The sequence below is a fragment of the Pseudomonas sp. GW822-FHT04C11 genome (assembly GCF_058800905.1).
Genome location: NZ_JBXAMS010000010.1, coordinates 1 through 113,779 on the forward strand (window position 1 = coordinate 1; position 113,779 = coordinate 113,779).

Here is a 113,779-nt window from a genome sequence, read left to right on the forward strand (position 1 = left end):
AAGATTAAATTCCGAAACCCCAATTGCGAAAGCAGTTGGGGTTTTGTTTTGCCTGCGAGAAAGTTGATTCCGGAATCTTACGATTTCTATGCAACGGCTCGGGGCATGGCTATCATGCGGGCCTCATTGTGAGGCGATACTTGCATGCTGACGTTGTTAAAGCTCCTGAAGGACGGTCGTTTCCACTCCGGCCAAGCGCTGGGCGCCGCTCTAGGTATTAGTCGCAGCGCTGTGTGGAAGCAACTCCAGCACCTTGAGGCTGAGTTGGGTCTTTCTATTCACAAGGTGCGTGGCCGTGGTTATCAATTGAGTGCGCCGTTGACTCTGCTCAACTCCGCGGAGATCGCTGAGCATTCGCCTGCTTGCGATTGGCCCGTACTGGTCTTTGATTCGATTGATTCCACTAACGCTGAAGCTTTGCGCTCTATAGAGCGCGGTATGGCTGCGCCATTTCTTGTGCTTGCAGAGCGACAAACTGCCGGTCGCGGCCGACGCGGCCGCAAGTGGGTGAGCCCGTTTGCCGAAAATGTCTACTATAGCCTCGTGCTGCGAATCGATGGTGGCATGCGCCAGCTTGAGGGGCTTAGCCTGGTCGTCGGCCTTGCCGTGATGCAAACACTGCGCGATCTGGGTATTGCCGGCGCTGGTTTGAAGTGGCCTAACGATGTCCTGGTGGGTGAGAAGAAAATTGCTGGCATATTGTTGGAGTTGGTTGGGGATCCTGCGGATGTGTGTCATGTCGTTCTGGGTGTAGGAATCAATGTAAATATGCAGATCGCTGATGAGGTCGATCAGCAGTGGACCTCTATGCGTCTCGAAGCAGGTAGGGCGTTCGATCGTAATCTTCTAGTGGCGCATTTGGGGATTGTTCTCCAGGGGTACCTGAGTCGTCATCAGTTGGCGGGGTTTTCAGCGCTTCGGGCGGAGTGGGAGCAAGGCCACCTATGGCAGGGGCGTGCGGTTTCGCTGATTGCTGGAGTGAGTCGGATTGATGGTGAGGTGATAGGGATTGATGGTCAGGGTGCATTGCGTTTGAACGTGGGTGGCGTAGAAAAAGTGTTTAGTGGTGGTGAGCTAAGTCTGAGGTTGCGCAATGATTCTTGAGCTCGACTGCGGGAATAGCTTTATCAAATGGCGTGTGTTGCACGCAGATGCGGCGCGGTTGGTTGCTGAGGGGGTTGTCGACTCGGACCTGGCTTTGTTGGAAAGTTTGCGCGGCTGCGATGGTTTGAATCTCAAGCATTGTCGGCTGGTAAGCGTAAGAACCAATGAAGAGACCGCTGCGCTAGTTTCCTTGCTGGTCGAGGCATTCGGTGTAACGGTGTCCTGTGCGGCGCCGGCTCGTGAAATGTCTGGAGTCCGCAACGGTTACGAGGATTATAAGCGGCTGGGGCTTGATCGCTGGCTTGCGATGCTTGGCGCATTTCATCTTGCCTCGGGGGCTTGTCTGGTTCTCGATTTTGGTACTGCGCTTACCGCAGATTTTATTGCAGCGGATGGCGATCACCTGGGAGGATTCATTTGTCCCGGAATGCCCTTGATGCGTAACCAGTTGCGCACCCATACCCGACGGATTCGCTATGACGATATCGCGGCATCCAGGGCGCTTGAGAGCTTTGAGCCAGGGCGAAATACGGTGGAGGCCGTCGAGCGCGGCTGTTCATTGATGTTGAGAGGGTTTGTCCTGACGCAGCTAGAATTGGCGCGCAGCTATTGGGGGCAGGAGTTCTCGGTGTTCCTCACTGGTGGTGATGCGGGCCTGGTTTCTGGAGTCGTGCCAGAGGCGCGGGTAGTACCAGATCTCGTCTTTGTAGGTTTGGCCATGGCGTGCCCATTGTCCTGAGGTTTTTATGCGTTGGTTGTTTCTGTTGTTGCTGGTCCTGAATGTTTTTTATTACGTTTGGCATCAGCAGGAGGCGCCCTTGCGTGCGAAGGACGTCACTCCGTTGAGTTTGTATAAAGGTTCGCAGCAGGACATTCGCCTGTTGAGTGAAACGCCTGATGCAGTAGCTGCGCGTGACAAGGGTAAATTTGCGCAGGCGGATAACAGTTGTCTTTATCTGGGTGGTTTTGCTCGTCAGGAAACGGCGAAGACGCTTGAACAGCGATTGGCCGCTCTCGACATCAAGGTTCAGCAGCTATCGGTTTCTCTTCCTGATTCTGTTGGATATTGGATGCGTGTAGCTCCAGAGAGCCGGCGTTTGGCTGATGATTCCGTGCTGCAGAACCTTGCTAAAGAATTCAATGAGTTAAAACATAAAATAATGCCGTGCGAGGGGGTTGCAACTGCTGAATAGGTTGCATAGAATGGCGCCCGCTTCGCAGTGAAGACCTTTAGCGGTCAACAGTGTGAAGCGAGGTCAACGCAGCTAACCTCAGGTTTTTAATGAGAAAATGCTTGACAGAAGGCTGGCATGATGTAGAATGCCGGCTCGCTTAGGAGGGGTTCCCGAGCGGCCAAAGGGATCAGACTGTAAATCTGACGTCTACGACTTCGAAGGTTCGAATCCTTCCCCCTCCACCATTTTTAGCGTGAGCTGCAAGCTTACGCGGGTATAGTTTAGTGGTAGAACCTCAGCCTTCCAAGCTGATGATGCGGGTTCGATTCCCGCTACCCGCTCCAAGTTTGCAGGTTGTGCAAAGTGTTTCGCTCTTGTAGCTCAGTTGGTAGAGCACACCCTTGGTAAGGGTGAGGTCAGCGGTTCAAATCCGCTCAAGAGCTCCATATAACAAGGCAGATATGAAAATATCTGCCTTTGTTTTAATGGCTAGTGTGACTTGCTTAATTCTTCTCCTAGGGGTGATTTCGATGGCTAAGGAAAAGTTCGAACGTAATAAGCCGCACGTCAACGTAGGTACCATTGGTCACGTCGACCACGGTAAAACTACTCTGACTGCCGCTCTGACTCGTGTCTGTTCCGAAGTTTTCGGTTCGGCTAAGGTTGACTTCGACAAGATCGATAGCGCCCCAGAAGAAAAAGCTCGTGGTATCACCATTAACACTGCTCACGTTGAGTATGATTCGGCCGTGCGTCACTACGCACACGTTGACTGCCCGGGTCACGCTGACTACGTGAAGAACATGATTACCGGTGCTGCTCAAATGGATGGCGCTATCCTGGTTTGCTCGGCCGCTGATGGTCCGATGCCGCAAACTCGTGAGCACATCCTGTTGTCCCGTCAGGTAGGCGTTCCGTACATCGTGGTTTTCCTGAACAAGGCTGACCTGGTGGATGACGCTGAGCTGCTGGAGCTGGTTGAGATGGAAGTGCGCGATCTGCTGAGCACTTACGACTTCCCGGGCGACGACACTCCAATCATCATTGGTTCTGCGCGTATGGCGTTGGAAGGTAATGATGAAAACGGGATGGGTACCACTGCTGTCAAGAAGTTGGTTGAGACTCTGGATAGCTATATTCCAGAGCCTGAGCGTGCTATCGACAAGCCGTTCCTGATGCCAATCGAAGATGTATTCTCGATTTCAGGTCGCGGTACTGTTGTGACTGGTCGTATCGAGCGTGGTATCGTTCGCGTTCAGGATGCACTGGAAATCGTTGGTCTGCGTGATACCACCACTACTACCTGTACTGGTGTTGAAATGTTCCGCAAGCTGCTCGATGAAGGTCGTGCTGGCGAGAACTGCGGTGTTCTGCTGCGTGGTACCAAGCGTGATGATGTTGAGCGTGGTCAGGTGCTGGTCAAGCCGGGTTCGGTTAAGCCGCACACCAAGTTCACTGCAGAAGTTTACGTTCTGAGCAAGGAAGAAGGCGGTCGTCATACTCCGTTCTTCAAGGGCTACCGTCCACAGTTCTACTTCCGTACTACTGACGTGACTGGTAACTGCGAGCTGCCAGAAGGCGTTGAAATGGTAATGCCAGGTGACAACATTCAGATGACTGTTACCCTGATCAAAACCATCGCAATGGAAGATGGCCTGCGTTTCGCTATCCGTGAAGGCGGTCGTACCGTCGGCGCTGGTGTCGTAGCCAAAGTCATCGAGTAAGTTGTTGTAATGTCTTTTTTAGGCCGGCATAATGGTCGGCCTAATTTTGTTTTAGGTCAGTAGCTCAATTGGCAGAGCGACGGTCTCCAAAACCGTAGGTTGGGGGTTCGATTCCCTCCTGACCTGCCAGATTCACTCAGTGTGTCTGGCTTTCTTTTCACAGGATCTTCATAGATGACTCCTAAAGCTGAAGCTCAAGGCTCTCGCTTCGATCTGCTCAAGTGGCTTGTAGTAGTCGCTTTGGTGGTTGTTGGCGTTGTCGGCAATCAGTATTACCATGCTGCGCCGATCCTGTACCGTGTACTCGCTTTGCTTGTTATTGCTGCTGTAGCTGCCTTTGTAGGCCTGCAGACCGTCAAGGGCAAGTCTTTCTTTGTACTGGTTAAGGAAGCTCGCACCGAGATTCGTAAAGTCGTGTGGCCAACTCGCCAAGAAACCACGCAGACCACCCTGATTGTGGTGGCTGTTGTTCTGGTTATGGCGTTGCTGTTGTGGGGGCTTGATTCCCTGCTCGGCTGGCTTGTTTCCTTGATTGTTGGCTAAGGGTGTCCCGTGGCTAAGCGTTGGTACGTTGTGCATGCTTACTCGGGTTACGAGAAGCATGTCATGCGCTCGTTGATCGAGCGCGTAAAGCTGGCTGGCATGGAAGATGGCTTCGGCGAAATTCTGGTTCCCACTGAAGAAGTGGTTGAAATGCGTAATGGCCAGAAGCGCAAAAGCGAGCGTAAATTCTTCCCGGGTTACGTGCTGGTTCAGATGGATATGAATGAGGGGACTTGGCACTTGGTCAAGGATACTCCTCGGGTGATGGGCTTCATCGGCGGTACCGCTGATAAACCTGCACCTATCACTGACAAAGAAGCAGAAGCAATTCTGCGTCGTGTTGCTGATGGTAGCGACAAGCCGAAGCCCAAGACTCTGTTCGAGCCGGGCGAAGTGGTTCGTGTTACCGACGGTCCGTTCGCCGATTTTAATGGCACGGTCGAAGAAGTTAACTACGAAAAGAGCCGCATCCAAGTCGCAGTGCTCATTTTCGGTCGCTCTACTCCGGTAGAGCTAGAGTTCAGCCAGGTCGAAAAGGTCTAGCCGAACAAGCATCCCAACCCCGCAGCCCTAGGCTGTGGGGTTTTGTCGTCACTGGGATAAACGCGCAAGTAACCGGGGAGCCTCTCGAGGCGTTCGAACCCGTAATTGGAGTGCCTCATGGCCAAGAAGATTACCGCTTACATCAAGCTGCAAGTGAAGGCCGCTCAGGCTAACCCAAGCCCACCTGTTGGTCCTGCTCTGGGTCAGCACGGCGTGAACATCATGGAATTCTGCAAGGCTTTCAACGCCCGTACTCAGGGTATTGAGCCAGGTCTGCCGACTCCAGTGATCATCACTGTCTACAGCGACCGTAGCTTCACTTTCGAAACTAAAAGCACCCCGGCTTCGGTTCTGCTGAAGAAGGCTGCTGGTTTGACTAGCGGTTCCGCTCGTCCAAACACCGTTAAGGTTGGCACTGTAACTCGTGCTCAGCTGGAAGAAATCGCGAAAACCAAAAACGCGGATCTGACTGCAGCTGATATGGAAGCAGCCGTGCGTACTATCGCCGGTTCTGCTCGTAGCATGGGCCTTAACGTGGAGGGTGTGTAATGGCTAAGCTGACCAAGCGCCAAAAGGCTATCGCCGGCAAAATCGAAGCGGGCAAGGCCTACAACTTTGTAGACGCCGCTGCTCTGCTGGCTGAGCTGTCGACTGTCAAGTTCAGCGAGTCGTTCGACGTTGCTGTGAACCTGGGTGTTGACCCGCGTAAATCTGACCAGGTTGTTCGTAGCGCTACTGTGCTGCCACACGGCACTGGCAAGACCGTTCGCGTTGCCGTGTTCACCCAGGGTCCAGCAGCTGAAGCTGCTCTGGCCGCCGGCGCTGATCGCGTAGGTATGGACGACCTGGCTGCCGAAATGAAAGGCGGCGACCTGAACTATGACGTAGTTATTGCTTCCCCGGATGCAATGCGCGTTGTAGGTCAGTTGGGTCAGATCCTCGGTCCACGTGGCCTGATGCCTAACCCTAAAGTCGGCACCGTAACTCCAGACGTAGCTACCGCGGTTAAAAACGCAAAAGCTGGTCAGGTTCGTTATCGCACCGACAAAAACGGCATCATCCACACCTCCGTTGGCAAAGTCGGCTTTGATGCCGTCAAGCTGAAGGAAAACGTTGAAGCCCTGATCGCTGATCTGAAGCGTATCAAGCCAGCTTCCTCGAAAGGTATTTACGTCAAGCGCGTTACCCTGAGCACCACTATGGGCCCAGGTCTGGTCATCGACCAGGGTTCGCTCGACGCGTAAGACACAGATTGGCGCGAGTAATTGCGCCAATTGAAAAATTGGGGTCCCTGCCTGGCGGGGGCTATCCAAGACCGTAGGCGACGCAAGTCTTAAACCTCAAGCCTACGCAGATGGTGCTCCCGGTTCCTTACCGAATCAGACACCAAAACGACATCCGGCCTCGGCTGGATGAAACGGTAACAAGCAGGAGTTAAACCCGTGGCAATTAAACTCGAAGACAAGAAGGCCATCGTCGCTGAAGTCAACGAGGCTGCCAAAGCTGCTCTGTCCGCTGTCGTGGCTGATGCCCGTGGCGTAACAGTAGGCGCTATGACCGGACTCCGTAAAGAGGCTCGTGAAGCCGGCGTTTACGTACGTGTTGTACGTAACACCCTGCTCAAGCGCGCTGTTGCTGACACTGAATACAGTGTTCTCAACGACGTGTTCACTGGCCCGACCTTGATTGCATTCTCCAAAGAACATCCGGGCGCTGCTGCTCGTATCTTCAAGGAATTCGCAAAAGGTCAGGACAAGTTCGAGATCAAGGCAGCTGCGTTCGAGGGCAAGTTCCTCGCAGCTAACCAAATCGACGTACTGGCAACTCTGCCGACCCGTGACGAAGCAATTTCTCAGCTGATGAGCGTGATTCAAGGCGCTACCAGCAAATTGGCTCGTACTCTGGCGGCAATTCGCGACCAGAAAGAAGCTGCTGCAGCCTAAGGCTCGCCATCTTCTCGCGTTTTTTGTTTATTTCGATGGTCGCGTAGGCCGTCCCCCAATTCAGGAATTAGAGTCATGTCTATCTCTCAAAACGATATCCTTGAAGCCGTTGGCAACATGTCCGTAATGGAAGTTGTTGAACTGATCAAAGCTTTCGAAGAAAAATTCGGCGTTACCGCTGCTGCTGCATCGGCTGGTCCAGCTGTTGCTGCTGCCGTTGCTGAAGAGCAAACCGAATTCAACGTCATGCTGACCGAAGCTGGCGAGAAGAAAGTTAACGTGATCAAGGCTGTACGTGAACTGACCGGTCTGGGCCTGAAAGAAGCCAAGGCTGTAGTTGACGGCGCTCCTGCCATGGTTCTGGAAGCTGTTGCCAAAGACGCAGCTGACAAAGCCAAAGCAGTTCTGGAAGAAGCAGGCGCTAAAGTCGAGCTGAAGTAAGCTTCGACTTTGCGTCTCCAGCCCGAGCGTTAAGCGAAAGGCTGATGGCTGGTGGCTCTTGCCACCGGCCTTTTTCCGTTATTGGCAGCCGACTGGGTCGGTGCTGATAACGAGCTGTAACCACCCGATGCGGTGGCGCAAACCATGGGGTTTGCACGATTTTCTGGCTGCTCCCGTCGGGAGGGGCCAAACAAGCAGGTGACCAAGCTGGGGAACGCTGATGGCTTACTCATATACTGAGAAAAAACGTATCCGCAAGGACTTTAGCAAGTTGCCGGACGTCATGGATGTGCCGTACCTCCTGGCCATCCAGCTGGATTCGTATCGTGAATTCTTGCAAGCGGGAGCGACTAAAGATCAGTTCCGCGACGTGGGCCTGCATGCGGCCTTCAAATCCGTTTTCCCGATCATCAGCTACTCCGGCAATGCTGCGCTGGAGTACGTCGGTTATCGCCTGGGCGAACCGGCATTTGATGTCAAAGAATGCGTATTGCGCGGTGTGACTTACGCCGTACCTTTGCGGGTAAAAGTGCGCCTGATCATTTTCGACAAAGAATCGTCGAACAAAGCGATCAAGGACATTAAAGAGCAAGAAGTCTACATGGGTGAAATCCCCCTGATGACTGAGAACGGTACCTTCGTAATCAACGGTACCGAGCGTGTAATCGTTTCCCAGCTGCACCGTTCCCCGGGCGTGTTCTTCGACCACGACCGTGGCAAGACGCACAGCTCCGGCAAACTGCTGTACTCCGCGCGGATCATTCCTTACCGCGGTTCGTGGCTGGACTTCGAGTTCGACCCGAAAGACTGCGTATTCGTGCGTATCGACCGTCGTCGCAAGCTGCCTGCATCGGTACTGCTGCGCGCGCTCGGCTATACCACTGAAGAAGTGCTGGACGCGTTCTACACCACCAACGTCTTCCACGTGCAAGGTGAAAACCTCAGCCTGGAACTGGTGCCTCAGCGCCTGCGTGGTGAAATTGCTGTCCTGGATATCCTGGATGACAAAGGCAAGGTTATTGTCGAGCAAGGTCGCCGTATCACCGCTCGCCACATCAACCAGCTGGAAAAGGCCGGGATCAAAGAGCTGCAAGTGCCTCTGGACTACGTCCTGGGTCGCACTACCGCCAAGGTCATCGTGCATCCGGCAACCGGCGAAATCCTGGCAGAGTGCAACACCGAGCTGAACACCGAGATCCTGGCGAAAATCGCCAAGGCTCAGGTCGTTCGCATCGAGACTCTGTACACCAACGATATCGACTGCGGTCCGTTCGTCTCCGACACGCTGAAGATCGACTCCACCAGCAACCAATTGGAAGCGCTGGTCGAGATCTATCGCATGATGCGTCCTGGCGAGCCGCCAACCAAAGACGCTGCCGAGACTCTGTTCAACAACCTGTTCTTCAGCCCTGAGCGCTATGACCTGTCTGCGGTCGGCCGGATGAAGTTCAACCGTCGTATCGGTCGTACCGAGATCGAAGGTTCGGGCGTGTTGTGCAAAGAAGACATCGTCGCGGTACTGAAGACTCTGGTCGACATCCGTAACGGTAAAGGCATCGTCGATGACATCGACCACCTGGGTAACCGTCGTGTTCGCTGCGTAGGCGAAATGGCCGAGAACCAGTTCCGCGTTGGCTTGGTACGTGTTGAGCGTGCGGTCAAAGAGCGTCTGTCGATGGCTGAAAGCGAAGGCCTGATGCCGCAAGACCTGATCAACGCCAAGCCAGTGGCTGCTGCGGTGAAAGAGTTCTTCGGTTCGAGCCAGCTGTCCCAGTTCATGGACCAGAACAACCCGCTGTCCGAGATCACCCACAAGCGTCGTGTCTCTGCACTCGGCCCTGGCGGTCTGACGCGTGAGCGTGCCGGCTTTGAAGTTCGTGACGTACACCCGACTCACTACGGTCGTGTATGCCCGATTGAAACACCGGAAGGTCCGAACATCGGTCTGATCAACTCCCTGGCCGCCTATGCGCGCACCAATCAGTACGGCTTCCTCGAAAGCCCGTACCGTGTGGTGAAAGACGCTCTGGTCACCGACGAGATCGTGTTCCTGTCCGCCATCGAAGAAGCTGATCACGTGATCGCTCAGGCTTCGGCCACGATGAACGACAAGAAAGTCCTGATCGACGAGCTGGTAGCTGTTCGTCACTTGAACGAGTTCACCGTCAAGGCGCCGGAAGACGTCACCTTGATGGACGTATCGCCGAAGCAGGTAGTTTCGGTTGCTGCGTCGCTGATCCCGTTCCTCGAGCACGACGACGCCAACCGTGCGTTGATGGGTTCGAACATGCAGCGTCAAGCTGTACCAACCCTGCGCGCTGACAAGCCGCTGGTAGGTACCGGCATGGAGCGTAACGTGGCTCGCGACTCCGGCGTTTGCGTCGTGGCTCGTCGTGGCGGCGTGATCGATTCCGTTGATGCCAGCCGTATCGTGGTTCGTGTTGCTGATGATGAAGTTGAAACCGGCGAAGCTGGTGTCGACATCTACAACCTGACCAAATACACCCGCTCCAACCAGAACACCTGCATCAACCAGCGTCCGTTGGTGAGCAAGGGTGATCGGGTTCAGCGTAGCGACATCATGGCTGACGGTCCGTCCACCGACATGGGTGAGCTGGCTCTGGGTCAGAACATGCGCATCGCGTTCATGGCATGGAACGGCTTCAACTTCGAAGACTCCATCTGCCTGTCCGAGCGTGTGGTTCAGGAAGACCGCTTCACCACGATCCACATCCAGGAACTGACCTGTGTGGCGCGTGACACCAAGCTTGGGCCAGAGGAAATCACTGCAGACATCCCGAACGTGGGTGAAGCTGCACTGAACAAGCTGGACGAAGCTGGTATCGTTTACGTAGGTGCTGAAGTTGGCGCAGGCGACATTCTGGTTGGTAAGGTCACTCCGAAAGGCGAGACCCAACTGACTCCGGAAGAGAAGCTGTTGCGTGCGATCTTCGGTGAAAAAGCCAGCGACGTTAAAGATACTTCCCTGCGCGTACCTACCGGTACCAAGGGTACTGTCATCGACGTACAGGTCTTCACCCGTGACGGCGTAGAGCGTGATGCTCGTGCTCTGTCGATCGAGAAGACTCAGCTCGACGAGATCCGCAAGGACCTGAACGAAGAGTTCCGTATCGTTGAAGGCGCTACTTTCGAACGTCTGCGTTCCGCTCTGGTCGGCCATAAAGCCGAAGGCGGCGCCGGTCTGAAGAAAGGTCAGGAAATCACCGACGAAGTTCTCGACGGTCTTGAGCACGGCCAGTGGTTCAAACTGCGCATGGCTGAAGATGCTCTGAACGAGCAGCTCGAGAAGGCTCAGGCCTACATCGTTGATCGCCGCCGTCTGCTGGACGACAAGTTCGAAGACAAGAAGCGCAAACTGCAGCAGGGCGATGACCTGGCTCCAGGCGTGCTGAAAATCGTCAAGGTTTACCTGGCAATCCGTCGCCGCATCCAGCCGGGTGACAAGATGGCCGGTCGTCACGGTAACAAGGGTGTGGTCTCCGTGATCATGCCGGTTGAAGACATGCCGCACGATGCCAATGGCACCCCGGTCGACGTTGTCCTCAACCCGTTGGGCGTACCTTCGCGTATGAACGTTGGTCAGATCCTTGAAACCCACCTGGGCCTCGCGGCCAAAGGTCTGGGCGAGAAGATCAACCGTATGATCGAAGAGCAGCGCAAGGTTGCTGACCTTCGCAAGTTCCTGCACGAGATCTACAACGAGATCGGCGGCCGCAACGAAGAGCTGGACACCTTCTCCGACCAGGAAATCCTGGATCTGGCGAAGAACCTGCGCGGTGGCGTACCGATGGCCACTCCGGTGTTCGACGGTGCCAAGGAAAGCGAAATCAAGGCCATGCTGAAACTGGCAGACCTGCCGGAAAGCGGCCAGATGCAGCTGACTGACGGCCGTACCGGCAACAAGTTCGAGCGCCCGGTTACCGTTGGCTACATGTACATGCTGAAGCTGAACCACTTGGTAGACGACAAGATGCACGCTCGTTCTACCGGTTCGTACAGCCTGGTTACCCAGCAGCCGCTGGGTGGTAAGGCGCAGTTCGGTGGTCAGCGTTTCGGGGAGATGGAGGTCTGGGCACTGGAAGCATACGGTGCTGCTTACACTCTGCAAGAAATGCTCACAGTGAAGTCGGACGATGTGAACGGCCGGACCAAGATGTACAAAAACATCGTGGACGGCGATCACCGTATGGAGCCGGGCATGCCCGAGTCCTTCAACGTGTTGATCAAGGAAATTCGTTCCCTCGGCATCGATATCGATCTGGAAACCGAATAACACGTGACGCGAATGAGAGCGGGGCAGGATTGCCCGCTCTCTGCTCCGCCAGGAGGAAAGGCCTTGAAAGACCTACTGAATTTGCTGAAAAACCAGGGTCAAGTCGAAGAGTTCGACGCCATCCGTATCGGATTGGCATCGCCTGAGATGATCCGTTCGTGGTCGTTCGGCGAAGTTAAAAAGCCGGAAACCATCAACTACCGTACGTTCAAACCTGAGCGTGACGGCCTGTTCTGCGCCAAGATCTTTGGCCCGGTAAAGGATTACGAGTGCCTGTGCGGTAAGTACAAGCGCTTGAAGCACCGTGGTGTGATCTGCGAGAAGTGCGGCGTTGAAGTCGCGCTGGCAAAAGTTCGTCGTGAGCGCATGGCGCACATCGAACTGGCCTCGCCAGTTGCCCACATCTGGTTCCTGAAATCGCTGCCGTCGCGTATCGGCTTGCTGATGGACATGACCCTGCGTGATATCGAACGCGTTCTCTACTTCGAGAGCTATGTCGTTATCGATCCAGGCATGACCACCCTTGAAAAAGGTCAGCTGCTCAACGACGAGCAGTACTTCGAAGCGCTGGAAGAGTTCGGCGACGATTTCGATGCCCGCATGGGTGCCGAAGCTGTCCGTGAACTGCTGCACGCTATCGATCTGGAGCACGAGATTGGCCGTCTGCGTGAAGAAATTCCGCAAACCAACTCCGAAACCAAAATCAAGAAGCTGTCCAAGCGTCTGAAGTTGATGGAGGCCTTCCAGGGTTCCGGCAACTTGCCAGAGTGGATGGTGCTGACCGTTCTGCCGGTTCTGCCGCCAGATCTGCGTCCACTGGTCCCATTGGATGGCGGTCGTTTCGCGACTTCCGACCTCAACGACCTGTATCGTCGAGTGATCAACCGTAACAACCGCTTGAAGCGCCTGCTTGATCTGTCCGCTCCGGACATCATCGTGCGCAACGAAAAGCGTATGTTGCAGGAAGCCGTCGACGCCTTGCTCGATAACGGTCGTCGTGGCCGCGCTATCACCGGTTCCAACAAGCGTCCTCTGAAATCCCTGGCTGACATGATCAAGGGTAAACAAGGTCGTTTCCGTCAGAACTTGCTCGGTAAGCGTGTTGACTACTCCGGTCGTTCGGTAATTACCGTAGGTCCGACCCTGCGTCTGCACCAGTGCGGTCTGCCGAAGAAAATGGCTCTCGAGCTGTTCAAACCGTTCATTTTCGGCAAGCTGGAAATGCGTGGTCTCGCTACCACCATCAAAGCTGCCAAGAAGATGGTTGAGCGCGAACTGCCGGAAGTTTGGGACGTTCTCGCTGAAGTTATCCGCGAACACCCAGTGCTTCTCAACCGTGCACCGACCCTTCACCGTCTGGGTATCCAGGCATTTGAACCGGTTCTGATCGAAGGTAAGGCTATCCAGCTGCACCCGCTGGTCTGCGCCGCGTACAACGCCGACTTCGACGGCGACCAAATGGCCGTGCACGTACCGCTGACACTGGAAGCCCAGTTGGAAGCGCGCGCGTTGATGATGTCGACCAACAACATTCTGTCGCCAGCCAACGGTGAGCCAATCATCGTTCCGTCGCAGGACGTTGTATTGGGTCTGTACTACATGACTCGTGAAGCGATCAACGCCAAGGGCGAAGGTCGTGTATTCGCGGATCTGCAAGAAGTTGACCGTGTGTTCCGTGCCGGCGAAGCCGCACTGCACGCCAAGGTTAAAGTGCGGATCAACGAAACCGTCAACGACCGTGACGGCGGCAGCGTGACCAACACCCGTATCGTCGACACCACCGTCGGCCGTGCGCTGTTGTTCCAGGTTGTGCCTAAAGGTCTGTCGTACGACGTCGTCAACCTGCCGATGAAGAAAAAGGCGATCTCCAAGCTGATCAACCAGTGCTACCGCGTGGTTGGTTTGAAAGAGACCGTGATCTTCGCTGACCAGTTGATGTACACCGGTTTTGCCTATTCGACCATTTCCGGCGTTTCCATCGGTGTTAACGACTTCGTTATCCCGGATGAAAAAGCCCGCATCATCGGTGCAGCCACCGACGAAGTGAAAGAGATCGAAAGTCAGTACGCCTCCGGCCTGGTAACCCAGGGCGAGAAGTACAACAAAGTGATCGACCTTTGGTCCAAGGCGAACGACGAAGTTTCCAAGGCAATGATGGCCAACCTCTCGAAAGAGAAAGTCATCGACCGTCATGGCGTCGAAGTCGAGCAAGAGTCCTTCAACTCGATGTACATGATGGCCGACTCGGGTGCACGGGGTTCTGCTGCGCAGATCCGTCAGCTCGCCGGTATGCGTGGCCTGATGGCCAAGCCGGACGGTTCCATCATCGAAACGCCGATTACTGCGAACTTCCGTGAAGGTTTGAGCGTACTTCAGTACTTCATCTCCACTCACGGTGCTCGTAAAGGTCTGGCGGATACCGCGTTGAAAACTGCGAACTCCGGTTACCTGACTCGTCGTCTGGTAGACGTGGCGCAGGATCTGGTTGTAACCGAGATCGATTGCGGCACCGAACACGGTCTGCTGATGACTCCGCACATTGAAGGCGGTGACGTTGTAGAGCCGTTGGGTGAGCGCGTATTGGGTCGTGTTATCGCCCGTGACGTATTCAAGCCAGGTACCGAGGAAATCATCGTTCCTGCCGGCACTCTGGTAGACGAGAAGTGGGTTGAATTCATCGAGCTGAACAGCATCGACGAAGTGATCGTGCGTTCGCCGATCAGCTGCGAAACCCGTTATGGCATTTGCGCCAAGTGCTACGGCCGTGATCTGGCTCGTGGTCACCAGGTGAACATCGGTGAAGCTGTCGGCGTAATCGCTGCCCAGTCGATCGGTGAGCCGGGTACCCAGCTGACAATGCGTACGTTCCACATCGGTGGTGCGGCAAGCCGGACCTCTGCAGCCGATAGCGTTCAGGTGAAGAATGGCGGTACCGTCCGTCTGCACAACCTGAAACACGTTGAGCGAGTGGATGGTTGCCTGGTTGCTGTGTCCCGTTCCGGTGAGCTGGCAATCGCTGATGACTACGGTCGTGAGCGCGAGCGTTACAAGCTGCCGTACGGTGCTGTGATCTCGGTTAAAGAAGGTGACAAGGTCGACGCTGGCGCAATCGTGGCCAAGTGGGATCCGCACACTCACCCAATCGTTACCGAAATGAAAGGTACCGTGACCTACGTGGGCATGGAAGAAGGCATCACGATCAAGCGTCAGACTGACGAATTGACCGGTATGACCAACATTGAAGTACTCGATGCCAAAGACCGTCCAGCTGCCGGCAAAGATATCCGTCCTGCTGTGAAGATGGTTGATGACAACGGCAAGGATCTGTTGCTGCCGGGTACTGACGTAATCGCTCAGTACTTCCTGCCTGCCAACGCCCTGGTGGGTGTGGCGGACGGTGCGAAAATCGCGATCGGTGATGTTATCGCTCGTATTCCGCAAGAGACTTCGAAGACCCGTGACATCACCGGTGGTCTGCCGCGTGTTGCCGACTTGTTCGAAGCCCGTCGTCCGAAAGAAGCCTCGATTCTGGCTGAAGTCAGCGGCACCATCGCGTTCGGTAAAGAGACCAAAGGCAAGCGCCGTCTGGTCATTACCCCGAACGACGGTAGCGATCCGTATGAAGAGCTGATTCCGAAGTGGCGTCACCTGAACGTCTTCGAAGGCGAACAGGTAAACCGCGGCGAAGTTATCTCCGACGGCCCGAGCGATCCACACGACATCCTGCGTCTGCTGGGTGTGAGTGCGCTGGCCAAGTACATTGTTAACGAGATCCAGGACGTTTACCGTCTGCAAGGCGTGAAGATCAACGATAAGCACATCGAGACCATCCTGCGTCAGATGCTGCGTAAAGTTGAAATCGCTGAATCTGGCGATTCCACTTTCATCAAGGGCGACCAGATGGAATTGACTCACGTACTGGTAGAGAACGAGCGTTTGGCTGCAGACGACAAGTTCGTCTCCAAGTTCACTCGCGTTCTGCTGGGTATCACCAAGGCGTCGTTGTCCACCGAATCGTTCATCTCGGCGGCCTCTTTCCAAGAGACCACTCGTGTACTGACCGAAGCGGCGGTAACCGGCAAGCGCGATTACCTGCGCGGCCTGAAAGAAAACGTGGTCGTGGGTCGTTTGATCCCGGCAGGTACCGGTCTGGCTTATCACAGCGAGCGCAAACGCCGCCGTGATGCTGACAAACCGTTGCGCGTAAGCGCCAGTGAAGTGGAAGCTGCACTGACCGAAGCGCTGAACTCGAGCGGTAACTGAGTTCTGCGATAAATAAGAGTGGGGCCCTGGCGCCCCCGTTCATCGAATCGAGACAATTTGTCGAGGTTGGATGAGCGGGGAGGTCGGGGCCTTGCCTTGACTGGGGACAAGATCCTCTTTAGACTCTTGTACCCCTAAATTTGGCGGGAATTCGTTCCTGCCATTTTGCTTTTCTTGCAAGACAATAGCGTCGCAAGACAACAGTGGAGCTAGTAGATGGCAACTATCAACCAGCTGGTACGTCAGCCGCGTAAGCGTATCGTCGAGAAATCCGACGTGCCTGCGCTGCAGAACTGCCCGCAACGTCGTGGCGTATGCACCCGTGTGTATACCACCACGCCGAAAAAACCTAACTCGGCACTGCGTAAAGTATGCCGTGTGCGTCTGACCAACGGTTTCGAGGTTTCCTCGTACATCGGCGGTGAAGGCCACAACCTGCAAGAGCACAGCGTGGTACTGATCCGCGGCGGTCGTGTAAAAGACTTGCCAGGTGTTCGTTACCACACCGTACGCGGTTCTTTGGATACTTCCGGCGTTAAAGGTCGTAACCAGGGTCGTTCGAAGTACGGTACCAAGAAGCCTAAGTAGTAGCGGCTTTTTGTAAACACTGAATTATCTATTTTCTGAGTCGATAAGAGTAAGGTCGGAGGCGTCCCGAAAGGGCACCGATTCCGAGCGAACCTGAAGACCGTTTGAGGGCTTATCCATGCCAAGAAGACGCGTAGCAGCCAAGCGCGAAGTGCTTGACGATCCAAAATACGGAAGCCAAATCCTGGCCAAGTTCATGAACCACGTGATGGAAAGCGGCAAGAAAGCCGTTGCCGAGCGTATCGTTTATGGCGCGCTGGAAAAGGTTAAAGAACGCAAGAACAGCGATCCCCTGGAAATCTTCGAGAAAGCTCTCGACGCCATCGCTCCGCTGGTCGAAGTGAAGTCGCGCCGTGTAGGCGGTGCTACTTACCAGGTTCCGGTCGAAGTTCGTCCGTCCCGTCGTAACGCTCTGGCAATGCGCTGGTTGGTAGACTTCGCCCGTAAGCGTGGCGAGAAGTCTATGGCTCTGCGTTTGGCTGGCGAACTGTTGGACGCTGCTGAAGGTAAAGGTGCTGCTGTTAAGAAGCGTGAAGACGTGCACCGTATGGCTGAAGCTAACAAAGCTTTCTCGCACTACCGCTTCTAATTTTAGCTTCACTAATTTTGCGAGGGCTTTATGGCTCGTACTACTCCGATTAGCCGCTACCGTAACATCGGTATCGTTGCTCACGTGGATGCTGGTAAAACCACTACCACTGAGCGCGTCCTTTTTTACACCGGCAAAAGTCACAAGATGGGCGAGGTGCATGATGGCGCCGCGACCACGGACTGGATGGTGCAGGAGCAGGAGCGTGGTATTACCATTACTTCTGCTGCTATCACCGCCTTCTGGCAGGGTTCTGCGAAGCAGCACAAGGACCAATACCGTTTCAACGTCATTGACACCCCGGGCCACGTAGACTTCACCATTGAAGTTGAGCGTTCCCTGCGTGTACTCGACGGCGCGGTCGTTGTGTTCTGTGGTACTTCGGGTGTTGAGCCTCAGTCCGAAACCGTATGGCGTCAAGCCAACAAGTACGGTGTTCCACGTATCGTTTACGTGAACAAGATGGACCGTGCTGGTGCGAACTTCCTGCGCGTGATCGCTCAGATCAAACAGCGTCTGGGTCACACTCCAGTGCCAATCCAGTTGGCTATCGGTTCCGAAGACAACTTCCAGGGTCAGATCGATCTGATGACCATGGAAGCGGTTTACTGGAATGATGCTGACAAGGGCATGACGCCTCGTCGCGAAGCTATCCCTGCTGAACTGCAGGAACTGGCTGAAGAGTGGCGTAGCAACATGGTTGAAGCTGCGGCTGAAGCCAGCGAAGAGCTGATGAACAAGTACCTCGAAGGGGAAGAGCTCTCCATCGAGGAAATCAAGGCCGCTCTGCGTCAGCGTACTATCGCTGGTGAGATCGTTCTGGCTGTTTGCGGTTCTTCCTTCAAGAACAAGGGTGTTCCCCTGGTTCTCGACGCCGTTATCGACTACCTGCCTGCTCCTACCGATATTCCTGCCATCAAGGGTACTGACCCGGATGACGAGGAAAAGCAGATGGAGCGTCATGCGAGCGACGACGAGCCGTTCTCGGCTCTGGCGTTCAAGATCGCTACCGACCCATTCGTGGGTACCTTGACCTTCGTCCGTGTTTACTCGGGCGTGTTGGCTTCCGGCGACGGCGTGATCAACTCGGTTAAAGGCAAGAAAGAGCGCGTGGGTCGTATGGTGCAAATGCACGCAAACGCCCGTGAAGAAATCAAGGAAGTGCGCGCTGGCGACATCGCGGCCTTGATCGGCATGAAGGACGTCACCACTGGTGAAACCTTGTGCAACGCTGACAAGCCAATCATCCTGGTTCGCATGGACTTCCCGGAGCCGGTTATTTCGGTTGCCGTTGAGCCTAAGACCAAGGATGACCAGGAAAAAATGGGTATCGCTCTGGGCAAACTGGCTCAGGAAGACCCGTCTTTCCGCGTTAAAACCGATGAAGAGACTGGTCAAACGATCATCTCCGGCATGGGCGAGCTGCACCTGGACATCCTGGTTGACCGGATGCGCCGTGAGTTCAACGTCGAAGCCAACATTGGTAAGCCTCAGGTTTCCTATCGTGAGCGCATCACGAAGAGCTGCGAAATCGAAGGCAAGTTCGTTCGTCAGTCCGGCGGTCGTGGCCAGTTCGGTCATTGCTGGATCCGTTTTGCTCCTGCTGACGAAGGTCAGGAAGGTCTGCAATTCCTGAACGAAGTAGTGGGTGGTGTGGTTCCTAAGGAATACATCCCGGCTATCCAGAAGGGTATCGAAGAGCAGATGAAGAACGGCGTTGTTGCCGGCTATCCGCTGATCGGCCTGAAGGCTACCGTGTTTGATGGTTCCTACCACGACGTCGACTCCAACGAGATGGCGTTTAAGGTGGCTGCTTCCATGGCGACCAAGCAACTGGCCCAGAAGGGCGGTGGTGAATTGCTTGAGCCGATCATGGCGGTAGAGGTTGTTACGCCTGAAGACTATATGGGTGACGTGATGGGCGACCTTAACCGTCGTCGCGGCATGATCTTGGGTATGGAAGACACGGTCTCCGGCAAAGTAATTCGTGCTGAAGTTCCGTTGGGTGAGATGTTCGGTTATGCGACCGACGTCCGTTCCATGTCTCAGGGTCGCGCAAGCTACTCTATGGAATTCAAAAAATACAATACAGCTCCGTCGCATATCGTCGAAACTGTAACCAAAAAACAAGGCTGATTCAGCCCCTTTAGGCTAGGAGTTAATTGTCGTGGCTAAAGAAAAATTTGATCGTTCCCTACCGCACGTCAACGTTGGCACCATCGGTCACGTTGACCACGGTAAAACCACTCTGACTGCTGCTCTGACTCGCGTCTGCTCCGAAGTTTTCGGTTCGGCTCGTGTTGACTTCGACAAGATCGACAGCGCACCAGAAGAGAAGGCTCGCGGTATCACCATCAACACCGCACACGTTGAGTACAACTCGAAGATCCGTCACTACGCTCACGTTGACTGCCCAGGTCACGCTGACTACGTGAAGAACATGATCACCGGTGCTGCTCAAATGGACGGCGCTATCCTGGTTTGCTCGGCCGCTGATGGTCCGATGCCACAAACCCGTGAGCACATCCTGCTGTCCCGTCAGGTAGGCGTTCCGTACATCGTGGTTTTCCTGAACAAGGCTGACCTGGTAGACGACGCTGAGCTGCTGGAACTGGTTGAGATGGAAGTGCGCGATCTGCTGAGCACTTACGACTTCCCGGGCGACGACACTCCAATCATCATCGGCTCTGCCCGTATGGCGCTGGAAGGTCTGGACGATAACGAGATGGGCACCACTGCCGTCAAGAAGCTGGTTGAGACTCTGGACAGCTACATCCCAGAGCCTGAGCGTGCTATCGACAAGCCGTTCCTGATGCCAATCGAAGACGTATTCTCGATCTCGGGTCGCGGTACTGTTGTGACTGGTCGTATCGAGCGCGGTATCGTTCGCGTTCAGGATCCACTGGAAATCGTTGGTCTGCGTGACACTACCGTCACCACCTGCACTGGTGTTGAAATGTTCCGCAAGCTGCTCGACGAAGGTCGTGCTGGCGAGAACTGCGGCGTGCTGCTGCGTGGCACCAAGCGTGACGACGTTGAGCGTGGCCAGGTTCTGGTTAAGCCAGGTTCGGTTAAGCCGCACACCAAGTTCACTGCAGAAGTTTATGTTCTGAGCAAGGAAGAAGGCGGTCGTCACACTCCGTTCTTCAAAGGCTACCGTCCACAGTTCTACTTCCGTACTACTGACGTGACTGGTAACTGCGAGCTGCCAGAAGGCGTTGAAATGGTAATGCCAGGTGACAACATTCAGATGACTGTTACCCTGATCAAAACCATCGCAATGGAAGATGGTCTGCGTTTCGCTATCCGTGAAGGCGGTCGTACCGTCGGCGCTGGCGTCGTAGCCAAAATCATCGAGTAAGCTCTTCGTTGAGTTAGCTTCGATGCTTTGAAAAGGCCCCCGCTCAGCGGGGGCTTTTTTATTGGGTTGACACCTATCTGGGGCGTCTATAGAATTGCGCCTCCTTTTAACGGGCGTATTGCGCCCGCTGGGAATAGCAGCCGGAGTCTGAAATCCAATGCAAAATCAGCAAATCCGTATCAGGTTGAAGGCTTTTGACCATCGCCTGATCGACCAATCCACCCAGGAAATCGTGGAAACCGCGAAACGTACTGGTGCTCAAGTGCGTGGTCCAATTCCACTGCCTACCCGTAAAGAGCGGTTCACCGTTCTGGTCTCCCCGCACGTCAACAAAGACGCGCGTGACCAGTACGAGATCCGTACTCATAAGCGCGTTCTGGACATCGTCCAGCCAACGGATAAAACCGTTGATGCACTTATGAAGCTTGATCTTGCGGCCGGTGTGGAAGTGCAGATCAGCCTCGGCTAAGACTCGGTCTTAGTCGTGTAACGCTCTGAAATGGGCGGCCATAGCGGGTGAAAGCCCCGTACACTCATGAGGTTTACAACATGACTATTGGTGTAGTCGGTCGTAAATGCGGTATGACCCGTATTTTCACCGAAGAAGGTGTCTCCATTCCGGTCACGGTCATTGAGATCGAGCCGAATCGCGTCACCCAGTTCAAAACTGAAGAGACCGATGGCTATCGTGCAGTGCAAGTCACTGTCGGCGAGCGTCGTGCTTCGCGTGTAACAGCTGCTCAGGCTGGCCACTTCGCTAAAGCGAACGTTGCCGCTGGTCGTACCGTAATGGAATTCCGCCTTGAAGAAGGCGAGTACCAGGCCGGCGATCTGATCAACGCTGAAATCTTCGCCGCTGGTCAACTGGTTGATGTAACCGGTCAGTCCAAGGGTAAAGGCTTCCAGGGTACGATCAAGCGTTGGAATTTCCGCGGGCAAGATAACACCCACGGTAACTCCGTATCCCACCGCGTCCCAGGCTCTATCGGCCAGTGCCAGACTCCTGGTCGTGTATTCAAGGGCAAAAAAATGTCCGGTCATATGGGCGCTGAGCGCGTGACCGTGCAGTCCCTGGAAGTAGTGCGCGTGGACGCTGAACGCAATCTGTTGTTGGTCAAGGGCGCTGTTCCTGGCGCTACTGGCGGCAACCTGGTTGTACGTCCAGCAGCCAAGGCTCGCGGTTAAGGGGAAGCTGACATGCAATTAAATGTAAATGACGCTCAAGCGATCGAAGTTTCCGAACTGACATTTGGCGGCGAGTTCAACGAGACGCTGGTTCACCAAGCAGTCGTGGCCTACATGGCTGGCGGCCGTCAAGGTAGCAAGCAGCAAAAGACCCGTTCCGACGTTTCTGGTGGCGGTAAGCGCCCATGGCGTCAGAAAGGTACTGGCCGTGCTCGTGCTGGTACTATCCGTAGCCCAATCTGGCGCGGCGGCGGTACCACTTTCGCAGCTCGTCCACAGGATCACTCCCAAAAGCTGAACAAGAAGATGTATCGCGCAGCAATGCGTTCCATCCTTGCTGAGCTGGTGCGTACTGATCGTCTGGTCGTGGTTCAGGACTTCGCTGTTGAAGCACCGAAAACCAAAGATCTGCTGAACAAGCTGAATGGCATGGGTCTGACTGATGTCCTGATCGTGTCCGATGCTGTTGATCAGAACCTGTACCTGGCTGCTCGTAACCTGCCACACGTTGATGTACGTGACGTGCAAGGTTCCGATCCAGTTAGTCTGATCGCATACGACAAGGTGTTGATCACCGTGTCGGCCGTGAAGAAATTCGAGGAGCTGCTGGGATGAACCAGGAACGCGTATTTAAAGTTCTGCTTGGCCCGCACGTTTCCGAGAAGGCTACGGTTCTGGCAGACAAGAAAGGCCAGTTCGTTTTCAAGGTTGCTACAGACGCAACCAAGCTGGAAATCAAGAAGGCCGTCGAAAGCCTGTTCAGCGTGAAAGTAGAGCGTGTTACTACCCTGAATGTTCTGGGTAAGAGCAAGCGCACTGCTCGCGGTCTGGGCAAGCGTAATGACTGGAAGAAGGCAGTTATCTCCCTTCAGCCAGGCCAAGATCTCGATTTCAGCAGCAGTGCTGAGTAAGGAAGGGGTGCATCATGGCAATCGTTAAATGCAAACCGACTTCCCCTGGCCGCCGTTTTGTGGTCAAGGTGGTCAACCAGGAGCTGCATAAAGGCGCTCCTCACGCACCGCTGCTCGAGAAAAAATCGAAGTCTGGTGGTCGTAACAACAATGGCCGTATTACCACTCGTCACATCGGTGGTGGTCATAAGCAGCATTATCGTCTGGTCGACTTCCGTCGTAACGACAAAGATGGCATCGCTGCCACTGTCGAGCGTATCGAATACGATCCAAACCGTACTGCTCACATCGCTCTGCTGCTGTACGCAGATGGCGAGCGTCGCTACATCATCGCCCCTAAAGGCGTGAGCGCTGGCGACCAGCTGATCGCAGGTGCTCTGGCACCGATCAAGCCGGGCAACGCTCTGCAACTGCGTAACATTCCAGTTGGTAGCACCGTACACGGCATCGAATTGAAGCCAGGTAAAGGCGCGCAAATCGCTCGTTCCGCTGGTGCTTCGGCTCAGCTGATCGCTCGTGAAGGTGTCTACGTGACCCTGCGTCTGCGTTCTGGTGAGATGCGTAAAGTGCTGGCTGAATGCCGTGCGACCCTGGGCGAAGTCTCGAACTCCGAGCACAGCCTGCGTTCGCTGGGTAAAGCTGGTGCCAAACGCTGGCGTGGCGTTCGCCCAACCGTTCGTGGTGTTGCCATGAACCCGGTTGACCACCCACATGGTGGTGGTGAAGGTCGTACCTCTGGTGGTCGTCATCCGGTATCGCCATGGGGCTTCCCGACTAAGGGCGCGAAGACTCGTGGTAATAAGCGTACCGACAAAATGATCGTCCGTCGTCGCAAGTAAATAGAGGGATACGACAGTGCCACGTTCTCTGAAAAAAGGTCCTTTTATCGATCTTCACCTACTGAAGAAGATCGAAGTGGCGGCGGAAAAGAACGATCGCAAACCAGTTAAGACCTGGTCGCGCCGTTCCATGATCCTGCCACAAATGGTCGGTCTGACCATCGCAGTACACAACGGTCGTCAACACGTCCCAGTTCTCGTTAACGAAGACATGGTCGGCCACAAACTGGGCGAGTTCGCCGGTACCCGCACATATCGTGGGCACGTGGCTGACAAGAAAGCCAAGCGTTAAGGGGTTAGGAAATGGAAGTAGCCGCTAAGTTGTCGGGCGCTCGAATCTCCGCCCAGAAAGCCCGCTTGGTCGCCGACCAGATCCGCGGGAAGAAGGTGGGCGAAGCGCTCAACCTGTTGGCTTTCAGCAGTAAGAAAGCCGCCGAGATCATGAAGAAAGTGCTGGAGTCGGCCGTAGCCAACGCCGAGCATAACGAAGGCGCAGACGTTGATGACCTTAAAGTCAGCACCGTTTTCGTCAACGAAGGGCGTTCGCTGAAGCGCATCATGCCACGTGCCAAAGGCCGTGCTGATCGCATCGTCAAGCGGTCTTGCCATATCACTGTCAAGGTTGCTGACAAGTAACGGAGTCGAAGAGATGGGTCAGAAAGTACATCCCATTGGCATTCGCCTGGGAATCGTCAAGGAGCACACCTCCGTCTGGTACGCAGACGGTCGGACTTATGCGGACTATTTGTTCGCTGATCTGAAGGTGCGTGAGTATCTCCAAGACAAACTAAAAAGCGCGTCCGTAAGCCGTATCGATATCCATCGTCCGGCCCAAACTGCACGTATCACCATCCACACCGCTCGTCCAGGTATCGTTATCGGGAAGAAAGGTGAAGATGTTGAGAAACTGCGTCAGGACCTGACCAAGCAAATGGGTGTGCCTGTGCACATCAATATCGAAGAGATCCGCAAGCCGGAACTCGACGGTATGCTGGTTGCGCAGAGCGTAGCTCAGCAGCTGGAGCGTCGCGTAATGTTCCGTCGCGCTATGAAGCGCGCTGTTCAGAACGCCATGCGCATTGGTGCCAAAGGCATCAAAATCCAAGTGAGCGGTCGTCTCGGCGGTGCTGAAATCGCACGTACTGAATGGTATCGCGAAGGTCGTGTGCCACTGCACACCCTGCGTGCCGACATCGACTATGCCAACTACGAAGCTCACACCACCTACGGTGTGATCGGTGTAAAGGTTTGGATCTTCAAAGGCGAAGTAATTGGTGGTCGCCAAGAAGAGCTGAAACCACAAGCACCAGCGCCTCGTAAAAAAGCTGCTAAGTAAGGGGTACGCCAAATGTTGCAACCAAAGCGTACGAAGTTCCGCAAGCAGATGACTGGCCACAACCGTGGTCTGGCATTGCGCGGTAGCAAAGTCAGCTTCGGCGAGTTCGCGCTGAAGTCTGTTGCTCGTGGTCGTCTCACCGCTCGTCAGATCGAGTCAGCGCGTCGTGCTCTGACCCGTCACGTAAAACGTGGCGGCAAGATCTGGATCCGTGTATTCCCGGACAAGCCTGTCACCAAGAAGCCACTCGAAGTTCGGATGGGTAAAGGTAAGGGTAACGTGGAGTACTGGGTTGCCCAGATTCAGCCAGGCAAAGTCCTGTATGAAATCGAGGGCGTTTCTGAAGAGCTGGCGCGTGAGGCTTTCGCCCTGGCTGCTGCAAAGCTGCCGCTCGCCACCTCCTTTGTTAAACGGACGGTGATGTGATGAAAGCGAATGAACTTCGTGAAAAAGACGCGCCACAGCTAAACGAGCAACTGCTCGGCCTGTTGCGCGACCAGTTCAATCTGCGTATGCAGAAAGCAACTGGCCAGTTGGGGCAGTCTCACCTGCTCCGGCAAGTTAAGCGTGACATCGCTCGCGTGAAGACTGTGCTCAAACAGCAGGCAGGTAAGTAATCATGGCTGAAGCCGAAAAAACCGTCCGTACGCTGACTGGCCGTGTTGTCAGCGACAAAATGGACAAGACCATCACCGTTCTGATCGAGCGTCGCGTAAAGCACCCGATCTACGGTAAATACGTTAAGCGTTCGACTAAGCTGCACGCGCACGACGAAACCAATCAGTGCCACATCGGCGACAAAGTCACTATTCGTGAAACTCGTCCTTTGGCCAAGACCAAGTCTTGGGCACTGGTTGATGTTCTCGAACGCGCTGTGGAAGTCTAAGGACTAGGGGTCGGAGAAATTATATGATTCAGACTCAATCCATGCTCGATGTGGCCGATAACAGCGGCGCTCGCCGTGTTATGTGCATCAAGGTGCTGGGTGGCTCCCATCGTCGTTACGCTGGTATCGGTGACATCATCAAAGTTACCGTCAAGGAAGCAATTCCTCGCGGTAAAGTGAAAAAAGGCCAAGTGATGACTGCTGTTGTAGTCCGCACTCGTCACGGCGTACGTCGTGCTGATGGCTCCATTATCCGCTTTGATGGCAACGCTGCTGTTCTTCTGAACAACAAGCAAGAGCCGATCGGCACCCGTATCTTTGGGCCAGTGACCCGTGAACTTCGTACTGAGAAGTTCATGAAGATCGTCTCGCTCGCCCCAGAAGTGCTGTAAGGAGATCCGACATGCAAAAGATTCGTCGTGACGACGAGATCATCGTGATCGCCGGCAAAGACAAAGGTAAGCGCGGTAAGGTGCTTAAGGTTCTCGCTGACGACCGTCTGGTCGTTGGTGGTCTGAACCTGGTTAAGCGTCATACCAAGCCTAACCCGATGTCGGGCGTACAAGGCGGTATCGTCGAAAAAGAAGCGCCACTGCACGCTTCCAACGTCGCCATTTTCAACGGCGAAACCAACAAGGCTGACCGCGTTGGTTTCAAAGTAGAAGACGGCAAGAAAATTCGTGTCTTCAAGTCGACCCAAAAAGCGGTTGATGCTTGAACACTGCTAGGTAGAAGACCATGGCACGACTAAAAGAGATTTACCGGAAGGAAATCGCACCGAAACTTAAGGAAGAACTTAAGCTTTCGAACGTGATGGAAGTTCCGCGCGTTACCAAAATCACCCTGAACATGGGTCTGGGCGAAGCGATCGGCGACAAAAAAGTCATCGAGCACGCTGTTGCTGACCTGGAAAAGATCACCGGCCAGAAAGTCGTTGTGACCTACGCTCGGAAATCCATCGCTGGCTTTAAAGTCCGTGAAGGTTGGCCGATCGGCGTCAAAGTGACCCTGCGCCGTGAGCGTATGTACGAGTTCCTGGATCGTCTGCTGTCGATCTCCCTGCCTCGGGTTCGCGACTTCCGCGGCCTGAATGCCAAGTCCTTCGATGGTCGTGGTAACTACAGCATGGGCGTAAAAGAGCAGATCATTTTCCCGGAAATCGATTACGACAAGATCGATGCTCTCCGCGGTCTGGACATTACCCTGACCACCACTGCCAAGAACGATGATGAAGGTCGCGCACTGCTGCGTGCTTTCAAATTCCCGTTCCGCAACTGATTGGAGTAGGAAAATGGCCAAGATGAGCATGAAAAACCGCGAGCTGAAGCGTCAGCTCACGGTTGCCAAGTACGCCAAGAAGCGTGCAGCACTGAAAGCTATCATCGTTGATCTGAACGCAAGTCCAGAAGCGCGTTGGGAAGCTACAGTAGCTCTGCAGAAGCAGCCACGTGATGCAAGCGCTTCGCGCATGCGTAACCGCTGCCGCCTGACCGGTCGTCCACACGGCGTTTACCGCAAGTTCGGCCTTGGCCGTAACAAACTGCGTGAAGCGGCAATGCGTGGTGACGTACCTGGTCTGGTTAAAGCCAGCTGGTAAGCACTATCAAAGTCTCGGCGCTCGGGATCGCAAGATCCTGACCGCCGGCGACCTTGAACTTGAATCAAGCCCCTATTGGGGCTTGATTCATTTGTGGGGTGTGTCTAGAATACCCGGCTCGCCTGAGCCCGTGCTTTTTTCGTGCGGAGTTTCTCGGCGAAGGTAGTAGCCGCAAGGCTTATTTTTTTGTATTAGGAGCGTCTAGCCCATGAGTATGCAGGACCCGTTAGCGGACATGCTAACTCGAATCCGTAATGCCCAGATGGCTGAAAAGTCCGTCGTAAGCATGCCGTCTTCCACGTTGAAGGTGGCTGTAGCTAAAGTCCTGAAGGACGAAGGTTACATCGCGGGTTATCAGATCAGCAGCGAAATCAAGCCACTGCTGTCCATCGAGCTGAAGTACTTCGAAGGCCGTCCGGTCATCGAGGAAGTGAAGCGCGTTAGCCGTCCAGGCCTGCGTCAGTACAAGTCCGTCGATGATCTGCCAAAAGTTCGTGGCGGTCTCGGTGTGTCTATCGTCTCCACCAACAAAGGTGTGATGACGGATCGTGCTGCGCGCGCTGCCGGTGTCGGCGGCGAAGTTCTTTGCACTGTGTTCTAAGGGGGGATAAGCATGTCTCGCGTCGCTAAGAACCCCGTTAAGCTGCCAGCCGGTGTCGAAGTAAAATTCGCAGGCCAACAGCTTTCGGTGAAGGGTGCCAAGGGTACTCTTGAACTGAACATCCATTCGTCCGTTGAGATCGTTGAAGAAGCTGGTGAGCTGCGTTTCGCTGCTCGCAATGGCGATCAACAAACTCGCGCAATGGCCGGTACCACTCGTGCGTTGGTAAACAACATGGTCCAAGGCGTAAGCCAAGGCTTCGAGCGCAAGCTCCAGCTGGTCGGTGTTGGTTACAAAGCGCAAGCAAAAGGCACAGTGCTGAACCTGGCTCTTGGCTTCTCGCACCCAGTGGATTACGAACTGCCGGAAGGCATCACCGCTGAGACTCCTAGCCAAACCGACATCCTGATCCGGGGTATCGATAAGCAGCTGGTAGGTCAAGTGGCCGCCGAGATCCGCGACTTCCGTCCACCAGAGCCGTACAAAGGCAAAGGTGTGCGCTACGCGGACGAAGTCGTCCGTCGTAAAGAAGCCAAGAAGAAGTAGGGCATAGCAAATGACCGACAAAAAAGTTACTCGACTGCGTCGCGCTCGCAAAGCACGCCTGAAAATGCACGAACTCGAAGTCGTGCGTCTCTGCGTGTTCCGTTCGTCGCAGCACATCTACGCCCAGGTCATTTCGGCCGACGGCAACAAAGTCCTGGCAAGTGCCTCGACTTTGGATAAAGAACTGCGTGATGGCGCCACTGGCAACATCGACGCGGCCACTAAGGTTGGCCAGCTGGTCGCTACGCGTGCTAAAGCCGCTGGCGTCTCGCAGGTGGCTTTCGACCGCTCTGGCTTCAAGTACCACGGCCGCGTCAAGGCGCTGGCTGATGCTGCTCGTGAAGCTGGGCTGGAGTTCTAAGTTATGTCAAATAACGACCAAAAGCGCGACGAAGGCTACATCGAGAAGCTGGTTCAAGTTAACCGCGTAGCCAAAACCGTTAAAGGCGGCCGTATCTTCACTTTCACCGCGTTGACCGTGGTTGGTGATGGTAAAGGGCGCGTTGGCTTCGGCCGTGGCAAGTCGCGTGAAGTGCCTGCTGCGATCCAGAAGGCAATGGAAGCTGCTCGCCGCAACATGATCCAAGTTGATCTGAACGGCACCACTCTGCAGTACGCAATGAAGTCCGCCCATGGCGCTTCGAAGGTGTACATGCAGCCTGCTTCTGAAGGTACCGGTATCATCGCTGGCGGCGCTATGCGTGCTGTCCTCGAAGTTGCTGGCGTTCAGAACGTTCTGGCCAAGTGCTACGGCTCGACTAACCCGGTAAACGTGGTTCACGCCACTTTCAAAGGTTTGAAAGCTATGCAGTCTCCTGAATCCATTGCCGCCAAGCGTGGCAAAAGCGTCAAGGAGATCTTCTGATCATGGCTACCGTTAAAGTAACGCTGATCAAAAGCATGACCGGCCGCATCCCTAACCACAAACTGTGCGTTAAGGGTCTGGGTCTGCGTCGCATCGGTCACACTGTAGAAGTCCAGGATACTCCCGAGAATCGCGGGATGATCAACAAGGCTTACTACATGCTGCGTGTCGAGGGTTAATCGATGAAACTCAATGATCTGAGTCCAGCGCCGGGTTCCCGTCGCGAAAAGCATCGTCCGGGCCGTGGTATCGGTAGTGGTTTGGGTAAGACTGGTGGCCGTGGTCACAAAGGTCAAACCTCCCGCTCCGGTGGCACCATTGCTCCAGGCTTTGAAGGCGGTCAACAGCCGCTGCATCGTCGCCTGCCGAAGTTCGGTTTCGTTTCCCTGAAAGCTATGGACCGCGCAGAAGTGCGTCTGTCCGAGCTGGCTAAAGTGGAAGGCGACATCGTCACCGTGCAGTCCCTGAAAGATGCCAACGTGATCAACGTCAACGTTCAGCGTGTGAAAATCATGCTGTCCGGCGAAGTTACTCGCGCTGTCACCATCGGAAAGGGAATCGGCGCCACCAAAGGTGCGCGTGCGGCTATCGAAGCAGCTGGCGGCAAGTTCGAGGAATAAATGGCTAAGCAAGGTGCTCTCTCTGCGCTCGGCAAAGGCGGTATGTCTGAACTCTGGGCTCGTCTGCGTTTTCTGTTCCTGGCGATTATCGTCTACCGAATAGGCGCACACATCCCGGTTCCAGGTATCAACCCGGACCGACTCGCAGACCTGTTTCGACAGAATGAGGGGACCATTCTTAGCTTGTTCAACATGTTTTCCGGCGGCGCGCTGGAGCGGATGAGCATCTTTGCGCTGGGGATCATGCCGTACATTTCGGCATCGATCATCATGCAACTGATGACAGCCGTCAGCCCGCAGCTGGAGCAGTTGAAGAAGGAAGGTGAAGCTGGCCGTCGCAAGATCAGCCAGTACACCCGCTACGGCACTGTCGTCCTCGCTCTCGTTCAGGCTATTGGCATGTCCATTGGCCTGGCGGGGCAGGGCGTTGCGTTCACTGGTGACTTTGGCTTCCATTTCGTCGCGGTATCCACGTTTGTGGCTGGTGCGATGTTCATGATGTGGCTGGGTGAGCAGATTACTGAGCGTGGTGTTGGCAACGGTATCTCGATGTTGATTTTTTCGGGTATCGTCGCCGGTCTTCCGAGAGCAATCGGGCAGTCTTTCGAGTCTGCGCGTCAGGGTGATATCAACATCTTCGCCTTGGTTGCCATCGGTTTGCTGGCAGTAGCGATTATCGGTTTCGTGGTGTTCATTGAGCGTGGTCAGCGTCGTATTGCTGTTCACTACGCCAAGCGTCAGCAGGGCCGCAAGGTGTTTGCTGCGCAGACTAGCCACTTGCCGCTGAAAGTGAACATGGCCGGTGTTATTCCGGCTATTTTCGCGAGCAGCATTTTGCTGTTCCCGGCTTCGTTGGGTGCCTGGTTTGGTCAGTCTGAAGGTATGGGCTGGTTGCAGGACATCTCGCAGTCGATCGCTCCTGGTCAGCCGTTGAATATTCTGCTGTTTAGTGCAGGGATTATTTTCTTCTGCTTCTTCTATACGGCGTTGATGTTCAATCCGAAAGACGTAGCGGAAAACCTGAAGAAGTCCGGTGCCTTTATTCCGGGTATCCGTCCAGGTGAGCAGTCTGCGCGCTATATTGATGGCGTTCTGACTCGCTTGACCATGTTCGGTGCTCTTTATATGACGGCCGTGTGCTTGTTGCCCCAGTTCTTGGTGGTTGCAGCAAACGTTCCGTTCTACCTTGGCGGGACCTCGTTGCTGATCGTGGTCGTGGTTGTGATGGACTTCATGTCCCAAGTACAATCGCACCTCGTTTCGCACCAGTACGAATCCCTGATGAAGAAAGCCAACCTGAAGGGTTACGGCAGCGGCATGCTGCGCTGACCCATAAGGTTCGAGGAGTTGGTGATGAAAGTTCGTGCATCGGTGAAAAAGCTGTGCCGTAACTGCAAGATTATTCGCCGCGAAGGTGTTGTTCGAGTAATTTGCAGCGCGGAACCGCGTCACAAACAGCGCCAAGGCTGAGTGTGATTGTGCTTCAAGCCCAGCAGCTAGTGCGCTGCTGGGTTGATTATTTGTTATTACAGCGATATTATCTCGCGCCCTATTTCTTGGCTTCCGGGGCGTAGGTAGCTGTCAATTGGAGTCCCACTGAATGGCCCGTATTGCAGGCGTCAACATTCCAGATAACAAGCATACTGTTATCTCGCTGACCTACATCTATGGTGTTGGTCGCACAACTGCACAGAAGATCTGTGCAGTGACTGGGGTAAACCCAGCCGCAAAGATCAAGGATCTGAGCGACGAGCAGATTGAACAGCTGCGTGGCGAAGTGGCGAAGTTCACCACTGAAGGTGACCTGCGTCGCGAAATCAACATGAAAATCAAGCGCTTGATGGACCTCGGTTGCTATCGCGGTCTGCGTCATCGTCGTGGTCTGCCAGTACGCGGTCAGCGTACCAAGACCAACGCGCGTACCCGTAAAGGTCCGCGTAAGCCGATCCGCAAGTAATCGCCCCAGCGAATCGACAGGAATTTAATCATGGCAAAACCTGCTGCTCGTCCTCGTAAAAAAGTCAAAAAGACAGTGGTTGATGGCATCGCCCACATCCACGCGTCTTTTAACAACACAATCGTGACCATCACCGACCGTCAAGGTAACGCTCTTTCCTGGGCTACCTCCGGTGGTTCGGGTTTCCGCGGTTCCCGCAAGTCCACCCCGTTTGCTGCTCAAGTAGCTGCTGAACGTGCTGGTCAAGCTGCGCTGGAATATGGCCTGAAAAACCTCGACGTTAACGTCAAAGGTCCAGGTCCAGGTCGTGAGTCCGCTGTCCGTGCTTTGAACGGCTGTGGCTATAAGATCGCCAGCATCACCGACGTGACGCCAATCCCGCACAACGGGTGCCGTCCGCCGAAGAAGCGCCGCGTGTAATCCAGGAGATTGTAAAGAATGGCTCGTTACATTGGTCCAAAATGCAAACTCGCTCGTCGCGAAGGCACCGATCTCTTCCTGAAGAGCGGCGTGCGCGCGATCGAATCGAAGTGCAACATTGAAGCAGCACCTGGTATCCACGGCCAACGCCGCGGTCGCCAGTCCGATTACGGCACCCAACTGCGTGAAAAGCAGAAGGTCCGTCGTATCTACGGCGTTCTCGAGCGTCAATTCAGCGGCTACTACAAAGAAGCTGCTGGCAAGAAAGGCGCAACTGGCGAAAACCTGTTGCAGCTGCTCGAATGCCGTCTGGACAACGTTGTATACCGTATGGGCTTTGGTTCGACTCGTGCCGAATCCCGTCAGCTGGTATCGCACAAATCCGTCAGCGTTAACGGTCAGACCGTAAACGTTCCGTCCTACCAGGTTCGTGCTGGTGACGTAGTCGCGATTCGCGAGAAAGCAAAGAACCAACTTCGCATTGTCCAAGCTCTCGATCTGTGTGCCCAACGTGGCCGCGTAGAATGGGTAGAAGTAGACACTGAGAAGAAGTCGGGCGTTTTCAAGAACGTTCCTGCTCGCAGTGATCTGTCCGCCGACATCAACGAAAGCCTGATTGTCGAGCTCTACTCCAAGTAAGGGCTAGAAAATAGGTGCATCCATGCAGATTTCGGTAAATGAGTTCCTGACACCCCGCCATATTGATGTGCAGGTTGTCAGTCCAACCCGCGCCAAGATCACTCTCGAGCCTCTCGAGCGTGGTTTTGGCCACACCCTGGGCAACGCGCTGCGCCGCATCCTGTTGTCCTCAATGCCCGGCTGTGCAGTAGTCGAGGCCGAGATTGACGGTGTGCTCCACGAGTACAGCGCCATCGAAGGTGTACAGGAAGACGTAATTGAAATCCTGTTGAACCTTAAAGGTCTGGCTATCAAGCTGCACGGCCGTGACGAAGTTACGCTGACCTTGTCGAAGAAGGGTTCGGGGGTGGTTACCGCTGCCGATATTCAGCTGGATCATGATGTCGAGATCGTTAATCCCGATCACGTAATCGCTAACCTGGCGTCTAACGGCGCCCTGAACATGAAGCTAGTAGTAGCTCGTGGTCGTGGTTATGAACCGGCCGACTCGCGTCAGAGCGATGAAGACGAAAGCCGCAGCATCGGTCGCTTGCAGCTTGACTCTTCGTTCAGCCCGGTTCGCCGTATCGCATACGTGGTGGAAAACGCCCGTGTCGAGCAGCGTACTAACCTGGACAAGCTGGTTATTGATCTGGAAACCAACGGTACTCTGGATCCTGAAGAGGCTATCCGCCGCGCTGCAACCATTCTGCAACAGCAGTTGGCTGCGTTCGTCGACCTCAAAGGTGACAGCGAACCAGTGGTAATCGAGCAAGAAGACGAGATCGATCCGATCCTGCTTCGCCCGGTTGACGATCTGGAACTGACTGTACGTTCGGCTAACTGCCTTAAGGCGGAAAACATTTACTACATCGGCGACCTGATTCAGCGTACCGAAGTAGAACTGTTGAAGACTCCGAACCTTGGCAAGAAATCCTTGACTGAAATCAAGGACGTTCTGGCCTCCCGCGGTCTGTCCCTCGGCATGCGCCTCGACAACTGGCCGCCTGCAAGTCTTAAGAAGGACGACAAGGCGACTGCCTGATCGTCGTAATCACCGAACGTTGTGTTTGGTAAGGAATGAACCATGCGTCATCGTAAAAGTGGTCGTCACCTGAGCCGCACCAGCTCGCACCGCAAGGCCATGTTTCAAAACATGGCGGTGTCGCTGTTCGAGCACGAGCTGATCAAAACTACACTGCCAAAAGCTAAAGAACTGCGTCGCGTTGCTGAGCCGCTGATCACTTTGGCCAAGACAGACAGCCTGGCTAACCGCCGTCTGGCTTTCGACCGTACTCGTTCGAAAGCTATCGTTGGTAAGCTCTTCAACGACCTGGGCAAGCGTTACGCTACCCGTGAGGGTGGCTACCTGCGCATCCTCAAGTGCGGTTTCCGCGCTGGCGACAACGCGCCTATGGCGTACGTCGAGTTGGTTGATCGTGCTGTCGGCGGTGAAGCTGTATCCGCTGAGTAAGACGTCAGTCTGAAACGAAAAACCGGGCCTAGTGCCCGGTTTTTTGTGCCTGTAAGAAATGCGCTCTACGTACAAGCTTCATACCTTTTCCTGTCTGCACTATATGCGTGGGTTGATCATTAGTATTTTTCTATCGATGTCTGCAGATTAATGAATTTGTGACTGTCATATGGATGATTAATACTCCCCTCCAGGCCGATTAGCCGGCAGTTCCAAGACTGACACAGGAAGAGATCGCATGAGCCAGAATAAAACGCTTACCACCGCCAGTGGCGCGCCCGTCGCCGACAACCAGAATTCCCGTTCCGCTGGCCCTCGTGGCCCGCTGCTGCTCGACGACTTTCACCTGATCGAGAAGCTTGCCCACTTCAACCGTGAAAACATCCCGGAGCGCCGCGTACACGCCAAAGGCTCGGGTGCTTACGGTACGTTCACCGTTACCCACGATATTACCCAATACACCAGTGCCAAGCTGTTTGAGTCCATTGGCAAACAAACCCCGACCTTTCTGCGTTTCTCCACAGTGGGCGGCGAGCGCGGCTCAGCAGATACCGAGCGCGATCCGCGTGGTTTTGCGCTGAAGTTCTACACCGAGGAAGGCAACTGGGACATCGTTGGCAACAACACGCCAGTGTTCTTCATCCGTGATCCGTTGAAGTTCCCGGACTTTATCCACACCCAAAAACGTTTGCCGCAAAGCAACCTGAAAAGCGCACAGATGATGTGGGACTTCTGGTCGCACTCGCCTGAGGCGTTGCACCAGGTCACCATCCTGTTCTCGGATCGCGGCATCCCTGATGGCTATCGTCACATGCACGGTTTTGGCAGCCACACCTACAGCCTGATCAGCGCTAAAGGCGAGCGTCACTGGGTTAAATGGCACTACAAGACCAAACAGGGCATCAAGAACCTGGCGCCGGCAGAAGCTGCACGCCTGGCAGGTACTGATCCGGATTACGCTCAACGCGACCTGTTCGGTGCAATCGAACGCGGTGACTTCCCGAAATGGCGGGTATGTATCCAGATCATGACCGAGGCCCAGGCCGCGGCGCATTACGAGAACCCGTTCGACGTGACCAAGACCTGGTCGCAAAAGGAATTCCCGCTGATCGAAGTCGGTGAGCTTGAGCTCAATCGAAACCCGCAGAACTACTTCGCTGAAGTCGAGCAAGCGGCGTTTGGCCCGAGCAACATGGTGCCGGGTGTGGGCTTGTCGCCAGACCGTATGCTGCAAGGTCGAGTGTTTGCCTACGCCGATGCCCACCGCTACCGTGTCGGCACCAATCACCAGCAGTTACCGGTGAATGCGCCGCGCAGCCCGGTCAACAGCTATCAGCGCGATGGCTCCATGGCATTTGGCAGTAACGGTGGCAGTACACCGAACTACGAGCCTAACAGCTACGCCGGTGCACCGAAGCAAGCTCCACAATACGCAGAGCCAGCACTGGCCCTGAACGGCGCGGCCGATCGTTACGATCACCGTGAAGATACGGATTACTACAGCCACGCCGGTGCGTTGTTCCGCTTGATGAGCGATGAGCAGAAAACCCTGCTGATCAACAACATTGCCGGTGCTATGTCGGGCGTTTCCAGTGATGTGGTTCAGCGTCAGCTGCAGCACTTCTACAAGGCAGATGCTGCTTACGGAGAAGGCATCGCAAAGACCTTGGGTGTACAGCTTAACTAAGTCTAAACGATAAGCAGAACCGCCCTCATTTGGGCGGTTTTTGCGTTATTTAAGCTAGTTTTCTCGGAGTATCTTCGCTTTTATCGCGCTATTCGAGTGACCTATCAGTCCGCTTGGTTCAAACTACAGCCTTTCAAGCAGGGAGATGTAGGGCGATGCAAGGCCACCCAGACGTAATCGATTACCTCAACACGTTGCTCACCGGCGAACTGGCAGCGCGTGATCAATATTTCATCCATTCGCGGATGTATGAGGACTGGGGCTTTACCGAGCTCTACGAGCGCATCAATCACGAGATGGAAGAAGAGGCCCAGCACGCCGATGCGCTGATGCGCCGAATCCTCATGCTCGAAGGCACGCCACGCATGCGCCCGGACGATCTGGACGTTGGCACCACGGTGCCTGAGATGCTCGCTGCCGACTTGCGCCTGGAATATAAAGTTCGTGCCGCGCTCTGCAAAGGCATCGAACTCTGCGAGTTGCACAAGGATTACGTCAGTCGCGAGATCCTGCGGGTTCAATTGGCTGACACCGAAGAAGATCACACGTACTGGCTGGAGAAGCAGTTGGGTCTGATCAAACTGGTCGGCCTGGAAAACTACCTGCAATCGCAGTTCTGATGCTATGACCGGCTTGTAGGAGCCAAGCTTGCTGGCGATGGCGATTTCAAGGACGCCATCGCCGGCAAGCCGCGCTCCTACAACTCAGGTACAAAAAAAGCCCCGGTCACTGATGAAGTGATCGGGGCTTTTTCATGCGTGGACGTTAAGCCCGATCGCGTTCCAACAATGGCTTGAGGTAGAAACCGGTATGCGACTGCTTCATCTCGGCGACTTCCTCCGGTGTGCCCACGGCAATAATCTGCCCGCCCTTGGAACCACCTTCCGGCCCAAGGTCCACCAGCCAGTCAGCTGTCTTGATCACGTCCAGGTTGTGCTCGATCACCACCACGGTGTTGCCGTGATCGCGCAGGCGATGGAGCACATCAAGCAGCTGCTGGATATCCGCGAAGTGCAGGCCGGTGGTCGGCTCGTCGAGGATGTAGAGGGTTTTGCCGGTATCGCGCTTGGACAACTCGCGGGACAGTTTCACCCGCTGGGCTTCACCGCCCGACAGGGTGGTCGCCGATTGCCCCAGCTTGATGTACGACAGGCCTACATCCATTAACGTCTGTAGCTTGCGCGCCAGCGCTGGAACCGCATCGAAAAACACTCGGGCTTCTTCGATGGTCATTTCCAGCGTTTCGTGGATGCTCTTGCCCTTGTACTTGATCTCCAGGGTTTCGCGGTTGTAGCGCTTGCTCTTGCAGACGTCGCACGGGACATAGATGTCCGGCAGAAAGTGCATTTCCACCTTGATCAGGCCATCGCCCTGACAGGCCTCGCAACGTCCGCCTTTCACGTTGAAGGAGAAACGTCCCGGACCATAGCCGCGTGAGCGGGACTCCGGCACGCCGGCAAACAGTTCACGAATCGGTGTGAATAGCCCGGTGTAGGTCGCCGGGTTGGAGCGCGGCGTACGGCCGATCGGGCTTTGGTCGATGTCGACGACTTTGTCCAGATGCTCAAGGCCCTTGATGCTGTCGTGGGCAGCGGCTTCCAGGGTGGTTGCACCATTCAGTGCAGTCGCGCTGAGCGGGAACAGGGTGTTGTTGATCAGCGTCGACTTGCCGGAGCCGGACACGCCGGTCACGCAGGTCAGCAAACCAATCGGAATCTCCAGGTCGACGTCGCGCAAGTTATTGCCCCGGGCGCCCTTGAGCGACAACGAGAGCTTCTTGTTGCGTGCTGTGCGTTTGGCCGGGACTTCGATTTTCACGCGGCCGGACAGGTATTTACCCGTCAGCGAGTCAGGGTGCGCCATGACTTCGGCCGGGGTGCCTTCGGCGACAATGTGACCACCGTGCACGCCCGCACCCGGGCCGATGTCCACCACATAGTCGGCCAGACGAATCGCATCTTCGTCGTGCTCGACCACGATCACCGTGTTGCCTATATCGCGCAGATGCTTGAGCGTTCCCAGCAGTCGATCGTTGTCGCGCTGGTGCAAGCCAATCGACGGTTCGTCGAGAATGTACAGCACGCCCACCAGGCCGGCGCCGATCTGGCTGGCCAGACGAATACGTTGTGCTTCACCGCCAGACAGCGTGTCGGCACTGCGGTCCAGCGACAGATAGTCGAGACCGACGTTGACCAGGAACTGCAAGCGCTCGCGGATTTCCTTGAGAATCTTGTCGGCAATTTCGCCGCGTCGACCGGTCAGTTTCAGCGTGCCGAAGTAATCGGACGCATCGCCGATCGGCAGGTTGGTCACCGCCGGCAGTGTCTTCTCGCCGACCCACACATGCCGCGCTTCACGGCGCAGGCGAGTACCGCGGCAATCCGGGCAAGGCTGGGTGCTGAGGAACTTGGCCAGTTCTTCGCGCACCGAAGCGGACTCGGTTTCGCGGTAGCGACGGTCCAGGTTCGGCACGATGCCTTCGAACGGGTGCGAGCGTTTGACGATGTCGCCACGGTCGTTCAAATATTTGAAATCGACGTTCTGCGTGCCGCTGCCGTGCAGGATGACCTTCTGCTGATCGGCTGGCAGCTGGTTGAACGGCACTTCCAGGCTGAAGCCGTAATGCGAAGCCAGTGAACCGAGCATCTGGAAGTAGTAGACGTTACGCCTGTCCCAGCCGCGAATCGCCCCTTCAGCCAGGGTCAGCTCGCCATTGACCAGGCGCTTGATGTCGAAGAACTGCTTAACCCCCAAGCCGTCGCAGGTCGGGCAGGCGCCTGCTGGATTGTTGAAGGAGAACAGCTTGGGTTCAAGTTCGCTGATCGCATGGCCGCAGATCGGGCAGGCGAAGCGTGCGGAGAAGATCATTTCTTCGCCCGGCTCGTCGTCCATCGGCGCGACCAGCGCAATCCCGTCGGCCAGTTTCAGCGCCGTCTCGAACGACTCGGCCAGCCGCTGTTGCAGATCGGCGCGGACCTTGAAGCGGTCGACCACGACATCGATCGAGTGCTTCTTCTGTTTATCCAGCTTCGGCAGTTCGTCCAGCTCGAAGAGCTTGCCGTTGACCCGGGCCCGGACAAAGCCCTGGGCGCGCAGTTCTTCGAAGACCGAAAGGTGTTCGCCCTTGCGCTCGCGGATCACCGGTGCCAGCAGCATCAACTTGCTGCCTTCGGGCTCGGCGAGGACCAGGTCGACCATCTGGCTGACGGTCTGCGCTTCCAGTGGAATGTCGTGATCCGGGCAGCGCGGAATACCCACGCGAGCATAAAGCAGGCGCAGGTAGTCGTAGATTTCGGTGATGGTGCCGACTGTCGAGCGCGGGTTGTGCGAGGTCGACTTCTGTTCGATGGAGATGGCTGGCGACAGACCTTCGATGGTGTCGACGTCAGGCTTTTCCATCATCGACAGGAACTGCCGGGCATAGGCCGACAGCGACTCGACATAACGTCGCTGGCCCTCGGCGTACAGCGTGTCGAATGCCAGGGAAGACTTGCCGGACCCGGACAAACCGGTGATGACGATCAGTTTGTCCCGCGGCAGGGTCAGGTCGATGTTCTTCAGGTTGTGGGTTCGAGCCCCACGAATCAGGATCTTGTCCAAGGTGGCCTCGCTTGGCGGGCGTCGAAAACGTAGGAGTATACGGGCAAATACTGGATGGATGCACACTATCAAATGACGCTTGCTGAACGGCGCCTGACAACGGCGCGAGGCAGGCTCGCGACAAAGCGTCGCCCTATACCCCGTCAACCGATGGGACTGGTAGAATCGCCGCCGGTTCACATGAGGTTATTCCATGCACGATCCCCACAGCGAACGCATGAGTGGTGGCGAGACCCGCGCAGCAAGCGGTCTGGCCCTGGTGTTCGCCTTCCGTATGCTTGGCATGTTTATGGTGTTGCCGGTGTTGGCGACCTATGGAATGGATCTCGCAGGAGCGACCCCGGCCCTCATCGGTCTGGCGATTGGCGCTTACGGCCTGACTCAGGCGATTTTTCAGATTCCGTTCGGGATCATTTCCGACCGTATCGGCCGCCGCCCGGTGATTTACCTGGGGCTGATCGTCTTCGCCCTCGGTAGCGTTTTGGCCGCCAATGCCGATTCGATCTGGGGTGTGATCGCCGGACGAATCCTGCAAGGCGCCGGGGCGATTTCCGCGGCGGTCATGGCCTTGCTGTCGGACCTGACCCGCGAACAGCACCGCACCAAAGCCATGGCCATGATCGGCATGACCATCGGTCTGTCGTTTGCCGTGGCCATGGTGGTCGGGCCGCTGCTGACCCGCGCCTTTGGTCTGTCCGGCTTGTTCCTGGCGACGGGCGGTATGGCGCTGTTTGGCATCGTGATCGTGATGTTCATGGTGCCGCGTGCCACCAGCCCGTTGCATCACCGCGAATCCGGCGTTGCCCGTCAGGCGCTGATCCCGACGCTCAAGCATCCGGACCTGCTGCGTCTGGACCTGGGCATTTTTGTGTTGCACGCGATGTTGATGTCGAGCTTCGTCGCGTTGCCATTGGCGCTGGTCGAAAAAGCCGGATTGCCCAAGGAGCAGCACTGGTGGGTGTACCTGACCGCGCTGCTGATTTCGTTCTTCGCCATGATCCCGTTCATTATCTACGGCGAGAAGAAACGCAAAATGAAACGAGTTTTACTCGGTGCGGTCAGTACGCTGATGCTCACTGAGCTATTCTTCTGGCAGTTCGGCGACAGCTTGCGGGCTCTGGTGATTGGTACGGTGGTGTTTTTCACCGCATTCAATCTGCTCGAAGCTTCGTTGCCGTCGCTGATCAGCAAGGTTTCACCGGCAGGCGGCAAAGGCACGGCGATGGGGGTTTATTCCACCAGTCAGTTCCTCGGTTCGGCACTGGGCGGGATCATGGGCGGCTGGATGTTCCAGCATGGCGGTCTGTCGGCTGTGTTCCTTGGATGCGCAGGACTGGCTGCCCTCTGGTTGGCCTTTGCTGTTACCATGCGTGAACCTCCCTATGTGACGAGCCTGCGCTTGCCGTTATCGCCTGAAGCGATCCGCGAAGCTGGTTTGGTCGAGCGCCTGCTGGCCGTCGTTGGGGTAACAGATGCAGTGGTGGTTGCTGATGAAGCGGCCATTTACATCAAATTGGACACCGAACTATTGGATCGCACGACCCTCGAGAGCCTGGTCAACAACCCGGCCCCGACTGCGTGCGAAGCCTAGGAGAACGTTATGGCCCGTGGGGTTAACAAAGTCATATTGGTCGGCACTTGCGGCCAGGATCCCGAAGTTCGCTACTTGCCTAACGGTAACGCCGTGACCAACCTGAGTCTGGCGACCAGCGAACAATGGACCGACAAGCAAACCGGTCAGAAAGTCGAAAAGACCGAATGGCACCGTGTATCGATGTTCGGCAAGGTTGCGGAAATCGCCGGCGAATACCTGCGTAAAGGTTCGCAGGTCTACATCGAAGGCAAGCTGCAAACCCGCGAGTGGGAAAAAGACGGTATCAAGCGTTACACCACTGAAATCGTGGTCGACATGCAGGGCACCATGCAGCTGCTGGGCGGCCGTCCACAGGGCGACCAACAGGGCCAGGGCGGCGGTAACAACTACCAGCAATCCGCTCCGCGTCAGCAAGCTCCGCGTCCGCAGCAGTCGGCTCCGCAACAGCGTTCGGCTCCGGCACCACAGCAGGCCGCACCGCAGCCGGCTCCAGATTTCGACAGCTTTGATGACGATATTCCGTTCTGATCATCAGATCCGCCGGATATAGACAAAAGGCCCGTAGCAAACGCTACGGGCCTTTTTCTTTGGGCGCGTTCCAGGAGATAAGTCGTTCAGTCGAGTATCAGGTGCGGCAAAAACCGGCTTGAGTCTTTGGTGATCAAGCTGTTGTCCTCGCGCACGCCGATGCCGGCCGCCTGATCGCCGATCACCCAGGAGCCAATCAGCGTGTAGCTGTCACCGAACTTCGGCAGCGGGGCGAACTCCTGGAGGATGAACGGCGCGTCGGTGTACGGCCCGTCTTCCTTTACGACCAGGCCATCCGGGGTGTGCAGCTCGATGTTGGCGCCTTCGCGGGAGAAGAACGGTTTGCGTACCCAGCCTTTCGGCACCGGTTTGCCAGGCTCTGGATCCAGGTGGCTGGCAAGCAGGTTCGGGTGCCCTTTATTGAACTCCCACAGCAAAGGGAGGATGCCTTTGTTCGAGATGATCGATTTCCAGGCGGGCTCGAAAAACTGCGTGTCACTCTGGGCGATGGCTTCACCAAACGGCTCGTGGAAAATGAATTCCCAGGCGTGCAGTTTGAATAGGTGAGGAATCCAGCGTTCTTCGAGATCGACGAAGCGTCCTTCGCTGTTGAGGCCGATGTCTTCGATATCGATGTGGCGTGACTCGATCCCGACTTTTTCGGCGATCAGCCGCAAGTAGTCGGTAGTGCCTTTGTCTTCGACCGAGGCTTTCATCGAGGCGAAGTAGAAAGGCTGTTTGATCTGCAGCTGCGCAAAGGCCTGGTGCAGCTTGGTGTCGATGCTGTTGAACTGATCGGCATGGCTGGGCAACAAGCCGCGTTCGATGCATTGCTCCAGCCAGCCCCACTGGAACGCCGAGGCCTCGTACAGGCTGGTGGGCGTGTCGTAGTTGAGTTCCAGCAATTTGGCGGGGCCGCTGCCGTTGTAGGAGAAGTCCAGGCGACCGTAAAGGTGCGGATGGCCTTCACGCCATGAAGTACGAATCATGTCGAAGAAGGGCGCCGGAATGCTCAGGCGCTCCAGCAGCTCTTCGCTCTGCACCACCCGATCGACCAGGTCCATGCACATCTCATGGAGCTCGGTAGTCGGGTCTTCGAGATCGTTCTCGATCTGCTTGAGCGTGAATTGGTAATACGCGCTCTCGTCCCAGTAGGGCTCGTCGTCGATGGTGTGAAACATGAAACCGAGGTTTTCGGCGGTCTGCTTCCAGTCGTGACGTTCCTGGCAGAGGATTTTCTTCATGGCGCTCGCTCCTTAACTGCTCGATCGACCGGAACTGCTCGAGCCACCCCAGCCGCTGCGTGCGCTGGCCTGGCTGCCAAAGCCGCCCCGGGAAGTGGACGATGCCGCCGAGATTGGCTTGGAGCTGTTCGACTTGAACGTGGAGCTGCTGTAGCCGCTACCGTATTTCGCCTGCTCGGACTTGGTGAAACTCGAGCCGGTGGCGATGCGCTGGCTGAGCGTCGACGATGAGTAATCGCCACGTGAGTCGCGGTAGCGGTAAACCGGTTCGGAGTTGTAGCTGCCCCGGTTGCTGTTCAACATGTTGCTGATCAGCATGCCGGCCAGAAGGCCGTTGACCATTCCTCCTGAACCGCCTGAGCTCGCCTCGGAGGCGGGCAGTTGTGCTTTGGCGGCGTCCAGCTGGGTCTGGGTGACTTCGCCATTGGCTGCCAGCTCGAAGCCGCCGAGTTTTGGAATGAACTTGCCGGTGGAGTCCTGTTGGCACCAGTCAGCGACAAAGTCGGCGTCGCAATCGGCCTGGCTGTCATACAGCGGCGCAATGCGACGGTGTTCGGTGAGGGCGGTCATGTAGGCGTTGGAGCAGACACTCACCGGAAGCTTTTGATCCACGCACTGCTGCACGGATTGAAAGTTGAACTTCTGATTCACTGTGTAGGTTTTTTCTGTCGGCCCGCAACCGGATATTGCGACGGCGACCGATGCCGCCAGGGACAGTTGAACGTACTTGCTTCGTTTCATCATTGCCTCCGTGGCGCGATCAGTTCTGCGAAGGGGTCATGCACGCAGCATTGAGCAGGCCAACGCTGATGGCGACGGCTGCGACGTAGATGGCGGCAGCGATTTCGCCATTACGGATGCGTTCGGAGGTGCCTTTAAGCACCAGGCTGGTCATCAGGAACGCCAACAGTTGCACCACTGCGGCAATCAGTGCCCACACGGCGAAGTCCAGCAGGTTGACCGAGTAGGCAATCACATTGCTCGCCGGGATCGCGAAACCGATGATGGCGCCGGACAGGGCGATGGCGGCCGCGGTGTTGCCGGAGCGAATCAGTTCGAACTCTTTGTGCGGCGTGATGCGGGTATAGACGAACTGGAAAATCGCGAACAGCAGGGCGGCACCGATGATGTACGAAACAAATCCCAGGACGGCGGCTTTGTTCAGCGAGACGGAGAGTGCTTCTAGCATGGGCTGTTCCTTTTTAAAGAGTAGTGAGGTCGGTGGTGTACAGCGAGATACCCAGTGAGGTGCTCAAGCTGATGCTGCCTTCGGCGTCTTCTTCGACCGAGAACAGCAGGAATTCGCGGCGGTCGGTCAAACCGGTCTCGCGGGCGTAGAGCATCGAGCGATGTTCCACGACGTAGGACTGATCCGGATTGCTGACCTGCTCAGTGAAGGCCACCAGCTCGGTCTGCCCGGCCTCGGTGCCCCATTCGCGGCTGTATTCGACTCCGTCATGGGTGTAGGTCGGCAGGCCGATCAGGCTGTCCGGCCCTGCGAGCCTGCGCAGTTCGGATTCACTGTTGAGGGTGACGTAGCTCTGGTAGTTGAACAGGATCACCGACTCGACCTGGCCGGCGACGGCGCCAGTGGTATGAACCTGCAGCCAGAAGTCTTCGTCGTCCATGTAGTAGCGCGAAAGCCAGGTCGACTGGCCGAGGTCAACAGTGCCAACGCTCCAGATCTGCTGGGTGCCGGGAATGACCACGCTGGTTTTTTCGTCAAGCAACAGCTTGAGGGTAGTGTCGAACACCAGCGCTTTGCCCTGGCCGAGCCCGAGGGGGCCGGCAACCGGTGCGCTGTCCTTGGGTGTCGGGGCCTCAAGGCCCATCAGCTGTTTAAACCATCCCATGGGTGATTTCCTTTAGGCGGGTGGAAGGGGTATTGATCGAAGGCTGTTGTGGGCCCTTGGCGCGATGGCCGATGAGGAGCGCCAACTCGCCCAGGCAGGTGCTGGCAGCGTGTACGCCCACGGTGATGGCGAGTCCGCCCGATCCAGACGTGTGGATGAGCGACGCTGCGTATATGCGTAAAAAGAGGAATGTCGACATTCGTCCCTGGCTCCCTGGGGTGACGCGTCCTTGACGAATAAACCCGCTGCGGACGTTTTTGGTGCCTGCGTGTTTACCGGGCTGCATTAGACCTGCTGCGCGGCCTGGAGAGAAGTAGCCGGGCTGCAATAAAACCGGCGAATGCGCCGCCAATATGCCCTTCGAATGAGGTGCCCTGGCGCGGAATAAAGCCGAAAATCAGGCTTGCGTAGAGGAGGGCGACAATGCTGGCGATCAGAACGTTGCTCCAGCTGCGGTGGAACCAGGCTCGCGCCAGAAGGTACGCCCAGAGGCCAAAGACCCAGGCGCTGGCGCCCACATGAACGCCGTTGAAACCGAACAGCCAGACCAGCGAGCCGCCGAACAGAATGATGATTGCGCTGACGGCCGCAAAGCGTTTGAAGCCCTCGGCGATCACCAGGGTTCCCAGCACCAGGAACGGCACCAGGTTGGCGATCAAGTGCGCGAAGGATATATGCAGAAACGGTGAGGCCACAATTCCGACGAGGCCGTGGGCGGTTCGGGGGACCAGGCCGAATATCGTCAGGCTGTAGCCTGTCAGTACGTTCAGCAGGTGGATCGCGACCATCAGCATGGCCAGGCCTGCGATGATCTTGAAGCCGGTTACCCTGTCCATCCTTGTCCTCGAATCAACAAAAAGAAGGGCACGTCGGTGCCCTTGCTTCTGAGTGCTTGCGTAAGCCGGTTACTCGGCCGATTGTTTTTTCAGGCGGTCCAGAATCGAGTTCGCGCTGCCCTGGTCCGGAGTGATGCCGGCTTCGCGCAGCTTGCGCTCCAGGTCGTTGCCGGTGGACGCGTCCGCCAGTTCGTCGCTCGCTTCCAGCTCGGCAGCACGTTGTTCCTGCTTGGCTTGCAGACGATTCAAGGTGCCGACGGCGGTTTCCAGTTTGCCGTTGGCGCCGCCGCTGGCGATGGAGGCGCTGACCTGTGCTTTCTGTACGCTTTCACGGGCCTTGGCCATGTCCACTTGTTGGCGCAGGCTCTTGATGCGGGCTTCGGCCTTGGTGATGTCCTTGCGCATTTTGTCGGCGTAGGCACCGAACTCGGTGGTTTGCTTCTGTTCGGCGTCGTGTTCGTTGGTCAGGGTCGAAATGGCTTCGGCCACTTCCAGAGCCAGGTCTTCACGGTTGGCCTGGAGCGCGGCCATGGCCTTGGATTCCAGGTCCTTGATCTTGGCGTTGTACTGCGCCACGCGCTCGGCCGAGAGTTTGTGCTTGGCCATGATGGTGACCAGTTCGCGCTTGGCGTTTGCCAGAGCGCTGTCGGCGTCGCGGATTTCCTGATCGAGGATGCGCAGGGCCTGTTGGTCGGCGATGGCTTCGCCGACTTCGCTGGCACCGCCACGCAGTGCGGTGAACAACTTGCTCCAGATCGATTGGTTTTGCATGCGTCGGTACTCCCGAAAATTAGTTGAAGAAGCTTTCGAAGGCTTCGCTGGCGCGCTGAACGTTGTCGACGAGCGTTTTGATTTCGGTCACGACGTTGGTCAGGCTGGACTCGGAACTGAGCGCACCGAACATGTTGTAGACGGTCTGGCCGTTGGGCATGGATTCAATTCCGATCGACGACAGCGGGAACATTTCCCGGCTGCGCAGCACGGCATCGTTGAAGCGCTGCACGTCCTTGATGGATTCGAGATCGACCAGCACCGTGTCGACGATGATTTGCTCGCCGACGACGGCGATGTAAATCGGCAGCCCGCCAAACTCGTTCATTTCAAGCTTGATGCTCTGCTCGGAGCCTTGAATCAACGTCAGGGTGATTTCGTTGGATACCACCTCATCAAGGGCCTGCAGGGCGCTGAAGAGGCGATCGATGTTCCAGTTGTTACCTGCGCTCATGTAATCCTCCAACATGAATGAACCAGCCAGGATCGGCTGGCGTAGCTGTTTCTCCATTTGCTTGAGCAGGCTCCGGTTTTCGGGAAGCACCCAAGTTTCATGTTTCACATAGCCGGCGGCGCTAAGTCCTCCGCGCATCTGCTTCATATAGAAGCTCGATGGTTTTTTCGCGGAGGGTTTCGAGCGCTCTCCCTGGCTGCTCGCGGGTGGTGTGTCTGAGGCTGCTGGAGAGCGACGTTTCATTGCAGTGGCTCCGCTTTATTTTGTATCACGCGTGAGAACACTACAGATAAATTCAGGCACTCTCAACAACTCACGCGTGAGATTTTTAATCGACTGATTTTCATCACGAAAAAAGGCCCGTAGCGTGTCAGCGCTACGGGCCTTCGGGTTTTGATGGAGACAGATTCAGTGACTGGTCGTCAGGAAGTCATCGGTGGACACCACCGTTGCATAGGCAAATCCAAGGGCCGACATGAAGGCCGCGTGTACCTGGGCCGCCGGAACGATAACCCCGTTGAACTCCAGGTCACGGGTGGCGCAGGCGTCGTGGATCACTGTGACGCCGTAGCCAAGATCGGCCGCGGCACGTGCGGCGCCATCGATGCACATGTGGCTCATGCTGCCGACGATCACCAGGTTGTCGATGCCGTGTTGGTCAAGGATCGCCTCCAGTTCGGTTTCGCGGAACGCGTTGACGAAGTGTTTGAGCACCACCGGTTCATGGCTGCGGTTGCGGACTTTTTGGTGCAGCTGCGCACCCTCCGAGCCCGGTGTGAAAAACGGCGCGGTGTCAGAGGTGAATTCGTGGCGGATATGCACCACCTGATCACCGGCATCACGGAAGGCCTGGATCACCCGCGCGGCATTGTCGGCAGCCGCGTCGGCGCCGACCAGCGGCCATTTGCCTTGAGGGAAGTAGTCATTCTGGATATCGACTACGATGAGCGCTTGCTTGGCCATGGGTGTTTCCTCGGAAGGGTTGGTGTGGAACGAAGTATTGGGTTTCGCCGGCCGTTCGAGGATTGGCCGCACCGACAATAGAAGGGGGAAAACTGACAATGGGCGTAGAGCGCGCAGTCGCCGAGTTGGGCGTGCTGATCTATCCCGGCGCGCAGATGGCGGCGGTGCATGGTTTGACGGATTTGTTCGGTGTCGCGAATCGCATTGCCGCCGAGCATCAGAGCGTGCAACTGCCATTGTTGCGAGTCAGCCACTGGCAGGCGGATGCCGAGCATGCGCCCCAACGCATTTACGACAGTCATCCCGCTGCTGACGGCGCACTGATAGCGCTGTTGATCCCGCCCTCGATTGGCGGCTTTTCCGAAGGTCAGGCATCGCCTGCGCTTATTCAGTGGATTCGCCAGCAACACGCGGCCGGCGCGACCCTTGGCGGGGTGTGCGTGGGGTCTATTCTGTTGGCCGAAAGCGGTCTGCTCGACAGTCGCCGCGCCACCACCCACTGGACCTCGGCGAAAAAATTCGCCGAGCGTTACCCGAAGGTCGCGCTCAACGCCGACAAGCCCATCGTCGACGATGGCGACCTGATCACCACCGCCGGATTAATGGCCTGGTCAGAGCTGGGTTTGCGCCTGGTCAATCGTCTGATGGGGCCGAGCATCGCCACCAGCACTGCGCGTTTTCTGGTGATCGAACACAGCGACAGTGCGAGCGAATGCGGAAGTAACTTTGCACCGATTCTGAGTCATGGCGATGCAGCGATTCTCAAGGTTCAGCACTGGTTGCAAGCCAACGGTGCGGTGGAGGTGTCGCTGAGCGCGATGTCGCAGCAAGCAGGGCTGGAAGAGCGGACATTCCTGCGGCGCTTTCGGGCCGCGACCGGTTTGAAACCGACCGAGTACTGCCAGCACCTGCGAGTCGGCAAGGCCCGGGAAATGCTTGAGTTCACCAACGGCACCATCGATCACATCGCCTGGAACGTCGGCTACTCGGACCCGAGTGCGTTTCGCGCCACGTTCAAGAAAATCACCGGTCTGGCGCCGAGCGATTATCGCGCACGATTCGGGGTGACGGCCCCCGCACGGCAATAAGCAACACAGCCCCGTAGCAGCTGCCGAGCCTGCGAGGCTGCGTAGCAGTCGTGAAATCAGGCTATGCGGTCTTTCAGTTAACCGCGCATTTTACGCCAACTTATCCACAGCTGGTGGTGATGCATGAGCGGGTTGTGGAAAAACCGGATGACCACAAAGTGCGAAAGGAGAGTTTGATAGTGTTGCTGCCCAATAAGGTGTGTAACCAATAACCCAGGACACTTCAGTCGGGTGTTATCGGGGATGTCCGCTGGTCGAATACATCAGTCTACCTGTTACTTCTGACAGTAGACGCTGTTTTGCACATGAGTTCAGATGGTCATGCATGTTGCACATTACATTGCGTCCCTGAAAAAGGAGTTTTTCATGAATGACAAAGTGTCGCTTCCCAATACTTCGGTGAACACCACAATCGATGCCGACAATAGGAAAGCTGCGGCTCCATACATCTCTGCTGTCAATGACCCTTCAGGTAAGCTTATCGAAAATGGGGGTCAAACCACGTATGACAACGTAACGCTGTTGGGCAATGGTATTCCTGGTTGGTATGGATATATCAAAGATGGAGGGGAGGTTCTGATCCCGTACCAGGCGGACGATAAGGGCGATATCGCGATTACTTTCCCCTTGTACGCACTGAAGCCATATAGCTTATTAATTCAACCTTACGGGATGAATGAAGTTTCTGCGTCCTGGACTATCACGAAAGTTAGTCGCTGAGCGTAATATTCAAAGCGCCGGAGTGGCGAACAGAAAATCCACTGAGGATGAATCTTCAGTGGATTTTCTGTTGCTCAGCAATTCCTTGCGGTACGAACGGTATCACGCCCTTGTGAGGGTAACCTCAACCAAACGGGCGATGAACCTCTGATCGAAAGCAATCGCGATCTGTTACTGCTGACAGTAGATGGTCAATGCGATGGAGTTTCGGGTGGGATGTTGTAAATTGGTGTGCTGCACCGGCGCTTACAGGGTTCTGTATTGAGTCAGTTTTTTGTGCAGCTCAGCGGTATTGGGCTGATCCAGTTCCAGCCAGTAATGCTGCGTACCGGCGATTTCGGCGGCGGCCGGCAAACCATCGCGGTACACCAACCGGTTGCTGGCGAGGGCCGGGACTTTGTGCCCCGGCAGCAGGGTGCCGGCGAGGTTTAGCGGGTCGACGCCGCAAACACTGATCAGGCTGCCGTCATGCGGACGGCGGCGCACTTCGCGCAGCAGCGGGATCGCTTCGGGCAGGGCGAATTGTTCGCCCGCCAGACCGCTGACAAAACGTCCGCCGCGAATCTCTCCACGCGCCTCCAGCCGGTGAAAGGTGCGCAGCAATTCGCGCCAGCTCGGCAGCCACTCGGCCTCGCGTTCCAGCAGCCGCCAGAACACCACGCCGTAACGCCTGAGCAAGGTCAGGGCGATGTGTTCGAGGGTTTCGCTCGGGGTGCCACGGTTATCCACAACCGGCGGCGTCGATTGACGGCGCAACAAGGCCCAGCGCCCGGCATCGTACATTCCGCCGACAAACGCCCCGCGTCCCCGTCGGCTGCTGCGCGCCTGGCGTTTGCTGGCCGGTGTAATCAACGCACGCAGGCCGGCGAAGCTGTCGGCGTTGACCAGCCCGGCGCCGACCAGTTCCTGCAAGGCGATCTCCAGTTCACTGCGCAGCAGATGGGCTTCGTGCAGCAGTTCATCGAAAAACAACGCGCCATGTTGGCTCAGCGCTTGATGGACTTTCTGGGTTTTGGGCGACAGTTCGCTGACCTCCGGTGGCTCGGTCAGGCTGCTCCAGAGCGGGACCTGCGCCCGTGGCAACAACACAATCGGCGTGCTGCGCTGCGCTGCGCTAGTGGCTTTGTTGCGCACCGTCAGCCGGGTCCAGACCAGTTTGCCGCTGCGGCACAGTTCATCCAGCCACGTCGATGAATAGTTCTTGAGCCGCGCCGGCAGAAGATCGCTGTCCCAGGCAGACGCGGCCGCCGGGTAGCCTTCGAACTGACTGACGATCGCCGGCAACACCGCGCTGCCCTGGCCTTGGGTGGCTGGCGACAGATGCTGCCAGTCAAACAGAAAGCGCATGAAATCCTGCAACGCCACGGGCTCGATTTCCCGTCGGAGGCGTTTGACCGTGTAACGATGAATGCGCGCCAGCAGATGCCGCTCGCACCATTCTTCCTGCGTGGCCGCAGGACTGAAGCGCCCGCGCAACACGTAGCCTTCGCGCTCCAGTTGTGCCAGCGCTTGGGTGACTTGAGCCGTCGAAAGCCCCAGCGGTTGAGCAATCGCATGAATCGGCAACGGACCAAATGCGCTCAGGCGAGCGCGGATCAGTTCGACCAGTGCTTCATCGACGTCCCAGGGTTCATCGAAACCCGGCAAGGCTTGCAACGGCGGTAACAACGTGGCGTGTGGGTAGATCGCTTGCAGGCAGGTCAGGCGTTCCAGTGCCAGCCATAAAGAGTGCTCCGCATTGATCTGCAAACGACTGGCGCGACCACTGTCGGCCAGGGTCTGCAGCCAGTGCGACCACTGCGGATTGGCCAGCGCTTCGGCGTCGCTGATCGCGGCCAGGCTCATCAGCGCTTCATGCATTTCATCGGCGCTGGTAGGTTGCGGCCAGGCCTCATCGCGCACTGATTGAATGGCCTCGGCATCCAGCGCGCCGAGGTCATCGGTCGATTGCGGGTCGCTCCAGCGGCGGTTGAGCACCGCTTGAGTACGGCGTTCCTCCAGCGGCGCATCGTCGAGAAAGGTGTAGGGCCGGGCGCTGAGAATTTCTGCCGCCAGCGGCGAGGGCGCAGGCAAGTCGCGGCTGATCAAGCGCACTTCGCCGCGCTCCATGCGTCGCAACAGCGCCAGCCAGCCTTCGCAGTCCATGGCTTCGTGCAGGCAATCGTCGAGGGTTTGCTCGACCAGCGGGTGATCGGGAATTTCGCGCTCGCCGACGAGGTTTTCCAGGCAGGCGATCTGGTCGGGAAACACGCTGGCGATCAGGTCTTCGCTTTTCATCCGCTGGATCTGCGGCGGCACTTTGCGTCCGCCGCTGTACCGCGGCAACGCGAGGGCGACGCCGGCGTTCCAGCGCCAGCGCACGCCGAATAGCGGCGCGTCGAGTACCGCTTGAATCAGGATCTGTTCGGCAGTGTTGCTGTGCAGATAACGCCAGACCTCGTCCAGCTCGAAGCTGTGGCTGGTGGACAGCGACAAGACGATGGCGTCTTCGCTGGCGGCAGCCTGCAATTCGAAGTTGAAGGTGCGGCAAAAACGCTTGCGCAAAGCCAGGCCCCAGGCACGGTTGATGCGGCTGCCGAACAGCGAGTGAATGATCAACTGAGTACCGCCGGACTCGTCGAAAAACCGCTCCATCAGCAGCGTGTCCTGAGACGGCAGGGCGCCGAGCGTCAGCCGGGCGCGGGCGAGGTAGTCCACCAGTTGTTCGGCGCTGGCGAGGTTCAGGCCGAGGGTCTCGGTCAGCCAGTCGATGCTCGGTTGCACATCGCCGGGCGTCGCGCTCAGCAGCTCATCAAGATGCGCGTGCAGGCGCGCCACGGCGAGCGACAATTCGGCACTGCGCCCTGGTGCTTCACCGAGCCAGAAGGGGATGGTCGGCGGCTGTCCCTGGGCGTCTTCGACGCGGATCTTGCCGGTTTCGACCCGCAGGATCCGGTACGAAGTGTTGCCCAACTGAAAGACGTCGCCAGCGATGCTTTCCACCGCGAAGTCTTCGTTGACGCTGCCGATGTTCAGCCCTTGTGGCTCCAGCAGCACGCTGTAATCGGCGTTGTCGGGAATCGTCCCGCCACTGGTCACCGCCGTCAGTTTGGCGCCGCGCCGGCCACGCAATGTGCGAGTCACCGCGTCGCGGTGCAGGTAGGCGCTGCGGATTCCCTGGCGGCCGTTATAGCCTTCGGCGAGCATCTGCAGCAGCGCTTGATAGTGCGTTTCGTCGAGTTCGGTATAGGGCGATGCGCGGCGTACCATTTCGAGCAGGGCCCGCTCCTGCCATTCCTGGCAACTGACCTCGGCGACGATCTGCTGCGCCAGTACGTCCAGCGGCGCGTGGGGGATCAGCAAGGTGTCGAGTTCGCCCCTGCGCACACAGTCGAGCAGGGCGGCGCATTCGATCAGGTCGTCGCGGGTGGTGGCGAACAGGCGGCCCTTGGGTGTGCCGCCGACCTGGTGCCCGGAGCGTCCGACCCGTTGCAGAAACCCGGCGATCGAACGCGGCGAGGCGATCTGGCAGACCAGGTCGACGTCGCCGATGTCGATGCCCAGTTCCAGCGACGCGGTGGCGATCAATACTTGCAGGTCGCCACGCTTGAGCCGCTGTTCGGCATCGAGGCGAAACTCCTTGGCCAGGCTGCCGTGGTGGGCGGCGACGGCGTCTTTGCCCAAGCGCTCGCTAAGGTGACGGCTCAGGCGCTCGGCCAAGCGTCGGGTGTTGACGAAAATCAGCGTGGTCCGATGCTCGCGTGCCAGTGTGGCGATACGGTCGTAGACCAGCTCCCAGACATCGTTGGCCATCACCGCCGACAGCGGCACCGGCGGCACTTCGATGCCCAGGTCCCGCCGGCGGGCGTGGCCGATATCGACGATCTCGCAGGGGCGGTCGGTGCCCACCAGAAAACGCGAAACCGCTTCGATGGGTTTTTGCGTGGCAGACAGGCCGATGCGCATCAGTGGCTCACAGCACAAGGCCTGTAAACGCTCCAGACTCAGGGCCAGGTGGCTGCCGCGCTTGCTGCCGGCGATGGCGTGGATTTCGTCGACGATCACTGTGCGGGTGCTGGCGAGCATGCGCCGGCCAGAGTCGGAGCCGAGCAGCACATACAGCGACTCCGGAGTGGTAACCAGAATGTGCGGCGCGCTTTTGCGCATCGCCGAGCGGTCCTTTTGCGGAGTGTCGCCAGTGCGCACGGCGGTGTTGATCTGTAGTTCGGGGAAGCCCAGTTGTCGCAGTTGCTCGGTGATACCGGCCAGCGGGGTTTGCAGGTTGATCTGAATGTCGTTGGACAGCGCCTTGAGGGGCGAGACGTAAACCACCAGGGTTTCGTCGGGTAATTCGCCACCGTGGGCCAGGCCTTGATGGACCAGATCGTCAATGACCGCAAGAAACGCCGTGAGGGTTTTGCCGGAGCCGGTCGGCGCGGCAACCAGCGTCGAACGGCGCTGGCGAATCAACGGCCACGCGCCGGCTTGCGCGGCGGTGACCGCCGGGAAGGTGCTGTTGAACCAGGCGCGGACGGCAGGGTGAAAGCCTGCCAGGGCGCTCTCGGCTGATACGGGGAGGTTCATGGGGTAATTTATGCGGCTGGGTGGCTGAAGATGCAAGTTTCTGTGGCTGATCGGTGACCCCCGTGGCGAGGGAGCTTGCTCCCGCTGGGCTGCGAAGCGGCCCCAAAACCTGCAATCGCGATTTGTCAGGCACACCGCATCGGCCCATTGCGACTGCTTCGCAGTCGAACGGGGGCAAGCCCCCTCGCCACAACAAGCCCGTTTACCCAAATGAGCGGGCGTCAAACCTGAGGATCTACACTTTACGAGTGACGGTTGCGCTTTAAACCCGCAAAATGCAACGATTCTGGCAATTCTCAACGGCAACGCCTGCGGGCTGTGCCGATAAAATCATCGTTCCAAACAGACTGGGCCTGCTGACTCTATGCGAATGCGCCTTATGTTACTGGGTGGCGGAAATGCCCTTGGGCAGGCGCTGATTCGCCTCGGTGCAGAGGAAGACATCGGTTTCCTCGCCCCCCGTCCACCGCAAGACGGCTGGGACGCCGCAAGCCTGACGCAGCTGCTCGACGACACTCGTCCCGACGCGCTGATCAATCTCGCCTACTACTTCGACTGGTTTCAGGCGGAGAGCGTGGCCGAGGCGCGCTTGGCTGCCCAGGAGCGGGCGGTCGAGCGGCTGGCCGAACTGTGCCAGCATCACAATATTGTCCTGGTGCAGCCTTCCAGCTATCGGGTATTCGATGGCTCGCGGGCGACGGCCTACAGCGAAAAAGACGAACCGGTGCCGCTGGGGCTGCGTGGCCAGGCCTTGTGGCGTATCGAGCAAAGCGTGCGCGCGACCTGCCCGCAACATGTGATGCTGCGGTTTGGCTGGCTGCTCGATGACAGTGTCGACGGCACCCTTGGGCGTTTCCTCGCGCGTGCCGAACTGCCTGAAGAGCTGCTGATGGCCGATGACCGGCGTGGCAACCCGACACCGGTGGACGATGCTGCGCGGGTGATCATTTCGGTGCTCAAGCAACTCGATTGCGCAGCGCCACTGTGGGGCACTTACCATTACGCCGGGCATGAGGCGACCACGCCGCTGGCGCTGGGGCAGGCGATCCTCGCTGAAGCGCGCAATCTGCACCCGCTGGCCATTGAAGCACCGACCGCGCAGGCTCACGCCGCACGGCCGGATGCCGCCGAAGAACCACAGCATGCGGTACTCGCCTGCAAGAAAATTCTGCACACCTTCGGGATCAAACCGCGCGCCTGGCGCGCAGCGCTCCCGGGCTTACTGGATAGGTTTTATCGTCATGGCTGATGGCCCTGTTTTGATCACCGGCGGTGCCGGTTTTATTGGTTCGCACCTTGCTGACGCCTTGCTCGCCAAGGGGCATTCGGTGCGAATCCTCGACGACCTGTCCACCGGTAAACGCAGCAACCTGCCACTGAACAATCCACGGGTCGAACTGATCGAAGGTGACGTCGCCGATGCTGCGCTGGTGGCAAAGGTGATGGTCGGCTGCAGCGCGGTGGCGCATTTGGCCGCCGTGGCGTCGGTCCAGGCGTCGGTGGATGATCCGGTGCGCACTCACCAGAGCAATTTCATCGGCACCTTGAACGTCTGCGAAGCGATGCGTCAGGCCGGCGTCAAGCGCGTGCTGTTCGCTTCAAGCGCAGCGGTCTACGGCAATAACGGTGAAGGCGAGTCGATCGACGAAGAGACCGCCAAGGCACCGCTCACGCCGTACGCCGCAGACAAGCTGGCAGGCGAGTACTACCTCGACTTCTACCGTCGTCAGCACGGTCTGGAACCGGCGATTTTCCGTTTCTTCAACATCTTCGGTCCGCGGCAGGATCCGTCATCGCCGTACTCCGGGGTGATCAGCATTTTCAGCGAGCGGGCGCAGAAAGGCCTGCCAATCACCGTGTTCGGTGACGGCGAACAGACCCGCGATTTTGTCTATGTCGAAGACCTGGTCGACCTGCTGGTGCAGGCGATTGAAATGCCGACGCTTGAAGTGGGCGCGGTGAATGTCGGCTGGAACCAGGCGACGACCCTCAAGCAAATGCTCCAGGCGTTGGAGGAAGTGGTGGGGCAGTTGCCACCGATTGCCTACGGCCCGGCACGCTCCGGCGACATCCGCCATTCGCGGGCGAACAACCAGCGTCTGTTGCAGCGCTTCACCTTTCCCGAGCAGACGCCAATGAGCGTCGGGTTGGCGCGGTTGTTGGGGCGCTGAGTTTTTCGCAGTCATGAAAAAGGCGCCTTTCGAGGCGCCTTTTTCATGCGGCGGGTTTAGAACTTGTAACCCAGACCCACCATGTAGATCCACGGGTCCACGTCGATGTTGACCTTGGCGCGGGTGCCGGGGGCGACTGCGTTGTTGTCCACGTAGCCGGTGGTGTCGATGTCGATGTAGCGCACCTGGCCGTTGAGCATGATGTGGTCGGTCAGCATGTAATCGGCACCGACCTGCCATGCGAGGCCCCAGGAGTTTTTCGTCTTGAAGTTGCTGAAGCCGTTGGCTTGCGCTTCGTTACTGAGCTTTTCGTCGTAGATCCAGGTGTAGTTGATACCGGCGCCCACATACGGCTGGAATGCAGACTTGTTGTTGAGCGGGTAGTAAACCACGCTCAGGGTCGGCGGCAGGTGTTTGAGGGTGCCGAGCTTACCGTTGGCCGCGCCCAGGGAGGTGCCTTTGAGGTTTACGTCATGCTGGAACGGCGAGGCGGCGAGCAGCTCGATGCCGATATCGGGGGTGAGCATGTACGCGAAGTTCAGGCCCAACTGCGTGCTGCTGTCCATGGTCGCCTTGCCACCCAGATCGGCACCCGCCAATGGACCGCGATCAACCTTGACGCTGGAACTGCCGGCTGTCGGGTTTACGGTGATTGCACCGGCCCGAACAATGATGTCACCGGCTTCATGGGCCTGGGCGAAGGGGGTTGCAAGCGCGAATGCAATGAGGGACGCGCTGAGCAATGACTTGTGCATGGGGGCTCCAAAGGAAGATTCAAATTCTGTATCTCCAATGGTACGAAGCGTCAGGAACGGCGCTTTTGACTCAGCTCAATGAAACAGTGATGGGGTTTGAATCGGGGGAGCCTTCTGCGACCGCTTCGCGGTCGATCGCGGGCAACGAATGACTGCCGGATTCACTCCGGCAATTCGTACACGTAGATCTTGTCCGCATCCATCTGATACCCGGCATCCGCCAATTCGCTGGTCGACGCTTTGACCTGCATTGCCCCTTCAATCCAGTACGGCTGATACAGCTCGTCGAGCTTCACTCCAACCGCGCTTTTGACATGGACGATCTGGTTCGACGGCGGAGGCGGTACGTGGATGCACGCGCCGAAATACGGCACCAGCAGAAAATCGGTGGTGCGACCTTCCTCGCTGACTTCCAGCGGCACGATGTAACCCGGCAGGCGAATATTCTTGCCGTCGAGGTTTTTCACCACCGGCGCATTGGGCATGTCTTGCTTGGCCGCTGGCGCGGACTCGGCGGACAACGCGCTGCTCATCTGCGACAGGTCGTGCAGCGGTTTCATGTTCGGCACTTCTGCCGGCGCGTCGGGCGGGATCATTTCCGCCCAGGTCAGGTCTTTCGGTGCAGCCGCCCACAGGGGCAGGGCGACCAGCATCAACAGCGCAGGCAGAGCGCGGAGCATCTTCAATGTCCTCATAAACGGATCGACAGACCATCGGCCAACGATTGGCGATAGGCGCGCCAGGCCGGCACGCTGCCCATCAGCAGCGCGGCGATCAGGATGCCACCGAGCAGCGTCCATTCATACTCGCTTGGCCAGGCCAGCGGCAGGTACAAGCCGTAGGTCGATTGCACGTAGCCTTGGGCGGCGGCGATGCATACATACAGCAGCGCCAGGCCCGCAACCACCCCGGACAGCGCCAACGCAAAGGCTTCCAGCACCAGCAGCGTTGCAATGTGCCATGGCCGGGCGCCGACCGAACGCAGGATCGCCATCTCGCGGCGACGTTCGTTGAGGCTGGTGAGAATCGCTGTGAGCATGCCGATCAACCCAGTCAGCACTACGAACAGCGACACCACGAACAGCGCTTTTTCGGCGGTGCCCATCAGGCTCCAGAGCTCCTGCAAGGCGACGCCGGGCAAGATCGCCAGCATCGGCTCGCCACGGAATTCATTGATCTCGCGTTGCACGGCAAAGGTCGAAATCTTGTTGTTGAGACCGAGCATGAACGCGGTGATGGCTTGCGGCGTGAGGTCCATGTTACGCGCCTGATCGGCGCTGATCCGACCGTTGCCCTGAGCCGGCACACCGTTGTGCCAATCGATGTGAATCGCCTCCATGCCGCCGAGGCTGATGTGCAACGTGCGGTCGACCGGGGTGCCGGTGCGTTTGAGGATGCCGACCACGGTGAACGGCTTGTCATCGTGCTTGACCAGGCTGATCACTGCCACGCCGTGAGCCAGCACCAGTTTGTCGCCGAGCTTGTAATGCAGCGCATCGGCCACTTCGGCACCCAGCACCACTTCGAACGGATCCGTGGCAAACGCCCGACCGCTGGCCAGTTGCAGGTTTTGCTGACGGCCGTACTGGTAATGCTGGAAGTAGGCGTCGGTAGTGCCCATCACTCGATAACCGCGATGCGAGTCACCGAGGGAAATCGGGATCGCCCATTTCACTTTCGGGTTATTGGCGAAGTGCTCGAAGCTGTCCCAACGGATGTTGTTGGTGGCGTTGCCGATGCGAAACACCGAGTACAGCAACAGGTTCACCGAGCCTGAGCGCGCGCCGACAATCAGGTCGGTGCCGCTGATGGTGCTGGCGAAGCTGTTCTTGGCTTCGGTGCGTACCCGTTCCACCGCCAGCAGCAGGCAGACCGACAGGGCGATGGCGAATGCAGTGAGGATCGCGGTGAAGCGGCGGTTAGCCAGGCTGGCCATGGCTAGACGAAACAAATACATTTCAGACCTCGAGCGGCGTGGCGGCGCGATTGAGTTCGGCCAGCGACAGGTGGCGATCGAACAGCGGCGCCAGGCTCTGGTCGTGACTGACGAACAGCAGGCTGGAACCGGCTTCGCGGCACTCGGCGAACAGCAAACGGATAAATGCCTCGCGGGCGTCGTAATCCAGCGCCGAGGTCGGTTCGTCGGCGATCACCAGTTCCGGCTGGCCGATCAGTGCGCGGGCAGCGGCGACCCGCTGCTGTTGGCCGATGGACAGTGAATCGGCACGGCGACCGAGCATGTTTTCATCCTTGAGCCCCAGGTGTGCGAGTAAGGTCGCTGCCGCCTGATCGATGCTGCCGTGGCGCTGAATCGCACGGCTGGCGCGCAGTTTGGAGAAGTGGCACGGCAGCTCGACGTTCTCGCGCACCGAGAGAAACGGCAGCAGGTTGAACTGCTGGAAGATGTAGCCCGTGTGGTCGACCCGAAAGTGATCGCGGGCGCCGGCCGACAGTTCGGTCAGCTCCTGGCCGAGCAGGCGAATGCTCCCGCGATTGGGTTTCTGCACGCCACCGAGCAGGCCGAGCAGGGTGGTCTTGCCACTGCCGCTGGGACCTTTGAGAAACAGCGTTTCGCCGGGCTCCAGGCGAAACGCCGGGATATCCAGTAAAGGCGGATGACCGGGCCAGCTGAAGCCCAGGTCTGACAGTTCGATGAGTGCTTGGGTCATAGCGCCGATTTCATGGAGATTGGGATCCTGTAGGAGCAAGGCTCGCCCGCGATGAGTACGCGGCGGTCTACCTTTAAAACCGCGTCATCGTTCATCGCGGGCAAGCCTTGCTCCTACGGGATTGCGGTGGATCAGAATTTCAGGGCAGCAGCTTTGGAGGTCACTTCAACCCCTTGCTGGCCGCTTGGGCTGATGAGTTGTACCTGAATTTTCTGCGTCGCGGGGAAGGTCGTGAACACTTGCGACAAGTCCAGGGTCTTCAGCGCGCCAGGGGCGGCGCAGGTGAATTGGTAGTGCGCGTGGATTTCGCTGTGATCGTGGTGATGCTCTTCGGCGGCTGCGCCTTTACCGTCAGTCGCGTGGTCGTCATCGTCGTCATGATCATCGGTATCCGGTTTGTCACCGAACAGCGGGCTGTTCAGTTCTTGCTGACTGACTACGCAGTTGGCCGCTTTTGGCAGGCTGAACAGCACCAGCGGTTTCTCCAGTTGCGCACGGGTGGCGGCGACTTTGGCCTTGTCTGCATCAGTGCTGGCAACGTGTTCGAAGCCCACCAGGTTCATCGCCGGGCTTTCCAGCTCCAGTTCCAGCGTCTGACCGTCCAGCGCCGCGTTCAAGCGCCCGACGCCGTGTTCGTGGGCGCCCAGGCTGCCGTGTTCATGTTCGTGATCATGAACTTCAGCGGCCTGAGCGATAGCCAGCGGCAACAGGGCAAACGGCAAAGCGAGTAACAGACGACGCATGGACTCTCTCCGGGAAGGAAGATGAAAATTTTGTTATGTAATCTTATAACAAGAATGGCGAGAGTTTGACTGTCCGCTTGGCGTTGCGCAAGACGCATGGGAGCATGTTCGTCATAAACCTGAGGAAAGCCCAATGTTGCGCATTCGTGGAAGCATCGGCGATTGGCCGGTGGATTTGACCCTGGAGCTGGATGATGGGGATTGGGCGAGGCTTGGCGCGCAGTTGCAGGTAAGCAAATCAGAAAACAGTGCAGCAGTGGCCGATCCGGTGGTCAAACCGGTGAATCAGGATGAGCTGCTGTGGCAACTCGCCAAGGATCTGCTGCGCAAGTCCGGGCAATTGACGGGGCCGGACCTGCTGGAGCAACTGCAGGGTTTGACCGGCAACACCGTCGCCGGCAAACGTCTGCTGGTGCGCTTGCGCCATAGCCCGGAGGTCAAGGTCGTGAGCGGCGGGGATACGCCGCTCTATAGTTGGATCGAGCAGGCCTAGTAGAGCGCTGCAAACAGCTTGCGGCGGTAAACGGTCACCAGCGGGTGATCGTTGCCCAGCAGTTCGAACACTTGCAGCAGGGTCTTGTGCGGCAACCCTTCGCTGTAGCTGCGATTGCGGATAAACAGCTTGAGCAGGGAGTCCAGTGCCGGCTCGTATTGTTGACGGGCCAGTTGCTGGATCGCCAACTGATAGACGGCTTCATCGTCCTGCGGGTTTTGCGCCAGACGCGATTTCAGGTCGGCGACATCCGGCAAGTCAGCGGCCTGGCCGAGAAACTTGATTTGCGCCTTGGCGCCGGCAAGTGCCGCTTTGTGTTCATCGCTTTTCACCGCATCGAGCACGGCCTGGGCTTCACTCAGCTCGCCACGTTCGGTCAGGCAGCGCGCATAGAGGATCAACGCGCGGGCGTTGGTATTGTCCTCACCCAGCAGCACTTTCAGTGTGGCCTCGGCATCCGCGAAACGACCTTCGTCGAACAGCGCCTGAGCCTGTTCAATCGGGGCGGCAGCGGCCGGCGGCGGCATTTTCACATGCGGTTCAAGCAGTGCGCGAACAGCGGATTCGGGTTGCGCGCCGGCAAAGCCGTCCGCCGGCTGACCGTCCTTGAACAGCACCACTGTCGGCAGGCTGCGAATGCCAAAGCGCGAAACGATGTCCGGCTCGACGTCGCAGTTGACCTTGGCCAGCAGCAATTCGCCCTGATAGCTCTCGGCGATGGATTGCAGCATCGGCATCAGCGCCTTGCACGGCGCACACCATTCAGCCCAGAAATCCACCAGCACCGGCTTGTGGAACGAGTTCTCGATCACCGACTGGTCGAAATCGGCGGTAGTGGCGTCGAAGATATATGGCGTGTCTTGACTCATGGGGAATCTCGAAGAAACGTGAATGGGAGAACTATAAGGGCTGGCGGCGACGGGCATAAGTATCTACACAACTTTCTGCTCCAACGCCCGTAGCAGCTGTCGAGCCTGCGAGGCTGCGTTCGAGGACGAAGTCCTCGTAAATCCCGGGTACACGGACGGCCTGAAAAAACGTGCTGCCTGATTCCACGACTGCTTCGCAGCCGAACGCAGCCTCGCAGGCTCGACAGCTGCTACGGGCTGGAACGATCATGTACGTTTGGCGTGGTACAGGCTCACATGCCGAAACTCTTCTGGTTCGGCCAGGTCCGGTAAGGTCATCGCCTCAAGCATTTCCAGCCGCTGATACAACGGATGACGGAAATCCCGAACTCGTGAATCCGCCACCAACGCCTCGCGGCCACGGCTGAGAAACTCATCGAGCAACGGCAGGTTGGCCCGGTCGTACAACACGTCGGCCACCAGAATCAGATCAAAACGATCGGCCTCGGCAAAAAAGTCTGTCGAGTAGCTGAGCTCGACGTCATTGAGTTCGGCATTCGCCCGGCAGGCTGCAATTGCCAATGGATCAAGATCACAGGCCACCACTTCCAGCGCCCCGGCCTTGACCGCTGCAATCCCCGCCACCCCGGAGCCGGCGCCGAAATCCAGCACGCGCTTGCCGGCAACCCACTGCGGATGCTCCGCCAGGTAACGGGCTATCGCCAGGCCGCTGGCCCAGCAAAAGCTCCAGTACGGTGGCTCGTGCAGAATGCGCCGGGTTTCTTCCGGGCTGAAGGCGCGGTCCATGTTGTCGCCGTCGATCAGCCAGAGTTTCAGCGTGGTTTCAGGCAATGGACACCGGACCAGCTGTGCATCGCCGAGCAGTTCACTTAACGCCTGTTGCAGGTCGAGCGGTGCATTCATGGCGCTTTGAGGAACTGCAATTGGCCCAGGGCCTGGGTCTTCGGCTCAAAGATGCGTTGCGCCGGCAGGTGCAGGATCAACTGCCCGGACTGGCTGGCGCGACCCCGCAGTTCGACGCGTGCACCGACCGGGAACGAGTCGGGATTGAATCGCAGATGGAATGGCAGAGCCTTGTTGTTGCCGATCAGGTTGGCGCTGGCGAGCAATTGCTGCGGCCGGGAGCGTTCGTCGATCACCAGCAGCGCAAGTTCAACCTCGGCGCCGGCCGGCACGCCCTGCAAGGTGCCGCTCAATTCCCGTTGATACGCGGGCAGCGGTCCGAGGTCGGCCGAGGCCTGGGCTTTTTTCTGGGCCATCTGCGGTGCAGGGCCCGGAGTCGGTGCCGCCGGTTTGGGTGCGCTGCTACACGCGACCAACAGGCCGATGAGACTGAGTAAAACAAGCGGTCTTAGCGGCATTTGCGGCTCCAGCAAAATGAAATCCATCGATCAGACAGTGTAGCCCGTCTGTATACCGCAAACCCTATGGCTTGTCTTGCCAGTGGGATGCGCTACCATGGCCCTCCATTTTTTTGTTGCCTGCCACCATGCACTGTCCCTTCTGCGGTGCCAACGACACCAAGGTCATCGACTCGCGTCTGGTCGCCGAGGGCGAACAGGTGCGCCGCCGGCGCGAATGTCTGGCCTGCGGCGAACGTTTCACGACGTTCGAAACTGCCGAACTGGTGTTGCCACGCCTGATCAAAACCGACGGCAGCCGTCAGCCGTTCGACGAAGAAAAACTTCGCGCCGGCATGCAGCGTGCGCTGGAGAAACGCCCGGTAAGCGTCGAGCGCCTGGAAGCGGCGCTGGCCCATATCAAACACAAACTGCGAGCGACCGGCGAGCGCGAGGTCAAATCCCTCGTGGTCGGTGAACTGGTGATGGCCGAGCTGCAAAAGCTCGATGAAGTCGCCTACATTCGTTTCGCTTCGGTGTATCGCCGCTTCCAGGACCTCAACGAGTTCCGCGAAGAGATCGATCGCCTGGCCCGTGAGCCGGTAAAAGAATGAGCATATCCCCGGAACAACAGGTCCTCGACGGCCATTACATGGCGCGCGCGCTGGAACTGGCGCGCAAAGGTCACTACACCACCCATCCCAACCCTCGGGTGGGCTGCGTGATCGTGCGTGACGGGCAGATTGTCGGCGAAGGCTGGCATGTGCGCGCCGGCGAACCGCATGCCGAAGTCCACGCCTTGCGCGCCGCCGGCGAAAACGCCCGCGGTGCCACCGCCTACGTCACGCTGGAGCCTTGCAGCCATCATGGCCGCACGCCGCCGTGTGCCGATGCGCTGGTGAACGCTGGCCTGGCGCGAGTGGTTGCGGCGATGCAGGACCCGAACCCGGAAGTCGCTGGCCGCGGTCTGCAGCGTCTGGAGCAGGCGGGCATCGAGACCCGCAGCGGCGTGCTCGAAGGCGAGGCGCGCAAGCTCAATGAAGGTTTTCTCAAGCGCATGGAACACGGCTTGCCGTTCGTGCGGGTCAAGTTGGCAATGAGCCTCGACGGTCGCACCGCCATGGCCAGTGGCGAAAGCCAATGGATCACCGGTCCCGCCGCCCGCTCGGCTGTGCAGCGTCTGCGGGCTCAGGCCAGCGTCGTGTTGACCGGTGCCGACACGGTGCTGGCCGATGATGCGCGCTTGACCGTGCGTGCCGACGAGTTGGGTCTGGATGCCGAGCAAACTGCGCTCGCCATGAGCCGCCCGCCGCTTCGCGTGCTGATCGACGGCCGCCTGCGCGTGCCGCTCGATGCGCCGTTTTTCAAGGCTGGCCCGGCGCTGGTCGCTACCTGTGTCGCGGTGGAAGAGCAGTACGCCAACGGCCCCGAATGCCTGATCGTGCCCGGCGATGATGGCCAGGTCGACCTGCGCAAGCTGCTGCTCGAACTCGCCGCCCGGGGTGTCAACGAAGTGCTGGTGGAAGCCGGCCCGCGTCTGGCTGGAGCGTTTGCCCAGCAAGGGTTGGTGGACGAATTCCAGATCTTCATCGCGGGCAAGTTCCTCGGCTCCACGGCGCGACCATTGCTGGACTGGCCACTCGCACAAATGAAGGATGCGCCGGAGCTGAAAATCACAGAAATTCGCGCGGTGGGCGATGACTGGCGAGTCATCGCGGTCCCCGTTCCGCCAGCGAGCGTATAATTCCCGACCTGCGCCACAAGCGAAGGTTTTGTTCTCGAGGAGGACTCCATGTTTACCGGCATCATCGAATCCATCGGCAGCATCCGTGCATTGACCCCAAAAGGTGGTGATGTACGGGTTCACGTAGAAACCGGCAAGCTCGACCTGAGCGACGTCAAGCTCGGCGACAGCATCGCGGTCAACGGCGTCTGCCTGACAGCGGTTGAACTGCCGGGCAATGGCTTTGCAGCGGACGTCAGTCGCGAAACCCTCGACTGCACCGCCATGAATGACCTGAAAAGCGGCAGCCCGGTCAACCTGGAAAAAGCCTTGACCCCGACCACCCGCCTCGGTGGGCATCTGGTCAGCGGTCACGTCGACGGCGTCGGCGAAGTGGTTGCGCGTACCGAGAATGCCCGTGCCGTGGAGTTCCGCATTCGTGCGCCGAAAGACCTGGCCAAATACATCGCCCATAAAGGCTCGATCACGGTTGATGGCACCAGCCTGACGGTGAACGCGGTCGATGGCGCCGAGTTCTTGCTGACGATCATTCCGCATACCCTGAGCGAAACCATCATGGCGTCTTACCAGCCAGGTCGCCGGGTCAACCTTGAGGTCGATCTGCTGGCCCGTTACCTGGAGCGTCTATTGCTGGGTGACAAGGCCGCAGAATCCTCGAAGGGCAACATTACCGAAAGCTTTCTGGCCGCCAACGGCTACCTCAAATCCTGACTCAAGGGGGTGCCGCGTGGCGCTCAATAGCATCGAAGAACTGGTTGAAGACATCCGCCAAGGCAAGATGGTCATCCTCATGGATGACGAAGACCGCGAGAACGAAGGCGACCTGATCATGGCCGCCGAGTGCTGCCAGCCTGAACACATCAACTTCATGGCCAAGCACGCTCGTGGCCTGATCTGCATGCCGATGAGCCGCGAGCGCTGCGAGCTGCTCAAGCTGCCATTGATGGCACCGCGCAACGGCTCCGGTTTTGGCACCAAGTTCACCGTGTCCATCGAAGCCGCTGTCGGCGTCACCACCGGTATCTCTGCGGCTGATCGTGCGCGCACCGTGCAAGCGGCCGCCGCCAAAGACGCCAAGGCCGAAGACATCGTCAGCCCCGGCCACATCTTCCCGCTGATGGCGCAGGCCGGCGGCACCCTGGCCCGTGCCGGCCACACCGAAGCCGCTTGCGACCTGGCGCGCATGGCCGGTTTCGAGCCGAGCGGGGTGATCTGCGAAGTGATGAACGACGACGGCACCATGTCCCGTCGCGCCGAGCTGGAAACCTTCGCCGCCGAACACAACATCAAGATCGGCACCATCGCCGACCTGATTCACTACCGGATGATCCACGAACGTACCGTTCAGCGGATTGCCGAGCAGCCGCTGGACAGCGAACTGGGCCAGTTCAACCTGGTGACCTACCGTGATTCAGTGGAAGGCGACGTGCACATGGCACTGACCCTGGGCACCATTTGCGCCGAAGAACCGACCCTGGTTCGCGTGCACAACATGGACCCGCTGCGCGACCTGTTGATGGTCAAGCAGCCAGGCCGCTGGAGCCTGCGCGCCGCCATGGCCGCGGTTGCCGAGGCTGGCAGCGGTGTGGTGCTGTTGCTCGGTCACCCGCTTGATGGCGACGTGTTGCTGGCGCATATCCGCGAAACCGCCGACCACGCACAGCCGAAAAAACCGACCACCTACAGCATTGTCGGTGCCGGTTCGCAGATCCTGCGTGACCTGGGTGTACGCAAAATGCGCCTGATGAGTGCGCCAATGAAATTTAATGCGATATCCGGTTTCGATCTGGAAGTTGTAGAATACGTGCCCTCCGAATAAAGACCGGTGTTTTTCACCCCCCTTGTTCGCGGTTCAAATATCACTGAGGGACGCGTACTGAACGCGTCCCGGCTCTTTAAGAGATTTGTCGAATGACCCTGAAGACCATCGAAGGTACCTTCATCGCCCCCAAAGGCCGCTACGCTTTGGTTGTTGGCCGCTTCAACAGCTTCGTTGTTGAAAGCTTGGTAAGCGGTGCTGTTGATGCCCTGGTTCGCCATGGCGTGAGCGAAAGCGACATCACCATCATCCGTGCCCCTGGCGCCTTCGAAATCCCGCTGGTTGCGCAGAAAGTCGCTCAGAAGGGCGAGTTCGCGGCAATCATCGCGCTGGGCGCGGTCATTCGTGGCGGTACTCCGCACTTCGAATACGTGGCTGGCGAGTGCACCAAGGGCCTGGCCCAGGTGTCCATGGAATTCGGCGTACCGGTCGCTTTCGGCGTACTGACCGTCGACTCGATCGAGCAAGCCATCGAACGTTCCGGCACCAAGGCCGGCAACAAAGGTGCTGAAGCAGCCTTGTCCGCTCTGGAAATGGTCAGCCTGCTGGCGCAGTTGGAGGCCAAGTGATTAGCGACGAAAGCGATCGTTTCAACCCGCGCGATCCAAAGCCTGCGGATGCTGGCAAACCATCGAAAAGCGTCAAGCGTCGCGAAGCCCGTCAGCTCGCGACCCAGGCGCTGTATCAATGGCACATGGCCAAGCAATCGCTGAACGAGATCGAAGCGCAGTTCCGGGTCGATAACGATTTCACCGATGTCGATGCCGCGTACTTCCGCGAAATCCTCCACGGGGTTCCGGCGCACCGCACCGAGATCGACACCGCGCTGAAGCCATGCCTGGACATCGAAATCGAAGAGCTGGACCCGGTTGAACTGGCGGTTCTGCGCCTGTCCACCTGGGAACTGCTCAAGCGTGTCGACGTGCCTTACCGCGTGGTGATCAACGAAGGCATCGAGCTGGCTAAAGTCTTCGGTTCCACCGATGGCCACAAGTTCGTCAACGGTGTACTCGACAAGCTGGCCCCGCGCCTGCGTGAAGCTGAAGTGAAGGCGTTCAAGCGCTGATCGGCGCTTGAACTGCCATTGCCATGGGCGAGTTTGAGCTGATCCGCAATTACTTTGCCGCCGCGCCTTGTGCGCAAGGCGGTGAGGGCGTTGACCTGGGAATCGGCGACGACTGCGCCTTGCTCGCTGTTCCCGCAGGGGAGCAGCTGGCAATTTCCACCGACACGCTCGTGGCCGGTGTGCATTTCGCAGACCCTTGCGACCCGTTTCTGCTCGGTCAGCGTTCGCTGGCTGTGGCGGTCAGCGATCTGGCTGCCATGGGCGCCACCCCCATTGCCTTTACCCTTGCCCTGACTTTGCCGACGGTAACCGCCGATTGGCTGGACGCCTTTGCCCGTGGTTTGAACGCCATGGCGCAACACTGCGGTGTACGGCTGGTGGGCGGCGACACCACACGCGGCCCGCTGAGCCTGACCATGACCGTGTTTGGTCGGGTCCCGACAGGCAAGGCACTGACCCGTAGCGGTGCGCAACCCGGTGATCTGGTGTGCGTGGGCGGTGAACTGGGCAACGCCGCCGGTGCATTGTCGTTGGTGTTGGGTGAGCGCGTCGCGCCCGCCGATGTTGCCGAGCCGTTGTTGGCGCATTATTGGTCGCCACAGCCGCAGCTTGAATTGGGCATGGCGTTGCGCGGCAAAGCCACTGCGGCACTGGATATCTCTGACGGTTTGCTCGCCGATTGCGGGCATATCGCCAAGGCCTCGACTGTCGGCTTGCTGATCGAAAGCGAAAAGCTGCCGCTGTCTACGGCACTGGTGAGCTTTCTCGGTGAGAATGCGGCTCGCGTGGCGGCCTTGAGTGGCGGCGACGACTACGTGCTGGCGTTCACTCTGCCACCCGCGCAACTACCGGGACTGCTCGCCGCCGGCTGGCCGATTCACGTTGTCGGGCGGGTCGTGGCCGGGCAGGGCGTGACGCTGCTGGACGCGAACGGGCAGGACATCACCCCGCAAGCCCGGGGTTATCAACATTTTCGGGAGACACCGTGACAGATCATCCCAAGCAGAGCCCGGCAGGACGCGTGCCGCCATCGGTCTGGCGTAATCCCTGGCATTTCCTGGCGTTCGGTTTCGGCTCGGGCACCTTGCCCAAGGCGCCAGGCACCTGGGGCTCTTTGGTTGCGCTACCTTTTATCCCGTTATGGCAGATGTTGCCCGGCTGGGGGTACTGGCTGATGCTCGGCATCACGATGCTGTTCGGCTTCTGGCTGTGCGGCAAGGTTGCCGACGATTTGCGGGTGCACGACCACGAAGGCATCGTCTGGGACGAAATGGTCGGGATGTGGATCACCCTGTGGCTGGTGCCGACAGGTTGGTACTGGCTATTGGCGGGGTTCCTGCTGTTCCGCTTCTTCGACATTCTCAAACCATGGCCGATTCGCTGGATCGACCGACATGTGCACGGCGGTGTCGGGATCATGCTCGACGACGTGCTGGCAGGCGTGTTTGCCTGGTTGGCGCTGCAGGGGCTGGTCCGGTATTTCGCCTGATTGGCTGATTGAGGGGCGAATGGATTGAGGGGCTGGGGGATGGTCGGGCGCTGGCTGTGGGTTCTGGTTTTTGCGGTGTTCTGTTCGCTCGCCCGTGCGGCGGATGTGCCGACGACGCCGGCCGTGATTCATCTGGCCAGCGAGGACTGGGATGACTATACCGCCGCCGATGGCCATGGGCTGGCCTGGGACATTTTGCGCGCCGTGTTCGAGCCGGCCGGGGTGAAACTGGATATTCGCACCGTGCCTTACACCCGTTCGGTGGGGCTGGTGCAGCGTCGTGAAGTGGACGCGCTGGTTGGCTCCTATTCCAATGAGGCCGATCAGGTCCTGTATCCCCGCTGGAATTTCGACTCCGATCATATTTATGCCCTGGGCCTTGCGAGCAACCCGGTACCGACTCTGGAGACTCTGGGAGCGTACCGGCTGGCCTGGGTTCGTGGCTATCGCTACGAAAGTTACCTGCCGAACATCCACCGCTATAACCAGATCGAACGCCGCAGCGGAATCTTGCCGATGCTCAAACAGGCTCGGGCGGACTTCTATATCGACGCGCTGACGGAAATCAATGAAGTGCTCGCGGAGGCTGAGGATCCGTCCCTGTATCGGCGCACGCACTTGACCGAACTGCCGTTGTACCTTGGTTTCGCCGATACACCACGGGCCCGTGCCTTGATGGCGCTGTACGACCAGCGCATGGTGTTGTTGGTCAAAAGCGGCCAGTTGAAACCGATCTTCGAACACTGGAAACAACCTTACCCCTTTGATGAGAGTGCCAAGCCGGCAGGGCAGTGATCAAACTTTTTGATCGTTATGGCCGATAATTCAGCCTAAGCGTCTGTAGGAACCTGCTGTTACAATGCCGCCTCTGCGAATCTCCAGTACATACAGATCAGGAGCACACAGGTGCCTGTCGTTTTTGTCGCCGCTTCCAAGCTGCCAACGCCTTTTGCGCAATTCACCATGCATGGCTTTCTCGATGAGGCTACTGGCCGCGAGCACGTCGTACTGAGCCTGGGTGATGTCGCCGACGGTGCCCCGGTACTCGGCCGGTTGCACTCCGAATGCCTGACCGGCGACGCCTTGTTCAGCCAGCGTTGCGACTGCGGTTCGCAACTCGAGGCGGCGTTGCAGGCGATCGCCCGCGAAGGTCGCGGCGTGTTGCTTTACCTGCGTCAGGAAGGTCGTGGCATTGGCCTGCTGAACAAGATCCGCGCGTATGAATTGCAAGATGGCGGCGCCGACACCGTTGAAGCCAACGAGCGTCTGGGCTTTGCTGCCGACCAGCGCGACTACGCCATGTGCCTGCCGATGCTCGAGCACCTGGGCGTGAAATCCCTGCGCCTGATGACCAACAACCCGCGCAAGGTCAAAGCCTTGACCGACATGGGCATCGTGGTTGCCGAGCGCGTGCCGCTGCACACCGGCCACAATCCGCACAACAAGCTCTACCTGGCGACCAAGGCCAGCAAGCTCGACCACATGATGGGCAACGAGCATCAGGGCGAGGCAGACCGGGCGTGACTCGCGGTCAGGTCCGGCGGCGACTGTCCGTCAACTGGTGGCAATACCTGGCGCTGGCTTTGCTGCCGCTGCTGGTGATCAACGCTGTGTTCGGCCAGAGCGAGGCGTTTTTGCCGGTGCTGGCGATGCCGTTTTTCATTGCCGGGGTGGCCTCGATGTTTGTCAGCCTGCGGTTTTTCGGCGGCTACAAACATGCCTTGATCGCCACCCAGAAAGCCCTCGATACCCCGGAAGAACCCGCTGCCTGGATTGCCCTGGCGGCTAAACGCCGTCAGGCATTCCTTGTCGCGGCCTTGCCAGCCTGGGTCGGTGCTCTGGCGGTATTCGTCGGCCTCGAAGCAGTACCTTTGGTCCTGCTGGCGCTGTCGACCACGGTGCTGTTCTACCTTTACCGTATTCCGCGTCAACTCGGCTGATGCGCGGTTGGCTGGCGGTTCTGCTGCTGGCCGTCAGTGGCTCGGCGGTCGCGGTAGAGCGGGTGGTCAGCCTCGCGCCGTCACTCTCGGAAATCGTCGTTGAACTGGGCTCGGCCGACCTGCTGGTGGGCGTGCTCGATGCTGGCGAGCGTCCTGCAGAACTCAACTCCATTCCTTCTGTTGGCCGTTACGGTCAGCTGGATATGGAGCGCCTGCTCAGTCTCAAGCCGGATTTACTGTTGCTCTGGCCTGGCAGTGTCGGCCCGGCGCAGCGTGAGCAACTGAGCCGATTGGGGATCCCGACCTACGTCGCCGAACCGCATAACCTCAAACAACTGACCCACCAAATCGAAGCGATCGCCGAGCAGCTCGGCCGACCTGAACGTGGGCGCATGCTTGCGGTTGATTTGCGCAAGCAGCTCGACGATTTACGCCAGCGCTATCAACGCAAAGAACCGCTTCGGGTGTTTTATCAGGTCTGGGATCAGCCGCTCTACACCGTAGGCGGCGGGCAGATCATCAGCGATGCGCTTGAAGTGTGCGGTGCACGCAACGTGTTCGCCGACATGACTTTGCCAGCGCCGCAGGTCAGTGTGGAGTCAGTGCTTTCGCGTAATCCCCAGGTGATCCTTGCCAGCAGCCAGGTGCAGCTCGACGCCTGGAAAGCCTGGCCGCAGATGACCGCGGTGGCTCAAGGGCAATTGCTGTTGGTGGCGGATAAAGGCCTGGAGCGGCCGAGTGGGCAGATGATCGAAGCGACGGCCAAGTTGTGCCGGTTGATCGCACCACAGCGTTAACCTGTGGCGAGGGGGCTTGCCCCCGTTCGGGTGCGTAGCAGCCGTAATCCAGTTGATGCGGTGTGCCTGATTAGAACCGGTTGCTGAATTTGGGGCTGCTTCGCAGCCCAACGGGGGCAAGCCCCCTCGCCACAAATGACCGAGGCGGTCTTTAGAGCTGCGGCATCCACGTCACCCCAAACATCAACGCCCGACCTTCTTCCCGATACCCGTACTGGCTACCGTCATGCTCGTAGAGCGCGCGGCTGTAGTTCTTGTTCAGCAGGTTATCGACTTTCATTTCCAGCGTGACCTCGTGACTCGCCGCCCAACGACTGCGTAACCCGAGCAGGGCGTAACCGCCCAGCGGCTGACGGTTGTCCTTGTCGTCATAGCTGCCGCTCACTGCTTGCCAGCTGGCGCCGAGGCCGAGCCGATCAAACTGACGGTCCAGATCCAGGCTCAAGGTCCGTCGTGCACGGCGGGCCAGGGTGTGGCCGCTGTCTTGATCCCGTGGGTCGATGACCGCAACGCCGAGGTTGCTCTGCCAGCCGAACCACTCCTGCTTGAGGGCGGCTTCGAAACCATTGATCTGCGCCGACGCGATGTTTTCCGGGCGCGAATGGCTACCGAAGATGATCGCGTCTTCAAGGTCGGTGCGGTACAGCGAGGCTTCCAGCCGACTGGTTTCGCTCAGCTGACTACGCCACTGTACCTCGTAGCTTTTCGAGGTTTCGGGTTTCAGGTGCGGGTTGCTGAAGTCCGGGTAGTAGAGGTCGTTGAAGGTCGGCGCGCGGAAGCCTTCGCTGTAGCTCAGCAGCACGTCGTTGTCCGGGTTCAATGGCAGGGTGAAGGTGCCGCTCCAGCTGTTCTGGCCGCCAAACTGTTGGTTCTGATCGCGACGCAGACCCAGTTCGGTGGAGAAACTTTCAGCCTGGAAGCGATGCTGGATAAACACCGCGCGGTTCCAGCGACTGTCTTCGGCAAACGCTGTGCTGCTGTTGACCCGGTCTTCATACCAATCGCCGCCAAGAATCAGGCTGTTCTGTGGGTTCAGCGTCAGGTCGTTCTGCCAGTTCAGCGAATTGCGATAGGTGTTGAACACGCTGTGATCGTCACTGAGTTTGTCGAAGGTCTCTTCGCGGTTTTCGCTGTGGCCCAGTTCCACGCGGGACTTCCATGCATCGTTGATGCGTGCGTCGACATAACTGCTGACGCTGCTCACGGTGAAATCGTTGTAGGGCTTTTGCTGGACGCTGTTACCGGTGTTCATGTCGTAGCGACCGAACGGGTTGTCGAACTCGTTTTTGCCACGGTTATCGAGGATGTTCAGGCCGGCCTCGATATCGTCATTGACGGCATGGCTAAGGCTCAGGCTGACGGACTGGTTGCGATAGGCATCATGGTCGTCATCGCTGGGGTAGGACGTATGAGTGCGATTGATCCCAGTCGTGTCATCGAGGCTGGCACCGAGGTTGAAACGGGTTTGCGCGTCGCCCCCGGACACGCCCAGGCTGCGCTCCCAGGTCTGGTGACTGCCAAAACCCATGTGCAAGCGCGGTTGCAGGCCTGACTCGGCGCCGCGACGGGTAAAGATCTGAATCACTCCGCCAATCGCGTCGCTGCCGTAAATCACCGAGCGTGAACCACGCAGTACTTCCACGCGCTCGATCTGCTGGATATTCAGGTGCTGCAGATTACTGTCGCCGGACGTCGAGTTGCCGATGCGCTGACCGTCGACCAATACCAGCGTTTGCGCTGAGTTGGTGCCGCGAATATAGATCCCCGGCAGGCTGCCACGGCCACCGCTTTGCGCGACTTGTACGCCCGGCACCCGGCTCAGCAGGTCGGTCATGCTGCTCGGTTGCAGGCGGTCGATGTCGTCGCGGGTAAACACAGTGTTGGCGGCGCTGCTGTCGTTGCGCGCTTCGACCTGGCGGTTGGCGCTGATCAGTACGTCCGGCAGTTTCAGCGCTTGCTCGCGCTCAAAGGTGTCGGCCAAAAGCTGACCGGCAGGCAAAAGGCTCAACGTCAGGGCGAGGCGGGGGAACTTCATGGGCACAGTGTCGAGGGCTTTTTGTGGAGGGCTTTTGTGGGGGCTTTTGTGGCGAGGGGGCTTGCCCCCGCTGGGCTACGAAGTAGCCCCAAAACCAGCCAACGCGATTCTTCAGCAGGAACGCGTTGGCTTTTTTACGACTGCTTCGCAGCCGAACGGGGGCAAGCCCCCTCGCCACAGGGGGTGCGTACTTCCTGGCGGTTTAGAGGCCCAGCAGCTGCAAGCGCTGACGTACGGCTTCTTCGATACCCGCTTCATCCAGACCACACTCGGCGAGCATTTGCGCCGGCTTGGCGTGCTCGACGTAGACGTCCGGCAGGCCTAGATGCAGCATCGACTTGAGGATGTTCTCGCGGGCGAGGAACTCGCTGACCGCGCCACCGGCACCGCCCATGATGGCGTTTTCTTCGATGGTCACCAGCAACTCGTGGCTGCCGGCGATCTCGCGTACCAACGCTTCATCGAGCGGTTTGACGAAGCGCATGTCGACCACGGTCGCATCGAGTTTTTCAGCGACTTTCAGTGCTTCGGCCAATTGCACGCCGAACACCAGCAGGGCGACGGTGCTGCCCTGGCGACGAATCACGCCTTTGCCGATTTCGATCGGTTCGAGGTTCTTCTCGATTGGAGCATTCGGGCCGGTGCCGCGCGGGTAACGCACTGCCGCCGGGCCGTTGTACAGATGGCCGGTGCTGAGCATTTTGCGCAATTCGTTTTCGTCGCTCGGGGTCATCACCACCATGCCGGGGATGCAGCGCAGGAACGACAGGTCGAAACTGCCGGCGTGAGTCGGGCCGTCTTCGCCCACCAGGCCTGCACGGTCGATGGCGAACAGCACGTCGAGGTTTTGCACCGCGACGTCATGGATCAGTTGGTCGTAACCGCGTTGCAGGAACGTCGAATAGATCGCCACCACCGGTTTGGCGCCTTCGCAGGCCATGCCGGCCGCGAAAGTGACCGCGTGTTGCTCGGCAATCGCCACGTCGAAGTAGCGCAGCGGGAAGCGCTCGCTGAAGGCCACCAGGTCGGAGCCTTCTTTCATTGCCGGGGTGATACCGACCAGGCGCGGGTCAGCCGCAGCCATGTCGCACAGCCACTCGCCAAACACGCCGGAGTACTTCGGCCCACCGGCTTTTTTCGGCGCGGCAGCTGGAGCGTCCAGCGGTTCGAGCTTGGTGATCGCGTGGTAACCGATCGGGTCGACTTCCGCCGGGGCGAAGCCTTTGCCTTTCTTGGTCACCACGTGCAGGAACTGCGGGCCCTTGAGGTCACGCATGTTGCGCAGGGTGGCGATCAGGGTCGGCAGGTCATGGCCATCGATCGGGCCGATGTAGTTCCAGCCGAGTTCTTCGAACAGGGTGCCGGGAACCAGCATGCCTTTTGCGTATTCTTCGGTACGACGGGCGATTTCCCAGGCGCCGGGCAGGCGCGACAGGACCTTTTTGCTGCCTTCACGCATGCTGGCGTAAGTGCGGCTGGAAAGGATTTTCGCCAGGTAATTCGACAGCCCGCCAACGTTGCGCGAGATCGACATGTCGTTGTCGTTGAGGATCACCAGCATGTTGGCGTTGACTTCCGGCGCGTGGTTCAGCGCTTCGAACGCCATGCCAGCGGTCAGTGCGCCGTCGCCGATCACTGCGATAGCCTTGCGATCACTGTTTTGCAGGCGGGCGGCAATCGCCATGCCCAGCGCTGCGCTGATCGAGGTGCTGGAGTGGCCGACGCCAAAGGTGTCGTACTCGCTCTCGGAACGACGCGGAAAGGCCGCAAGACCGTCCTTCTGGCGCAGGCTGGCCATGCGTTCGCGGCGACCGGTGAGGATCTTGTGCGGATAGGCCTGATGACCTACGTCCCACACCAGCCGGTCGTCCGGGGTGTCGAAAACGTAATGCAGCGCGATAGTCAGCTCGATAACACCCAGGCCAGCACCGAAATGCCCGCCGGTCTGACCGACCGTGTAGAGCAATTCCAGGCGCAACTCATTCGCCAGGGTTTCCAGCTCGGCTTCGCCTAACCGGCGCAGGCCGTCCGGCGTGTTGGCACGGTCGAGCAGGGGCGTGGTCGGGCGCTTGCGGGGAATCTCATGAAACGTCGTGGGCATCAGGCGAATCGTTATAGGTATAAAAGAGGCGGCAGTTTACCTGATGCATCGCACGCTGCCCACGCAGAGCTCGGAACTTGGCCGATTTACGGTGGGCAACGGGCGCCGGATCAGTTGCGGCGTTCGACGATATAGCGCGCCAGATCACGCAGCGGCTCGGCCGACGCGTCAAACGGTCGCAGTGCGTGCAGGGCCTGATCGCGCAGTTCCAGGGCATAGGCCTTGGCCGCATCGAGGCCGAGCAGCGCCGGGTAAGTCGGTTTGTCCCGGGCGATATCGGCGCCCTGGCGCTTGCCGAGGGTTTCGGTATCGCTTTCGACATCGAGAATGTCGTCCTGCACCTGAAACGCCAGGCCGATGGCCTGTGCATAGGTCTGCAAGGATTTCAGTTGGTCTTTCTCGGCGCGGCCACTGGCCAGGGCGCCAAGCTTGACGCTGGCTTCGATCAGCGCGCCGGTCTTGTGCCGGTGCATGTATTCGAGGGCTTTTTGATCGAGCTTCAAGCCGACCGACCCCAGGTCGATGGCCTGACCGCCGACCATCCCGGCCGGGCCTGCCGCCAACGCCAGGGCGCTGACCATTTGCAGGCGGGTTTCAGCGTCGGCTGAATTCAGGCGCGGGTCGAGCAAAGCGCTGAATGCCAGGCTTTGCAGGCCGTCACCGGCGAGAATCGCGCAGGCTTCGTCGAATTTCTTGTGCGTGGTCGGTTGGCCGCGACGCAGATCGTCGTCGTCCATCGCCGGCAAATCGTCGTGCACCAGCGAGTACGCGTGGATCAGCTCCACCGCACAGGCCGCGCCGTTGGCGTGCTCAGCTTCACCGCCCAGCGCTTCGCAGGCGGCATAGGCCAGCAACGGACGAACGCGTTTGCCGCCATTCATCACGCTGTAGCGCATGGCTTCATATAAACGTGCGAGTTCAGGGCTCGGCGCGGTGAACAGGGTTTCGAGTGCCGCGTTGACCCGGGCCTGACTGCTGGCCGAATACGCCGCGATCATTCTGGCTGTTCCGCGTCAAAGGGAGCCTCGGACAGCTCGCCATCACGCTCAAGCAGCACCTGAACCTTCTGCTCGGCCTGCGCCAGCGCAGCCTGGCAATCACGGGTCAGACCGATGCCTTGCTCAAAAGCGGTCAACGAGTCTTCCAGCGACAGCTCGCCGTTCTCCAGGCGCTCGACCAGCGTTTGCAGGTCGGCGAGGGATTGTTCGAAATCCAGTGCAGCTTTTTTGCGGGCCATGGCGGCGATTTCCGGTAGACGTTAAACCGGCGCGACACTAGCAGATAGGGGGGAGAGGGGCAAATGGGCGGGGTATTTGGCGCAGCCGTTGCGGGGTAAAAGCCACGTTGATGTCAGAACCTGTTGACGATCGATCCACTTTTCGGTCCGTCGTCCAGCCGCGGGCGTGATCCTCGCCGCAAATTTAGTTGTATCTGATTGTTAAAAACCGTCCATATCGCTAACCTTCGCGCTTTCTACGACCCAATAACCACGGGTCTTTTTGACGAAACACAGTTTTTTGATCTGTAACGCGCCGAGGACCGGGCGCAAGGTTTCGTTATGCATGGCAGGAGGCGTCACATGCGTTGTTTTCTTTCACTGCTGATCACACTGGTCTGCGCCTCGGCTGCCTGGGCAGGGCCCACGGCCGAAGTGTCGGAACCGGTGGGTGGCTGGCGCTATAACGGCCTGCTGGACCGCAGTGAAAACCCTCAAGTCGCCTATCCCACACCGCCCATCGATCGGGGCGTGCAGCGCAATCGCACGATGATCGAGGGGCAGCTCAAGGCCATTGGCACGCTACGCGGGCCCCACACTCTCGCGGTCAACGGCAATCCCCTGAATCTGTACACCGATGACAACGGGCGTTTCACCCGACCGTATGCGTTCGGTGCCGGTTCCAACAGCGTCGAAGTTCGTAGTTCCGAAGGCAAGTCGCTCAAGCGCGTGCAGTTCTATGAAGCGAATAACCTGCGCACCCCGGCGCGGATTCGCGTGGTGCTGGGTTGGGACGATCCGAAGGCCGAACTCGATCTGCACATCATTACTCCCGATGGCCAGCATGCGTTCTTCGCCCATACGACGTTGACCAATGGCGGTGGCCTCGACCCGGATGGTGTCGATGGCCCTGGCCCGGAAATGTTCACCATGACTGCACCGATGCATGGCACCTATCTGGTTTACGTGAACTATTGGGGCAACTTCGGCAGCGGCGGCTATAACTTCGATGAGTCCAGCAACCAGAACGAGGTGATCACCTCGCAGATCAATCTGGTGCTCAACGAAAACACCGTCGACGAAAAACGCGAGACGTTCATCGTACCCTTGCGGGCCATCGGTGATCTGTTGCTGGTCAAGACTTTCAACTATTGAACATCCCGCACCACGGATGAATTGCCGAGCTTTGGGAACATGAGCGTGAACATGAGCGATAACACGATTTCACCGGCCGATTCCCCGGCCGCCGGCGCACCTGCGGCCAACACCTCTCGTCGTTGGCCGGCGCTGCTGATCGCGCTGTGCCTGGTGGCCGGCGTGGCGGGCGGGTTGGGATGGTTCATGCACAAACCCAAGGCGCCGCCTGCGCAGTTGGCCAGTGACAAACTGGGCATGAGCCGGCCGGACGGTCTGCTGGAAACCCGTTCCTTGAGCCAGTTGCCCAAGGACTTGCTGACAGTGCCATTTCTCAAGGAAACCCTGACCGAAGATTTCGTCTTCTATTACGAAGCCCATGCGGATCGCCTCGGGTTGATCGGCAGTCTGCGCCGGATCATTTACGAGCATGACCTCAAGTTGCAGGACAGCCTGATCGAACAGCTATTCGATCAGCCAGCAGACGTGGCGCTGTGGCGTGGGGCGGATGGTCGCCTGAAGGACTTCCTGTTGGTGATGGATCGCGGTGGCCTGGCCAAGGTGCTGGAGCCGCTGGCTAAAGTGGCGCTGGATGATTCGCAGTTGAGCCAGCTTGGCGAGATGAAAGTCGCCGGCGATGTGGTGCCGGTTTTTCAACTTACCTACAACGCCGGCAAAGCCCTGGTGTTTGCTTCTCACGGCGACAAACTGGTGGTGCTGTCCAACCCGCGCAAGCTGTATGACATGGGCCATGGTCCGACCGACGAGCACGGCATGGTCTCGACCCAGGCGCTGGAAGCACTGCTGGGTGGTGAAAAACTCTTCCCCGAAGCCTTTGGGCTGCAACCTAAAGCCCCGGAGGTCAAACAACGCCTCTCGGTCAACTCCAGTGTATTAGCCATGGGCTACCAGCGCTTCATCCCGAACTTCGCCGGGCTGCGTTTCGACATGGACGACAAGGGCTGGCACAGTTTCCTAGCCATGGATGAGCTGGAAAACCAGCCGGACTTCGATTTCAAACCGATCTGGCAAGCCATGCCCATGGGCGCCAGCGCCTGCGTGGCCCTGCCGCTGGCCGCCGAACAACAAAAACCGCTGCTGGTGAAACTCGGCGCCGACGAAGCGGTAGCCCAGGCCCTGACCGACCATGTGGCCGGTGCCGCTGGCCTCTGCTGGTATGCCGACTCACGGTTGTACACGCCGTTGCTGGTCGCCAGCCTGAATGACAAGGACAGTGCCAAGCTCGACGGCGATCTGGGCAAGCTGTTTGGCTCGATGGTGGGCGCTTATGAACGCAACGTCGCCGAACACGCCTTTGCGGTGGTCGAGAAACAGCAAGGCGAAACCCATCGGTGGCAGCGCCAGGTCAGCTCCAACTTTGGCCAATACCCGGCCAAGGCAGCCGAGCAGCCTGCCGCAATCGCCGCCAAGGCATTCCTGCGGGTGAGCCTGGCGCGCCACGGCTCGACGCTGCTGTTCTCCCTCGACGACACACTGGTGGACAAGGCCCTCGGCACCCTCGACAAACGTTTCCCGCCACTGGCCGACGTGTTGCCGAAAGATCAGCTGACGCCGCTCTACTTTGGCCCGGATTCCATGGCACAGCTGATGCAGCGGGAAACCCTGGATAGCCTGCCGCAAGACATGGAGCCGGTTTTCTACAACGCCGCGCAAACCTACCTGATTCCGAAACTGCGCACGCTCGGCGGCTACGGCAAATACGCCCTGACATTGCCCAAAGGCAGCGAGCCCGATGGCCACTGGCAATGGCTGCCGCTGGAATGGAAAACCCTGTGACGGCACTCATCCGAGGCCTTGGCCTGCTGGCGCTGCTGCTCGGCACGCGGGCATTTGCCAGCGAAGCCGCGCCGCTTGACCCGCAGCAATCCCAGGTCTTTCGCGCCTGGTTCGTGCGCATCGCCCAGGAACAATTGACCCAGGGCCCGAGCCCGCGCTGGTTTCAGCAGGACTGCGCCGGACTGGTACGTTTCGCCGCCAACGAAGCGCTGAAAGTCCACGATGACAAATGGCTACGTAGCAATGGCCTGTCCAACCGCTACCTGCCGCCGGAACTGCAATTGAGCGACGCCCAGCGCGGTCTCGCGCAGCAATGGCAGCAGGGCGGTGGCAAGGTCGGACCTTACGTCAATGCCATCAAGCTGATTCAGTTCAACAGCCGTCTGGTGGGCCGCGACCTGGCCCAGGCCCGGCCTGGCGATCTGATGTTTTTCGATCAGGGCGACGACCAGCACCTGATGATCTGGATGGGCCGCTACATCGCCTATCACACCGGCACCACCACCCCAACCGACAACGGCATGCGCTCCGCAAGCCTGCAGCAACTCATGACATGGAAGGACACCCGATGGATTCCCGACGCAGCCAACCCCAACTTCATCGGCGTCTATCGACTGAACTTTCTCTCCCAATGATCGGTGCCCGCATGTTGCGCATTTGTTCAAGACTGCCCCTGTTGTTGGCCTTGCTGGCCCCCTTGGCCACGGTCAATGCTGATGATTCCGTCGAGCCCAGCGGCTACACGGCGGTGGCCGGTGAAAGTTTTTTCCTGTTGGCCGACAGCAGTTTTGCCAGTGACGAGCAGGCGATGGTTCGCCTCGAAGCGCCGGGCCGCGACTATCGCCGATACCGTATGGAGCCGTACGGCGGCGCGGACATTCGGGTCTATCGGATCGACAAGCCGCTGGATTTCCTCAAGCGTCAGAAGAACCTGCACCGCGTGGTCAGCGACGGCCAGTTCAAGGGTGAAGGCCTGTCGAACACCCTCGCTTACCTGTGGGATAGCTGGTACCGCAAATCCCGTCGGGTGATGCAGCGAGCGTTTTCTTACGAGTCTCGCAAACAGGTCACCGAGCAAGTGCCGGAACTGAAGATGGGCACCGCCATCGTCGCGCGCACGCCTTACGACGCGCAGCCGCAATTTGCCTTGATTCCGGGTTTGCCGGTGGTCAGCCAATTTCGTTATCCGCTGTGGGAGGCCAAGCCGATCCAGCCACCTGCGGGTGTGAACCTGGCGGGTTCTTCCAGCGAGTTCATCAGTGTCGCGCCGGGTAATGTCTACATCCCGCTGGGTAACCTGAAGCCGGGGCTGTATCTGGTGGAGGCGCTGATCGGCAAGTACCGTGCGACCACTATGGTGTTCGTCTCCAACACCGTGGCCGTGAGCAAGATTGCTGGCGATGAACTACTGGTCTGGGCTGCACGCAAACATGAAGGCAGTTCGGTGCCCAAGGTCAATGTGTTGTGGACCGATGGCCTGGGTGTCATGAGCAGTGGCGCCACGGATGCCGATGGTTTGCTGCGTCTGAAACATGTCAGCCCGGAGCGTTCCTTCGTGATCGGCGAAGACGAAGAGGGCGGGGTGTTTGTCTCCGAGAACTTCTATTACGACAGTGAAATCTACGACACCAAACTCTATGCATTCACCGACCGTCCGCTCTATCGGCCGGGGGATTGGGTGTCGCTGAAAATCGTGGGTCGCGAGTTCAAGAACGCCCGGGATTCGGTGCTGCCAGCGGCTGCCGACGTCAACGTCAGCGTGCTGGATGCCACCGGTACCGTGCTGCAATCGTTGGCGTTGAAGCTGGATTCCAAGGCCGGTACCCAGGGACGCTTCCAGTTGCCGGAAAACGCTGTGGCCGGTGGTTATGAGCTGCGCTTCAGCTACAAGGATCAGGCCTACAGCAGTGCCTTTCGCGTTGCTGAATACATCAAGCCGCACTTCGAGATTTCCCTGAGTCTGGCCAAACAGGATTACCGCACCGGCGAACCGGTCAAGGGTAGCCTCGTGCTGCTGTACCCGGACGGCAAGCCCGTGGCCAACGCCAAGTTGAGCCTGAGCCTGCGCGCCCAGCAACTGTCGATGGTCGATAACGAGCTGCAATACCTCGGGCAATTCCCGGTGGAGCTGACCAGCACCGAACTGACCACCGATGCCAAGGGCAACGCCACGCTCGACCTGCCGGCCGCCGAGAAACCGAGTCGCTACATGCTCACGGTGTTCGCCAGCGACGGCGCGGCGTATCGGGTCAAGACCACCAAGGAAATCCTCATCGACCGCGGCGCCGCAAGTTTTCGCTTGAGCGCGCCGCAGCGCTTCAGTGCGGTAGGCGACAAGGTTGCATTCAGCTACGCCAACGAGGGTGGCAGCGAGCAGGGCAAAGCGCTGAGCCCGAGCACCTACAGCTGGGTGCGCCTGGAAGACCAGACCCAGGGCGAGGGCAAGCTCGCGGCCGCGGATAAAGGTTTTGCTCTGACGTTCGATCGCCCTGGTACCTACAACCTGACGTTGAAGGATGACCACGGTCGTGCGCTGGGCGGCACCGGCCATTCGGTCACCGGCGACGGGGTCAAAGCCGTACCAGGCACTGTGGAAATCGTTCTCGACAAACCCGAGTACAAGGCGGGCGATGAAGCGCTGGCACTGATCACGTTCCCCGAGCCGGTCAGTGATGCCCTGTTGTCTCTGGAGCGCGACAAAGTCGAGGCCACGGCATTGCTGTCCAAGGGCGGCGACTGGCTGAAAATGGAAAAACTCAGCCCCACGCAGTACCGCGCGCGGATTGCGGTGAAGGACACGTTCGCCCCGAACCTGACCTTCTCCGTGCTCTACACCAAGGGCGGCCAGTACAGCTTCCAGAACATCGGCATCAAAGTCGTCGCGCCGCAGATCGACGTGACCATTGCCACCGACAAGGACAGCTACCAGCCGGGCGACACCGTGTCGGTGGACCTGACCACCCGGTTCGCCGGCAAGCCGGTTCCGGCGCACCTGACGGTCAGCGTGGTGGATGAAATGATTTACGCGTTGCAACCGGAAGTCGCGCCGACCATCGACCAGTTCTTCTACCACCCACGGCGCAACAACGTGCGCACCAGCGCCAGCCTGTCGTTCATCAGCTACGACGTGGCCTTGCCGGGCAGCCCTGGCGCGCCAGGCAAGGCCAACCGTAGCGAGCGCGGAGTGAAAGTGCTGGAGCGACCACGCCGCGAAGACGTCGACACGGCGGCGTGGCAGCCGGAGTTGATGACCGACGCCAACGGCAAGACCCGTTTCACCTTCAAGATGCCCGACTCCCTTACCCGCTGGCGCATCACCGCCCGGGCCATTGCCGATGACGGTCAGGTCGGTCAGAAGAAGCAATTCGTGCGCTCGGACAAACCGCTGTACCTGAAGTGGAGCGGGCCCAGCAAATTCCGCAGCGGCGACAAACCGGATCTCGGGGTGTTCGCTTTCAGCCAGTCCGAGAAACCGGTCAAGGCCGAGCTGGTGAGCCATTACGGCGGCATCGATCAGCGTGTGCCGGTGACCCTGAACAACGGCATCAACTACATCGCGCTACCCGCCTTTGCATTGGCCAGTGGCGAGTGGACCGCCGAGCTGGTGCAGAATGGCAAAACTGCAGACGCCCTGGCCGTGCGCTTGACCGCGACCGGTGAAGGTTGGCAAGTGACTCAAAGCCAAAGTCTGGATGTGCTCGGCGGCGATACACCGCTGACCCTGCCGGCGGATGCCAGCGATATCCGCCTGCGGCTGGATGACAGCCCGCAAGCACTGTTCCGTTCGGCCGCAGGCGACCTGTTGAGCTACCCGTACGGTGGCGTCGAGCAGACCGCCAGTCGTTTGCTGCCGCTGAGCATCGCTTACCCGACCTTGTCATCGAACCCGCGGATTCGCGACCGCTTGCGGCTGATCATGCAGAACAGCCGTCTGCGGCTGGTGCAAATGGCCGGGCCTTCCGCGTGCTTCACCTGGTGGGGCCAGGATGGCGAGCCGGACGCGTTCCTCACCGCTTACGCTTATTACGCCGACTGGTACGCCAGCAAGGCGCTGGATCTGAGTCTGCCGCCGGAGCACTGGCAGCAGGTGCTGGAGATCTACGCAAAACAGGCGAAGGACACGCCGCTGTTGCAGCGAGCGCTGATTGTGTCGTTCGCCCGGCAGATGCAATTGCCGGTGAATACGTTGCTCAGCGGTTTGATGGAAGATCTGGCGAAAGCCGGCGAGGGCAATGCTGCAAACCTGATGGACGAGGGGCAAGACAGCATCGTCATGAGCGATCCGGACTCGGCGCTGGGTCTGGCCAGTGCTCGCGTGCTGACCGCATCGATGGCCGTACAGGCGAAGGTCAATCTGCCGGACGCTTTCAATCGGCAATTGGCGGATGCCCGGCAACGTTTGGCCGCCAGCTCCCAGCCATTTGTCGAAGCCTTGAACCTGTCGCTGCAACCCTTCGATCAGGCACGCGCGACAGCGTTGTTGCAACGTCTGTTGCCGCAGCAATCGACCCTGGAGCGTGCTTTGGCGCTGACCTGGTTGCAACGCAGCATCGAACAGGCTTCACCCGCCGTTGCATTGACACCGGGTGAAGGCTGGAAGCAAGGGCAGGGCGCTACCGGCGAAATCTACTGGCAGTGGCAAGGTGCGCAAGTGCCTGGCGTGTTGTCCCTGACCGGCGCCCAGGAGCGTCCGCTGCGGGCCGCGTTGAGCTTCCAGAGCAAGCAACCGGCATTCGATCCGATGGCCGTGACCATCACTCGTCGCCTGTCGCGGCTGGTGCCGGGTGACGAAGCCTTCAACTTCAAGCTGGAAGCGGTCGGCGCCCAGCCATTGTCCAGTGACAGCCTGTACCTGGACGAAGTGATCATCGCCAGCAACGCCGCGAAGCCACTGCGCTACGGCATGCTCGAAGTGCCGCTGCCACCCGGTGCGGATGTAGAGCGTACGACCTGGGGCATCAAGCTCATGGGCAAGGCCGGCAGCGAGCCGAGCTCGCTGGAAAAGGCCCGTTTCGAACCGGGACAATTGGCCTACGCGATTCCGGTCGATGCCCTGAGCGGTGAATTGCGCTTGCGTCATCTGGTGCGCTTCTCGCAAAAAGGCCAGTTCAACCTGCCGCCGGTACGCTTTACCCAGGTCTATGCGCCACAGCACCAGGCCCTGGAACAGAAGCCGGCCCTCGGCCAGATCACGGTTAAATGACATGATCCGGCCTCTGGTCTGGTGGCTGCTGTGTCTGCTCCCTGCGCTGGCCACGGCGCAGGACGAGCCGCTGCGCCTGGCTTTGAAAGGTGAGTTGCTGCAGTTGAGCCGGACTCAGGTGATGGCGCGCGAGCCGTTGCCGCAGACGCTGCAAACGCCGCTGGGGAGTGTATGGAAGCTGTTCGTTTACGGGTGGCTGGTCGATACCGGCGCTCGTGAGCCGGTTTATGAGTGTCGCGGGCAGTCGAAAGAAGAAGTGTATTGCTGCACCGCTGGCGCGAGCATTGGGCGGGATCAGGCGTTGGCGAAATCCTGCGGGCTGTATTTCGAGCCGCAGCGGTTGGGTATTACTGACGCCGGTTGGCGGGAATATTGGCAGGCGCGTCAGGCGCCGGAGTGGTTGCTGGATTTGCCGTCGTTGCAGCCGCAAACCCGGGTTTCGGTGGCTGAGTTGTTAAAGGCCCTGGCGCTGATGCCGGCGCAGGATCAGGCCCGTCGAGTGTTGCTGGATGTGGTGTTGAACGCTGCTGATGGCAACGCCGTGGGTGAACTCGGTGGCCGCCTGCGAGTGAAAACCTGGAGTTGGCTGGGGGATCAGGACCCATCGTCGCGTCAGGGCGGGTTCGCCGGATGGCTGGCGGACGGAACACCGATCTGGGCCGGCGGGCGGGGCACCAGCCAGAAGGTCCTGCGTAACTACGCAGAGGCGCTGTCCAGCGTGTTGCCGTCCACTTGGCCTGCGCAAGCGGGGCGATGCGTCGAAGTCAGCCTGTTCTCCCGCTATCCACTGCAACGCGTGCTCTCGGGTGATCGCGTGGCGCCCCCCGGCCCCTTGCAGGGCGACTACCGCGTCGAGTTCGTCAACGGTAACCAACTCGACATCCACAGCGATGGCGAGCTGTTTCTATTGAAGGACGGCCCTTCACAAAAGCTGGTCGCGCGCCTGGACCGCGAAGAATACGTCGCTCGCGTCCTCCAGCGCGAAGCCAGGCCCGAGCCCGCCGAAGCGGCCAAAGCCCTGGCCGTCGCGATCCGCACCTACCTGCTGCAAAATGCCACCCGCAGCGGTGACTGCCTGAGCATCGACGACAGCAGCAGTCGTCAGCGCGTCGCCCCGCGCCCGGCCGCGGCGGACTCGCGCAACATTGCCGCCTGGACCAGCGACCTGGTGCTTGCCGGCAGCACCGTCACTTACCACTCCGATCAGACCGGCACAGACAAACTCTCCTGGCAGCAAGCCGTCGAACAAGCCAGTGCCGGCCAGCGCTACGACGCGATTCTGCTTCACGCCTACCCGCGCGCGAGCCTCAGCCGTTGGGACAATCCCGTCGCCTCCTGCGAGGCCCTGCCCGCCGCACAAGACTGGCTGCAGAAGCAGCGCCGCAGCTGGCGCCAACGCCTTGAAAGCGAAGTCGGCTACAACGAAGTCAGCACCTTCGCCGTCTGCCGCCTCGCCTTCGGTCACCCTTATGTCGACCGCGAACGTCAGCGCATTTACGTGCGCGGCGTGCTGTCGCTACAGGATCGCCTGGACCTGACTCACGAATACTTGCACCTGGCCTTCGATGCGCACCCCAACGGCCAGGACGAAACCTACATCGAAGGGCTTGCCCGCCACCTTTTACTGGAATAGGCCATGAAACATCGTTATCCACAGGTCATCCTGTTCCTTTGCGCTTTGACTGCATTGCCTATGGCGATGGCAGCCGATGCCGTCAAACTCGACACTCCTGTCGGCGGCTGGCGCATCGGTGCCGCCGAAGGTGAAGGCGAAAACTTCCGTCAGACCGTCAACTACCCGGCTTCCTCGGTCAACACCCCGGTGGGCCAGGCCAACACCGCTCGCATTAGCGGTCAAATCAAAGCCACGCCCAAGCGCAACGAGCCCGGAAAACTCATCGTCAACGGCGTCAGCATGCCGCTGAAACTCGACCCCGCCGGACATTTCGACCGCCCGTTTTCATTCCCCAATGGCAGCAATAGCGTCGAAGTCCGCAGCCCCGACGGTCAGCAACGCCACCGCACTCAATTCCTCCACCTCAGCGGCGGTGCGACCCCGGCCAAACTGCGGGTCCTGCTGTCCTGGGACAGCGATAACACCGATCTGGATTTGCACCTCATCACCCCTGATGGCGCACACATCTGGTACGGCGACCGTGTGGCGCCCAATGGCGCGGCGCTGGATGTCGACGTCACCACCGGATACGGGCCGGAGATTTTTTCCATGCCGGCGCCGATCAAGGGGCAATACCTGGTGTATCTGAATTACTTTGGAGGCGGCTATCGCAGTGGCGAGGAGGGCCAGGAGAATGCTGTGCAGCCGCTGACGACAGCGCAGGTGACGGTGATTACAGAAGAGGGAACGCCTGACGAGAAGATGCAGACGTTTGTCGTGCCGATGCGGGCGGTGGGGGAGTTGACGCTGGTTCGGGCGTTTAGTTATCCGTGAGGGGGAGGGTAGCTGATCTGATACCGAGTACTACGACCGCCCCCTGGCAAACGCATCAGGCAGCCTTTCTCCAGCAACTCCGTCAAGTGTCGGGTTGCGGTGGCTTTGGATACTTTTGCCACGGCTTGATACTGGGCAGCGCTGATGCCGTTCTCAAAGCCGTTCTCGCCGCCATCGAGCAAGCGATTGAGTACTTTGACTTGTTCTGAAGACAGCGGATGTTCTCGATGCTGTTGCCAGAAACGCGCTTTGCCGAGCACGCGGTCGATACGAACCATAGCCTGTTGAAGGCTGCGCAATAGTGTTTGCAGAAACCACTCCAGCCACTCGGTGATATCAAGCGTGGCTTTCTGAGAGGTCTCCAGCATCCGGTAATAACCGCTGCGATCATCCAGGATACTGGCGGACATGGCGTAGAAACGGATGACCTGGTTTTCGCCTTGAGCGAGCGCCAAGTCAGTGAGGGCACGGGTCAAACGCCCGTTGCCATCGTCGAACGGATGGAGGGTCACAAACCAGAAGTGCGCGATGCCGGCACGGAGCAATGGATCGAGTTGTGTCTTGGTGCGGCTGGTTTCGAACCAGTCGAGGAAGGCATCCAACTGCTGCTCCAAGCCGTCCCGCGCAGGGGCCTCGAAATGAACGGTCGGCTTATCCAGGCGACCGGAAACCACCTGCATCGGCTCATCTCCACGCAAGGCGCCGACACGGATATTGCGTGCATTGAAGTCTTCTTCCTGAGCAGGGAACAACCACTCATGCCAGCGCAGCAGGCGTTCAAGGTTCAGCGGCTCGGCGAAATGCTGGGTGGCATCCAGCATCAACTCCGCCAACCCTTCACTGCGCTTGCTCACGCGACTGTCGCCGACGTCTTCCAGGCCCAGACGTCGGGCCAGTGAAGAGCGGACCGAACCCACATTAAGCTGTTCGCCTTCGATGGCGGATGAGGTCACGATGTTCTGAAGTAACGAATCCAGCTCACTTTGTGCGGTCAGTTCCGCCCCCACATAACTGGACATCCCCAGCAAGCGACCTTGCGCCAGCACGCACTCGCGCAACAGCGGCGACAAGCGCTCGGACTGCCAGTGAAAGTGCGGCCAATCGGGCTGTTGCCAGATCCAGCAAGGATGGTCCATGGGGAAGGGCTCTTGAGTGTGAGCCGAATAAGGAGGTTATTCGGCTCATTTGATGAGCCGATTGTGTGAGCTATTCGGCTCACCGTCCAGTAGATCGTCAGTGCGCCTGGCGATTCAGAAGAAACGATCGGCCATCACTCAATCACTCTGATCCGCTGTGGACAGCACGTCATTGATCTTCCAGCAGCCATTGTTCTTGACCAGCAACACATCAACGATCTGGGTTGTATCGGGCGTATTGCCCAGTGTCACCTGCTCCCTGGCTGAGGCTCCCTGCACGAGTGGCTCACTGACCTTGATGTGGGTGAGCCATTCTTCCATGTAGTCTTGAGCCTTGATGAAATAGTCCTCTTCGAGCCCATCCGGGCTGGTCATCTGCTTTTTGATCTTGTCGATCAGCTCGTCCGAAACGTACTGCTTCATCTGCGCAACATCTTCGGTCAACGGATCTTTTCCAGCGCTGAAGCTTTGCAGGTACCCGTTATAGAAAGCTTCGGCCACGGGCTTGGGGGAGCTGGCGCAGTCGGCGAAGGCAACAGGGGGATGAAAAACCGCTGCGGCGAACAGCAGGGAAAGCCACTTTCTCATGGTTGTGTCCTTACAGACTCGTTGGGATTGGGCGAGGCGTGGGGCATCCGCCGAGCCCGTTCAGGCGCCGGATAGGTTGAGCGCTTTGGGGAAGGGCAGTCAATGGATGGCTTATGGAGTGGCGCGGGAATGGTCCACGTCCACCGAACCGCAAGATTCTGGTTATCCGTGAGACCGTCTTACGTCGACACACTTTGTGATTTTTATTTTCTCAAGGTCGGGAGTACTCAAGGGCGTCGCCTATAGAACAGGAATGCCCTTACGTGAATGATCTCACCTCCACCTCGTTGTCCCCTGATGCAAGCTTTAATGAAATCACACAACTAATTGTTACCGCTCGCCAGAGGGCGGTGCAGGCGGTCAATACCGAGTTGATCGAGTTGTATTGGCGGGTAGGGGCATATATCAGCCGCAAGATCGAAGCCGCAGAATGGGGCGATGGTGTGGTCAGCCAGTTGGCGGAACATCTTGCTTTGACTCAGCCGGGATTGCGTGGTTTTACCCGTCGTAATTTGTTTCGGATGCGGCAGTTTTACGAGGTTTACCGTGCTAAAGAGAAAGTGTCAGCACTGCTGACACAATTACCCTGGAGCCATAATCTGATAATTCTCAGTCAGAGCAAGCAGTCTGAAGAGCGCGAGTTTTACCTGCGTATGGCGATTCAGGAAACATGGTCAAGTCGAGAGCTGGAGCGCCAGATCAAATCAGCCTTGTTCGAGCGTTCGCTTACCCAGCCCGCAAAAGTCTCAGCGGTGCTGAGACAAACTCATCCTGAAGCGTTGAGTGTGTTCAAGGATGCCTATGTGGTCGAATTCCTCGGTCTGGTGCAAGGGCATACCGAAGCCGAGCTGCACACAGGGTTGCTGCGCCAGTTGAGGGACTTTTTGATTGAGTTGGGACGGGACTTTTGCTTTGTCGGTTCAGAGTTTCCGCTTCAGGTCGGTGACCGTGACTTTGCCCTGGATCTGCTGTTCTTCCATCGTGGGCTGAACTGTCTGGTGGCGATCGAACTCAAGGTCGGGCGCTTCGAGCCAGAGTATCTGGGGAAACTGGACTTCTACCTTGAGGCTCTGGACCGCAATGTCCGCAAACCCCATGAAAACCCGGCGCTTGGTGTACTGCTGTGTGCCAGCAAGGACAATGAGGTGGTCGAGTACGCTCTCAACCGTTCACTTTCACCGGCATTGATCTCGGAGTACCAGACGCAATTGCCGGACAAGAAGTTGTTACAGGCCAAGCTGCACGAGTTCTATGCCCTTAATGGTGGCGAGTCCTGAAGCTTTCCAACAGACATTAAAAAGCCGGCTTGTGGGCGGCGTTATTGTTGGTTTATGGCCTTGTTTTACTGGTGTATGCGGTCACTTGAAATTTTGTCCCCCCATTTGTCCCCCCATCTCGTTTGTGCGTGACTGATTCTGTCCTGAAATTTGTTCCATTGGAGGCATAAAAAATGGCAAGTCGGGTGACTGCCCCAGCAAGCCTCGGACAGGGGAAAGAAGGTGAGAGTTAGGACCGGCCGTAAGCGTCCGGACAACACGCCTTCCTGATCCCACTGCTTAGGGCGATGGTGTCCACCTATTTTAAGCGGTGATCTTTTCATGACCGTCGAATCAGACGTATCAGCGATGTTTCTCGGACCGGCCTAGCCCCCCCCCAATCGTGGTGTCAACCGGCTCAGCTTTGCCGAAAGAGGCATCTCAATCAGTTGTGCCTGAGCCGAAGCTGCCAAACGTTGTTCACGTAACATTGTAGCGGTTGCCTGCCACTAGGCTACCGTTGGATACCAACGACAACGTTTTCTGAGGAATTGGAATGAACGAGTTGCTGCATGCATCGGGAGCGGTGATAGCACTTTGGCTGGAGACAAAACTTCCTTCGCTAAGCCCGAAGTGGTGGGTCGACAATGTCTTTAACCGTTTGACCTTTCAGCAGCAACGACTCGTCGAGGAGAAACGCATCCAGTCTCTCACGGGGCTTGACTTAGCCGCTATCCTTCGCGTGCTTGATCAGAACTGGACCGAATTGGCAGGGGCCGAGCCACTCCCGAGAGAGGCGAGAAATTGGGTCAAGGAGATGCAAAGCGTTCGCAATCGGTGGGCTCATGCTCCTGCAGGTGGCTTGAACTCCACGGACGCTTATCGAGACGCCGATACTCTGAAGCGGTTCCTTTACGTCATTAATGCTGGTGATGCTCTTCTAAACCGAGTCGAAGAGTTCAAGCAAGCTACTCTGGCCAGGATGGCATCGCAAATTCAAGTGCCAGCAGCGTCAACACAGGGCTCTGCCCAGGCCGTCCTACCTGCAGAGAGCCCCGCGCCCGCGCCAAAATCGGCACAAAAGTTTTCAGTTGGAGAGCTACTCTGCTTGCGCTCGAATCCAAGCGCCGTGTTCCCCGTTTTGGAGGTGCTTCCGAGCGTAGAGGCAGAGACCCGCTACCGGGTCTTCGAGAATGGTGCGAGGCAGATTTACTATGAAAGCCAGCTCCAAGCATTGGATGAGCCAACTGAAAGCCATAAGGTCCTGACCGCGACCGAGCTCTCCGCAATGCTCAGTGCAGTGCAACTATCCTCGCCGTCGGCCTCTGCACTCTACTCATTGAATTCCGGCCGTGTTCGGTTTGTTCCGTACCAGTACCGACCGATATTCAAGCTCATTCGAGCAGATCGGCCACGCCTGCTTGTTGCAGACGAAGTTGGTGTGGGTAAGACAATCGAGGCTGGGCTCATCCTCAAGGAGTTGCAGGCCCGTAGTGATATCAAGTCCGTCCTCATCATCTGCCCAAAAGCCCTTGTAGCGGAGCGCAAGTGGGAACTGGAAATGAAGCGCTTTGATGAGCACTTCGTCGCGTTCGACGGTTCACTGCTCCGCCACTGTATTAAGGAAACACACCTCAGTGGTGAGTGGCCTGCCCAATACGAGAAAGCCATTCTTCCGACCTCACTGTTCGATGGCGATTTGCTCTTTGGCAAGCCGGGTAAGGGGAAGTCGCGAGACCTTGGTCTGCTTGAGCTAGATCCCTCACCGAAGTTCGACCTAGTTATCGTTGATGAAGCGCATCACATCCGCAATGCAGATACGTTTCTGCACCAAGCAGTGCGCTACTTTGCGGATAATGCGGAGGCGGTGGTATTTCTTTCGGCTACCCCGGTGCAACTTGGTCGTCAAGACCTCTACACGCTGCTCAACGTTCTGCGCCCCGACGTCATCATTGATCCGGCAAGCTTCAACCAGATGGCTGAGCCTAACCAGTTTATCAACACCGGCATTCAGGCCTGCCGTCGGGGAAGGTCAGGCTGGACAGAGGAAGTGCGGGAGCAACTTCGTAGCGTTGCCAGCACTACTTGGGGGCGCGAGGTGCTCGCGGTGAGCCCGGGGTTCCAGCACATCTATGATGGGCTAGCCGAAGGGGCTGAGGACGGCGCTGCTCGCATTAAGACCATCCAGGCCCTGGAAGAACTCTACACTTTTAGTTCGCTTATCAATCGAACCAGGCGCCGTGACATCGGTGAGTTCACGACCCGAAAGGCTGAGACGGTTACCACCGAGTTCACGCCTAACCAAAGGGCTCTTCATGACGACCTGCTTTCCGTCATCGCCCGAATTCTTGCTCGACTGCATGGCAATCAGAACGTCAAATTCATGATGACAACGATCAGCCGACAAGCTGCGAGCAGCTTATATGGCTTGGCTCCAGCTCTCGAGGACATCCTTTTGGGCAAGCTCGCCCGTCTTGAAGCCGAGGACGATGGTGAAGACGTTGAAGAGCGGTCCTTCGACTTCGTGGGCCAAATTACCGAGGACATCGAGTCGCTTGTTGAGCGGGCCAAGTGTCTGGATCCGAAGGACCCGAAGGCAGAAGCCTTCATGAAGGTGGTCACTGACAAACTGGCCATGCCACGTAACAAGGTCTTGGTCTTCAGTACCTTCAGACACACCCTTCACTATCTCGTTCGCAAGCTGAAGGCGGCCAACATCCGCTTTGGTCTAGTGCACGGTGGCATCTCCGATGAAAACCGTGCGTCGCTGCGCTACCGTTTCTCTTTGCCGAAGGAAGATGAAGACGCAATCGATGTGCTCTTATCCTCGGAGGTCGGTTGTGAAGGTTTGGACTTCCAGTTCTGCGACTGCCTCATCAACTTCGATCTGCCGTGGAACCCGATGCGAATCGAGCAACGCATTGGCCGTATCGACCGCTATGGGCAGCAAAGCGATGCGGTGGGCATCTTCAACCTGGTCACTCCTGGGACCATTGATGCGGAAATTTATGACCGCTGCCTATCTCGCATCGGAGTGTTCCAGCATGCCATTGGCGGCAATGAGGAAATCCTGGGGGACATCACGCGAGAGCTTCACAGCATCGCCGAGACCTTCAGCCTCAGCGAAGAGGAACGGGCCCAACGACTTCAGCAGCTGTCCGACAATAAGATTCGACAAATCGAGGAAGAGCAGCGCCTCGAAGAGCGTCAGGGTGAGCTATTCGGACTCAATATCGCTGCGGCGAGCTGGGAACAGCGTCTGGCGCAGTCCCGAAACCATTGGCTTGAACCTCATGCGCTTAGCCGTGCGGTGGCATCCTATCTAGGCCGACGTCTTGGCAAAGAGCAGGATTTCCTACTTGGGGACAAACCACTGAAAACCTTGCGTCTCAGCCAAGAGGCCCGCGCTACGTTGCTCGAGGACTTCCGCAAGCTTCCACGTTCAACAGACCCGATGCATCGAGGATGGGAGAGGTGGCTCAAAGGCTCTGTGCCAACGCTGCAAGCCACGTTCGAGCAGGAATGTGCTGTAGAAAATCCATCAGCGGTACTTCTCTCCCTTGGGCACCCGTTGCTCCGCCAAGCGGCGGCCTTCCTCAAAGAGGCGGAGGTGGTCATCGTCAAGGTTTCGGTTATGCACGAGACTTTGCCTGTTGGCACGCATCCATTTGCGCTTTACCGCTGGTATAGGCAGGGCGTGAAGCACGATGAAGAACTGGTGCCTGTGGCTGCTGAAGCATCCATCGCAGAGGCACTTCTGGAGTTACTTCAAGGGGCAACTGACGCGCCTAGCGTTGAGGTGCTATCGCAGCAAGTCTGGGATGGCCTGGATGGCGTCCATCACCAGCTGTGGCTGGCAAAGTCGACACAGCATTCCGAAGACAATCGACAGCTTGTTGGTGTTCGAATTCAGAGCCTGACGGCCAGCTTTACCGCTCGCAAGGCCTTGCTGGAAGAACAGATAGGACGTGCCACGAACGACAAAATTCGTGTGATGAGGCAGGCAGAGCTAGAGCGCGCGCAAGTCGACTTTGACATACGCATCGCCGCCTTACGTCGGGCAGCCGAAAGTGGCGACATCCGAGCCACACCAACTGTGTTCGGTATTCTGGAAGTGCGGAGACCGGTATGAGCGTCATTCAGACAATCGCAAGTCAACGTAAGAAGCTGCTCGATGGCCTAGATGCCAACGAAGGCGATATCAACCTTCGCATCTTTGAGGACTTCTACCCCGACGAAGCCCACTTCATTTACGAGCTCCTACAAAACGCTGAGGATGCTGGGGCCTCTGAGGTTTCGTTTGAACTGTTACCTCATTCCTGTGCGTTCGAACACAACGGAACTCGCCACTTCAACGAGCAAGACATTCGCGGCATCACCGGGATCTTCAATAGCAGCAAGAAGGATAGTCCCGATAAGATTGGCAAGTTTGGGGTTGGGTTCAAGTCAGTGTTTGTATACACGGATTCCCCTGTCGTCTACTCCAAGGACTACAGCTTCAAGATTTTGAAGCTGGTTCTCCCTCAACAAGTTCCTCCCAAGCGGGGCTTGGGTGAGCGGACACGCTTCGAGTTTCCGTTCAACAACCCCAAGAAGGATGTCGAGATCGCGTATGCCGAGGTCAAGGCTGGCCTCGAGCAGCTCTCCGAGACGACTCTTCTGTTTCTCAACAACCTTCGATACATCAAGTGGAAAGTCGGAGCCCAAGAAGGTGCGGTTCTTCGCGAGGAACACTCGGAATCGCATGTCGAGGTGCTTAAACTTGTCGATGGCAAGGAGGTCCTCAGTTTGCACTGGCTACGTTTCAGCGCTCCAGTGCAGGACCTTACTCGCTTCTCTGCACCTGTTGACGGAGTTGAGCGCCAGAAAGTAATAGTTGCATTCGAGCTCGCATTGACCAGCGATACAAATTCCTTCGACAAGAGCAAGCCGCTTGCTGAGCAGGTTAAGATCATCCCCGCAATAAAGGGCAAGGTATCAGTTTTCTTCCCTGCTGAAAAAGAGACATCCGGACTGCGATTCCACTTACATGGGCCCTTTGTCCCCGAACTGAGCCGAGCCAGCATCAAAAATTCTCCGGAGAACCTTCCTCTCTTCGACCAACTGGCAGTTGTTACTGCGAAGGCCTTGCACAAAGTCAAGGAAGTCGGCCTCCTGACGGGTGAGTTCCTAGCCGTGCTCCCAAACAACGATGACCCACTTCCGGAACGTTATCAGGTCATACGCAAAGCGGTCCTAGAGGAGATGCGTAAGACTCCACTGGTGCCAACATATGGGGGAGGCTTCGCTCCGGCGGCGCGCCTATGTCAGGCGCGTGCGTCGCTCAAGTCGCTCCTGCCTGCAGAGGACTTGGCGTTTGTGACCGAGCGTAGAGACGAGCCAGATTGGGCAATTGGTGCTACGCAGAGGAACAGCAATCAAGATAGGCTCCTGGCAAGCCTGGGAATACCGAGCGTGGATACCGAGGATCTCAAGAAATTCTTCGAGTCCAAGGCTCGAAAGAGCAACTATTCCTGGGATGAGTTCGAGCTGAGTCCGAGTGTCCTTAGCTGGCTCGAGACAAAGTCATTTGAATGGCTTCAATCGTTGTACGAGTTGCTACATAAGCACTGCGAAGCCCAGGGCGACTATGGCAGTCTGCGAGATGTCTATTTCGTCAAGCTCACGTCAGGAAATTGGGGGACTGGTTCCATCGCTTACTTTCAGACGGGGCCAGTCAGCGAAACTGACCCGTATTATCGGGTGGACGACCGCATTCTTACGACTGGGATCCTGAAGGCAAAGCAGCAGGATGCAAGGCTGTTCTTGGAGCGAATTGGCGTTCGTGAACCCAATGAGGTCGACGAGATGATCCGGTTACTATGGTCTCGGTATCAGGAGAGTACATCACCTCCGAGCGATAAGGCCTACCTTGAGGACCTCGAGAGGATGATTGCCCTCTTGGAGAAAAACCCGCTTCTGAAGGGTATATTTGCGAAGGCCCGCATCTTCAAGATTGCATCATTGTCCGCGCAGTGGGTGACGGCAAGCCAGGTCTACTTGGACTCCCCATTCATGCGAACAGAACTCAAAATATTCTACGAATTGACCGTCGACCAGAAGCAAAAGCGCTGGCCGCTGGACTCATGGTACTTGTCTTGTGGTATTCCCGCAGAAAATATTTCACGCTTTGCCGCGCAAGTTGGCTGCCAGAAAGAGTTTGACGAGCTCTGCACGATAGCCAGTTGTAGGAACAACCCTAACTGGATATACCTGTCGCAGGCAGCAGGAGCCCGCCGCTCAGGCAACTCCATTAACCTTGACTTTGCCCTGACAGCTGAGGCTTTGCTGTTGTTGAATTCGAAAAAAACGGAGGCTGCGCTGTTGGTGTGGCAGGCGCTACGTCGGAGCGATACTGCATCGCCGTCCATTCTCAAGGCGCGCTACCAGTTAACTGATAAGGGTGGTTCCCGCTATGCAGACTCGCAGCTCGTATGTGTGCTAAAGGATCTTGCATGGATCCCGCAGACAGACGGTTCTTTCGTCAAGCCAAGGGCTGCAACTGCTGCTCGCTTGCCCAAAGGCTTCGCAGTCGATACCGGATTCAAGTGGCTGGAAGCACTTGGGTTCGGGACGGATGACAAGAGGCGAACTGCTGACGATGCCATTCGTGCTACGCACCGAGTTGAGCTCGGGTTCAAGTCGGAAGAGGAATTACATCGAGCGCAAGCCTTCACCAAGCTTCCGATCGAAGAACAGCAGCGTATCTTGGACTTGGCTTCAAAGGGTAGTCCGGAGCCAGTCGAGCTTCCTGAACGATCAGTTCGTAATCCTGAGCTTCGCCAGAAGCGTGTGGGGGAGGAGGCAAGAGAGACGCCTGATAAGACTTCTGTGCAGCAGCAGCGCTCGGTGCAATTGGGGGCAGCTGAGGCTAAGTCTGCAGCAAAGGTCTACCTCGCAGACCAGTACATTAACTCCAACGGGCAGATGATTTGCCAGGCCTGTATGGGCGAACTGCCGTTCAAGTTGCCCACGGGGGAGTACTACTTCGAGGCAGTGGAGCTAGTGGCTGACTCACCCAAGCGCTACCGTGAGGCATACCTTGCACTTTGCCCAAATCACGCCGCCGCGTACCAATACTCCAACGCACAGCGAAACTCTATGGGCGACCTCGTGGCCACGGCCGCTGGCAATGAAATCGAGGTGGCCCTGGGCGGCTACGTGACGACTCTCTATTTCACGGAGATGCATCTGGCCGACGCTAAAGCGTGTCTGAACTGGGAAGAGAGCGAGGAATAGGATAGGGGCACGTTGAAGGGCAGTTGCATGTAACAATGCCTTATTCCCCATTCCCCGATGACTGGCGGATTAAGGTATATAGTCGCTCACCGGTAGCATTGGCTTTTGCCATGGATGCTAGTTCGCACTCCCAGACAACGAATACCCTCCATCCCCTTGCTTCTAACTCCGCTCTTACAAACTCATCGCGTGCGACATTTTTCTCGAATTTCGCTAACCAAAATGTGGTGTTGCTCTTGGGAGTCGTTGCCGTTTTGCAGCCAGTGTGGTTGTGCCAGAAGCATCCATGAACGAACACTACGGCCTTGTATCGTGGGAACACTAGATCCGGCTTTCCAGGCAAGTTAGTAGCATGCAGCCGGTAACGAAGGCCATGCCCATGGAGGACCTTGCGTAATGAAAGTTCGGGCTGAGTGTCCTTGCTCCTTATGCGTGACATCCTTTCTGAGCGCTCTGCAGGTGAAAGGAAATCGGTCATTCCAGGCCTCCTGCCTAGGCCCTGCTGATGCAGGGCCTAGCATTGCTCAAGTTTGACTTGTGAGTTCGAAGAACGGTAATCCCCGCATGACCTCGCCAGCCACGTCGAATGACTTATAGAGGCAATGGTGGTTGGGCAAGGTCTTTACACGTTCCGATAGTTCGGCAAGGTCCGATGTGAAGCCCAATGCGCTAAGCTCGGCGGGAGTAGCGTTAGGAACCTTGTGGATGAACCAGGTCAACAAAGGCTCCCTGTAGTCGGTTGCTCCAGCCTTGAAGTGTTTAAGGTACTGGGAAGCAAGGATAACGCCCGTCCCGAATTCACGGCCCTGCAATAGCAGCTTGCGGAGCACGTCGAATTCATAGCGCATTATGTTGTCCGCTTCATCCACTAGAAGGTACGAGTCGATGGCCCGCAGTTGCGGATCGCTGCCTACAAAGGGGTGCTTGGGGGTTCTGAGCATGTTCTCGTAGAACATATTCAGCATGATAGCAACGAGCATGTTTTTGCTCTTGTCATCCTGTCCAATGGAGTCCAGAGAGATCACCACTACACCATCGAAGAATTTATCGAAAGGAATAGTTTCTGAAGTGGACCGGGAAAATACCTCCCTGTCCACGAGGTCGTCGATTATCGCCATCGGCGAGTCCGACTTTCCGTCAAGGATCTCTTGATACTCCCTATGGATGTCGTAGATCGTAGGTTGGTGGCCAAGCGCTTTGGCCGCCTCGTAGGCATTGCGAACTGCTCCCTTGAGCTTGCTAAGTTGCACAGGACCCATTCCCGAGTAAATCTTGTCGAGGACATCGGCAAAGAACCGGAATCTATCCAACCATGGTGCCGTAGACTCTCCCATGCCCGTAGTATCGAAGAGGTTCAGGGGCAGGTGATGGGGCTTTACTACCTTGGCTCCTGTTGCAGTGACAAAGTCCTCGCTGCTGTAGTCGCGTTTGTAATCGAAGATCAAGAATCGTGGCTTGATCCCACGGTTTTCCTGTCTGGATCTGGATATCTGTGTGATCAAGGATTTGAGGAATTGGGTCTTGCCCGTCCCAAGGTCGCCCACCACACCGATGTTTAACTGGTTAAGCCGCGTGTCGGATATGTTTAAGGCGAGCGCTCGTGGCTCGAAGCCATCCACGGTCTTCCCAACGGACAGAATAACTCCACTACCTGACTCTTCAGGTGTTGAGAGAGGCACCCTCACGCTCATGTCTCCTGAATATTCTCCGGTAATCGGCTGAGGTGCAATAATGTCCTCGACTAGCACTGGCTTGGTAGGTTGCTCGCCTGCCCTCTGGGCTATATCGACCTGTGAAGTGGAGGCTGCTGGAGCTTGCTTAGGGGGCAAGAGCCCCCAATCGCCCACTTTCGCGCGCACTGCTTCGTAGAACGACTGTGCATCTTTTCCGGCTACGATACGACCTGCGTCCTGGCTTGAGATGACAATTGTCTCATCATAGTTGTCGCCATCACGATCATGCGGACCACTCTGGGTTGAGCCGTCAATTACGATAAGTCGGCCCCTTAAATCCAAGCCGGGCCTCGAGTCAGGGTCGAGTATTGCTGCGGCGATGCGTTCGTGGTAGGTGGCCCAGCGGCTAGCCTGTCCCGCGACGGCCTGATGCTGGCTGTAGACACGTAAGCCAAAGCCAACCATCGAAAGTAGTAGGTGCTGATAGGCTAGGCGCCATGCCACAGATTTACTAGCGCGCTCCTCGATGGCTTGCAAAAGTGTGGAGAGTGCCCTTGCTTGGGAAAGGGCTTCGACGGCATCGTTGGCCCCGAACACGCTACCCTGGCGGCACTTGACCTCTATAGGGGTAAGGTGAAGATGGACTCCATCGCCACAGGCCCGCACGCCGACGACAAGTAAGTCGGGACGTGACAGTGAGGTGTCCTTGCGCTCCTTGCCGAGGGAGCGGGCAAGGTCAGCAAGATAACCTCTGAAGGGATCGACGGGGACGATTATTGCAATCGTGCAATCGTCTGGCGAACCGGCGAGTACCGGCAGCAGGCTGTTCTGGTTTCCTTCTACACGGAACTGGTCCTGAAGGAGTCGGACCGCGAGGAAGAGGCCAAGGTCACCTGTGGCACCTGTATCGTCCCCAGAGAGGCCGCGCACAGTGGGGATACCCCTCCTGGCGACCTCCAGAAGGATTTGCTCGACCTTGTCGTCTTCTAGATCCTCGCACCCGGGAAGAGGCTTCAAGACCCGGCGCAAGGCGTCACGATCGGCTTGCTTGACCTGCGACAGGAGGTAATAGCCGCTAGTATCGCCTGCGCGATGGGAGTACGAAGGGAGGTCGTAGTCCCAAAGGTAGGTACCTTTGATCCAGCCACCCAAAAAGCAAGCAGGATCGATTGCAGAAGATGAGACTGCAACGTAACCGGCGCTGTTTTCCTCAAGCATGTCGGATACTGCATGGACACTAGGCGAGAACTGTAGGCCAACCTTTCCGTCCCTAAGCTTTTCTACCATGAGCATGCATGCTGAAACCTTGTCGGCGAACGGTTCGCCGGAAGGAGGCATCTGAAGTCCTTGACGGGACTCGCTCAGGAAGGAACCTTGAAGCTGGCGCCTTACCCGGTGCCTGATGAGGCCGCCAGCCCCCATGGGTGAGAGCATGCCGACTTCTTTGGACTCAGGTTGTGCCGAGTTCATTTGGGCAATGATACCTAGATCAGGTTTCGCACCGATGGGTTGCTTGTCATACCAACGGACATGGTTATCGGTGTCCTCGGAGAGGTTGGCGATCGTAGCCTGATCTGGTCTTCCGGAAGTCCTAGTATCGAACACCTCCAAAATCCGCACGCCGACACTTTGTTTAGGGGTGTCCGTGTCCCCGTTACCGAACCGCTTGGTGCACCAGTGGGCCAAGCCTTCGTTGCAGGCATCAGTGCTGCCACCTGCGCTGGACACTACCAGGCTGACGATGGGCTTTGCTGCCAGAAGGTTGGTGACATCGTCGAGAGCGCGAGAAACCTGTGCTGGACTGAACCCACTTGAGATGCCACCTACCGTTAGCCCGAAGGTGTTGTCGAACGGGGGGCGGCGGGTCCGATCGGGTAATAAGCCCAGGCGGGAGCCATTCCATAGGACAGACCAGTAGTCGGAGCTGCACTCGACTGACAGGAAGTCGATCCGGTCTATGCCACTTGGAGACTGCAATGAAATTGTCAGTAGGTCGGGGACGCAATCAGGGTCAAGGATGCTCGCAGCAGGGCAGGGGCAGGGGGAGTCGCCTTCTACCTCGTCCCACAGCACTTTCTGGGCGAGACAATGCCATGCAAGACGCAATGGATGTAGGGGGGAAAGGATGATAGCGTCTGGAGCTCTACTCAGGGTACGTCCGTCTGGTTCTAGCGAGCAGACCGCCACGGTATCTATCCAGCAAGCGATGTCCGAGTCTGCCCCAAGCCAAGACATGTATGCCTCAAGGTAGGTTTCGACGAGTATGCGGAACCCTTCGTCGTCTGATAGCCAGGCTCCTAATGGCGCGGACTCGAGGAGTCCCGATTGGTCATCGCTGCCTCGTATATATTTCGCAATCTCCAGGCGGGCCTCCACGAATCCCTTTGGCGGTTGGAAGCTCATTGCATCGGGGCGCGGGTCGTGCAGGAATCGGCCTTGCGAGAGTATTGGACCATGAGGGGCATCCCAGTCAGGAGGAGCCCATCTGGATGCGTAGTCATCTGCTATCACCAGAGGTCTGAACGACTTGGCTACGTTCTGCTCTTCTAGTATCCATGACTGCAAACTTGAGGATCGGGCATTCCGGTCGAGATGGACGACGGCCTTGGTGTCGAATTTCTCGAGATGTCGGCGGTTCAGCTTGATTAGACGCTCGAATTCACTCCGGCAGCCTTCCTCCTTTGCTTCATCGCAAGCAAGGTAGACTCTGCAGACTTGAGGGTTGGCCTCGACCGGTATCTTGAAGGTTATGTCCAACTGATATTTGCCGTCGGCCTCCACTTCCACCAGGTACTCGTCTTCTCCAACCAGACGAGCCTCGATGGATTGCCGCTGCTCCTCTAGCTCAGTAGCATCGTCCGGCATGCCTTCCACGTTGCCAATGATTGCGCCTGGCGATAGATGGAGACGCAACTCATATCGCCCCGAACCAGGCAGCGATAGGGATGTCTCCCAGACCGGCGTCGCAGTGTTCTTGCGGGGCTTCTTCGGAGGTGACAGTTTTGTCGCTAACCTACAGGTTACAAGTATCCCGGGTTTCCAGTTTATTAGGGAAATAACCCGTATACTTGCGGGCTTGCAGCCCTCAGAGGTGACCTTATAGGTTATGGGGGTCTTGTGTGCGGGTGGGAGTAGGTCTGTGTGCTGGGTAACTCCGTTAGAGGCTGCTTGCAATGGCGTTGGCGCCTTGCCATAGGAGCCTCCAGCTAGCAGGAACTCTTCTGGTTGGCTGTCATCGCTCGTAGAGATGGCTAGCTCGACCATGTCACGTACTACCGCTGGTAAGCCCTTGGTCGCTGGAATAACACTATTCGTGCACCGGATGCTGATCTCTCCAACCACTTCATCGGGCTCATCGGCAAGCAGATCCGTCCACTGCTCTATAGTGAGCAGTTTCCACCAGGATGGCGGAGGAGTGAGCTCAAGGGCCTTTCCAGGCAGATAGAAGGCCTCAGTAGCGCGTTCAAAGGCAGTAGGGATGTCGCAACTCGCTTGGAGGTGGAGGAGCAACTCCCGCAGAGCTTGGGCTATATCGTCAGGGGCGCTTTGTGCAAGGCGTTCGATGCCAGTCTTGAAGCCATCTGCAAGCTCATCGGCAATTTTTCCTAGGACTGAGAGCTGGGCCTTCGACGAGATCCCATCTCCTTTCATCGGCGGGAGACCGCATGCCAGGGCAAGCGCCTTTCCAGATGAGAGGCCTTGATGGGAGGTCTCGATCGAATAGATGCGAGATAGCATGCGCCATGAGGCACTGTGGTTTGCTTGATCAGGATCCACTTCGTCGATGGAGTCTGCGGCTGCGCGCACTAATTGCTTGGCATCGTCTCTTTGCGAATCCTCTATACCTGCAACGAGCAACGCCTTATTAACGGCTTGCTGCACAAAACCGTCTTCCCACCATTTGTCGAAATTTGCGCTCATGCCGAACACGTCGCTTGAGGACTCAATCGAGAGGTTATTGTGCTGGCCTGCAGGAACTAGGGCGACGAAGCTGGAGTTGTTTGGATCATTTCGTACATCCAGTAAGTGGTCATTATCACATTTGCCGGACTCACCTATTCTGAGCTTATGGCCTTTTAGGTGGCCATCTGGGCACTGGAGCAGTACTGGTAGAGTCACCAAGCTACCGTCTATTCCAGACATAACTTGAATTCCCCCGTCGAGAACTAGCTCGTCGTAGACTCGCTCGAGTATTTCGAGGGGGGGGCCGCGGAAGATTAGCCGGTATTCAAATTTGTTACCGCTAAGCCCTTGTGTGGCGCCCACAGCTTTTTCACGGACAATTGATGCAAGCCACTGTGCAAGTCTATTCATGTTCGCTTCCCTGGATGACTTGGCTTGTGTGGAAAGGCGGCAACAGCAGCATGCCGCTTTCAGCGTCTGGGCTATCTAGCACGAGACCGAGCATCCTAAGTTGGTGCCCCAGGTCGTTCCTGGCAATGTCGTGTTTGTCTACGGCAACGCCGTAGGCCTCGAGGTGTAGTCCTAGTCTATGGATTGAGCGAGGTCCGACCATCCCAGCGAGTGCGCAATGGACCAAGGCAAGAACGGCTACAGGTCCAAGGGAGACGATCCAAGGGCTGGAGGGGCTGCTGCCTTTCTTTTTGAGGATGTATCCCTGATCGTACCCTCTGAGTAGCGGGACTGCTGCCTGGCGTTGCCCTAATGCGTGCCTCGCGAACTCCAGCAAATTGGAGCCTATGCCTTTCCTGCATAGCAACGCGCGCGCCTCTTGCTCGCGTATGTCGGTAATGGTTTCCAGGGTGCCCGCGTTGACAAGTGCATCTCGATGCTTCTGGATATGCTGGCAAAGCGCAGCAATACCTTTGCTTGATGAAAGGTCTCCCTCGTAGGGCGCTCCTATTTGCTTGAGTGACCAAAGGAGTGCATTAATCCCTAGTCTGGCATTCAGGTAGCTGGAGACCTTGTCCTTGATACCCTGGAGGGCTTTCCCTCCGTATGCCATGTACTGGGGAGCTTCCGGGAAAATTGCATTCCTTGCCTCTTGCTCGTTAGGAGTCACGCCATTGGTAAGTGCTGCCAATAGACAGCTCCAGATCCTCGCGTGGACGTCACAGAGCCATGTCACATGGGAAACTGCTCCTAGGCGCAACACTGCCTCTAGCAAGCTGGTCCATTGCCGGCGAGTCATGGCGTCTTTCGCCTGCATGATAGCCAGCAGGTCTTTGGTGAATCGTCTGGAGGGCAGGAACTGGACTTCCAGAAAGTCTGAAGCTTCGAGTGTTGCCGCTTCCTCATCAGGGATCGGCGCTAGAGCCCAGGTGGTTGCCCCTTGATTCCACGACGATGTCTCTTGCTCGAGCCAGCGGGCGAAAACATCGTCTTCGTCGTTGACACTCAGAGCTTCAAATAGGCTTTTCCAAAGGCGCTGTGCTGATTCCTGATCCTTTGAGCCTAGGCAGACCATGCGGCGTATCAAGCTGCCGGCTGGCCAGGAGTTACTGCTTAGCCGAGCGGAGCCGGAGAAGAGCGCTGCTCCTGATACTAGGGGGGTGACCTGCAGGAACCGCTTGGAGGATTGGTTGGGGAGCTTTGGGCTCTCCAGTATTCCATGAAGCACGGTATTCCAGGCCTCAACGCCTACTACCGCACCGTTGGGGGGCAGCTGGCTTTTTTCACGAAGTTTTTGGATGCGTTTGTCCAAGTCGCGTCCCGCCTGCGGCACGCTGCCCTCGCTTGCTGATGCAAAGCCTATAGTCCGGTAGAGCGAGGCAAGTAGGACCTCCGAGCTCGCATATTCCGGTGCCGGGCTTATTGCTAGGGCCGATTTCTGGTAGGTACTGTGGGAGAACCGCCAGGGGGCCTGCTTGAAGTCCATAAGGCTCATACGACATCTTCCTTGCTTGCGACGAAGCCATTCCATGAACGACCTATTACAGTGCCATCTGCTCCAACACGGATTTTGGCATCGTCCAACAGATTCTTGTCTCGGACGATGGGCCCTGATAGCCGAGCTTTCGTTGTATCCAGCAGGGCCAAGACTGTGCGCGGGAGAGATGCAGGTGATAGCCCTCTTTCCAGTTCCTTCACAGCCTTGAACAAGTCATAGGTCAGGGGAATTGGCTGGGCAGATTGCCCTTGACCTACCCCGAGGTAGCAGATTGGCGGGCGGGGGCGTCCTGCAGTGTCCTGAGGTAGCATTTTGACCGTCCGCAGCGGGACGACCAATGTCGCCTGGCGTTGCCTTGGTGGAAGTGGCTGTCCAAAGGTGGTGGTTAGCGACACCTCGAATTCCTTGCCAGTATTCAGCAGGTCCTTCACTTGTTTTACGACTTCGAATAGGTGCTGGTGCTTGTCGTTATCTTCAACGACCTGCTGGAAAGCCTGCAGAATTTGGAAGTCTGCGACTACAGCCGTTCGGGTACATATGCTGCGACGAACTAGGCGGCAAGCAAAGTCGCGTAGGATGTGTTGGACACGGCTGGCCGCTACAGGCCTCCTGCGTCGGATAATTGGCAAGGAAAGCATGGCGTCCGCATTGGAAAGTCGCTTGAGTAGCTCAAGCTCGTTTTGCGATAGCACTTGATACTTGCGGATGAACTCTATGCCGCCGGCGAGGGAGCGGCTAAAGCGAATGTCGAGGTCGCCGAGGCCAATCGTGCTGCGGCTACTTACCGCGACCACGCTGTCGGGACTTGCGAATGCTGGGTCTAAGGTGTCGACGAGTCCTTCCAACAAAGGCGCAATTGTCGCTGGAAGGTAATGTGTCTTGCGCTCTGCAAGGAAATGCACAAGGCCCATCAGAGTTCGCCCTTCCTCGGCATCTAGCGCCTTCTCGAGGCCTAGGTCCTTGATGTCACTGCGGAGCGAGGTAGCCACATCCTTGTCCCAACGATGGAATAACGCATGCTGGTAGCCTGATGTCGCCAGGTGGAAAATCGCCGTGAGTGTTTGCCTGCTGTGCTTTTTTGTCCCCGCTGCCTTCTGGTCAAGTTCGACGAGGTTCTCTGCCCATTGGCAGGGCGTTGATTGGTGTGTGTGCCTTGCCGGGTCGTGGACTACAGGATGGTGCCCGGCCAGCAAGTACGAGGTAAGGGAGAAAAGGTCACGGAAGCTCCAGCGCTTGCCGCTAGCTAGCTCGTACCAGCGCAATATCTTCAGTAGCGCTGTCCGTTGCTCGTCTCGGGCTAGGATGGCCTGGCTGGTACAGAAGGGGCATTTTTCGCCCGCAGGACATGCTCCCTTTGCAAGCCACATTTCGGATGCAGTAGCTTGGCCGAGGAGTATTTCCGCTGGTGCAGAAGTTACGTCATCAGGCTTGACTAGAAGGGACTCGGCATCCATTGGCCAGACTGCAATCGATGGGAAACCTTCAAGTGGCCAGCATGAGGGGGCATCGTATGCCAGGCTCACAGCCCTGGTAACAGCTTCGAGGATGGCGCGCGGCTTTTCCAGGTTGTTGTCGATAGCATGGATCAGCGCATCATCGAGAACGCCACGGTTAACGCAGCATAGATAAGCTTGGGATGGTGGCCCATCCAGCAGCCTGTCGAGCTCTTCGATGAGGAGTGCTGGTGCAGTGCTCCCCTCGTGACCAGCTGTCGAAGTGGCGTCCTGAACAATATCCAAGCTCAGACTACTGTCGAATCTTGAAAGGCTTCCAGCATCGACGCTTACTATTCGTGGGACTTTGAAGCCGGCAGATGGATGGAACGCCTTTGACAGCTCTTCGATGAGCCGTCCCCCACAGCCTAGGCTCGCATCTAGCCAATGGATAGTGGACTCGATCGCTTCGGTCTTTCCATTACCTGGTCCACCAACCAGAAGGATAATCCTCGGGATGCTAATACTGTCTGCCGGAAGCTTTTCGGCCCAGGCTTGGAGCCGGGCGAGAAGGCTTGTCCTTAGTAATAGTTTGTTAGGCTGGCCGCTTTCTTTGTCTAAAAGCCGCTTCACTCCCCCCGAGTGATGGCCGGCCCAGTCGACAAGGGCTGCGGGGTAGCGCGCCCTTTCCATTTGGGTGCTATCCATTCCCCTCGACTCCTATGTTTTCAAGCTATGGCTAAGATTTCTTGTTCTACTTCATTGGCTGTTTGTTGACTAGCTCCCGCCAAGGCCTCTTCCAGTACCGACCTGATGGCTAGGCCAATCGCTCTTGCAAGGTAAGGAGGGACAGCGTTGCCCACCTGCGTGTAGCGCGGGCATTCCTTAGTCCGTTGGCTACCACCCGTGGTGAATTTGCCGCGGAACTGGAACCAGTCGGGAAACGATTGCAGTCGTGCAGACTCTCGGACGGTCAATATCCTGGGCTCGCTGTAATGGAGCACGTCGTCGGGCAACGTTGTTATTGTTGGTGCTGGGTTGCCCGCTCGCATTAGGCAGATACGGTGCTTCTTGAGACCATATTTTTCCCTTTGAGCCAAGTTCATTACAACACCCTTGACGCACTCAGGGTCCTGAATGATTTTCATGAACCGTTCCCTGATCTCGGGCTTGTGTTTTGCTAGGCGTACACTGTCCATGGAACCATCGCCCCCCTGATGCATGAGGGCTTGGTAATGTGTCCGAGGACCTGCATAGGCGAGCTCTTCGAAGCCGGTGCGAGAAGAGGGGTCAGTGCATGGTCTGGTCCCTACGTGCTCAATTTCCAGATCAGAAATGGCGTCCCAAGCGCTGACCATATCTGGAAGGCCAAGCTCTTGCAGTTGCTTAACCCTAGACTCCTCTAGCAGCTCGAAGGCTCTGGTGGCGCCTCCACGAAGATGACGAGCAAGATCCTTGCGGACCCCGATTACGATTAGGCGTGGGCGCTTTTGGGGAACTCCGAATAGTGAGGAATCCAATATTCGACCGAGGACTTGATAGCCAACTCTGTCCAAGCTTTCGACAAGCTTGTCGTAGTAGGACTGGGGCTTCAGTTGGATGCCAAGGTCCTTCCAAGGTTTGGCATGCGCGACCTTCATGCCTGGTACGTTTTCCAGCACAAGGGCCGCTGGTTGAATGGCCTTGACCATTTCCACGTACTTCTCGAACAGTTTGTTTCGCGGGTCGGATTCCAGTCGCTTTCCAGCGAAGCTGAATCCTTGGCAGGGAGGACCTCCTGCAAGAACATGCACCTTGCCCTTGAGCTTGGAAAGCTCAAGTGGATGCTGCTCGAGAATTTCGTCGATGCCCCAGGCCTTTCTCTCCAGCCAAGAAGGCCAGGCGAACTGCGGCACGGGCACGTCACGTCCTTCGAGTAGGTTCGCCGACAGCGTAGAGAAGGCCATTTTGTCGCGCTCGACGGCAAAAACACCATTGAGTCCTGCGAGCGAAAGACCAAGCGAGAGGCCTCCACAGCCCGCAAAAAGATCTGCAAACATCAAAGGTTGCCCGTGGGCGGGTAGCGGGGGGAGGGTCTCGATATTTTTCATGGGCTCCTGCCCGGATATGGCCATGTTCAGGGTAGGGAGCGTCTCGCGAAGCCCTTGGCTATCGCCTATATAGTCAGCCTGACGGTGGTCTTTTTTCGCCACCGATGCTTGAGGCTTGCTCGGCAAGCTGTCTAGAGGTAGCTCGATAGGCGTCGAGGGGGCAATAGTGATGGATAATGGATTGCCCCGCAAGCAAACGCTATTGCTTGGCTTGCCTGGGCGCTGGCTTGGTTTGAGATTGCAGGTTTTACTTATGTTGTTGAATTCATCTAGAAATATTGCATGGGCTAAGTCCGGGGCGTCGCTTGGTGGTACCCACATGGTTGAGCTCCTTCAGCCGATTTGAAAACCGAGCAATCTCTAATAAGGTGGCATGATCTAGTGATCTAAAGCTGTCGAAAGCAACTCATTTCGCCCTGTCCACGTAGCGGGACAGGGCTCAATTCGATGATAGGGAGCGATTACCTACGTCTTGGCATAGTTGAACTCTTATCAGGGCAGCCCTGATGCTGGCCTAGGCAGACGCCAACCAAGGGAGGGTGTCGAAGAGTAAGTAGTTAGGTTCAGCTGCATTGGGAGGCATGGTTTGGGCTGGCTACTGTGATTATGTACAGTATCTGTCTTGGGAAGAATTATGCAAGGCGCGCTCGTCGACTGGCGCGTAGCTCACTGATCTAAGGCGCTCTGGGCCGCAAAACCAGCATGGCCTCCCCCCAAGCTTGTATCCGCCAACGATGCGACGCGGGATGTGTTCCCGACGGCGGTGCAAGAGTTGCTGAAGAGGGATGCAAGGGGCAAACCTGCAGAATTCGACCAGAACCTAAGTTTTCGGTAGAGCAGATCAAAAAAATGAATTTAGGCAGGCAGGAGGCATTTCAGGCTCCTGTCTGCTTTATGTCGTAGCAAGAAAGACCTGGAGCGAGGTGGACGGGAGCAAAGGCACACAACCAATTGTGCGAGTGCTTGGCCAGCAAGGCAGTATGCTTAGATCGCTGCTGAGCTTGGGGGAAAGAGGGGGGCGTGGTTACCGTCGCTGGTAACCACGCCCCTTTTATCAACATTGCAAAAATGGTGGAGGCATGGATTTCTGTGGTCAGTTAGGTTGTCTGCCTTCTGTACACCACCGTTCCCATTCACCAAACTGGTCACTGGTTATCATGGCATCCTCTCCTTTTTCCTTGTGAAAGGCTTCAACCCACTTGGTTGAGCATGAATCATCCCCAGTCGAGGCCACGGTAGAGTTTTCAGTTTTACGCTCGTTATCCGGATACCACACTTCCTGTTTGTAGTTACCAGAGTTAATAAGACCGCCGTTCTCATCCCACTCTTGGGATGGGCCGTCCTTTATGCCATTCACCATGGTAACGAACTTCATAGGCTTTCCGTTCTCGTGCCACGTTTTGACTAGTCCTGTTTTCATGCCGTTTACAAACGGGACTTCAGCAGTGAGCACACCCTCTGCGTTCCAGAGTCTCATAGGGCTTACATAGAAGCCGTCTTTAGTGGTGACGTGATAAGTCATTTTTCCTGTGTTTTCGTCCCAAGAAACTTGATCTCCGTCGGCCTTTCCATTGACAGAGCGGTACTCACCGACCAGCTTGCCAGTGTGAGGGCCGTATATCTCAGTCTTGCCGTCCCCTAAATCATTCTTGAAGTTAGTTTTGGCTAATAGAGTGGCTCCGTCTGGAGCATAAACGTCTACCTCCCCATTAAGATTGCCTGCGTCATATTGGGCTGTGTAGCGCTTCAGAGTTGTGTTGGGCTTGTAGCAGATAGTTTGGCCGGACAGGTAGCCTTCTTTGACCTCAGAGGTGCATATTAAATACCGTCCATAGATGAGGTTTTCAGTTGCTTTGTATCTATCCATGGTTTGGTTGTAGCTAACAAGAAAGTCATTAAAGGCGTTTGCAACGCGGATAGTGCTTTCGGGCATGTTCGTAACAAGTCCGGTAAACGGTTTGTTCTCCGTGCCTTCGTATATTTTCCCATTCGAAATTTGAACGTTTCTAAAATCTAGCTCACTGGAGCCGCAGCCCGTCAGGGAGAGAAGTCCCACTGATACGGCGAGTAGAGAGAGGTATTTCATTGCGTTACGTCCTTGAGTTTTTTCTAAGGAATTTCGGGGATGCAAATGTGGAAAGTAAACGGAAGGGCTAAAGGCAAACAGGTTTTACGAAATTGCTGGCCTAAAAAAGGGTCGTAAATGCCGTGGCTGTAAAAGCATCATAGCGCGACGATTTCTGCTATGGCAAGAATCTCTGCGAACCTTGATAAAGACGACAATCTAGTGAAGCTTGGTGCGGCAGTTCGCGCACGGCGGCTGGCGCAGACCCTGTCGCAAGAAGCCCTGGCTGACGCTTCCGGGATTGATCGTTCCCACATGGGAAAGATTGAGCGTGGGGAGAGGAACGTTACATTTCTGAACATTCTTCGGATTGCGACGGCTATGCACTGCAAGCCGTCTGATCTGCTCATTGACGCTGGGCTCTGATACTTTACCCGGCAACAGTTTCAGCGTTTTATTCCAAGTTACCTGTCAATGTCGCAGACGGCTCAGATGCCCTTGGAAGAGGGGAGTAATTTCCAGAACAGCAAGCATGTTAACGCTACTGTTATGAATAAAAATGGGAAGCGCAGAATCAGGGTGACCGTCAGCACAAATGCGCCGGAGCCAGCCAGAATCGCGATAAAAGTAAACACTAGAAAAACGAATCGAAGCAGTGACATGGTTGTGTCGCTCCTGCTGACTTGGTAGAGAGATGGCGCGGAAATTGGGTCCTGTCGTTCAACAGAGCCAGTTTTTCGGTCGTTCTGGGTGCCGTGTCTGCACGTCCTTTATGTCGGATACTTGATGTTGGTATGCAGTCGATTTTCCATGAAGCCCCCGCTGGGCAAAAAACACCTAGCCAACGAATGCTAACCAGGCGTTTGCTGGGGCTGATGGCTTCACGCTACGAGTTGCAATGCTGCATCGAGTGCTTTCTGTTTGATTATTGCGCCTTGGCCAAACCACGCCGAATCCATTCGGTACTCTGAGCTCCTCGCCCGACGCTCATGATCGACATACTCCGTCACGGCGTTCAGTAACCCCCAGGCGGTGCCGCGAGCGGATTCCAGGGTGGCCCCTCGGCCTTGCCCCTCATACAGGCTTTGAACCTTACGCAGGGCTCGTTCATTCGGGAGGACTTCCGGGAGGGCCGCGTGGGGATGGGTGTCACACAGCACGTTCATAAAGAAGCCCGTGGCCTCCTGATACTGGACCTTGCGTTCGGCCAGGTGGCGCATCCGGTACATGAACTCGTCCCATTGCGAGACCGCGATCCCCAGCTGCTTTTTGACTAGTTGCGGATTAAAACGCGTGCTGTGCGGCACCTTGATGGCGTGAGTGGTGCCATTCAAGGCGATGCTCAAGGTGTTGTTGCAGACCACGCGAACGGTGGTGGGGGTGGCCGTGGTGGCCAATGTCCCATCGCAGGATGTCGCCAGCAGCAGATAGCCATTGATTTGATCGTTGCCCTTCAAGGAGCTCGATTGGCCGGTGCGGGCCAATGCCCAGAACTTGCGTCCGCCTTTCAGTACGCCAGCGGTTTCCAACTCGTAACCCGAGACTTCGCTCAGGTCTCGGTAAAACTCCAGGACGTCACGTGGCTGCACGACCTGATAGCGATTGGAGACCACTGACAACGGGGCTTTGGTGTCGGAGCGATACAGCACCTTTTGTTCCGGGAACGAGTGAATAGTGCCCAGGTGACCTACTGCGTCCGACTTGAAATGAACAGGGCTTTCCTGAATCTGCCAGTTCATGCCAGCTTCACGCTGCCATATTTCCAGAGGTTGTTTCGGCGAAAGTGCGGAGCCAAGGCCATGCCAAGGAGCATTACCAACGTATGCCATTTGTTCAACGAGATGTGCCATGAGGGCGATTCCTTTGGGTATAGATCGGCATAAATGCTGCGTAGAACGCAGCACTGGCCGGGGTTAATTGGGGGAGATGAGGGAGCTGATTAAGTGGGCAGGTTGAAGCGGTGGCCACAAATGAGGCAGAGGTTGTTGGCTAGCACATGGCGATCCAGCTTTTCGCCAAGTTGAGCGCCAATAGCGCAGCCGCCGACACCGCCAGCCAGTCCACCGAGGATGGCGCCAGAGACTGTACCTATGGTGATGCCACGCGGGCCGGCAAGAGCGCCGATAGTGGCCCCTATTTGGCTGCCGGCGAGTGCGGAACTCGCTCCTCGTGCAGCACCGCCGACCGAACCAGCAATGGCACCAACCGTCATGGCTGTTCTGAGGGAAGCAATTTTTCTGGAGTTACAGCAAGGG

Annotated in this window: 109 protein-coding genes and 4 tRNA genes (1 of these 113 cut by a window edge); 79 read left to right on the forward strand and 34 right to left on the reverse strand. The window is 57.6% G+C overall.

All coding sequences use genetic code 11. The features are described 5' to 3' along the window. Positions 1–144: 144 nt before the first annotated feature. The 50 genes from birA (at position 145) to bfr (ending at position 36,730) form a co-directional block, all read left to right on the forward strand. Positions 145–1,104 carry a bifunctional biotin--[acetyl-CoA-carboxylase] ligase/biotin operon repressor BirA gene (gene birA / locus AC1RJ3_RS17340; RefSeq protein ID WP_347928148.1) on the forward strand — a complete coding sequence of 320 codons (960 nt, stop codon included), beginning with the start codon at positions 145–147 and terminating at the stop codon, positions 1,102–1,104. Beyond that, a complete protein-coding gene (locus AC1RJ3_RS17345) occupies positions 1,094–1,843 on the forward strand; it encodes a pantothenate kinase (protein WP_493079585.1) in 750 nt (249 codons plus the stop codon). Before birA ends, AC1RJ3_RS17345 begins: the two co-directional genes overlap by 11 nt. Before the next feature lie 7 nt (positions 1,844–1,850). Continuing rightward, the gene (locus AC1RJ3_RS17350; RefSeq protein ID WP_347928145.1) at positions 1,851–2,297 is read left to right on the forward strand and encodes a hypothetical protein; all 447 of its coding nucleotides are present in this window, start codon (positions 1,851–1,853) and stop codon (positions 2,295–2,297) included. A 142-nt stretch (positions 2,298–2,439) separates the two neighbouring features. Then, positions 2,440–2,524 (forward strand) — tRNA-Tyr (locus AC1RJ3_RS17355). A gap of 25 nt (positions 2,525–2,549) precedes the next feature. Then, a tRNA-Gly gene (locus AC1RJ3_RS17360) sits at positions 2,550–2,623 on the forward strand. A 26-nt stretch (positions 2,624–2,649) separates the two neighbouring features. Beyond that, a tRNA-Thr gene (locus AC1RJ3_RS17365) sits at positions 2,650–2,725 on the forward strand. 84 nt (positions 2,726–2,809) lie between these two features. After that, positions 2,810–4,003 carry an elongation factor Tu gene (tuf, locus tag AC1RJ3_RS17370; protein ID WP_054594280.1) on the forward strand — a complete coding sequence of 398 codons (1,194 nt, stop codon included), beginning with the start codon at positions 2,810–2,812 and terminating at the stop codon, positions 4,001–4,003. Between the two features lie 53 nt (positions 4,004–4,056). Beyond that, positions 4,057–4,132: transfer RNA gene (locus AC1RJ3_RS17375), tRNA-Trp, on the forward strand. A gap of 45 nt (positions 4,133–4,177) precedes the next feature. Then, on the forward strand, positions 4,178–4,546 hold the full coding sequence (gene secE / locus AC1RJ3_RS17380; RefSeq protein WP_019693884.1) for a preprotein translocase subunit SecE: 369 nt from the start codon (positions 4,178–4,180) through the stop codon (positions 4,544–4,546). Positions 4,547–4,555: 9 nt separating this feature from the next. Next, positions 4,556–5,089: a transcription termination/antitermination protein NusG gene (nusG, locus tag AC1RJ3_RS17385; RefSeq protein WP_010443972.1), complete on the forward strand. Its 534-nt coding sequence runs from the start codon at positions 4,556–4,558 to the stop codon at positions 5,087–5,089. Positions 5,090–5,206: 117 nt separating this feature from the next. Next, the gene (gene rplK / locus AC1RJ3_RS17390) at positions 5,207–5,638 is read left to right on the forward strand and encodes a 50S ribosomal protein L11 (RefSeq protein WP_008008888.1); all 432 of its coding nucleotides are present in this window, start codon (positions 5,207–5,209) and stop codon (positions 5,636–5,638) included. Further along, positions 5,638–6,333 carry a 50S ribosomal protein L1 gene (gene rplA / locus AC1RJ3_RS17395; protein ID WP_019693883.1) on the forward strand — a complete coding sequence of 232 codons (696 nt, stop codon included), beginning with the start codon at positions 5,638–5,640 and terminating at the stop codon, positions 6,331–6,333. The genes rplK and rplA overlap by 1 nt, the downstream gene beginning before the upstream one ends. Before the next feature lie 198 nt (positions 6,334–6,531). Next, a complete protein-coding gene (gene rplJ / locus AC1RJ3_RS17400; RefSeq protein ID WP_019693882.1) occupies positions 6,532–7,032 on the forward strand; it encodes a 50S ribosomal protein L10 in 501 nt (166 codons plus the stop codon). A gap of 75 nt (positions 7,033–7,107) precedes the next feature. Beyond that, positions 7,108–7,473 carry a 50S ribosomal protein L7/L12 gene (gene rplL, locus AC1RJ3_RS17405; RefSeq protein ID WP_003206098.1) on the forward strand — a complete coding sequence of 122 codons (366 nt, stop codon included), beginning with the start codon at positions 7,108–7,110 and terminating at the stop codon, positions 7,471–7,473. A 220-nt stretch (positions 7,474–7,693) separates the two neighbouring features. Further along, positions 7,694–11,767: a DNA-directed RNA polymerase subunit beta gene (gene rpoB / locus AC1RJ3_RS17410; RefSeq protein WP_054594279.1), complete on the forward strand. Its 4,074-nt coding sequence runs from the start codon at positions 7,694–7,696 to the stop codon at positions 11,765–11,767. Positions 11,768–11,830: 63 nt separating this feature from the next. Next, entirely contained in the window at positions 11,831–16,030 is a 4,200-nt protein-coding gene (gene rpoC / locus AC1RJ3_RS17415) for a DNA-directed RNA polymerase subunit beta' (RefSeq protein ID WP_054594278.1), read from the forward strand. Between the two features lie 216 nt (positions 16,031–16,246). After that, complete coding sequence (gene rpsL / locus AC1RJ3_RS17420; RefSeq protein WP_002555494.1) at positions 16,247–16,618, forward strand: 30S ribosomal protein S12; 372 nt, start codon at positions 16,247–16,249, stop codon at positions 16,616–16,618. A 118-nt stretch (positions 16,619–16,736) separates the two neighbouring features. Then, a complete protein-coding gene (rpsG, locus tag AC1RJ3_RS17425) occupies positions 16,737–17,207 on the forward strand; it encodes a 30S ribosomal protein S7 (RefSeq protein WP_002555493.1) in 471 nt (156 codons plus the stop codon). A gap of 30 nt (positions 17,208–17,237) precedes the next feature. Then, positions 17,238–19,343: an elongation factor G gene (fusA, locus tag AC1RJ3_RS17430; protein ID WP_019693879.1), complete on the forward strand. Its 2,106-nt coding sequence runs from the start codon at positions 17,238–17,240 to the stop codon at positions 19,341–19,343. A gap of 31 nt (positions 19,344–19,374) precedes the next feature. After that, a complete protein-coding gene (gene tuf / locus AC1RJ3_RS17435) occupies positions 19,375–20,568 on the forward strand; it encodes an elongation factor Tu (RefSeq protein WP_054594277.1) in 1,194 nt (397 codons plus the stop codon). Between the two features lie 157 nt (positions 20,569–20,725). Continuing rightward, positions 20,726–21,037, forward strand: coding sequence for a 30S ribosomal protein S10 (rpsJ, locus tag AC1RJ3_RS17440; protein WP_003186070.1), 312 nt, complete (start codon positions 20,726–20,728; stop codon positions 21,035–21,037). An 80-nt stretch (positions 21,038–21,117) separates the two neighbouring features. Beyond that, positions 21,118–21,753, forward strand: coding sequence for a 50S ribosomal protein L3 (rplC, locus tag AC1RJ3_RS17445; RefSeq protein ID WP_003186059.1), 636 nt, complete (start codon positions 21,118–21,120; stop codon positions 21,751–21,753). A 12-nt stretch (positions 21,754–21,765) separates the two neighbouring features. Then, entirely contained in the window at positions 21,766–22,368 is a 603-nt protein-coding gene (gene rplD / locus AC1RJ3_RS17450) for a 50S ribosomal protein L4 (RefSeq protein WP_003186057.1), read from the forward strand. After that, positions 22,365–22,664, forward strand: a complete 300-nt coding sequence (gene rplW, locus AC1RJ3_RS17455) for a 50S ribosomal protein L23 (protein ID WP_002555488.1) — start codon at positions 22,365–22,367, stop codon at positions 22,662–22,664. Before rplD ends, rplW begins: the two co-directional genes overlap by 4 nt. Positions 22,665–22,678: 14 nt before the next feature. Beyond that, on the forward strand, positions 22,679–23,503 hold the full coding sequence (gene rplB, locus AC1RJ3_RS17460; protein WP_003186055.1) for a 50S ribosomal protein L2: 825 nt from the start codon (positions 22,679–22,681) through the stop codon (positions 23,501–23,503). A gap of 16 nt (positions 23,504–23,519) precedes the next feature. Continuing rightward, complete coding sequence (gene rpsS, locus AC1RJ3_RS17465; protein WP_002555486.1) at positions 23,520–23,795, forward strand: 30S ribosomal protein S19; 276 nt, start codon at positions 23,520–23,522, stop codon at positions 23,793–23,795. A gap of 11 nt (positions 23,796–23,806) precedes the next feature. Beyond that, positions 23,807–24,139 (forward strand): 50S ribosomal protein L22, encoded by a 333-nt coding sequence (gene rplV / locus AC1RJ3_RS17470; protein WP_003103908.1) that lies wholly within the window; start codon positions 23,807–23,809, stop codon positions 24,137–24,139. 13 nt (positions 24,140–24,152) lie between these two features. Continuing rightward, complete coding sequence (gene rpsC / locus AC1RJ3_RS17475) at positions 24,153–24,839, forward strand: 30S ribosomal protein S3 (protein WP_003176422.1); 687 nt, start codon at positions 24,153–24,155, stop codon at positions 24,837–24,839. Between the two features lie 12 nt (positions 24,840–24,851). Next, positions 24,852–25,265, forward strand: a complete 414-nt coding sequence (gene rplP / locus AC1RJ3_RS17480; protein ID WP_003186052.1) for a 50S ribosomal protein L16 — start codon at positions 24,852–24,854, stop codon at positions 25,263–25,265. Next, the gene (rpmC, locus tag AC1RJ3_RS17485; protein ID WP_008030901.1) at positions 25,265–25,456 is read left to right on the forward strand and encodes a 50S ribosomal protein L29; all 192 of its coding nucleotides are present in this window, start codon (positions 25,265–25,267) and stop codon (positions 25,454–25,456) included. Before rplP ends, rpmC begins: the two co-directional genes overlap by 1 nt. A gap of 2 nt (positions 25,457–25,458) precedes the next feature. Further along, positions 25,459–25,725 carry a 30S ribosomal protein S17 gene (gene rpsQ / locus AC1RJ3_RS17490; protein WP_003176419.1) on the forward strand — a complete coding sequence of 89 codons (267 nt, stop codon included), beginning with the start codon at positions 25,459–25,461 and terminating at the stop codon, positions 25,723–25,725. Positions 25,726–25,748: 23 nt separating this feature from the next. Then, positions 25,749–26,117: a 50S ribosomal protein L14 gene (rplN, locus tag AC1RJ3_RS17495; RefSeq protein WP_002555479.1), complete on the forward strand. Its 369-nt coding sequence runs from the start codon at positions 25,749–25,751 to the stop codon at positions 26,115–26,117. A gap of 11 nt (positions 26,118–26,128) precedes the next feature. Continuing rightward, on the forward strand, positions 26,129–26,443 hold the full coding sequence (gene rplX / locus AC1RJ3_RS17500; RefSeq protein ID WP_007896770.1) for a 50S ribosomal protein L24: 315 nt from the start codon (positions 26,129–26,131) through the stop codon (positions 26,441–26,443). Between the two features lie 20 nt (positions 26,444–26,463). Further along, positions 26,464–27,003, forward strand: coding sequence for a 50S ribosomal protein L5 (gene rplE, locus AC1RJ3_RS17505; RefSeq protein WP_003210069.1), 540 nt, complete (start codon positions 26,464–26,466; stop codon positions 27,001–27,003). A gap of 13 nt (positions 27,004–27,016) precedes the next feature. Next, a complete protein-coding gene (gene rpsN, locus AC1RJ3_RS17510; RefSeq protein ID WP_003176414.1) occupies positions 27,017–27,322 on the forward strand; it encodes a 30S ribosomal protein S14 in 306 nt (101 codons plus the stop codon). 208 nt (positions 27,323–27,530) lie between these two features. Next, positions 27,531–27,923: a 30S ribosomal protein S8 gene (gene rpsH / locus AC1RJ3_RS17515; RefSeq protein WP_003186040.1), complete on the forward strand. Its 393-nt coding sequence runs from the start codon at positions 27,531–27,533 to the stop codon at positions 27,921–27,923. A 12-nt stretch (positions 27,924–27,935) separates the two neighbouring features. Next, positions 27,936–28,469 (forward strand): 50S ribosomal protein L6, encoded by a 534-nt coding sequence (rplF, locus tag AC1RJ3_RS17520; protein WP_007896774.1) that lies wholly within the window; start codon positions 27,936–27,938, stop codon positions 28,467–28,469. A 10-nt stretch (positions 28,470–28,479) separates the two neighbouring features. After that, positions 28,480–28,830, forward strand: a complete 351-nt coding sequence (gene rplR / locus AC1RJ3_RS17525; RefSeq protein ID WP_003186037.1) for a 50S ribosomal protein L18 — start codon at positions 28,480–28,482, stop codon at positions 28,828–28,830. A 3-nt stretch (positions 28,831–28,833) separates the two neighbouring features. Next, positions 28,834–29,334 carry a 30S ribosomal protein S5 gene (gene rpsE / locus AC1RJ3_RS17530; protein WP_003186035.1) on the forward strand — a complete coding sequence of 167 codons (501 nt, stop codon included), beginning with the start codon at positions 28,834–28,836 and terminating at the stop codon, positions 29,332–29,334. 2 nt (positions 29,335–29,336) lie between these two features. Beyond that, the gene (gene rpmD / locus AC1RJ3_RS17535) at positions 29,337–29,513 is read left to right on the forward strand and encodes a 50S ribosomal protein L30 (RefSeq protein WP_003176408.1); all 177 of its coding nucleotides are present in this window, start codon (positions 29,337–29,339) and stop codon (positions 29,511–29,513) included. 3 nt (positions 29,514–29,516) lie between these two features. After that, on the forward strand, positions 29,517–29,954 hold the full coding sequence (rplO, locus tag AC1RJ3_RS17540) for a 50S ribosomal protein L15 (RefSeq protein ID WP_003228720.1): 438 nt from the start codon (positions 29,517–29,519) through the stop codon (positions 29,952–29,954). After that, positions 29,955–31,283, forward strand: coding sequence for a preprotein translocase subunit SecY (gene secY / locus AC1RJ3_RS17545; protein ID WP_003228718.1), 1,329 nt, complete (start codon positions 29,955–29,957; stop codon positions 31,281–31,283). A gap of 24 nt (positions 31,284–31,307) precedes the next feature. Continuing rightward, the gene (gene rpmJ, locus AC1RJ3_RS17550; RefSeq protein WP_002555468.1) at positions 31,308–31,424 is read left to right on the forward strand and encodes a 50S ribosomal protein L36; all 117 of its coding nucleotides are present in this window, start codon (positions 31,308–31,310) and stop codon (positions 31,422–31,424) included. Positions 31,425–31,554: 130 nt separating this feature from the next. Continuing rightward, positions 31,555–31,911, forward strand: a complete 357-nt coding sequence (rpsM, locus tag AC1RJ3_RS17555) for a 30S ribosomal protein S13 (RefSeq protein WP_003186020.1) — start codon at positions 31,555–31,557, stop codon at positions 31,909–31,911. Positions 31,912–31,941: 30 nt separating this feature from the next. Then, the gene (gene rpsK / locus AC1RJ3_RS17560) at positions 31,942–32,331 is read left to right on the forward strand and encodes a 30S ribosomal protein S11 (protein ID WP_002555466.1); all 390 of its coding nucleotides are present in this window, start codon (positions 31,942–31,944) and stop codon (positions 32,329–32,331) included. Between the two features lie 18 nt (positions 32,332–32,349). Beyond that, positions 32,350–32,970, forward strand: a complete 621-nt coding sequence (gene rpsD / locus AC1RJ3_RS17565; RefSeq protein WP_003210056.1) for a 30S ribosomal protein S4 — start codon at positions 32,350–32,352, stop codon at positions 32,968–32,970. 22 nt (positions 32,971–32,992) lie between these two features. Next, positions 32,993–33,994 carry a DNA-directed RNA polymerase subunit alpha gene (locus tag AC1RJ3_RS17570; protein WP_007924176.1) on the forward strand — a complete coding sequence of 334 codons (1,002 nt, stop codon included), beginning with the start codon at positions 32,993–32,995 and terminating at the stop codon, positions 33,992–33,994. A gap of 42 nt (positions 33,995–34,036) precedes the next feature. Further along, the gene (rplQ, locus tag AC1RJ3_RS17575; RefSeq protein WP_007924175.1) at positions 34,037–34,423 is read left to right on the forward strand and encodes a 50S ribosomal protein L17; all 387 of its coding nucleotides are present in this window, start codon (positions 34,037–34,039) and stop codon (positions 34,421–34,423) included. A 238-nt stretch (positions 34,424–34,661) separates the two neighbouring features. Then, complete coding sequence (locus tag AC1RJ3_RS17580) at positions 34,662–36,110, forward strand: catalase (protein WP_493079586.1); 1,449 nt, start codon at positions 34,662–34,664, stop codon at positions 36,108–36,110. A gap of 155 nt (positions 36,111–36,265) precedes the next feature. Beyond that, complete coding sequence (gene bfr, locus AC1RJ3_RS17585; protein WP_054594275.1) at positions 36,266–36,730, forward strand: bacterioferritin; 465 nt, start codon at positions 36,266–36,268, stop codon at positions 36,728–36,730. A 145-nt stretch (positions 36,731–36,875) separates the two neighbouring features. On the opposite strand, the gene uvrA is transcribed toward bfr, so the two are convergent. Beyond that, positions 36,876–39,710 (reverse strand): excinuclease ABC subunit UvrA, encoded by a 2,835-nt coding sequence (uvrA, locus tag AC1RJ3_RS17590; protein ID WP_054594274.1) that lies wholly within the window; start codon positions 39,708–39,710, stop codon positions 36,876–36,878. A gap of 193 nt (positions 39,711–39,903) precedes the next feature. Here uvrA and AC1RJ3_RS17595 point away from each other — a divergent pair, with 193 nt between their 5' ends. Both AC1RJ3_RS17595 and AC1RJ3_RS17600 read left to right on the forward strand, forming a co-directional pair. Beyond that, a complete protein-coding gene (locus AC1RJ3_RS17595; RefSeq protein WP_054594273.1) occupies positions 39,904–41,301 on the forward strand; it encodes an MFS transporter in 1,398 nt (465 codons plus the stop codon). Between the two features lie 9 nt (positions 41,302–41,310). After that, a complete protein-coding gene (locus tag AC1RJ3_RS17600) occupies positions 41,311–41,832 on the forward strand; it encodes a single-stranded DNA-binding protein (RefSeq protein ID WP_053162823.1) in 522 nt (173 codons plus the stop codon). Between the two features lie 86 nt (positions 41,833–41,918). Here the strand turns inward: AC1RJ3_RS17600 and AC1RJ3_RS17605 are convergent, their stop codons facing one another. From AC1RJ3_RS17605 to AC1RJ3_RS17645, 9 genes are all read right to left on the reverse strand, one after another. After that, positions 41,919–43,076 carry a glutathionylspermidine synthase family protein gene (locus tag AC1RJ3_RS17605; RefSeq protein ID WP_493079587.1) on the reverse strand — a complete coding sequence of 386 codons (1,158 nt, stop codon included), beginning with the start codon at positions 43,074–43,076 and terminating at the stop codon, positions 41,919–41,921. A gap of 12 nt (positions 43,077–43,088) precedes the next feature. Further along, positions 43,089–43,817 carry a DUF1190 domain-containing protein gene (locus AC1RJ3_RS17610; RefSeq protein WP_493079588.1) on the reverse strand — a complete coding sequence of 243 codons (729 nt, stop codon included), beginning with the start codon at positions 43,815–43,817 and terminating at the stop codon, positions 43,089–43,091. A gap of 19 nt (positions 43,818–43,836) precedes the next feature. After that, the gene (locus AC1RJ3_RS17615; protein WP_054594270.1) at positions 43,837–44,265 is read right to left on the reverse strand and encodes a DUF350 domain-containing protein; all 429 of its coding nucleotides are present in this window, start codon (positions 44,263–44,265) and stop codon (positions 43,837–43,839) included. 13 nt (positions 44,266–44,278) lie between these two features. Then, positions 44,279–44,929, reverse strand: a complete 651-nt coding sequence (locus tag AC1RJ3_RS17620) for a DUF2491 family protein (RefSeq protein ID WP_054594269.1) — start codon at positions 44,927–44,929, stop codon at positions 44,279–44,281. Beyond that, positions 44,916–45,128, reverse strand: a complete 213-nt coding sequence (locus AC1RJ3_RS17625; RefSeq protein ID WP_493079589.1) for a hypothetical protein — start codon at positions 45,126–45,128, stop codon at positions 44,916–44,918. Before AC1RJ3_RS17625 ends, AC1RJ3_RS17620 begins: the two co-directional genes overlap by 14 nt. A 73-nt stretch (positions 45,129–45,201) precedes the next feature. Then, a complete protein-coding gene (locus AC1RJ3_RS17630) occupies positions 45,202–45,765 on the reverse strand; it encodes a rhomboid family intramembrane serine protease (protein WP_489111682.1) in 564 nt (187 codons plus the stop codon). 69 nt (positions 45,766–45,834) lie between these two features. Then, positions 45,835–46,536 (reverse strand): PspA/IM30 family protein, encoded by a 702-nt coding sequence (locus AC1RJ3_RS17635; RefSeq protein ID WP_054594266.1) that lies wholly within the window; start codon positions 46,534–46,536, stop codon positions 45,835–45,837. Between the two features lie 19 nt (positions 46,537–46,555). After that, positions 46,556–47,233: a YjfI family protein gene (locus AC1RJ3_RS17640; protein WP_493079590.1), complete on the reverse strand. Its 678-nt coding sequence runs from the start codon at positions 47,231–47,233 to the stop codon at positions 46,556–46,558. Between the two features lie 165 nt (positions 47,234–47,398). Beyond that, entirely contained in the window at positions 47,399–47,953 is a 555-nt protein-coding gene (locus AC1RJ3_RS17645; RefSeq protein ID WP_493079591.1) for a cysteine hydrolase family protein, read from the reverse strand. 98 nt (positions 47,954–48,051) lie between these two features. Here AC1RJ3_RS17645 and AC1RJ3_RS17650 point away from each other — a divergent pair, with 98 nt between their 5' ends. Next, on the forward strand, positions 48,052–49,041 hold the full coding sequence (locus AC1RJ3_RS17650) for a GlxA family transcriptional regulator (RefSeq protein ID WP_493079592.1): 990 nt from the start codon (positions 48,052–48,054) through the stop codon (positions 49,039–49,041). 366 nt (positions 49,042–49,407) lie between these two features. Further along, positions 49,408–49,761: a hypothetical protein gene (locus AC1RJ3_RS17655; RefSeq protein ID WP_493079593.1), complete on the forward strand. Its 354-nt coding sequence runs from the start codon at positions 49,408–49,410 to the stop codon at positions 49,759–49,761. Positions 49,762–50,007: 246 nt separating this feature from the next. Here the strand turns inward: AC1RJ3_RS17655 and AC1RJ3_RS17660 are convergent, their stop codons facing one another. Continuing rightward, positions 50,008–54,324: a DEAD/DEAH box helicase gene (locus tag AC1RJ3_RS17660; RefSeq protein ID WP_493079594.1), complete on the reverse strand. Its 4,317-nt coding sequence runs from the start codon at positions 54,322–54,324 to the stop codon at positions 50,008–50,010. Between the two features lie 364 nt (positions 54,325–54,688). Between AC1RJ3_RS17660 and AC1RJ3_RS17665 the strand changes: the two genes are divergently transcribed. Both AC1RJ3_RS17665 and AC1RJ3_RS17670 read left to right on the forward strand, forming a co-directional pair. Further along, positions 54,689–55,573 (forward strand): sugar nucleotide-binding protein, encoded by an 885-nt coding sequence (locus AC1RJ3_RS17665; protein ID WP_019693861.1) that lies wholly within the window; start codon positions 54,689–54,691, stop codon positions 55,571–55,573. Continuing rightward, positions 55,566–56,495: an NAD-dependent epimerase/dehydratase family protein gene (locus AC1RJ3_RS17670; RefSeq protein WP_493079596.1), complete on the forward strand. Its 930-nt coding sequence runs from the start codon at positions 55,566–55,568 to the stop codon at positions 56,493–56,495. The genes AC1RJ3_RS17665 and AC1RJ3_RS17670 overlap by 8 nt, the downstream gene beginning before the upstream one ends. A gap of 56 nt (positions 56,496–56,551) precedes the next feature. On the opposite strand, the gene AC1RJ3_RS17675 is transcribed toward AC1RJ3_RS17670, so the two are convergent. The 5 genes from AC1RJ3_RS17675 to AC1RJ3_RS17695 form a co-directional block, all read right to left on the reverse strand. Continuing rightward, complete coding sequence (locus AC1RJ3_RS17675) at positions 56,552–57,250, reverse strand: OmpW/AlkL family protein (protein ID WP_103318346.1); 699 nt, start codon at positions 57,248–57,250, stop codon at positions 56,552–56,554. 161 nt (positions 57,251–57,411) lie between these two features. Next, complete coding sequence (locus tag AC1RJ3_RS17680; RefSeq protein ID WP_477768683.1) at positions 57,412–57,930, reverse strand: DUF3299 domain-containing protein; 519 nt, start codon at positions 57,928–57,930, stop codon at positions 57,412–57,414. An 11-nt stretch (positions 57,931–57,941) separates the two neighbouring features. Beyond that, a complete protein-coding gene (locus AC1RJ3_RS17685; RefSeq protein ID WP_493079599.1) occupies positions 57,942–59,207 on the reverse strand; it encodes an ABC transporter permease in 1,266 nt (421 codons plus the stop codon). 1 nt (position 59,208) lies between these two features. Further along, entirely contained in the window at positions 59,209–59,919 is a 711-nt protein-coding gene (locus tag AC1RJ3_RS17690) for an ABC transporter ATP-binding protein (protein WP_103318340.1), read from the reverse strand. 131 nt (positions 59,920–60,050) lie between these two features. Then, positions 60,051–60,662, reverse strand: coding sequence for a DUF2796 domain-containing protein (locus AC1RJ3_RS17695; RefSeq protein ID WP_054594254.1), 612 nt, complete (start codon positions 60,660–60,662; stop codon positions 60,051–60,053). 133 nt (positions 60,663–60,795) lie between these two features. On the opposite strand from AC1RJ3_RS17695, the gene AC1RJ3_RS17700 reads away from it, so the two are divergent. Further along, on the forward strand, positions 60,796–61,155 hold the full coding sequence (locus tag AC1RJ3_RS17700; RefSeq protein ID WP_054594253.1) for a hypothetical protein: 360 nt from the start codon (positions 60,796–60,798) through the stop codon (positions 61,153–61,155). Here AC1RJ3_RS17700 and trxA read toward each other — a convergent pair. From trxA to AC1RJ3_RS17715, 3 genes are all read right to left on the reverse strand, one after another. Next, entirely contained in the window at positions 61,152–62,024 is an 873-nt protein-coding gene (gene trxA / locus AC1RJ3_RS17705; protein ID WP_493079602.1) for a thioredoxin, read from the reverse strand. The genes AC1RJ3_RS17700 and trxA overlap by 4 nt on opposite strands. Before the next feature lie 246 nt (positions 62,025–62,270). Next, positions 62,271–62,927: a class I SAM-dependent methyltransferase gene (locus AC1RJ3_RS17710; protein ID WP_489111688.1), complete on the reverse strand. Its 657-nt coding sequence runs from the start codon at positions 62,925–62,927 to the stop codon at positions 62,271–62,273. Next, positions 62,924–63,385, reverse strand: coding sequence for a hypothetical protein (locus tag AC1RJ3_RS17715; RefSeq protein WP_054594250.1), 462 nt, complete (start codon positions 63,383–63,385; stop codon positions 62,924–62,926). The genes AC1RJ3_RS17710 and AC1RJ3_RS17715 overlap by 4 nt, the downstream gene beginning before the upstream one ends. 128 nt (positions 63,386–63,513) lie before the next feature. Between AC1RJ3_RS17715 and nrdR the strand changes: the two genes are divergently transcribed. From nrdR to AC1RJ3_RS17775, 12 genes are all read left to right on the forward strand, one after another. Beyond that, positions 63,514–63,978, forward strand: coding sequence for a transcriptional regulator NrdR (nrdR, locus tag AC1RJ3_RS17720; protein WP_054594249.1), 465 nt, complete (start codon positions 63,514–63,516; stop codon positions 63,976–63,978). Further along, entirely contained in the window at positions 63,975–65,108 is a 1,134-nt protein-coding gene (gene ribD, locus AC1RJ3_RS17725) for a bifunctional diaminohydroxyphosphoribosylaminopyrimidine deaminase/5-amino-6-(5-phosphoribosylamino)uracil reductase RibD (protein ID WP_493079605.1), read from the forward strand. Before nrdR ends, ribD begins: the two co-directional genes overlap by 4 nt. A gap of 48 nt (positions 65,109–65,156) precedes the next feature. Then, positions 65,157–65,819 (forward strand): riboflavin synthase, encoded by a 663-nt coding sequence (locus tag AC1RJ3_RS17730; RefSeq protein WP_081427298.1) that lies wholly within the window; start codon positions 65,157–65,159, stop codon positions 65,817–65,819. 16 nt (positions 65,820–65,835) lie between these two features. Continuing rightward, positions 65,836–66,927 carry a bifunctional 3,4-dihydroxy-2-butanone-4-phosphate synthase/GTP cyclohydrolase II gene (gene ribBA, locus AC1RJ3_RS17735; protein WP_054594246.1) on the forward strand — a complete coding sequence of 364 codons (1,092 nt, stop codon included), beginning with the start codon at positions 65,836–65,838 and terminating at the stop codon, positions 66,925–66,927. Between the two features lie 92 nt (positions 66,928–67,019). Beyond that, a complete protein-coding gene (gene ribH, locus AC1RJ3_RS17740; protein ID WP_003228649.1) occupies positions 67,020–67,496 on the forward strand; it encodes a 6,7-dimethyl-8-ribityllumazine synthase in 477 nt (158 codons plus the stop codon). Continuing rightward, positions 67,493–67,993 carry a transcription antitermination factor NusB gene (gene nusB / locus AC1RJ3_RS17745; RefSeq protein WP_019693846.1) on the forward strand — a complete coding sequence of 167 codons (501 nt, stop codon included), beginning with the start codon at positions 67,493–67,495 and terminating at the stop codon, positions 67,991–67,993. The genes ribH and nusB overlap by 4 nt, the downstream gene beginning before the upstream one ends. A 23-nt stretch (positions 67,994–68,016) precedes the next feature. Then, on the forward strand, positions 68,017–68,982 hold the full coding sequence (gene thiL, locus AC1RJ3_RS17750) for a thiamine-phosphate kinase (protein ID WP_493079608.1): 966 nt from the start codon (positions 68,017–68,019) through the stop codon (positions 68,980–68,982). Continuing rightward, positions 68,979–69,482: a phosphatidylglycerophosphatase A family protein gene (locus AC1RJ3_RS17755; RefSeq protein WP_493079610.1), complete on the forward strand. Its 504-nt coding sequence runs from the start codon at positions 68,979–68,981 to the stop codon at positions 69,480–69,482. Before thiL ends, AC1RJ3_RS17755 begins: the two co-directional genes overlap by 4 nt. A gap of 39 nt (positions 69,483–69,521) precedes the next feature. Next, positions 69,522–70,277: a substrate-binding periplasmic protein gene (locus AC1RJ3_RS17760; RefSeq protein ID WP_493079612.1), complete on the forward strand. Its 756-nt coding sequence runs from the start codon at positions 69,522–69,524 to the stop codon at positions 70,275–70,277. A 111-nt stretch (positions 70,278–70,388) separates the two neighbouring features. Beyond that, entirely contained in the window at positions 70,389–71,006 is a 618-nt protein-coding gene (gene ribA, locus AC1RJ3_RS17765) for a GTP cyclohydrolase II (protein WP_019693842.1), read from the forward strand. Then, a complete protein-coding gene (locus tag AC1RJ3_RS17770) occupies positions 71,003–71,422 on the forward strand; it encodes an MFS transporter (RefSeq protein WP_347928127.1) in 420 nt (139 codons plus the stop codon). Before ribA ends, AC1RJ3_RS17770 begins: the two co-directional genes overlap by 4 nt. Continuing rightward, on the forward strand, positions 71,422–72,219 hold the full coding sequence (locus AC1RJ3_RS17775; protein ID WP_493079615.1) for a cobalamin-binding protein: 798 nt from the start codon (positions 71,422–71,424) through the stop codon (positions 72,217–72,219). The genes AC1RJ3_RS17770 and AC1RJ3_RS17775 overlap by 1 nt, the downstream gene beginning before the upstream one ends. A gap of 151 nt (positions 72,220–72,370) precedes the next feature. On the opposite strand, the gene AC1RJ3_RS17780 is transcribed toward AC1RJ3_RS17775, so the two are convergent. The 4 genes from AC1RJ3_RS17780 to AC1RJ3_RS17795 form a co-directional block, all read right to left on the reverse strand. Beyond that, a complete protein-coding gene (locus tag AC1RJ3_RS17780; protein ID WP_493079617.1) occupies positions 72,371–74,254 on the reverse strand; it encodes a TonB-dependent receptor domain-containing protein in 1,884 nt (627 codons plus the stop codon). A gap of 202 nt (positions 74,255–74,456) precedes the next feature. Beyond that, the gene (gene dxs / locus AC1RJ3_RS17785; protein WP_493079619.1) at positions 74,457–76,355 is read right to left on the reverse strand and encodes a 1-deoxy-D-xylulose-5-phosphate synthase; all 1,899 of its coding nucleotides are present in this window, start codon (positions 76,353–76,355) and stop codon (positions 74,457–74,459) included. A 110-nt stretch (positions 76,356–76,465) separates the two neighbouring features. Then, on the reverse strand, positions 76,466–77,353 hold the full coding sequence (gene ispA, locus AC1RJ3_RS17790) for a (2E,6E)-farnesyl diphosphate synthase (RefSeq protein ID WP_347928124.1): 888 nt from the start codon (positions 77,351–77,353) through the stop codon (positions 76,466–76,468). After that, a complete protein-coding gene (locus AC1RJ3_RS17795) occupies positions 77,350–77,592 on the reverse strand; it encodes an exodeoxyribonuclease VII small subunit (protein WP_027617730.1) in 243 nt (80 codons plus the stop codon). Before AC1RJ3_RS17795 ends, ispA begins: the two co-directional genes overlap by 4 nt. A gap of 342 nt (positions 77,593–77,934) precedes the next feature. Between AC1RJ3_RS17795 and AC1RJ3_RS17800 the strand changes: the two genes are divergently transcribed. Genes AC1RJ3_RS17800 through AC1RJ3_RS17825 form a run of 6 tightly spaced genes read left to right on the forward strand, consistent with a single transcriptional unit; the run spans position 77,935 to position 88,154 of the window. Then, positions 77,935–78,726: a YfaP family protein gene (locus AC1RJ3_RS17800; RefSeq protein WP_054594235.1), complete on the forward strand. Its 792-nt coding sequence runs from the start codon at positions 77,935–77,937 to the stop codon at positions 78,724–78,726. A gap of 51 nt (positions 78,727–78,777) precedes the next feature. Further along, positions 78,778–80,502, forward strand: coding sequence for a DUF2138 domain-containing protein (locus tag AC1RJ3_RS17805; protein WP_493079622.1), 1,725 nt, complete (start codon positions 78,778–78,780; stop codon positions 80,500–80,502). Next, complete coding sequence (locus AC1RJ3_RS17810) at positions 80,487–81,137, forward strand: DUF1175 domain-containing protein (protein WP_493079624.1); 651 nt, start codon at positions 80,487–80,489, stop codon at positions 81,135–81,137. The genes AC1RJ3_RS17805 and AC1RJ3_RS17810 overlap by 16 nt, the downstream gene beginning before the upstream one ends. Then, positions 81,134–85,705: an alpha-2-macroglobulin family protein gene (locus AC1RJ3_RS17815; RefSeq protein ID WP_493079626.1), complete on the forward strand. Its 4,572-nt coding sequence runs from the start codon at positions 81,134–81,136 to the stop codon at positions 85,703–85,705. Before AC1RJ3_RS17810 ends, AC1RJ3_RS17815 begins: the two co-directional genes overlap by 4 nt. A gap of 1 nt (position 85,706) precedes the next feature. Further along, the gene (locus tag AC1RJ3_RS17820; RefSeq protein WP_493079628.1) at positions 85,707–87,338 is read left to right on the forward strand and encodes a DUF2300 domain-containing protein; all 1,632 of its coding nucleotides are present in this window, start codon (positions 85,707–85,709) and stop codon (positions 87,336–87,338) included. A 3-nt stretch (positions 87,339–87,341) separates the two neighbouring features. Beyond that, positions 87,342–88,154, forward strand: coding sequence for a YfaP family protein (locus AC1RJ3_RS17825; protein ID WP_347928120.1), 813 nt, complete (start codon positions 87,342–87,344; stop codon positions 88,152–88,154). On the opposite strand, the gene AC1RJ3_RS17830 is transcribed toward AC1RJ3_RS17825, so the two are convergent. Then, complete coding sequence (locus AC1RJ3_RS17830) at positions 88,145–89,290, reverse strand: Fic family protein (protein WP_493079630.1); 1,146 nt, start codon at positions 89,288–89,290, stop codon at positions 88,145–88,147. The two genes, AC1RJ3_RS17825 and AC1RJ3_RS17830, sit on opposite strands and share 10 nt — an antisense overlap. Before the next feature lie 138 nt (positions 89,291–89,428). After that, on the reverse strand, positions 89,429–89,878 hold the full coding sequence (locus AC1RJ3_RS17835) for a DUF3828 domain-containing protein (RefSeq protein ID WP_493079632.1): 450 nt from the start codon (positions 89,876–89,878) through the stop codon (positions 89,429–89,431). Positions 89,879–90,165: 287 nt separating this feature from the next. Here AC1RJ3_RS17835 and AC1RJ3_RS17840 point away from each other — a divergent pair, with 287 nt between their 5' ends. The 3 genes from AC1RJ3_RS17840 to AC1RJ3_RS17850 all read left to right on the forward strand — a co-directional run bounded on the left by AC1RJ3_RS17840 (position 90,166) and on the right by AC1RJ3_RS17850 (position 98,412). Continuing rightward, on the forward strand, positions 90,166–91,155 hold the full coding sequence (locus AC1RJ3_RS17840) for a PDDEXK nuclease domain-containing protein (RefSeq protein WP_493079740.1): 990 nt from the start codon (positions 90,166–90,168) through the stop codon (positions 91,153–91,155). A gap of 535 nt (positions 91,156–91,690) precedes the next feature. Continuing rightward, entirely contained in the window at positions 91,691–95,266 is a 3,576-nt protein-coding gene (locus AC1RJ3_RS17845) for a DEAD/DEAH box helicase (RefSeq protein ID WP_493079634.1), read from the forward strand. Further along, complete coding sequence (locus tag AC1RJ3_RS17850) at positions 95,263–98,412, forward strand: sacsin N-terminal ATP-binding-like domain-containing protein (RefSeq protein ID WP_493079636.1); 3,150 nt, start codon at positions 95,263–95,265, stop codon at positions 98,410–98,412. The genes AC1RJ3_RS17845 and AC1RJ3_RS17850 overlap by 4 nt, the downstream gene beginning before the upstream one ends. 40 nt (positions 98,413–98,452) lie before the next feature. Here AC1RJ3_RS17850 and AC1RJ3_RS17855 read toward each other — a convergent pair whose 3' ends face one another. From AC1RJ3_RS17855 to AC1RJ3_RS17880, 6 genes are all read right to left on the reverse strand, one after another. Continuing rightward, entirely contained in the window at positions 98,453–98,890 is a 438-nt protein-coding gene (locus tag AC1RJ3_RS17855) for a very short patch repair endonuclease (protein ID WP_493079638.1), read from the reverse strand. 46 nt (positions 98,891–98,936) lie between these two features. Continuing rightward, the gene (locus AC1RJ3_RS17860) at positions 98,937–104,399 is read right to left on the reverse strand and encodes a putative type IV secretion/conjugal transfer ATPase (RefSeq protein ID WP_493079640.1); all 5,463 of its coding nucleotides are present in this window, start codon (positions 104,397–104,399) and stop codon (positions 98,937–98,939) included. After that, positions 104,392–105,933 carry a hypothetical protein gene (locus AC1RJ3_RS17865; protein ID WP_493079642.1) on the reverse strand — a complete coding sequence of 514 codons (1,542 nt, stop codon included), beginning with the start codon at positions 105,931–105,933 and terminating at the stop codon, positions 104,392–104,394. Before AC1RJ3_RS17865 ends, AC1RJ3_RS17860 begins: the two co-directional genes overlap by 8 nt. Then, a complete protein-coding gene (locus AC1RJ3_RS17870) occupies positions 105,930–108,077 on the reverse strand; it encodes a hypothetical protein (protein ID WP_493079644.1) in 2,148 nt (715 codons plus the stop codon). Before AC1RJ3_RS17870 ends, AC1RJ3_RS17865 begins: the two co-directional genes overlap by 4 nt. 20 nt (positions 108,078–108,097) lie before the next feature. Further along, positions 108,098–109,780, reverse strand: a complete 1,683-nt coding sequence (locus tag AC1RJ3_RS17875; RefSeq protein WP_493079646.1) for a DNA cytosine methyltransferase — start codon at positions 109,778–109,780, stop codon at positions 108,098–108,100. A gap of 772 nt (positions 109,781–110,552) precedes the next feature. Further along, positions 110,553–111,545 carry a toxin-antitoxin system YwqK family antitoxin gene (locus AC1RJ3_RS17880; protein ID WP_493079647.1) on the reverse strand — a complete coding sequence of 331 codons (993 nt, stop codon included), beginning with the start codon at positions 111,543–111,545 and terminating at the stop codon, positions 110,553–110,555. 159 nt (positions 111,546–111,704) lie between these two features. Here AC1RJ3_RS17880 and AC1RJ3_RS17885 point away from each other — a divergent pair, with 159 nt between their 5' ends. Continuing rightward, positions 111,705–111,950: a helix-turn-helix domain-containing protein gene (locus tag AC1RJ3_RS17885; protein ID WP_493079649.1), complete on the forward strand. Its 246-nt coding sequence runs from the start codon at positions 111,705–111,707 to the stop codon at positions 111,948–111,950. Between the two features lie 62 nt (positions 111,951–112,012). On the opposite strand, the gene AC1RJ3_RS17890 is transcribed toward AC1RJ3_RS17885, so the two are convergent. The 3 genes from AC1RJ3_RS17890 to AC1RJ3_RS17900 all read right to left on the reverse strand — a co-directional run. Next, the gene (locus AC1RJ3_RS17890; protein WP_493079651.1) at positions 112,013–112,186 is read right to left on the reverse strand and encodes a hypothetical protein; all 174 of its coding nucleotides are present in this window, start codon (positions 112,184–112,186) and stop codon (positions 112,013–112,015) included. 219 nt (positions 112,187–112,405) lie between these two features. Beyond that, on the reverse strand, positions 112,406–113,374 hold the full coding sequence (locus AC1RJ3_RS17895; RefSeq protein ID WP_493079653.1) for a DUF932 domain-containing protein: 969 nt from the start codon (positions 113,372–113,374) through the stop codon (positions 112,406–112,408). An 89-nt stretch (positions 113,375–113,463) separates the two neighbouring features. After that, positions 113,464–113,779: the 3' portion of a hypothetical protein gene (locus AC1RJ3_RS17900; RefSeq protein ID WP_493079742.1), read on the reverse strand. 14 nt of this gene lie beyond the right edge of the window; 316 of the gene's 330 nt are visible here — the last part of the coding sequence; its start codon lies beyond the right edge, outside the window — the gene reads right to left on this strand; the stop codon is at positions 113,464–113,466.

Coding starts and splice junctions, on each gene's coding strand:
- rpsC (WP_003176422.1), top strand. CDS start 24,153: ATGGGTCAGAAAGTACATCCCATTGGCATTCGCCTGGGAATCGTCAAG.
- AC1RJ3_RS17345 (WP_493079585.1), top strand. CDS start 1,094: ATGATTCTTGAGCTCGACTGCGGGAATAGCTTTATCAAATGGCGTGTG.
- rpsH (WP_003186040.1), top strand. CDS start 27,531: ATGAGTATGCAGGACCCGTTAGCGGACATGCTAACTCGAATCCGTAAT.
- AC1RJ3_RS17870 (WP_493079644.1), bottom strand. CDS start 108,077: ATGGATAGCACCCAAATGGAAAGGGCGCGCTACCCCGCAGCCCTTGTC.
- fusA (WP_019693879.1), top strand. CDS start 17,238: ATGGCTCGTACTACTCCGATTAGCCGCTACCGTAACATCGGTATCGTT.
- AC1RJ3_RS17660 (WP_493079594.1), bottom strand. CDS start 54,324: ATGAACCTCCCCGTATCAGCCGAGAGCGCCCTGGCAGGCTTTCACCCT.
- AC1RJ3_RS17850 (WP_493079636.1), top strand. CDS start 95,263: ATGAGCGTCATTCAGACAATCGCAAGTCAACGTAAGAAGCTGCTCGAT.
- AC1RJ3_RS17665 (WP_019693861.1), top strand. CDS start 54,689: ATGCGAATGCGCCTTATGTTACTGGGTGGCGGAAATGCCCTTGGGCAG.
- rplW (WP_002555488.1), top strand. CDS start 22,365: ATGAACCAGGAACGCGTATTTAAAGTTCTGCTTGGCCCGCACGTTTCC.
- trxA (WP_493079602.1), bottom strand. CDS start 62,024: ATGAGTCAAGACACGCCATATATCTTCGACGCCACTACCGCCGATTTC.
- AC1RJ3_RS17805 (WP_493079622.1), top strand. CDS start 78,778: ATGAGCGATAACACGATTTCACCGGCCGATTCCCCGGCCGCCGGCGCA.
- AC1RJ3_RS17860 (WP_493079640.1), bottom strand. CDS start 104,399: ATGAATAGACTTGCACAGTGGCTTGCATCAATTGTCCGTGAAAAAGCT.
- rpsK (WP_002555466.1), top strand. CDS start 31,942: ATGGCAAAACCTGCTGCTCGTCCTCGTAAAAAAGTCAAAAAGACAGTG.
- AC1RJ3_RS17605 (WP_493079587.1), bottom strand. CDS start 43,076: ATGAAGAAAATCCTCTGCCAGGAACGTCACGACTGGAAGCAGACCGCC.
- AC1RJ3_RS17645 (WP_493079591.1), bottom strand. CDS start 47,953: ATGGCCAAGCAAGCGCTCATCGTAGTCGATATCCAGAATGACTACTTC.
- AC1RJ3_RS17825 (WP_347928120.1), top strand. CDS start 87,342: ATGAAACATCGTTATCCACAGGTCATCCTGTTCCTTTGCGCTTTGACT.
- AC1RJ3_RS17890 (WP_493079651.1), bottom strand. CDS start 112,186: ATGTCACTGCTTCGATTCGTTTTTCTAGTGTTTACTTTTATCGCGATT.
- rplE (WP_003210069.1), top strand. CDS start 26,464: ATGGCACGACTAAAAGAGATTTACCGGAAGGAAATCGCACCGAAACTT.
- AC1RJ3_RS17780 (WP_493079617.1), bottom strand. CDS start 74,254: ATGAAGTTCCCCCGCCTCGCCCTGACGTTGAGCCTTTTGCCTGCCGGT.
- AC1RJ3_RS17580 (WP_493079586.1), top strand. CDS start 34,662: ATGAGCCAGAATAAAACGCTTACCACCGCCAGTGGCGCGCCCGTCGCC.
- AC1RJ3_RS17855 (WP_493079638.1), bottom strand. CDS start 98,890: ATGACCGATTTCCTTTCACCTGCAGAGCGCTCAGAAAGGATGTCACGC.
- rplD (WP_003186057.1), top strand. CDS start 21,766: ATGCAATTAAATGTAAATGACGCTCAAGCGATCGAAGTTTCCGAACTG.
- AC1RJ3_RS17895 (WP_493079653.1), bottom strand. CDS start 113,374: ATGGCACATCTCGTTGAACAAATGGCATACGTTGGTAATGCTCCTTGG.
- ribH (WP_003228649.1), top strand. CDS start 67,020: ATGACCCTGAAGACCATCGAAGGTACCTTCATCGCCCCCAAAGGCCGC.
- AC1RJ3_RS17690 (WP_103318340.1), bottom strand. CDS start 59,919: ATGACCCAAGCACTCATCGAACTGTCAGACCTGGGCTTCAGCTGGCCC.
- rpmC (WP_008030901.1), top strand. CDS start 25,265: ATGAAAGCGAATGAACTTCGTGAAAAAGACGCGCCACAGCTAAACGAG.
- AC1RJ3_RS17700 (WP_054594253.1), top strand. CDS start 60,796: ATGTTGCGCATTCGTGGAAGCATCGGCGATTGGCCGGTGGATTTGACC.
- secY (WP_003228718.1), top strand. CDS start 29,955: ATGGCTAAGCAAGGTGCTCTCTCTGCGCTCGGCAAAGGCGGTATGTCT.
- rplP (WP_003186052.1), top strand. CDS start 24,852: ATGTTGCAACCAAAGCGTACGAAGTTCCGCAAGCAGATGACTGGCCAC.
- rpmJ (WP_002555468.1), top strand. CDS start 31,308: ATGAAAGTTCGTGCATCGGTGAAAAAGCTGTGCCGTAACTGCAAGATT.
- rpsJ (WP_003186070.1), top strand. CDS start 20,726: ATGCAAAATCAGCAAATCCGTATCAGGTTGAAGGCTTTTGACCATCGC.
- AC1RJ3_RS17675 (WP_103318346.1), bottom strand. CDS start 57,250: ATGCACAAGTCATTGCTCAGCGCGTCCCTCATTGCATTCGCGCTTGCA.
- AC1RJ3_RS17610 (WP_493079588.1), bottom strand. CDS start 43,817: ATGAAACGAAGCAAGTACGTTCAACTGTCCCTGGCGGCATCGGTCGCC.
- rpsL (WP_002555494.1), top strand. CDS start 16,247: ATGGCAACTATCAACCAGCTGGTACGTCAGCCGCGTAAGCGTATCGTC.
- rpsE (WP_003186035.1), top strand. CDS start 28,834: ATGTCAAATAACGACCAAAAGCGCGACGAAGGCTACATCGAGAAGCTG.
- AC1RJ3_RS17800 (WP_054594235.1), top strand. CDS start 77,935: ATGCGTTGTTTTCTTTCACTGCTGATCACACTGGTCTGCGCCTCGGCT.
- AC1RJ3_RS17680 (WP_477768683.1), bottom strand. CDS start 57,930: ATGCTCCGCGCTCTGCCTGCGCTGTTGATGCTGGTCGCCCTGCCCCTG.
- AC1RJ3_RS17615 (WP_054594270.1), bottom strand. CDS start 44,265: ATGCTAGAAGCACTCTCCGTCTCGCTGAACAAAGCCGCCGTCCTGGGA.
- AC1RJ3_RS17685 (WP_493079599.1), bottom strand. CDS start 59,207: ATGTATTTGTTTCGTCTAGCCATGGCCAGCCTGGCTAACCGCCGCTTC.
- rplR (WP_003186037.1), top strand. CDS start 28,480: ATGACCGACAAAAAAGTTACTCGACTGCGTCGCGCTCGCAAAGCACGC.
- tuf (WP_054594280.1), top strand. CDS start 2,810: ATGGCTAAGGAAAAGTTCGAACGTAATAAGCCGCACGTCAACGTAGGT.
- AC1RJ3_RS17655 (WP_493079593.1), top strand. CDS start 49,408: ATGAATGACAAAGTGTCGCTTCCCAATACTTCGGTGAACACCACAATC.
- AC1RJ3_RS17710 (WP_489111688.1), bottom strand. CDS start 62,927: ATGAATGCACCGCTCGACCTGCAACAGGCGTTAAGTGAACTGCTCGGC.
- AC1RJ3_RS17635 (WP_054594266.1), bottom strand. CDS start 46,536: ATGCAAAACCAATCGATCTGGAGCAAGTTGTTCACCGCACTGCGTGGC.
- rpsG (WP_002555493.1), top strand. CDS start 16,737: ATGCCAAGAAGACGCGTAGCAGCCAAGCGCGAAGTGCTTGACGATCCA.
- AC1RJ3_RS17600 (WP_053162823.1), top strand. CDS start 41,311: ATGGCCCGTGGGGTTAACAAAGTCATATTGGTCGGCACTTGCGGCCAG.
- rplB (WP_003186055.1), top strand. CDS start 22,679: ATGGCAATCGTTAAATGCAAACCGACTTCCCCTGGCCGCCGTTTTGTG.
- AC1RJ3_RS17650 (WP_493079592.1), top strand. CDS start 48,052: ATGGGCGTAGAGCGCGCAGTCGCCGAGTTGGGCGTGCTGATCTATCCC.
- rpsQ (WP_003176419.1), top strand. CDS start 25,459: ATGGCTGAAGCCGAAAAAACCGTCCGTACGCTGACTGGCCGTGTTGTC.
- rpsD (WP_003210056.1), top strand. CDS start 32,350: ATGGCTCGTTACATTGGTCCAAAATGCAAACTCGCTCGTCGCGAAGGC.
- ribD (WP_493079605.1), top strand. CDS start 63,975: ATGAGCATATCCCCGGAACAACAGGTCCTCGACGGCCATTACATGGCG.
- rplO (WP_003228720.1), top strand. CDS start 29,517: ATGAAACTCAATGATCTGAGTCCAGCGCCGGGTTCCCGTCGCGAAAAG.
- AC1RJ3_RS17775 (WP_493079615.1), top strand. CDS start 71,422: ATGCGCGGTTGGCTGGCGGTTCTGCTGCTGGCCGTCAGTGGCTCGGCG.
- AC1RJ3_RS17835 (WP_493079632.1), bottom strand. CDS start 89,878: ATGAGAAAGTGGCTTTCCCTGCTGTTCGCCGCAGCGGTTTTTCATCCC.
- rpmD (WP_003176408.1), top strand. CDS start 29,337: ATGGCTACCGTTAAAGTAACGCTGATCAAAAGCATGACCGGCCGCATC.
- AC1RJ3_RS17815 (WP_493079626.1), top strand. CDS start 81,134: ATGATCGGTGCCCGCATGTTGCGCATTTGTTCAAGACTGCCCCTGTTG.
- rplF (WP_007896774.1), top strand. CDS start 27,936: ATGTCTCGCGTCGCTAAGAACCCCGTTAAGCTGCCAGCCGGTGTCGAA.
- rplC (WP_003186059.1), top strand. CDS start 21,118: ATGACTATTGGTGTAGTCGGTCGTAAATGCGGTATGACCCGTATTTTC.
- rpsN (WP_003176414.1), top strand. CDS start 27,017: ATGGCCAAGATGAGCATGAAAAACCGCGAGCTGAAGCGTCAGCTCACG.
- AC1RJ3_RS17670 (WP_493079596.1), top strand. CDS start 55,566: ATGGCTGATGGCCCTGTTTTGATCACCGGCGGTGCCGGTTTTATTGGT.
- AC1RJ3_RS17760 (WP_493079612.1), top strand. CDS start 69,522: ATGGTCGGGCGCTGGCTGTGGGTTCTGGTTTTTGCGGTGTTCTGTTCG.
- AC1RJ3_RS17845 (WP_493079634.1), top strand. CDS start 91,691: ATGAACGAGTTGCTGCATGCATCGGGAGCGGTGATAGCACTTTGGCTG.
- birA (WP_347928148.1), top strand. CDS start 145: ATGCTGACGTTGTTAAAGCTCCTGAAGGACGGTCGTTTCCACTCCGGC.
- AC1RJ3_RS17640 (WP_493079590.1), bottom strand. CDS start 47,233: ATGAAACGTCGCTCTCCAGCAGCCTCAGACACACCACCCGCGAGCAGC.
- bfr (WP_054594275.1), top strand. CDS start 36,266: ATGCAAGGCCACCCAGACGTAATCGATTACCTCAACACGTTGCTCACC.
- rplV (WP_003103908.1), top strand. CDS start 23,807: ATGGAAGTAGCCGCTAAGTTGTCGGGCGCTCGAATCTCCGCCCAGAAA.
- AC1RJ3_RS17820 (WP_493079628.1), top strand. CDS start 85,707: ATGATCCGGCCTCTGGTCTGGTGGCTGCTGTGTCTGCTCCCTGCGCTG.
- rplN (WP_002555479.1), top strand. CDS start 25,749: ATGATTCAGACTCAATCCATGCTCGATGTGGCCGATAACAGCGGCGCT.
- thiL (WP_493079608.1), top strand. CDS start 68,017: ATGGGCGAGTTTGAGCTGATCCGCAATTACTTTGCCGCCGCGCCTTGT.
- AC1RJ3_RS17630 (WP_489111682.1), bottom strand. CDS start 45,765: ATGGACAGGGTAACCGGCTTCAAGATCATCGCAGGCCTGGCCATGCTG.
- AC1RJ3_RS17795 (WP_027617730.1), bottom strand. CDS start 77,592: ATGGCCCGCAAAAAAGCTGCACTGGATTTCGAACAATCCCTCGCCGAC.
- secE (WP_019693884.1), top strand. CDS start 4,178: ATGACTCCTAAAGCTGAAGCTCAAGGCTCTCGCTTCGATCTGCTCAAG.
- rplX (WP_007896770.1), top strand. CDS start 26,129: ATGCAAAAGATTCGTCGTGACGACGAGATCATCGTGATCGCCGGCAAA.
- rplQ (WP_007924175.1), top strand. CDS start 34,037: ATGCGTCATCGTAAAAGTGGTCGTCACCTGAGCCGCACCAGCTCGCAC.
- ispA (WP_347928124.1), bottom strand. CDS start 77,353: ATGATCGCGGCGTATTCGGCCAGCAGTCAGGCCCGGGTCAACGCGGCA.
- AC1RJ3_RS17730 (WP_081427298.1), top strand. CDS start 65,157: ATGTTTACCGGCATCATCGAATCCATCGGCAGCATCCGTGCATTGACC.
- AC1RJ3_RS17620 (WP_054594269.1), bottom strand. CDS start 44,929: ATGGGATGGTTTAAACAGCTGATGGGCCTTGAGGCCCCGACACCCAAG.
- AC1RJ3_RS17595 (WP_054594273.1), top strand. CDS start 39,904: ATGCACGATCCCCACAGCGAACGCATGAGTGGTGGCGAGACCCGCGCA.
- AC1RJ3_RS17830 (WP_493079630.1), bottom strand. CDS start 89,290: ATGGACCATCCTTGCTGGATCTGGCAACAGCCCGATTGGCCGCACTTT.
- AC1RJ3_RS17885 (WP_493079649.1), top strand. CDS start 111,705: ATGGCAAGAATCTCTGCGAACCTTGATAAAGACGACAATCTAGTGAAG.
- AC1RJ3_RS17570 (WP_007924176.1), top strand. CDS start 32,993: ATGCAGATTTCGGTAAATGAGTTCCTGACACCCCGCCATATTGATGTG.
- AC1RJ3_RS17865 (WP_493079642.1), bottom strand. CDS start 105,933: ATGAGCCTTATGGACTTCAAGCAGGCCCCCTGGCGGTTCTCCCACAGT.
- nrdR (WP_054594249.1), top strand. CDS start 63,514: ATGCACTGTCCCTTCTGCGGTGCCAACGACACCAAGGTCATCGACTCG.
- AC1RJ3_RS17715 (WP_054594250.1), bottom strand. CDS start 63,385: ATGCCGCTAAGACCGCTTGTTTTACTCAGTCTCATCGGCCTGTTGGTC.
- rpsM (WP_003186020.1), top strand. CDS start 31,555: ATGGCCCGTATTGCAGGCGTCAACATTCCAGATAACAAGCATACTGTT.
- AC1RJ3_RS17875 (WP_493079646.1), bottom strand. CDS start 109,780: ATGTGGGTACCACCAAGCGACGCCCCGGACTTAGCCCATGCAATATTT.
- AC1RJ3_RS17695 (WP_054594254.1), bottom strand. CDS start 60,662: ATGCGTCGTCTGTTACTCGCTTTGCCGTTTGCCCTGTTGCCGCTGGCT.
- AC1RJ3_RS17810 (WP_493079624.1), top strand. CDS start 80,487: ATGGAAAACCCTGTGACGGCACTCATCCGAGGCCTTGGCCTGCTGGCG.
- rplK (WP_008008888.1), top strand. CDS start 5,207: ATGGCCAAGAAGATTACCGCTTACATCAAGCTGCAAGTGAAGGCCGCT.
- dxs (WP_493079619.1), bottom strand. CDS start 76,355: ATGCCCACGACGTTTCATGAGATTCCCCGCAAGCGCCCGACCACGCCC.
- rpoB (WP_054594279.1), top strand. CDS start 7,694: ATGGCTTACTCATATACTGAGAAAAAACGTATCCGCAAGGACTTTAGC.
- AC1RJ3_RS17625 (WP_493079589.1), bottom strand. CDS start 45,128: ATGTCGACATTCCTCTTTTTACGCATATACGCAGCGTCGCTCATCCAC.
- rplA (WP_019693883.1), top strand. CDS start 5,638: ATGGCTAAGCTGACCAAGCGCCAAAAGGCTATCGCCGGCAAAATCGAA.
- AC1RJ3_RS17350 (WP_347928145.1), top strand. CDS start 1,851: ATGCGTTGGTTGTTTCTGTTGTTGCTGGTCCTGAATGTTTTTTATTAC.
- AC1RJ3_RS17880 (WP_493079647.1), bottom strand. CDS start 111,545: ATGAAATACCTCTCTCTACTCGCCGTATCAGTGGGACTTCTCTCCCTG.
- rplL (WP_003206098.1), top strand. CDS start 7,108: ATGTCTATCTCTCAAAACGATATCCTTGAAGCCGTTGGCAACATGTCC.